The 103,123-nt window shown below is 73.9% G+C and carries 101 protein-coding genes (1 of these 101 running past the window's edge); 46 read left to right on the forward strand and 55 right to left on the reverse strand.

The features are described 5' to 3' along the window. From AB0H75_RS18640 to AB0H75_RS18670, 7 genes are all read right to left on the reverse strand, one after another. Window positions 1-137, reverse strand: partial view of a cytochrome P450 gene (locus AB0H75_RS18640; RefSeq protein WP_367797603.1) — the 5' end (the start) only. The gene continues 1,090 nt to the left of window position 1, outside the view; only the first 137 of its 1,227 coding nucleotides appear in the window; the start codon lies at window positions 135-137; its stop codon lies off the left edge, out of view. Between the two features lie 3 nt (window positions 138-140). Beyond that, the gene (locus AB0H75_RS18645; protein ID WP_367797605.1) at window positions 141-1,232 is read right to left on the reverse strand and encodes an NAD(P)/FAD-dependent oxidoreductase; all 1,092 of its coding nucleotides are present in this window, start codon (window positions 1,230-1,232) and stop codon (window positions 141-143) included. Continuing rightward, window positions 1,229-2,170, reverse strand: coding sequence for a hypothetical protein (locus AB0H75_RS18650; protein WP_367797607.1), 942 nt, complete (start codon window positions 2,168-2,170; stop codon window positions 1,229-1,231). The genes AB0H75_RS18645 and AB0H75_RS18650 overlap by 4 nt, the downstream gene beginning before the upstream one ends. 156 nt (window positions 2,171-2,326) lie before the next feature. After that, on the reverse strand, window positions 2,327-3,745 hold the full coding sequence (locus tag AB0H75_RS18655) for an RICIN domain-containing protein (RefSeq protein ID WP_367797609.1): 1,419 nt from the start codon (window positions 3,743-3,745) through the stop codon (window positions 2,327-2,329). A gap of 18 nt (window positions 3,746-3,763) precedes the next feature. Then, complete coding sequence (locus AB0H75_RS18660; RefSeq protein WP_367797611.1) at window positions 3,764-4,585, reverse strand: carbohydrate ABC transporter permease; 822 nt, start codon at window positions 4,583-4,585, stop codon at window positions 3,764-3,766. Continuing rightward, window positions 4,582-5,553, reverse strand: coding sequence for a carbohydrate ABC transporter permease (locus AB0H75_RS18665; RefSeq protein WP_367797613.1), 972 nt, complete (start codon window positions 5,551-5,553; stop codon window positions 4,582-4,584). Before AB0H75_RS18665 ends, AB0H75_RS18660 begins: the two co-directional genes overlap by 4 nt. Continuing rightward, a complete protein-coding gene (locus AB0H75_RS18670; protein WP_367797615.1) occupies window positions 5,550-6,833 on the reverse strand; it encodes an ABC transporter substrate-binding protein in 1,284 nt (427 codons plus the stop codon). The genes AB0H75_RS18665 and AB0H75_RS18670 overlap by 4 nt, the downstream gene beginning before the upstream one ends. Before the next feature lie 216 nt (window positions 6,834-7,049). Between AB0H75_RS18670 and AB0H75_RS18675 the strand changes: the two genes are divergently transcribed. The 3 genes from AB0H75_RS18675 to AB0H75_RS18685 all read left to right on the forward strand — a co-directional run bounded on the left by AB0H75_RS18675 (window position 7,050) and on the right by AB0H75_RS18685 (window position 11,286). Further along, a complete protein-coding gene (locus tag AB0H75_RS18675) occupies window positions 7,050-8,282 on the forward strand; it encodes a substrate-binding domain-containing protein (protein ID WP_367797617.1) in 1,233 nt (410 codons plus the stop codon). Further along, entirely contained in the window at window positions 8,279-9,280 is a 1,002-nt protein-coding gene (locus AB0H75_RS18680) for a hydroxyacid dehydrogenase (RefSeq protein WP_367797619.1), read from the forward strand. The genes AB0H75_RS18675 and AB0H75_RS18680 overlap by 4 nt, the downstream gene beginning before the upstream one ends. A 263-nt stretch (window positions 9,281-9,543) precedes the next feature. Then, window positions 9,544-11,286, forward strand: a complete 1,743-nt coding sequence (locus tag AB0H75_RS18685) for a heparinase II/III family protein (RefSeq protein ID WP_367797621.1) — start codon at window positions 9,544-9,546, stop codon at window positions 11,284-11,286. Between the two features lie 8 nt (window positions 11,287-11,294). On the opposite strand, the gene AB0H75_RS18690 is transcribed toward AB0H75_RS18685, so the two are convergent. Together AB0H75_RS18690 and AB0H75_RS18695 are read right to left on the reverse strand one after the other, a co-directional pair. Beyond that, window positions 11,295-12,092 carry an ABC transporter permease gene (locus AB0H75_RS18690; protein ID WP_367797623.1) on the reverse strand — a complete coding sequence of 266 codons (798 nt, stop codon included), beginning with the start codon at window positions 12,090-12,092 and terminating at the stop codon, window positions 11,295-11,297. After that, a complete protein-coding gene (locus AB0H75_RS18695) occupies window positions 12,089-12,778 on the reverse strand; it encodes an ABC transporter ATP-binding protein (protein ID WP_367797625.1) in 690 nt (229 codons plus the stop codon). The genes AB0H75_RS18690 and AB0H75_RS18695 overlap by 4 nt, the downstream gene beginning before the upstream one ends. 112 nt (window positions 12,779-12,890) lie before the next feature. On the opposite strand from AB0H75_RS18695, the gene AB0H75_RS18700 reads away from it, so the two are divergent. The 4 genes from AB0H75_RS18700 to AB0H75_RS18715 all read left to right on the forward strand — a co-directional run bounded on the left by AB0H75_RS18700 (window position 12,891) and on the right by AB0H75_RS18715 (window position 16,630). Next, the gene (locus AB0H75_RS18700) at window positions 12,891-14,333 is read left to right on the forward strand and encodes a histidine kinase (protein ID WP_367797627.1); all 1,443 of its coding nucleotides are present in this window, start codon (window positions 12,891-12,893) and stop codon (window positions 14,331-14,333) included. Next, entirely contained in the window at window positions 14,330-15,040 is a 711-nt protein-coding gene (locus AB0H75_RS18705) for a response regulator (protein ID WP_367797629.1), read from the forward strand. Before AB0H75_RS18700 ends, AB0H75_RS18705 begins: the two co-directional genes overlap by 4 nt. A 72-nt stretch (window positions 15,041-15,112) precedes the next feature. Further along, entirely contained in the window at window positions 15,113-15,328 is a 216-nt protein-coding gene (locus AB0H75_RS18710) for a hypothetical protein (RefSeq protein ID WP_367797631.1), read from the forward strand. A 114-nt stretch (window positions 15,329-15,442) separates the two neighbouring features. Beyond that, window positions 15,443-16,630, forward strand: a complete 1,188-nt coding sequence (locus tag AB0H75_RS18715) for an SRPBCC family protein (RefSeq protein ID WP_367797633.1) — start codon at window positions 15,443-15,445, stop codon at window positions 16,628-16,630. A gap of 48 nt (window positions 16,631-16,678) precedes the next feature. On the opposite strand, the gene AB0H75_RS18720 is transcribed toward AB0H75_RS18715, so the two are convergent. After that, window positions 16,679-16,978: a hypothetical protein gene (locus tag AB0H75_RS18720; RefSeq protein ID WP_367797634.1), complete on the reverse strand. Its 300-nt coding sequence runs from the start codon at window positions 16,976-16,978 to the stop codon at window positions 16,679-16,681. A gap of 270 nt (window positions 16,979-17,248) precedes the next feature. On the opposite strand from AB0H75_RS18720, the gene AB0H75_RS18725 reads away from it, so the two are divergent. Then, entirely contained in the window at window positions 17,249-18,700 is a 1,452-nt protein-coding gene (locus AB0H75_RS18725; RefSeq protein ID WP_367797636.1) for an MFS transporter, read from the forward strand. Window positions 18,701-18,762: 62 nt separating this feature from the next. Here the strand turns inward: AB0H75_RS18725 and AB0H75_RS18730 are convergent, their stop codons facing one another. Together AB0H75_RS18730 and AB0H75_RS18735 are read right to left on the reverse strand one after the other, a co-directional pair. After that, window positions 18,763-19,182, reverse strand: coding sequence for a hypothetical protein (locus AB0H75_RS18730; RefSeq protein WP_367797638.1), 420 nt, complete (start codon window positions 19,180-19,182; stop codon window positions 18,763-18,765). 530 nt (window positions 19,183-19,712) lie between these two features. Beyond that, window positions 19,713-19,931, reverse strand: coding sequence for a hypothetical protein (locus AB0H75_RS18735; protein ID WP_367797640.1), 219 nt, complete (start codon window positions 19,929-19,931; stop codon window positions 19,713-19,715). Between AB0H75_RS18735 and AB0H75_RS18740 the strand changes: the two genes are divergently transcribed. The 3 genes from AB0H75_RS18740 (at window position 19,930) to AB0H75_RS18750 (ending at window position 24,531) form a co-directional block, all read left to right on the forward strand. After that, on the forward strand, window positions 19,930-20,418 hold the full coding sequence (locus AB0H75_RS18740) for an AAA family ATPase (protein WP_367797642.1): 489 nt from the start codon (window positions 19,930-19,932) through the stop codon (window positions 20,416-20,418). The genes AB0H75_RS18735 and AB0H75_RS18740 overlap by 2 nt on opposite strands. A 159-nt stretch (window positions 20,419-20,577) precedes the next feature. Further along, complete coding sequence (locus AB0H75_RS18745) at window positions 20,578-22,362, forward strand: alpha/beta hydrolase (protein WP_367797644.1); 1,785 nt, start codon at window positions 20,578-20,580, stop codon at window positions 22,360-22,362. A 252-nt stretch (window positions 22,363-22,614) separates the two neighbouring features. Then, on the forward strand, window positions 22,615-24,531 hold the full coding sequence (locus tag AB0H75_RS18750; protein WP_367797646.1) for a S41 family peptidase: 1,917 nt from the start codon (window positions 22,615-22,617) through the stop codon (window positions 24,529-24,531). A 147-nt stretch (window positions 24,532-24,678) separates the two neighbouring features. Here the strand turns inward: AB0H75_RS18750 and AB0H75_RS18755 are convergent, their stop codons facing one another. Next, entirely contained in the window at window positions 24,679-25,485 is an 807-nt protein-coding gene (locus AB0H75_RS18755) for an N-acetylmuramoyl-L-alanine amidase (protein WP_367797648.1), read from the reverse strand. Between the two features lie 83 nt (window positions 25,486-25,568). Then, window positions 25,569-26,558 (reverse strand): NAD(P)-dependent alcohol dehydrogenase, encoded by a 990-nt coding sequence (locus AB0H75_RS18760; RefSeq protein WP_367797650.1) that lies wholly within the window; start codon window positions 26,556-26,558, stop codon window positions 25,569-25,571. Window positions 26,559-26,718: 160 nt separating this feature from the next. Between AB0H75_RS18760 and AB0H75_RS18765 the strand changes: the two genes are divergently transcribed. Then, the gene (locus tag AB0H75_RS18765; protein WP_367797652.1) at window positions 26,719-27,507 is read left to right on the forward strand and encodes a DUF2306 domain-containing protein; all 789 of its coding nucleotides are present in this window, start codon (window positions 26,719-26,721) and stop codon (window positions 27,505-27,507) included. On the opposite strand, the gene AB0H75_RS18770 is transcribed toward AB0H75_RS18765, so the two are convergent. From AB0H75_RS18770 to AB0H75_RS18795, 6 genes are all read right to left on the reverse strand, one after another. Beyond that, entirely contained in the window at window positions 27,497-28,159 is a 663-nt protein-coding gene (locus AB0H75_RS18770) for a response regulator (RefSeq protein WP_367797654.1), read from the reverse strand. The genes AB0H75_RS18765 and AB0H75_RS18770 overlap by 11 nt on opposite strands. Then, window positions 28,156-29,298 (reverse strand): sensor histidine kinase, encoded by a 1,143-nt coding sequence (locus AB0H75_RS18775; RefSeq protein WP_367797656.1) that lies wholly within the window; start codon window positions 29,296-29,298, stop codon window positions 28,156-28,158. The genes AB0H75_RS18770 and AB0H75_RS18775 overlap by 4 nt, the downstream gene beginning before the upstream one ends. 34 nt (window positions 29,299-29,332) lie before the next feature. Next, window positions 29,333-30,760 (reverse strand): arabinose isomerase, encoded by a 1,428-nt coding sequence (locus tag AB0H75_RS18780; protein ID WP_367797658.1) that lies wholly within the window; start codon window positions 30,758-30,760, stop codon window positions 29,333-29,335. Window positions 30,761-30,777: 17 nt separating this feature from the next. Continuing rightward, on the reverse strand, window positions 30,778-31,866 hold the full coding sequence (locus AB0H75_RS18785; protein ID WP_367797660.1) for a discoidin domain-containing protein: 1,089 nt from the start codon (window positions 31,864-31,866) through the stop codon (window positions 30,778-30,780). A gap of 9 nt (window positions 31,867-31,875) precedes the next feature. Beyond that, a complete protein-coding gene (locus AB0H75_RS18790; RefSeq protein ID WP_367797662.1) occupies window positions 31,876-33,456 on the reverse strand; it encodes an alkaline phosphatase in 1,581 nt (526 codons plus the stop codon). A gap of 110 nt (window positions 33,457-33,566) precedes the next feature. Continuing rightward, window positions 33,567-34,304 (reverse strand): DeoR/GlpR family DNA-binding transcription regulator, encoded by a 738-nt coding sequence (locus tag AB0H75_RS18795; protein WP_367797664.1) that lies wholly within the window; start codon window positions 34,302-34,304, stop codon window positions 33,567-33,569. Window positions 34,305-34,494: 190 nt separating this feature from the next. On the opposite strand from AB0H75_RS18795, the gene AB0H75_RS18800 reads away from it, so the two are divergent. The 4 genes from AB0H75_RS18800 to AB0H75_RS18815 are packed head-to-tail and all read left to right on the forward strand — an operon-like array spanning window position 34,495 to window position 41,037. Next, on the forward strand, window positions 34,495-35,796 hold the full coding sequence (locus tag AB0H75_RS18800) for an extracellular solute-binding protein (RefSeq protein ID WP_367797666.1): 1,302 nt from the start codon (window positions 34,495-34,497) through the stop codon (window positions 35,794-35,796). After that, complete coding sequence (locus tag AB0H75_RS18805; protein WP_367797668.1) at window positions 35,793-36,704, forward strand: carbohydrate ABC transporter permease; 912 nt, start codon at window positions 35,793-35,795, stop codon at window positions 36,702-36,704. The genes AB0H75_RS18800 and AB0H75_RS18805 overlap by 4 nt, the downstream gene beginning before the upstream one ends. After that, window positions 36,701-37,516 (forward strand): carbohydrate ABC transporter permease, encoded by an 816-nt coding sequence (locus AB0H75_RS18810; protein ID WP_367797670.1) that lies wholly within the window; start codon window positions 36,701-36,703, stop codon window positions 37,514-37,516. The genes AB0H75_RS18805 and AB0H75_RS18810 overlap by 4 nt, the downstream gene beginning before the upstream one ends. Next, window positions 37,513-41,037 carry a hypothetical protein gene (locus AB0H75_RS18815; RefSeq protein WP_367797672.1) on the forward strand — a complete coding sequence of 1,175 codons (3,525 nt, stop codon included), beginning with the start codon at window positions 37,513-37,515 and terminating at the stop codon, window positions 41,035-41,037. Before AB0H75_RS18810 ends, AB0H75_RS18815 begins: the two co-directional genes overlap by 4 nt. On the opposite strand, the gene AB0H75_RS18820 is transcribed toward AB0H75_RS18815, so the two are convergent. From AB0H75_RS18820 to AB0H75_RS18840, 5 genes are all read right to left on the reverse strand, one after another. After that, complete coding sequence (locus tag AB0H75_RS18820) at window positions 41,034-42,428, reverse strand: amino acid permease (protein ID WP_367797674.1); 1,395 nt, start codon at window positions 42,426-42,428, stop codon at window positions 41,034-41,036. The genes AB0H75_RS18815 and AB0H75_RS18820 overlap by 4 nt on opposite strands. A gap of 98 nt (window positions 42,429-42,526) precedes the next feature. Beyond that, entirely contained in the window at window positions 42,527-43,705 is a 1,179-nt protein-coding gene (locus tag AB0H75_RS18825) for a glycosyltransferase family 4 protein (protein WP_367797676.1), read from the reverse strand. Further along, window positions 43,702-44,577, reverse strand: a complete 876-nt coding sequence (locus AB0H75_RS18830) for a sulfotransferase (RefSeq protein ID WP_367797678.1) — start codon at window positions 44,575-44,577, stop codon at window positions 43,702-43,704. The genes AB0H75_RS18825 and AB0H75_RS18830 overlap by 4 nt, the downstream gene beginning before the upstream one ends. Window positions 44,578-44,667: 90 nt before the next feature. Next, complete coding sequence (locus AB0H75_RS18835) at window positions 44,668-44,811, reverse strand: hypothetical protein (RefSeq protein WP_367797680.1); 144 nt, start codon at window positions 44,809-44,811, stop codon at window positions 44,668-44,670. A gap of 42 nt (window positions 44,812-44,853) precedes the next feature. Continuing rightward, window positions 44,854-45,702: an FRG domain-containing protein gene (locus AB0H75_RS18840; protein ID WP_367797682.1), complete on the reverse strand. Its 849-nt coding sequence runs from the start codon at window positions 45,700-45,702 to the stop codon at window positions 44,854-44,856. 164 nt (window positions 45,703-45,866) lie between these two features. On the opposite strand from AB0H75_RS18840, the gene AB0H75_RS18845 reads away from it, so the two are divergent. The 4 genes from AB0H75_RS18845 to AB0H75_RS18860 all read left to right on the forward strand — a co-directional run bounded on the left by AB0H75_RS18845 (window position 45,867) and on the right by AB0H75_RS18860 (window position 49,021). After that, the gene (locus tag AB0H75_RS18845; protein ID WP_367797684.1) at window positions 45,867-46,235 is read left to right on the forward strand and encodes a hypothetical protein; all 369 of its coding nucleotides are present in this window, start codon (window positions 45,867-45,869) and stop codon (window positions 46,233-46,235) included. 158 nt (window positions 46,236-46,393) lie between these two features. After that, window positions 46,394-47,365 carry an ABC transporter substrate-binding protein gene (locus AB0H75_RS18850; RefSeq protein ID WP_367797686.1) on the forward strand — a complete coding sequence of 324 codons (972 nt, stop codon included), beginning with the start codon at window positions 46,394-46,396 and terminating at the stop codon, window positions 47,363-47,365. A gap of 58 nt (window positions 47,366-47,423) precedes the next feature. Then, entirely contained in the window at window positions 47,424-48,203 is a 780-nt protein-coding gene (locus AB0H75_RS18855) for an ABC transporter permease (protein WP_367797688.1), read from the forward strand. Then, window positions 48,200-49,021 carry an ABC transporter permease gene (locus AB0H75_RS18860; RefSeq protein ID WP_367797690.1) on the forward strand — a complete coding sequence of 274 codons (822 nt, stop codon included), beginning with the start codon at window positions 48,200-48,202 and terminating at the stop codon, window positions 49,019-49,021. The genes AB0H75_RS18855 and AB0H75_RS18860 overlap by 4 nt, the downstream gene beginning before the upstream one ends. On the opposite strand, the gene AB0H75_RS18865 is transcribed toward AB0H75_RS18860, so the two are convergent. Genes AB0H75_RS18865 through AB0H75_RS18880 form a run of 4 tightly spaced genes read right to left on the reverse strand, consistent with a single transcriptional unit; the run spans window position 49,018 to window position 52,852 of the window. Continuing rightward, the gene (locus AB0H75_RS18865; protein ID WP_367797692.1) at window positions 49,018-50,067 is read right to left on the reverse strand and encodes a nitrilase-related carbon-nitrogen hydrolase; all 1,050 of its coding nucleotides are present in this window, start codon (window positions 50,065-50,067) and stop codon (window positions 49,018-49,020) included. The genes AB0H75_RS18860 and AB0H75_RS18865 overlap by 4 nt on opposite strands. Next, window positions 50,067-50,504, reverse strand: a complete 438-nt coding sequence (locus AB0H75_RS18870; RefSeq protein ID WP_367797694.1) for a hypothetical protein — start codon at window positions 50,502-50,504, stop codon at window positions 50,067-50,069. Before AB0H75_RS18870 ends, AB0H75_RS18865 begins: the two co-directional genes overlap by 1 nt. A 3-nt stretch (window positions 50,505-50,507) precedes the next feature. Beyond that, a complete protein-coding gene (locus AB0H75_RS18875; RefSeq protein ID WP_367797696.1) occupies window positions 50,508-51,929 on the reverse strand; it encodes an aldehyde dehydrogenase family protein in 1,422 nt (473 codons plus the stop codon). Further along, window positions 51,908-52,852, reverse strand: a complete 945-nt coding sequence (locus tag AB0H75_RS18880) for a DUF1838 family protein (protein ID WP_367797698.1) — start codon at window positions 52,850-52,852, stop codon at window positions 51,908-51,910. Before AB0H75_RS18880 ends, AB0H75_RS18875 begins: the two co-directional genes overlap by 22 nt. 176 nt (window positions 52,853-53,028) lie before the next feature. On the opposite strand from AB0H75_RS18880, the gene AB0H75_RS18885 reads away from it, so the two are divergent. Beyond that, the gene (locus AB0H75_RS18885) at window positions 53,029-53,919 is read left to right on the forward strand and encodes an SRPBCC family protein (RefSeq protein ID WP_367797700.1); all 891 of its coding nucleotides are present in this window, start codon (window positions 53,029-53,031) and stop codon (window positions 53,917-53,919) included. Further along, a complete protein-coding gene (locus AB0H75_RS18890; protein WP_367797702.1) occupies window positions 53,916-55,085 on the forward strand; it encodes a zinc-dependent alcohol dehydrogenase in 1,170 nt (389 codons plus the stop codon). Before AB0H75_RS18885 ends, AB0H75_RS18890 begins: the two co-directional genes overlap by 4 nt. Before the next feature lie 129 nt (window positions 55,086-55,214). On the opposite strand, the gene AB0H75_RS18895 is transcribed toward AB0H75_RS18890, so the two are convergent. Together AB0H75_RS18895 and AB0H75_RS18900 are read right to left on the reverse strand one after the other, a co-directional pair. Further along, window positions 55,215-55,649 (reverse strand): hypothetical protein, encoded by a 435-nt coding sequence (locus tag AB0H75_RS18895; RefSeq protein WP_367797704.1) that lies wholly within the window; start codon window positions 55,647-55,649, stop codon window positions 55,215-55,217. Then, window positions 55,646-56,164, reverse strand: a complete 519-nt coding sequence (locus AB0H75_RS18900; RefSeq protein ID WP_367797706.1) for a DUF6232 family protein — start codon at window positions 56,162-56,164, stop codon at window positions 55,646-55,648. Before AB0H75_RS18900 ends, AB0H75_RS18895 begins: the two co-directional genes overlap by 4 nt. 336 nt (window positions 56,165-56,500) lie before the next feature. Here AB0H75_RS18900 and AB0H75_RS18905 point away from each other — a divergent pair, with 336 nt between their 5' ends. Continuing rightward, window positions 56,501-56,638 (forward strand): hypothetical protein, encoded by a 138-nt coding sequence (locus AB0H75_RS18905; protein WP_367797708.1) that lies wholly within the window; start codon window positions 56,501-56,503, stop codon window positions 56,636-56,638. A 134-nt stretch (window positions 56,639-56,772) separates the two neighbouring features. Then, window positions 56,773-58,143 (forward strand): S28 family serine protease, encoded by a 1,371-nt coding sequence (locus tag AB0H75_RS18910; protein ID WP_367797710.1) that lies wholly within the window; start codon window positions 56,773-56,775, stop codon window positions 58,141-58,143. 78 nt (window positions 58,144-58,221) lie between these two features. Here the strand turns inward: AB0H75_RS18910 and AB0H75_RS18915 are convergent, their stop codons facing one another. Genes AB0H75_RS18915 through AB0H75_RS18935 form a run of 5 tightly spaced genes read right to left on the reverse strand, consistent with a single transcriptional unit; the run spans window position 58,222 to window position 63,063 of the window. Next, window positions 58,222-59,496 carry an ABC transporter substrate-binding protein gene (locus AB0H75_RS18915; protein WP_367797712.1) on the reverse strand — a complete coding sequence of 425 codons (1,275 nt, stop codon included), beginning with the start codon at window positions 59,494-59,496 and terminating at the stop codon, window positions 58,222-58,224. Continuing rightward, entirely contained in the window at window positions 59,486-60,586 is a 1,101-nt protein-coding gene (locus AB0H75_RS18920) for a branched-chain amino acid ABC transporter permease (RefSeq protein WP_367797714.1), read from the reverse strand. Before AB0H75_RS18920 ends, AB0H75_RS18915 begins: the two co-directional genes overlap by 11 nt. Next, complete coding sequence (locus AB0H75_RS18925) at window positions 60,579-61,469, reverse strand: branched-chain amino acid ABC transporter permease (protein ID WP_367797716.1); 891 nt, start codon at window positions 61,467-61,469, stop codon at window positions 60,579-60,581. Before AB0H75_RS18925 ends, AB0H75_RS18920 begins: the two co-directional genes overlap by 8 nt. After that, entirely contained in the window at window positions 61,466-62,236 is a 771-nt protein-coding gene (locus AB0H75_RS18930; RefSeq protein ID WP_367798188.1) for an ABC transporter ATP-binding protein, read from the reverse strand. The genes AB0H75_RS18925 and AB0H75_RS18930 overlap by 4 nt, the downstream gene beginning before the upstream one ends. A gap of 23 nt (window positions 62,237-62,259) precedes the next feature. Next, the gene (locus AB0H75_RS18935) at window positions 62,260-63,063 is read right to left on the reverse strand and encodes an ABC transporter ATP-binding protein (RefSeq protein ID WP_367797718.1); all 804 of its coding nucleotides are present in this window, start codon (window positions 63,061-63,063) and stop codon (window positions 62,260-62,262) included. 188 nt (window positions 63,064-63,251) lie between these two features. Between AB0H75_RS18935 and AB0H75_RS18940 the strand changes: the two genes are divergently transcribed. Further along, window positions 63,252-64,463: a helix-turn-helix domain-containing protein gene (locus AB0H75_RS18940; RefSeq protein ID WP_367797720.1), complete on the forward strand. Its 1,212-nt coding sequence runs from the start codon at window positions 63,252-63,254 to the stop codon at window positions 64,461-64,463. 93 nt (window positions 64,464-64,556) lie between these two features. Here AB0H75_RS18940 and argG read toward each other — a convergent pair whose 3' ends face one another. Continuing rightward, window positions 64,557-66,005 (reverse strand): argininosuccinate synthase, encoded by a 1,449-nt coding sequence (argG, locus tag AB0H75_RS18945; protein ID WP_367797722.1) that lies wholly within the window; start codon window positions 66,003-66,005, stop codon window positions 64,557-64,559. A 134-nt stretch (window positions 66,006-66,139) separates the two neighbouring features. Between argG and AB0H75_RS18950 the strand changes: the two genes are divergently transcribed. Both AB0H75_RS18950 and AB0H75_RS18955 read left to right on the forward strand, forming a co-directional pair. Beyond that, window positions 66,140-66,607 carry a GbsR/MarR family transcriptional regulator gene (locus AB0H75_RS18950; protein ID WP_367797724.1) on the forward strand — a complete coding sequence of 156 codons (468 nt, stop codon included), beginning with the start codon at window positions 66,140-66,142 and terminating at the stop codon, window positions 66,605-66,607. A gap of 27 nt (window positions 66,608-66,634) precedes the next feature. Continuing rightward, window positions 66,635-67,906 carry a cytochrome P450 gene (locus AB0H75_RS18955; protein ID WP_367797726.1) on the forward strand — a complete coding sequence of 424 codons (1,272 nt, stop codon included), beginning with the start codon at window positions 66,635-66,637 and terminating at the stop codon, window positions 67,904-67,906. A 25-nt stretch (window positions 67,907-67,931) separates the two neighbouring features. Here AB0H75_RS18955 and AB0H75_RS18960 read toward each other — a convergent pair whose 3' ends face one another. Then, window positions 67,932-68,807 (reverse strand): helix-turn-helix domain-containing protein, encoded by an 876-nt coding sequence (locus AB0H75_RS18960; RefSeq protein WP_367797728.1) that lies wholly within the window; start codon window positions 68,805-68,807, stop codon window positions 67,932-67,934. A 121-nt stretch (window positions 68,808-68,928) separates the two neighbouring features. Between AB0H75_RS18960 and AB0H75_RS18965 the strand changes: the two genes are divergently transcribed. After that, window positions 68,929-70,083: a GDSL-type esterase/lipase family protein gene (locus AB0H75_RS18965; protein ID WP_367797730.1), complete on the forward strand. Its 1,155-nt coding sequence runs from the start codon at window positions 68,929-68,931 to the stop codon at window positions 70,081-70,083. 33 nt (window positions 70,084-70,116) lie between these two features. On the opposite strand, the gene AB0H75_RS18970 is transcribed toward AB0H75_RS18965, so the two are convergent. Then, the gene (locus AB0H75_RS18970; RefSeq protein ID WP_367797732.1) at window positions 70,117-70,755 is read right to left on the reverse strand and encodes an HNH endonuclease family protein; all 639 of its coding nucleotides are present in this window, start codon (window positions 70,753-70,755) and stop codon (window positions 70,117-70,119) included. A gap of 117 nt (window positions 70,756-70,872) precedes the next feature. Between AB0H75_RS18970 and AB0H75_RS18975 the strand changes: the two genes are divergently transcribed. From AB0H75_RS18975 to AB0H75_RS18985, 3 genes are all read left to right on the forward strand, one after another. Beyond that, entirely contained in the window at window positions 70,873-71,589 is a 717-nt protein-coding gene (locus tag AB0H75_RS18975; RefSeq protein ID WP_367797734.1) for a GAF domain-containing protein, read from the forward strand. Window positions 71,590-71,748: 159 nt separating this feature from the next. Continuing rightward, window positions 71,749-72,096 carry a hypothetical protein gene (locus tag AB0H75_RS18980; protein ID WP_367797736.1) on the forward strand — a complete coding sequence of 116 codons (348 nt, stop codon included), beginning with the start codon at window positions 71,749-71,751 and terminating at the stop codon, window positions 72,094-72,096. Beyond that, window positions 72,096-73,202, forward strand: a complete 1,107-nt coding sequence (locus AB0H75_RS18985; RefSeq protein ID WP_367797738.1) for an NlpC/P60 family protein — start codon at window positions 72,096-72,098, stop codon at window positions 73,200-73,202. The genes AB0H75_RS18980 and AB0H75_RS18985 overlap by 1 nt, the downstream gene beginning before the upstream one ends. A gap of 12 nt (window positions 73,203-73,214) precedes the next feature. Here the strand turns inward: AB0H75_RS18985 and AB0H75_RS18990 are convergent, their stop codons facing one another. Continuing rightward, window positions 73,215-74,144, reverse strand: coding sequence for a cation diffusion facilitator family transporter (locus AB0H75_RS18990; protein WP_367797740.1), 930 nt, complete (start codon window positions 74,142-74,144; stop codon window positions 73,215-73,217). A 172-nt stretch (window positions 74,145-74,316) separates the two neighbouring features. On the opposite strand from AB0H75_RS18990, the gene AB0H75_RS18995 reads away from it, so the two are divergent. The 6 genes from AB0H75_RS18995 (at window position 74,317) to AB0H75_RS19020 (ending at window position 77,873) form a co-directional block, all read left to right on the forward strand. Then, entirely contained in the window at window positions 74,317-75,537 is a 1,221-nt protein-coding gene (locus AB0H75_RS18995; RefSeq protein ID WP_367797742.1) for a cytochrome P450, read from the forward strand. A gap of 153 nt (window positions 75,538-75,690) precedes the next feature. Continuing rightward, complete coding sequence (locus tag AB0H75_RS19000; RefSeq protein ID WP_367797744.1) at window positions 75,691-76,047, forward strand: STAS domain-containing protein; 357 nt, start codon at window positions 75,691-75,693, stop codon at window positions 76,045-76,047. Between the two features lie 115 nt (window positions 76,048-76,162). Further along, on the forward strand, window positions 76,163-76,561 hold the full coding sequence (locus tag AB0H75_RS19005; RefSeq protein ID WP_367797746.1) for an ATP-binding protein: 399 nt from the start codon (window positions 76,163-76,165) through the stop codon (window positions 76,559-76,561). Between the two features lie 188 nt (window positions 76,562-76,749). After that, window positions 76,750-76,878: a hypothetical protein gene (locus AB0H75_RS19010; protein ID WP_367797748.1), complete on the forward strand. Its 129-nt coding sequence runs from the start codon at window positions 76,750-76,752 to the stop codon at window positions 76,876-76,878. Further along, window positions 76,878-77,303 carry an STAS domain-containing protein gene (locus AB0H75_RS19015; RefSeq protein ID WP_367797750.1) on the forward strand — a complete coding sequence of 142 codons (426 nt, stop codon included), beginning with the start codon at window positions 76,878-76,880 and terminating at the stop codon, window positions 77,301-77,303. Before AB0H75_RS19010 ends, AB0H75_RS19015 begins: the two co-directional genes overlap by 1 nt. Before the next feature lie 411 nt (window positions 77,304-77,714). Further along, complete coding sequence (locus AB0H75_RS19020; protein ID WP_367797752.1) at window positions 77,715-77,873, forward strand: hypothetical protein; 159 nt, start codon at window positions 77,715-77,717, stop codon at window positions 77,871-77,873. A 55-nt stretch (window positions 77,874-77,928) separates the two neighbouring features. Here AB0H75_RS19020 and AB0H75_RS19025 read toward each other — a convergent pair whose 3' ends face one another. From AB0H75_RS19025 to AB0H75_RS19050, 6 genes are all read right to left on the reverse strand, one after another. Next, window positions 77,929-78,207 (reverse strand): hypothetical protein, encoded by a 279-nt coding sequence (locus tag AB0H75_RS19025; RefSeq protein WP_367797754.1) that lies wholly within the window; start codon window positions 78,205-78,207, stop codon window positions 77,929-77,931. A gap of 131 nt (window positions 78,208-78,338) precedes the next feature. Next, entirely contained in the window at window positions 78,339-80,348 is a 2,010-nt protein-coding gene (locus tag AB0H75_RS19030; RefSeq protein WP_367797756.1) for a hypothetical protein, read from the reverse strand. A 172-nt stretch (window positions 80,349-80,520) separates the two neighbouring features. Continuing rightward, window positions 80,521-81,255, reverse strand: coding sequence for an MBL fold metallo-hydrolase (locus AB0H75_RS19035; RefSeq protein ID WP_367797758.1), 735 nt, complete (start codon window positions 81,253-81,255; stop codon window positions 80,521-80,523). A 176-nt stretch (window positions 81,256-81,431) separates the two neighbouring features. Beyond that, entirely contained in the window at window positions 81,432-82,451 is a 1,020-nt protein-coding gene (locus AB0H75_RS19040; RefSeq protein WP_367797760.1) for a glycoside hydrolase family 11 protein, read from the reverse strand. Between the two features lie 203 nt (window positions 82,452-82,654). Then, on the reverse strand, window positions 82,655-83,902 hold the full coding sequence (locus AB0H75_RS19045) for a cytochrome P450 (RefSeq protein WP_367797762.1): 1,248 nt from the start codon (window positions 83,900-83,902) through the stop codon (window positions 82,655-82,657). 244 nt (window positions 83,903-84,146) lie between these two features. Continuing rightward, the gene (locus AB0H75_RS19050; RefSeq protein ID WP_367798190.1) at window positions 84,147-85,691 is read right to left on the reverse strand and encodes an MDR family MFS transporter; all 1,545 of its coding nucleotides are present in this window, start codon (window positions 85,689-85,691) and stop codon (window positions 84,147-84,149) included. Window positions 85,692-85,854: 163 nt separating this feature from the next. Here AB0H75_RS19050 and AB0H75_RS19055 point away from each other — a divergent pair, with 163 nt between their 5' ends. From AB0H75_RS19055 to malQ, 6 genes are all read left to right on the forward strand, one after another. After that, window positions 85,855-86,439: a TetR/AcrR family transcriptional regulator gene (locus AB0H75_RS19055; RefSeq protein WP_367797764.1), complete on the forward strand. Its 585-nt coding sequence runs from the start codon at window positions 85,855-85,857 to the stop codon at window positions 86,437-86,439. 22 nt (window positions 86,440-86,461) lie between these two features. Next, entirely contained in the window at window positions 86,462-86,932 is a 471-nt protein-coding gene (locus tag AB0H75_RS19060) for a GNAT family N-acetyltransferase (protein WP_367797766.1), read from the forward strand. Between the two features lie 51 nt (window positions 86,933-86,983). Further along, window positions 86,984-88,378, forward strand: a complete 1,395-nt coding sequence (locus AB0H75_RS19065; protein WP_367797768.1) for an MFS transporter — start codon at window positions 86,984-86,986, stop codon at window positions 88,376-88,378. A gap of 130 nt (window positions 88,379-88,508) precedes the next feature. Further along, window positions 88,509-89,033, forward strand: coding sequence for an XdhC family protein (locus AB0H75_RS19070; RefSeq protein ID WP_367797770.1), 525 nt, complete (start codon window positions 88,509-88,511; stop codon window positions 89,031-89,033). 166 nt (window positions 89,034-89,199) lie between these two features. Then, entirely contained in the window at window positions 89,200-90,930 is a 1,731-nt protein-coding gene (treZ, locus tag AB0H75_RS19075) for a malto-oligosyltrehalose trehalohydrolase (RefSeq protein WP_367797772.1), read from the forward strand. A 4-nt stretch (window positions 90,931-90,934) separates the two neighbouring features. Further along, entirely contained in the window at window positions 90,935-92,899 is a 1,965-nt protein-coding gene (gene malQ / locus AB0H75_RS19080) for a 4-alpha-glucanotransferase (RefSeq protein WP_367797773.1), read from the forward strand. Between the two features lie 16 nt (window positions 92,900-92,915). Here the strand turns inward: malQ and dgoD are convergent, their stop codons facing one another. The 7 genes from dgoD to AB0H75_RS19115 all read right to left on the reverse strand — a co-directional run bounded on the left by dgoD (window position 92,916) and on the right by AB0H75_RS19115 (window position 100,568). Next, on the reverse strand, window positions 92,916-94,061 hold the full coding sequence (gene dgoD / locus AB0H75_RS19085; protein ID WP_367797775.1) for a galactonate dehydratase: 1,146 nt from the start codon (window positions 94,059-94,061) through the stop codon (window positions 92,916-92,918). Further along, window positions 94,058-94,741, reverse strand: a complete 684-nt coding sequence (locus AB0H75_RS19090; RefSeq protein ID WP_367797777.1) for a FadR/GntR family transcriptional regulator — start codon at window positions 94,739-94,741, stop codon at window positions 94,058-94,060. The genes dgoD and AB0H75_RS19090 overlap by 4 nt, the downstream gene beginning before the upstream one ends. Then, on the reverse strand, window positions 94,738-95,466 hold the full coding sequence (locus AB0H75_RS19095; protein WP_367797779.1) for an SDR family NAD(P)-dependent oxidoreductase: 729 nt from the start codon (window positions 95,464-95,466) through the stop codon (window positions 94,738-94,740). Before AB0H75_RS19095 ends, AB0H75_RS19090 begins: the two co-directional genes overlap by 4 nt. Further along, window positions 95,463-97,415: a beta-galactosidase gene (locus AB0H75_RS19100; protein ID WP_367797781.1), complete on the reverse strand. Its 1,953-nt coding sequence runs from the start codon at window positions 97,413-97,415 to the stop codon at window positions 95,463-95,465. The genes AB0H75_RS19095 and AB0H75_RS19100 overlap by 4 nt, the downstream gene beginning before the upstream one ends. Then, entirely contained in the window at window positions 97,412-98,248 is an 837-nt protein-coding gene (locus AB0H75_RS19105) for a carbohydrate ABC transporter permease (protein ID WP_367797782.1), read from the reverse strand. The genes AB0H75_RS19100 and AB0H75_RS19105 overlap by 4 nt, the downstream gene beginning before the upstream one ends. After that, the gene (locus AB0H75_RS19110; RefSeq protein WP_367797783.1) at window positions 98,245-99,105 is read right to left on the reverse strand and encodes a carbohydrate ABC transporter permease; all 861 of its coding nucleotides are present in this window, start codon (window positions 99,103-99,105) and stop codon (window positions 98,245-98,247) included. Before AB0H75_RS19110 ends, AB0H75_RS19105 begins: the two co-directional genes overlap by 4 nt. 95 nt (window positions 99,106-99,200) lie before the next feature. Beyond that, window positions 99,201-100,568 carry an ABC transporter substrate-binding protein gene (locus tag AB0H75_RS19115; protein ID WP_367797784.1) on the reverse strand — a complete coding sequence of 456 codons (1,368 nt, stop codon included), beginning with the start codon at window positions 100,566-100,568 and terminating at the stop codon, window positions 99,201-99,203. A gap of 212 nt (window positions 100,569-100,780) precedes the next feature. Between AB0H75_RS19115 and AB0H75_RS19120 the strand changes: the two genes are divergently transcribed. Together AB0H75_RS19120 and AB0H75_RS19125 are read left to right on the forward strand one after the other, a co-directional pair. Further along, a complete protein-coding gene (locus tag AB0H75_RS19120) occupies window positions 100,781-101,239 on the forward strand; it encodes a ribonuclease domain-containing protein (RefSeq protein ID WP_367797785.1) in 459 nt (152 codons plus the stop codon). Window positions 101,240-101,251: 12 nt separating this feature from the next. Beyond that, complete coding sequence (locus AB0H75_RS19125) at window positions 101,252-101,629, forward strand: barstar family protein (RefSeq protein ID WP_367797786.1); 378 nt, start codon at window positions 101,252-101,254, stop codon at window positions 101,627-101,629. A gap of 28 nt (window positions 101,630-101,657) precedes the next feature. Here the strand turns inward: AB0H75_RS19125 and AB0H75_RS19130 are convergent, their stop codons facing one another. After that, on the reverse strand, window positions 101,658-102,092 hold the full coding sequence (locus AB0H75_RS19130) for a nuclear transport factor 2 family protein (RefSeq protein WP_367797787.1): 435 nt from the start codon (window positions 102,090-102,092) through the stop codon (window positions 101,658-101,660). An 82-nt stretch (window positions 102,093-102,174) separates the two neighbouring features. Between AB0H75_RS19130 and AB0H75_RS19135 the strand changes: the two genes are divergently transcribed. Beyond that, complete coding sequence (locus tag AB0H75_RS19135; protein ID WP_168017681.1) at window positions 102,175-102,555, forward strand: helix-turn-helix domain-containing protein; 381 nt, start codon at window positions 102,175-102,177, stop codon at window positions 102,553-102,555. Between the two features lie 22 nt (window positions 102,556-102,577). Here AB0H75_RS19135 and AB0H75_RS19140 read toward each other — a convergent pair whose 3' ends face one another. Further along, window positions 102,578-102,958: a hypothetical protein gene (locus AB0H75_RS19140; protein WP_367797789.1), complete on the reverse strand. Its 381-nt coding sequence runs from the start codon at window positions 102,956-102,958 to the stop codon at window positions 102,578-102,580. Between the last annotated feature and the right edge of the window lie 165 nt (window positions 102,959-103,123).

A 103,123-nucleotide genomic window follows, 5' to 3' on the forward strand; every position in this document is an offset into this window, starting at 1 on the left:
GCGTACCGGGTGGCCGCCCAGGCGTCCACGCCCTCGGCCGTCACCGGCACGAGCGGGCCGGCCGCGCGCAGCCTGTCGTTGTCGGCGTGCGGGTCCGGCGCGGCCGGGTCGATGATGAAGCGGACTAGCTCGGTCATGGGTCATCCCGTTCGTTGTCTGCCGACCGCCAGCGCGGTCACGTCGAAGGCCGGGTCCTGCTCCAGGTAGAGGTCGCGGACCAGCTCGCCGGCGGCCGGCGCGTTGCACAGGCCGTGCCCGGAGAAGCCGGTGGCGTACAGGAACGCCGGCGGCCCCGGCCGGTGGCCGATGAAGGCGCGCTTGTCGGGGCTGGCGTCGCGCAGGCCGGTGACGGCCGGGTGCAGGGTCAGCTCCGCCAGGCCCGGGTACACCGCCGCGAACCGCTCGGCCACCTGCCGCCGCCACGCCTGCCGGTCCGGCCCCGGGTAGCCCATGCCGATCAGCAGCCGCTCGCCCCGGGTCCGCGACAGCAGGCCGCTGGCGGCGTGCAGGGTGCACGGGATGTCCGGCGTGCCGGGCGGCAGCGGGTCGGTGACCAGCAGTTCCTGCTCGATGGGCTCGGTCATCGGCAGGTCCACGCCCGCGCTGCGCACCAGCGCGGGCGACCAGGCGCCGGCCGCGCAGATGATCGCCTCCGCCGTCAGCTCGCCGCCGTCCGCGGTGAACACCCGCCCGGCCGCCGCGTCGATCGCGGTGACCGGCCGTTCCGTGCACAGCGTGGCGCCGGAGCGGCGGGCCGCCTCGGCGTACGCGGTGACGATGGCGGTGGTGTCGGAGACGTACGCCTGCGGCGACCAGGCGGCGGCCAGCAGCGGGAGGTCGCCGATGAGCGGGTTGCGCTCCCGGGCCTCGTCCGCGCCGATGAGCCGCACGTCCACGCCGGCCTCCCGCTGCGCCGGCAGGTCGGCCTCGAAGGCGGCGACCTGGCCGGGCTCGGTGAACAGGACCAGGTAGCCGACCTGCCGCAGCGGCAGGTCGGCGCCCGGCCGCGCGGAGAAGGCCCGGTAGGCCTCCAGGCTGCGCACGGCCAGCGCCGAGCTGACCGGGTTGCCGGCGAAGTAGGAGCGCACCACGTCGGCGGTGGCGCGCGAGGCGCCGGAGCCGAGCGCGCCGCGTTCCAGCAGCGTCGTCTCGACCCCGGCCTCCGCGAGATGGTAGGCGATCGACAGGCCGATGACGCCGCCGCCGATCACCGCCACGCGGGTGTCGCTCATATGTGGGCCTCCACGCGGCGCAGGCTGTCGCCCGCCTGCCACGGGAACAGGTGCAGGTTCCACCCGCCGAGGCAGTTGCAGTAGAGGGCCATGTGGGCCATCGCCGACATGAAGTCGACGTGGTCGTCGATCCGGTCCAGGTTGTCCATGAGCCGGCGGGTGAAGCCCCACAGCGTGTCCAGGCCGCAGTAGCCGAGGAACTCCGCCGGGGTGTGGGCCAGCAGCCGGGTCATCTGCCGCAGCCACGGCATCGGCATGCCCTCGATGGCGGCGCGGACCAGGCCGCCGTAGCAGCTGTAGCCGAGCGGGCGGGTCTCGCCGTTGACGAACAGCAGCGTGGTCAGCACCGTCTCGTAGCTGCCGGCGCGGGAGGCGATGCGGCCCTCGTGCAGGTCCACCAGCTCCTGCGGCGGCTGGAGCCAGATGCGCTCGGTCTCGGCGTGCACGTCCGAGATGAGCGCGTTGACCTGCGGGTCGCCGACGGGCAGGCGGGGCAGCCGGTGGCCGCCCTCCTCGCCGGCGCGCCGCACCTCGGCGATGACCGGCTCCTTGGTGGTGTAGACGGCCCGCCACACCTCGCGGCCCGCCTCGATCAGGGCGTCCAGGTGCTCCGGGAGGACCTGGCCGATGGGCGTGGCGGTCATGGGCTCGGTGAGCTCGCCGTACTTGATGCCGAGATGCTGCAGCCGCGAGCAGAACAGGGTCCCGTCGGGGACGGTGCGCCGGTCCACGCGGTGCTCCGCGGGCGCGTGCAGCAGCGAGTGGACCGGCGCGACGTGGTAGAGGTGATGGCCGGCGACCAGGGCGTGGCCCTGCAGGCTCCGGTACGGCAGGGCGTCCCAGAAGCACCGGGCGAGGGCCGGGTTCCGCTGGTCGAGTTCGGCGGCCACGGTGATCCCGAGGCCGGGCCAGGCTATTTCCACGAGCTTCTCGTTCACAATTCGTCACTCTAACGTCACGAATCGTGGCGATTCGGGCGGGGGTGGGCGCTTGACCAGGCCATGACCGCCCGCTGGAACGGACGGCCCCTCAGGACGGCCCCTCAGGCCGGCCCCTCACACCGCCCCCTTCACGCCGGCCCCCGCGACGGCTGCCTACAACGGCGCGCGCAGGAACTGCTGGTTCTGGCCGCCGTTGCATGGATACTGCTTGAACTGCACGTCGTCGGCCTGCGACGACGACGGCAGGTCCGCGCACTTGCCCGAGTGCTGGGCCACCAGGCGCAGGTAGCCGCCGCCCGCGTCCTGCAGCGACCACTGCTGGTTGGCGCCGGAGCCGCAGGCGTACTGCTGCAGCGCGGCCCCGTCGGCGGTGCTCTGGCCGTTGACGTCCAGGCACTTGCCCGAGTGCCGGGCCACGACCTGCACGTAGCCGCCACTGACCGACTGGATCCGCCACTGCTGGTTCGTGCCGCCGCCGCAGGTGTACTGGATGACGGCGGTCAGGTCGGCGGCGGAGGCGTTGCGCACGTCGGCGCACTTGCCCGAGTGACGCACGGTCAGCCGGTCGTAGCCGGAGCCGACGGGCGTGACCGTGCCGGCCGCCGCGTCGATCGTCAGCTCCCGCGCGTACGACAGGCTCATCGAGGTGGCGCTCGGGAACTGGATCGGCAGCCACACGTACCGCGAGTCGTTGACCGGCCCGCCCCACGCGCCCGCCCACCGGTCGCCCAGGTACAGGTACGAGGTGCCGGAGGTGCCCTGCACCGGCAGCACGTACGCCGGCTGCGAGCCGAAGGTGGTGACGTCGCCGACGTTCTGCCAGGCGCTCCAGGTGCCGGTGAGGCTGGTGGCGGTGGCGTACCGGGCCTGGTTGGGCTGCCAGCCGGTGGCGCCGGAGGTCAGCATGAAGTAGACGCCGCCGCGCTTGAACAGGGCGGGCGCCTCCCGGTGGTCGCCGGCCCACACGCGCACCAGCGACGACACGTCGGTGTAGTCGGCGGTGAGCCGGTAGACGTGCAGGTCGTAGTTCTCGTTCGCGGCCGAGATCATGTAGCCCGCGCCGTCGGTGTCCACGAACGCCGTGATGTCGCGCGACATGTGCCCGAGCGGCCGGAAGCTGCGCAGGTAGGTGTAGGGGCCGTCCACCGTGGACGACACGGCGACGGCCGCCCGCGCCTCCCCGTAGTCGCCGCCGTTCTCCTTGTGCATCCACATCACGTACCGGCCGGTGGCCGCGTTGTAGATCACCTTCGGCCGCTCGATGTTGGCCACCTGCAGCTCGGCCGCGCTGGACTGGGTGAGCACGTGGCCGCGGAACTCCCAGGAGCGCAGGTCGGCCGAGCGGTAGGCGGAGACGTAGCGGAAGGTGCCGTCGGCGTTGCGGTTCTCGCCGAACCAGTAGTAGTACGAGCCGACCTTGAGCATCCCGCCGCCGTGGGCGTGCAGCGGGGCGCCCGAGGTGTCGGTGAACGGCGCGCCCACCGGTACGGTGACCGGCGCGGCCCGCGCGGGAAGCGCGGGCGACAGGACCAGGCACAGCCCGGCCAGCAGGAGGGTGACGACGCGGGACATGGGGGCTCCTTCCGGAGGTCAGCCTTTGATGCCGGTGAGCAGGACGCCCCTGACGATCCAGCGCTGGGCGAGGAGGAACAGCGCCACCAGGGGCAGGATGGCCACCAGCGCACCGGCGAACAGCGCCGGCAGGTTCACGGCCTGCTGGTTGAGGTTGGTGGACAGCGCGACCTGGACCGTCCAGTACTCCGGGTCCTGCCCGATGACCAGCGGCCACAGGAACGCGTTCCAGTGCTCGATGAACGACAGGATGCCGAGCGAGGCGAACAGCGCCCCCGAGTTCGGCAGCGCCAGCCGGAGGTAGAGGCCCAGGTGGCCCAGGCCGTCCACCCGCCCCGCGTCCTCCAGCTCGCGCGGGAAGCGCAGGTAGAAGCCGCGGAACAACAGCACCGCGAACGCGCTGAACAGGCCGGGCACGATCAGCCCCCACAGCGTGTCGACCCCGCCCATCGAGCCGACCACGACGAACGTCGGGATGAACGTGGCCGCGCCCGGCACCATCATCGTGGCGATGACGAAGAAGAACACCGGCCGCGCCGCCGCCACCGGGATGCGGGCCAGCGCGTACCCGGCCATCGAGGCCAGCAGCGTGCTCACCGGCGCGGAGATCGTGGAGATCAGCGCCGAGTTGCCCAGCGCGTGCGCCAGCGGCACGGCCTCGTTGCCGAAGGCGTCGGCGAAGCCCTGGAACGTCACGCTCTCCGGCCACCAGTGCCAGTCCAGCGAGCCCAGCTCCCGCCGGGTCATCAGCGCGTTGCGTACCAGCAGGTAGAACGGCAGCAGGAACGGCACCGCGAACACCACCGCCGCCGCGTACGAGCCCAGCCGCGGCCGCCTCATCGCGCCTCCTCCTCGTCGGTGCGGCCGAACCCGGCGAAACGGCCCTGCACCAGGGTGAACAGCACGATCAGCACGGTGACCACGAACGCCCCCGCCGACCCCGCGCCGTAGTTCTGTTCGCCCAGCGCGGTCTGGAACAGGTAGATCAGCGGCGTGCGGCCGTCCGCGCCGCCGAGCCCCGACAGGTTGGAGGCCAGGATGTTGTAGAACTCGTCGAACGCCTGGAACGCGTTGATGATCAGCAGCAGCGTGACCGCCACCGACGTGTTGCGCAGCATCGGCCAGGTGATGTGCCAGAACAACTGCCGCTCGGAGTGCGCGCCGTCCACGCGGGCGGCCTCGTAGAGCTGGGCGGGCACCTGCTGGATGCCGGCCAGGAACAGGATCATGTAGAAGCCGGTCTGCAACCACAGCCGCACGGTGACCAGCACGACCCAGTACAGCGGCGGGTCCACGGTCGCCACCCAGCCGATGGCGTCCTCGTGCCCCAGCAGGTACGCCAGGCTGTTGGCCACCCCGGACGGCGTGCCGCTGAACAGGCTCATCTTCCACACCAGCGCGCCCACCACGTACGACACGGCCGCCGGCACGAAGAACGTGGTCCTGAACAGCGCCCGCCCCCGGCGCAGCCGGTTGACCAGCACCGCCAGCCCGAGCGCCAGCGCGAACGTCACCGGCACGATGAACAGCGTGAACAGCAGGATCGTCACCAGCGACCTGGTGAAGGCCGGGTCCGACAGCAGCCGCCGGTAGTTGTCCAGGCCGTTCCAGGCGCCCAGGCTGATCGTGCCGCGCGCGTCGTTGAAGCTGAGCAGCAGCCCCCAGCCGATGGCGACGTACTTGAACAGGAACAGCCCCGCCACCATCGGCAGCGTGAGCAGGATGAACGCCCGCCAGGCCGGCCAGCGGGCGGCGGCCCGGCGCCGCCCGCCGGCGCGGACCGTCGCGGGGGCGGCCGTCGCGGTCACAGGACCGGCACCTTGTCCAGGATGTCCTGCGAGCGCCTGGCCGCCTCGGCCAGCGTCTTCTCCGGGTCGGCGCCCTTCTTGACGATCGCGGTGACGGCGTCGGTGTAGGGCTGGCGAACCTCGGCGGTCCACAGCGCCGGCTGCTTGACGCCGTGCGCGGCCACCGCGTCCATGACCGTCCTGGCCGGGCCGCCGGTCAGCTTGTCGGCCTTGGCGGCGGCGCTGATCCGGGGCGGGACGTGGAAGCCGTAGGCGAGGCTCCAGTCGGTCTGCGCGGCGGTGTTCTCCACCCACAGCCAGCGTACGTACTTCTTGGCCGCGTCCAGGTTGCGGCTCTTGCCGTTGACGACCTGCACCCAGCCGCCCATGTTGACCACGGCCCGCCCGCCCGGGCCGAACGGCGGCAGCGCGAAGGCGTCGAAGTCGTCGCCGAGGGCCTCGGTCATGCCCGGTACCGCCCACAGGCCCACCCATTGCATGGCCGCCGCGCCGTTGATGAGCGCCCCGGGGTCCCACCAGTCGGTCGAGTAGCCCTGCAACGTCGTCCTGGCGTCGTAGAGCTCCTTGAGCCCGGCCAGCGCCTCGACCACCTTCGGGTCGTTGTAGGTGATCTTGCGGTCGTCGATCAGCAGGTTGCCGTTCGACCAGGGCACCATCGTGTTGAGCGGGCCGATGCCGTCGTTGCCGGCGAACAATCCCTTCTGCTTGCCGGCCGTCAGCTTCTTCGCCGCCGCGAGCAGCTCGGGGAAGCTCGCCGGCACCGCCAGCCCGGCCTTCTGGAACAGCGACTTGCGGTAGAACAACAACATCGGGTCGATGATCATGGGCACTGCGTAGACCTGGCCGCCCCACGTGTACGGCGCCAGCACCTTCGGGTCGAAGTCGGACTTCTCCGCGCCCAGCACGTCGTCCAGCGGGGTCACCTGGCCGGCCTTCACCATGTTCGGGCTGACGTCGTTGACCTCGTAGACGTCGGGGCCGTCGGCGGTCAGCACGGCGGCGGTCCACTTGGTGCCGTAGTCACCCGGGATCCATGACACCTTGACCGCGATGTCGGGGTTGGCCTTGGTGAAGTCGGCCGCGTACCGCATCGCCGCCTGCTGGGTGCCCTCCTCGCCGTACTCGTGGTACCAGTGGTTCAGCGTGATCCTGGGGGCGCCCCCGGCGGGCGAGGACTTCGTCCTGGCCAGGGGGTCGCCGCCGCACGCGGACACGGCGGCGCCGGCGACGAAGAGCACGGATCCCTTCAGCAGTCCGCGGCGCGTGAGTGGTCTGTCCATCGGGGCCACCTCTCTGGGGGAAGGATCGGGGCCGATGTCAGGTAACCGGTTACTTCAGACGTCGTGAGCCGGACGCTAAACGCGATCGTCCTGGGGAGTCAATGTGCTGTTAACTTTTCGTTACAAAGGCGCTCAGGGCGGGGTTGACGGCGGAATTCCGATCTCCTAGCGTCCAGGACATCGCCCAGGTAACCGATTACCTTCCAGGAGGCTCGCATGACCGCGCCCAACCGCGTCACCATCAGGGACGTGGCCAAGCGGGCCGGCGTCTCGGTGGCCACGGTGTCCCGCGTGCTGGGCGGCGAGTACCCGGTGCTCGCCGCCACCCGCAACAAGGTCGTACGGGCCGTGCGCGAGCTGGACTACGTCCCCAACGCCCACGCCCGCGCCCTGTCGGCGGCCCGGCCCGGAGCCATCGCCATCGTCGTCAACAGCGTCGCCGTGCCGTACTACGCGCTCATCGCCCAGGGCGTGGAGGAGCAGGCAGCCCAGGAGGGACGGCTGTCGCTGATCTGCACCACCGGCGGCGACACCGGCCGCGAGCTGTCCATCGTGCAGCTCCTGCGCGAGCAGCGGGCCGAGGCCGTCATCCTGGTCGGCAGCGTGATCGTGGACGAGGAGTACCGCAAGCGCATGACCGAGTACGCGCACGCCCTCGCCGCCGCCGGCTCCCGCCTGGTGCTGTGCGGCCGGCCGCCGCTGGGAGAGGGGGTGCCCGCGCTGGTCGTCGGCTTCGACAACACCGGCGGCGCGCACGCCGTGACCGCCCACCTGCTGTCGGCCGGCCACCGCCGGATCCTCTACCTGGGGCTGCGCCCCGGCCACACCACCTCCGACAGCCGCGTGGCCGGCTACCGGTCCGCCCTCGCCGAGCACGGCGTGGCCGCCGACCCGGGGCTGGAGGTGGAGGCCGAGTTCAACCGCGAGGCCGGGTACACCGCCATGCGCCGCCGCCTGGCCGCCGGGCCGCCCGACTTCACCGCCGTCTTCGCCGGCAACGACCTGGTCGCCGCGGGCGCCATCCAGGCGCTGCGCGAGCACGGGCTGCGCGTCCCCGACGACATCTCGATCGTCGGCTACGACGACGTGCCGCCGGCCCAGGACCTCGGCCTGACCACCGTGCACCTGCCCCACGGCGAGCTGGGCCGCACCGCGGTCCGCCTGGCCCTCGGCCGCCTCCCGCACAGCCACCCGACCCCCGCCACCCGCGCCCCCGCCACCCGCGCCCCTTCCGCCCGGGCCGCCTCGACCCCGACTCCTTCCGCCCCGACTCCTTCCGCCCTGACTCCTTCCGCCCCGGCCGCCTCGACCCCACCCCCCTCCGCCCCGGCCTCCTCTGGGACGGCCTCCTTCGGGACGGCCTCCTCCATGCCGGACGCGGCGCGGGTCCTGACGCTCGGGACGCACATCGTCGTCCGCGACTCCGTACGACGCCTCGGGCCCCGATGACGCTGGCGCCACGCGCGGCGTTCGCCATGCAGCCGCTCCTGCTGCCCGAGCTGTTCCCCCTGGACCTGATGCGCCGGCTCGCGGCGGTGACCCGCGTCGCCGACGGCGTCCTCGACTCCTTCGACGGCCCCCTGGACGCGGAGATCCTCATCACCGGCTGGGGCTGCCCGCGCATCGACGCGACGGTGCTGGCCGCCGCGCCGCGCCTGCGCGCGGTCGTGCACGCCGCCGGCAGCGTCAAGGGCCACCTGACGCCGGACGTCTTCGACCGGGGCATCGCGGTCTCCTCGGCGGCCGCCGCCAACGCGGTGCCGGTGGCCGAGTTCACCCTCGCCATGCTGGTGCTGGCCGCCAAGCAGGCGTTCGCGCGGGCGCGGGCGTACGCGGCGGCGGGCTGGTCCGGCGACGCGCTGCCCGGCGTGGCGACCCCCGGCGAGCGGGGCGGGCTGACCGGCGCGGCCGTCGGCGTCGTCGGGGCCTCGCGGGTGGGCCGCCTCGTCATCGGCCGCCTGCGCGGGCACGGGGCCGAGATCCTGCTCAGCGACCCGTACGTGGGGGCCGAGGAGGCGGGCGCGCTCGGCGCCAGGCACGTCCCGCTCGACGAGCTGTGCCGGCGGGTCGAGCTGGTCACCGTGCACGCGCCGGAGCTGCCGGAGACCCGCCACCTCCTCGACGGCCGCCGCCTGGCCCTGCTGCGGGACGGCGCCGTCGTGGTCAACACGGCACGCGGCGCGCTGATCGACACCGACGCCCTGGTCCGGCAGTGCGCGAGCGGCCGCATCGGCGCCGTCCTCGACGTGACCGACCCCGAGCCGCTGCCGCCCGGCCACCCGCTGCTCGGCCTGCCGAACGTCCTGGTCACCCCGCACATCAGCGGCGCCCGGGGGCGCGAGCTGCGCCGCCTGGGGGAGTTCGCGGTCGCCGAGGTCGAGCGCCTGACCCGCGGCCACCCGCTGCGCGGCGCCGTCCACCCCACCGACCTGCACCGCATCGCCTGATGTCCACCCCCACCCCACCCAGCCGCCCCGACCCCCATGACCCGGCCGCCCGCCCCGACTCCCATGACCCGGTCGCTCGCTCCGGCCCCCATGACCCGGTCGCTCGCTCCGACCCGTCCGGCCGTCAATCCCGCTCCGACCCGTCCGGCCGTCAATCCCGCTCCGACCCGTCCGGCCGCCACTCTCGCTCCGACCCGTCCGGCCGCCACTCCCGCCCTGGCCCGGCCGGTCGGTCCTTCCGTTCCGGTCGGCTCGGTCGGTTCGTGCGGGAGGTCCAGGAGGAAGCGGTGCGGGCGCGGGAGACGCCCGCGCCCGAGCTGACCTTCGGCCTCTGGCGGCGCTTCGCCGACTCCGGCGACCGGCTCGCCTACGAGTCCGCCTACTTCGAGCGCCGCCGCCGCCTCGCCGCCCTCCTCCTCGACGCCCTCCTGAACCCCCACCTGGGCACTCGTCCCGACCCGGCGCTGGACGACCTCCTCTGGTCGGTCTGCGACGAGCACACTTGGATCCTCCCCGCCCACGAACGCCAGGAGCCGGGACAAGCCCCGGACGCCTGCACCACACCGGTCGCACCGGCCACACCGGCCACACCGGCCACACCGGCCACACCGGCCACACCGGTCGTGCCGGTCGCCGAGCAGGTGGACCTGTTCGCCGCCGAGACCGCGCACACCCTGGCCGAGGCGACCGCCCTCCTCGCCGACCGCCTCGATCCGCAGGTACGCGCCCGCGTCCGGGCCGAGGTGGACCGGCGGGTCCTGGCCCCCTGGCAGGCCCGCCGCATGTGGTGGGAGACGTGCACCCACAACTGGGCCGCCGTCTGCGCGGGCGCGGCCGGGATGGCCGCCCTGGCCCTCGGCTCGGAGCGCCTGCCCGCCCTGCTGCCCCGCGCCGAGGCGGCACTGGCGTCGTTCCGCTCCGGCACCGGCCAGGACGGCGCCTGCCTGGAGGGCCCCGACTACTGGGCCTACGGCTTCGGCTACTTCGTCTACTTCGCTGAGGCGCTGCGCGAGCGCACCGGCCGCGACCTGCTGGACGACCCCCACGTCCGCGCCATGGCCGGCTACCCGGCCGCGATCGACCTCGGCGGCGGCCACCGTCCGGCCTTCGCCGACTCCCTCGGGCGCGGCGCGTACCCGTCCGGCCTGCTCGACCGCCTGGCCGGCCGCCTGGACGTGCCCGTCCCCGAGCAGCCGGACGAGCCGTCCTTCCACGACGACCCCTGCTACCGCTGGGCCCATCTCAGCCGCACCCTGTGGTGGACCACCGGCGCCGCCCGCCGCCCGGCCGCCCCGCAGGTGTTCCTCCCGGACGCCGGGATCGTCGTCGCCCGAGCCCCCGGAGCGCCCGGGGCCGCCGGGGCCCCCGGGGCCGCCGGAGCGCCCGGGGCCGCGTTCGCCGCCAAAGGCGGACACAACGACGAGCCGCACAACCACCTCGACCTCGGCCACTTCGTCCTGCACGCCGGCGGCGCCACGATCCTGGACGACCTGGGCGCGCCCGAGTACACCCGTGACTACTTCGGCCCGCACCGCTACCGCACCCCGCAGGCCGCCGCGGGCTGGCACTCCGTCCCCCTGATCGGCGGCGCCGCCCAGCTCCCCGGCCGCGAGCGTGCCGCCCGGGTCACCGCGTACGTGCCCGGCGAGCCGCTGGTCCTCGCCCTCGACCTCACCGCCGCCTACGACACGCCCCGGCTGGCCCGCTTCGTCCGCACGTTCACCTGGCGTCCCGGCCGCCTCGACGTCGCCGACGCCTTCGACCTCCACGGCGGGCCGTGCCCGGTGGAGGAGGTCTTCGTCTCGCGCCTGCGGCCCGCCCTCGCCCCCGGCGGCCGGGCGGTCTCCTGGGGGCCGGTGACGCTGGCCGTGCCGGGGCCGTGGCGGGCGTGGGCGGAGGAGCTGGAGGTGCGCGGCCACGACGGCGTCCCGGAGACCGTCCACCGGGTACGCCTGGCCGCCACCGTCCCCGCCGGGACTCACGTCCTCACCTTCCGGATCGCGTAGGGACAGCGTCATGTGACGTCCCTGCGCAGGGTGACCAGCCGGGCGAGCAGGACGAACGCGGCCACGTACGCCCCGAACAGCAGCCCGCCGCCCCACCACGGCAGCAGCGGGCCCGAGTCCGGCCGCAGCCCGCCGAGCGCGCGGGCCGCGCCGGTGGGCAGCCAGCGGTAGACGTCGGGCAGGAACAGGCCCAGGGTGTAGTCGCCGTACGCGAACAGCAGCACCGTCAGGGCGACGGCGGCCACCTGGCTCCTGATCAGGGCACCCAGCGCCACGCCCAGCAGCGCGTAGAGCACGGTGCTCGCCGTCGCGCCGAGGAGGACGAGCGGCACGTCCCCGGTCAGGGCGGGATGGCCGCCCGCCGACAGCAGCGACGCCCCCGCGAGCAAGGTCGCCGCCGCCGACGGCACGGCCACGAGCAGCCCGATCAGCCCGTACGCGGCCAGCTTCGCCGCCACCACCGCTCCCCGCCCCGGGGTGGCGAGGAAGGCCCAGGTGATGGTCCGGTGCCGGTATTCGCCGGCCGTCCCCATGACCCCGAGCAGCATCGCGAACACGTACGCCTGCTGCGCCATCGCGTACACGCCGGCCACCCGCGCGGCGTCGTCCGGCGCGGGGAGCCGCGCGAGCAGCGCCGCCCACAGGGCGCAGAACGGCGGCGCGAGCGCCACCAGCACGAGCGTGGAGCGGGCGGCCCGCGCCTTGGCCAGCTCGGCTCTGACGAGCCTGCTCCTGGCCGGAGTGGTCGTGGACGGCGTGGTGCCGCCCGGTTCGGCGAGGGACGGGCGGTCCGGCCTGGCGGTCATCGGGTCGCCTCCAGGTAAAGGTCCTCCAGGTCGGTGCCGGGCGCGAGAGCGCCGCTCCAGCGCAGCCGCCCGCCGGCGATGATCACGACGTGGTCGGCGATCCGCTCGATCTCGGCCAGGACGTGCGTCGAGACCAGGACGGTGTTGCCCTCCAGCGCGTAGGCCCGCAGGAACCCGCGCAGCCAGCGCACGCCGTCAGGGTCCAGGCCGTTGGCGGGCTCGTCCAGCACCAGGACGGGCGGCGCGCCCAGCAGGGCCGTGGCCAGGGCGAGCCGCTGCCGCATGCCCAGCGAGTACGCCCGCACCCGGCGCCGCCCGGCCGCCTCCAGGCCCACCTGTTCGAGCACCTGCCCGACCCGCGCGGCCGGCAGACCGGCGGCCAAGCGGACGGCCTCCAGATGGGCCTCGCCGGTCAGCCCCGGGTGGAAGGAGGCGGACTCCAGCACCGCCCCGACACGCTCCAGCGGCCGCTCCAGCCGCCGGTAGGGCACGCCCCCGATCGTGGCGGCGCCCCTGGTGGGCGTGACCAGGCCGAGGACCATGCGCAGCGTGGTGGTCTTGCCCGCGCCGTTGGGCCCCAGGAAGGCGGTGATCGCGCCGGGCGGGGCCTCGAACGACAGGTCGTCCACGGCGGTCACCGCGCCGAACGACTTGCCGAGCCCGGTGACGCTGATGATGGCGGTCATGCCCGCCATCGTGCACGTCCGGGCGGGGTGCGGGCATCGGAGCGGGGGTTGATCCGCCGGTTCCACCCACGGGTGGATGACGTGCGTCCGCAGGCCGGTCTACCGTGACGGAGTGGCCGTCCTCAGGCGTCTTCGGGTCGCCCTCGATCGTCCCCGGGTCCGGGTCGCGCTGTCCGTCGCGTTCGTGTCGTACCTCGCCTACGGGCCGGTCCTGTTCATCGTCCAGCGGCCGGGCCTCGTCCCGGCGCTGCTCGCCGTGCCCGTCGCCGCGCTGACGCTGGGCTGCTACCTGCTGGCGGTGTCCTGCCCCGCCGAGCCCCGGCGCGACGGGTGGCTGCTGCTGGGCTCGCTCGCCGGGGCGGCGGCCATCCACGCCGTCGATCCGTTCACCAGCATGGCGTTCTTCTACGCGCTGGTCTTCGCGGCCCCGTTCCGGATGCGGCTGCGCTGGGCGGTCCTGCTGTCCCTGGCCGACCTGGCCGTGCTGGCGGGCGTCTCCCTGGCGATCGCGCTCGATCCGGGCGCCACGCTGGGCGTCACGGTCGGGCTGGCCTACTGCGCGGTGCTGGCCATGCTGGTGTGGCAGCTGTCGATGGCGCGGCGGCAGGCGGCCGAGCTGGCCGAGGCGCGGGCGCGGGAGGCGGTGCTGTCGGAGCGGGCGCGGCTGGCCCGCGAGGTGCACGACATCCTCGCCCACACGCAGTCCGCGCAGGTCGTGCACCTGGAGGGGGCCCGGCTGCTGCTCAAGGACGACGGCGACCGGGCGCTGGCCCTCGACCGGGTGGAGCGCGCCGTGCGGCTGGCCCGGTCGAGCCTGGAGGAGACGAGGCGCGCCCTCGACACCCTGCGCGGCGACGACCCGCCGCTGCGCGAGCGGCTGGAGCAGCTGGCCGCCGAGTTCCGGGCCGCCACCGGCACCGGCTGCGCCCTGTCCGTGGACGCGGCGGCGCAGGCGGTGTCCGCCGAGGCCGGGCTGGCGGTGGCCCGCACCGCCCAGGAGGCCCTCACCAACGTGCGCAAGCACGCCCCGGGCGCGTCGGTGTCGGTGGCCGTACGCCGCCTGGGCCCGTGGTGCGAGCTGGAGGTCCGCGACGACGGCGGCCCCCGCCCGAACACCCCGGCATCCCCACCCACCGCGTCACCACCCGCCGCGTCACCGTCTCCCGAAGCGCCATCCCACGCATCACCGCTCACCGCGTCACCGCTCACCGCGTCACCGCTCACCGCGTCACCGTCCGCCGCATCACCGCTCACCGCGTCACCGCTCACCGCGTCACCGTCCGTCGCGTCACCGTCCGTCGCGTCACCGTCCCCCGAAGCGCCGTCCGCCGAAGCCTCAGCAGCCGGGGCCCGTCCTGGCTGGTCTCGTCCGGGCGGGCCTTCTTCCTCCGGGCCCTCTTCCTTTGGGTCCTCCTCCGACGCGCCCGGGCCCGCGTCCGGCGGAAAGGGGTACGGGTTGATCGGGATGCGGGAGCGGGCCGAGCTGCTGGGCGGGTCGTTACGGGCGCAGGCCGACGGGAGGGGGTTCGCGGTGGTGCTGCGGGTGCCGGCATGACGGTGCGGGTGCTGGTCGCCGACGACCAGACCGTGGTGCGCGAGGGGCTGATGCTGCTGCTCAGCCTGCTCCCCGGCGTCGAGGTGGTGGGAGCCGCCGCCGACGGGCTGGAGGCCGTCGAGCTGACCGGCCGCCTCGCCCCCGACGTCGTCCTCATGGACCTGCGCATGCCCAGGCTCGACGGGGTCGAGGCCACCCGCCGCATCCGTGCCCGCCACCCGGGCACCGAGATCGTGGTGCTGTCGACGTACTCGGACGACACGTCGGTGTTCGAGGCGCTGAGGGCCGGCGCCCGCGGCTATCTCACCAAGGACGCCGACGCCGAGTCCCTGGCCCGAGCGATCGCGGTCGTCGCGGACGGCGAGGCGCACTTCGCCCCGCACGTCCAGCGCCGCCTGGCCGAGGCGGTGAGCGGTCCGGAGCCCGAGGCACCCGCTCGCAGTGGGGTGCCGGCTCGTGGCGCCGGGGGTGGCCGGGCGCGGGGAGCGCCGCCGCTGCCCGACGGGCTGACGCAGCGCGAGGCCGAGGTGCTCGCCCTCATCGCCGAGGGCCGCTCCAACGCCGAGATCGCCGCCGACCTGTTCATCTCCGAGGCCACGGTGAAGAGCCACATCAACAACCTGTTCGCCAAGGCCGGCGTGCGCGACCGCGCCCAGGCCGTCACCTACGCCTTCCGCCGCGGCCTGGCCCCCGGCCGCGCCCCCTGACCTGGTGAGGGGCCGCCTCCCGGGGGCAGGACCTCCAGAGACGGACATCGCCACAGGGGGAACGGGGGCATCATGGTCCGCAAGAAGATGGAGGGCGACGAGACCCAGCGCCGCAAGGCCGCCGCCGAGGCCCGCAAGGCGGGCAAGAAGCCGAGCGCCGAGAACGCCACGACGGGAGCCTCCAAGCAGCGGCACTCCCGCCCGAAGCACGAGCCGCACCACCACGAGGAGCGCATGGCCTCCCTGCACCGGGGCAAGCAGCGCAAGCGCTCGTCCGGCTCGGGATGACCGGCTCCCGCGGAGGGACGCGGACCGGGCCGGCGCCGCGCGGGAAGCCGGCGCCGGCATGACACGACCGGCGTCGGGGACCGCCGGCCGAGGTGAGGATCAAGGGGGATCGCCATGCGTGCGAGCACGGACCACCACGACGACAAAGCCACCATCCTGGTACGGCGGAGATCGGGGAGGGTCGTCGCGGCCGGCGCGGGGTTCTGCGCCGGCGCCGCGACGGCTTACCTGTGCGACCCGGCGCGCGGGCACGCCCGCCGGGCCGTGGCCCGCGACAAGGCGGCGCACGTCACGCACGAGCTGCGTGACGGCCTGGGCGTGCTGGGCCGCGACCTGGGCAACCGCTGCCGGGGGTGGGCGGCGACCGTCCGCTACCAGTACCGGGGCGGCACGGCCGACGACCGGGTGCTGCACGAGCGCGTACGCGCCGAGCTGGGCCGCCACGTCAGCCATCCGCACGCCGTCCAGGTGCTCGTCCAGGACGGGATCGTCACGCTCGGCGGCGACGTGCTGGCCGCCGAGGAGGAACGCGCCTGCCGGGCCGCCCGCCGCATCCCGGGCGTCCGGCGGGTCGAGACCGCCTGGGCCGTCCACCGCGAGGCGGGCGACTCGCCCCGGCTGCAGGGCACGGGACGCCGGCGGCGGGTGGTGCCCGAGCTGCTGCAGGAGCGGTGGTCACCGACCGGCAGGCTCCTGGCGTGCGCGGGGGCGGCCGGGCTGTGCACGCTCCGGCTGCCGCGCCCGCTCGCGCTCGCGGCCCGGGGCGCGGCGGCGGTGCTGGCCCTGCGCGCCGCGACCAACCTGCCGCTGAGCCGCCTGACCGGCATCAACGCCGGCCGGCGCGCGATCGACGTCACCGCCGCCGTCGCCGTGGACGCACCCGCCGCGACCGTGTGGCAGCTGATCAGCGACTACGAGGGCTTCCCGGTGTTCATGCCGCACGTCCAGGAGGTGCGCCGCTCGGCCGACGGGCTGACCTCGCACTGGCTGGTCAGCGGGCCCGCCGGGACGCCGATCCGGTTCGACGCCGTCGAGACCCGCCGCGTGGAGGGCCGCGAGATCGCCTGGAAGTCGGCCGAGGGCGAGCTCATCGCCCACACCGGCGCGCTGTGCCTGGCCGAGCTGCCCGGCGGGCGCACCCAGGTTCAGGTGCGGCTGGCGTACAACCCGGTGGCGGGGGCGGCGGGGCACGTCGTGGCCCGGCTGCTGGGCTCCGACCCCGAACGCCGGCTGCGGCAGGACCTGGCCATGCTCAAGGCGTACGCCGAGCACGAGGCCCGCTCACCCGCCGCCCTCGTCTGAGCCCGCCGCACCGCGCCGCCCCTCGGCCCGCCGCTGCCCGCCCGCCGGTTAGCGGGAGGCCACCCCGCTCGTGGAGGGCGACGGCGAGGCCGATCCGGTGGCCGGCGCCGTCGCGGGGGTGGTGGACGTGGTGGTGCCGCTCGGCGATGCCGTCGCGGCGGGGGCGGCCGTCTCCGGAGGCCGGTTCACCGAGGTGAGCACCAGCACCCCCGTCCCGGCGGCCACCAGCACCGCCAGGGCGGCGGCGACGTACACGAACCTGCGCACCGCCCGCCGGTGCCGCGCCTGCCGCTCGGCCTCCATACGCCGCAGCTCGGCGCGCCTGCGCTTGACCTTCCGCTGTGACATGGACACTCCCGAAGATTCTCGGGCGTCACCCTAGGAGGAAGCGCGTAATGAGGAGCTAAACGAACGGAGACCGCCGGTGGAGCAGCGACTCGCCCGGCGGCGCACCTCCGGGGCCCGCCTGGCCGGGCTGCGCCCCGGGGGCCTGGACGAGGAGCAGCGCCCGGGAGGCGGCGATCTTCCGCCGGAGGTCGGAAAAGCCGGTCCGATGGGCATGTGTATGATGCCCACCATTTGCGCCCCGCGGGCGGGGCGGGAGCGGGGGACGGACGCATGGAAGCAGCACAGGCCGCGCCGCGCAGCGGGCTGGTCGTCGGGGTCTTAGCGGCGGCGGGCATCACGGTCTCGCTGATGCAGACCCTGATCGTCCCGCTGATCGCCACCCTGCCCGAGCTGCTGCACACCACGACCGCCGACGCCTTCTGGGCCATCACCGCCACGCTGCTGGCCGGCGCGGTCGCCATGCCCGTCTCGGGCCGCCTCGGCGACCTGTACGGCAAGCGCCGCGTCATGGTCGCCAGCGCGCTCCTGCTGGCCGCCGGCTCGTTCGTGTGCGCGCCCGCCGAGTCGCTGATCCCCATGGTGGCGGGCCGCGCCCTGCAGGGCCTCGGCATGGGCGTGATCCCGCTCGGCATCGCCATCATGCGGGACGTGCTCCCGCCGCAGCGGCTCGGCTCGGCCGTCGGCCTCATGAGCTCCTCGCTCGGCGTCGGCGGCGCGCTCGGCCTGCCCGCCGCCGCGCTGGTGGCCCAGTACGTGAGCTGGCACGCGTTGTTCTGGGCGGCCGCCGGGCTCGGGCTGCTGATGAGCGTGCTGATCCTGCTGATCGTGCCGGAGTCGCCGGTCAGGTCGCCGGGCCGCTTCGACGTGCCCGGCGCGATCGGGCTGTCGGCGGGGCTGGTGCTGCTCCTGCTGCCGGTCTCCAAGGGCAGCGAGTGGGGCTGGACCAGTGGGACCACGCTCGGCATGTTCGCGGCCTCGGCGCTGGTGCTGACGCTGTGGGGCTGGTGGGAGCTGCGCGTGCCCGCCCCGCTGGTCGACCTGCGTACCACCGCCCGCCGCCAGGTGCTGCTGACGAACCTGGCCTCCATCGTGGTCGGCTTCGCCATGTACGCGATGTCGCTCATCACCCCGCAGCTGCTGCAACTGCCTCCCGCCACCGGCTACGGCCTGGGCCGCTCGATGGTCGAGGCCGGCCTGTGGATGGCGCCGTCCGGGCTGGTCATGATGGCGATCTCGCCTGTCGCGGCCCGCCTGTCGGCGGCCCGGGGGCCCAAGACGTCCCTGCTGCTCGGCACGCTCGTCATCGCCTCCGGTTACCTGCTGGCGCTGGCCCTCATGGGGTACGCCTGGGGCATCCTGATCTTCTCGGCCGTGGTCGCCGCCGGGATCGGCTTCGCCTACGCGGCGATGCCGTCGCTCATCATGGCGGCCGTCCCGCGTACCGAGACGGCCGCCGCCAACGGACTCAACAGCCTCATGCGCGCGATCGGCACCTCCACCGCCAGCGCCGTGCTCGGCGCGGTCCTGGCCAACCTGACGATCAAGCTCGGGCCGGTGACGCTGCCCTCGGAGGCGGGCTTCCGCGCCGGGTTCGTCATCGGGGCCGCCGTCGCCGTGCTGGCGGCCCTCATCGTGGTCACCATCCCGGGTCGCCGTGCCGCCGCCCGCCACCCCGCCGGTACTCCCTCCGGCCTCGACCAGGAAGAGCTCCCCGCCCGCTGACCGCCGACCGGCCGGACGGGCGGGCGGTGCCCGGAAGCGGCGGGCCGCTCCCGGGCGCCGGATCAGCAGAGCTCCGAGCCGCAGACCGCCGGGATGTCCGCCTCGGCCGAGACGACCACCGACAGGCCGGAGGAGTCGAGCGTCTCCACGATCGCGGTGAAGGACTGGTCGGCCGTCCTGGCCCTGACGACCACGTCACAGAACGGCGTGCTCGTCGTGCAGCCGCCCACCTTGGTGGAGCGGGCGGGCACGGTCCAGGTGAAGTGGCCGTTGCCGTTCTGGACCGCGTAGTCGATGACGTAGGAGCTGTCGGCGAAGAACGTGCCGCAGAAGTTCAGCCGGAACCCGCCCGAGGCCCCGCCGTGGTTGTTGATCACCTGGCAGCCCATGGTGGTGTCGGAAGCGGAAGCGGGCGAGGTGAAGGACAGCGCCACGGCCACCGCCGCGACCGCCGCGAGCAGGATGGCGAAGATTCGTGACATCTCATCTCCCTGTGAGTGAATGAATCTTTCATCACTTCCGGGGGCGTGACATCCCGTTCCATCCCGTGCCCGCCGGGGTCGCTGGGCGGGCTCGCCCTGCTGTCCCGGTCGTCCTACCTGCCGGAGGGCTGCGCCGAGGAGGTGCCGTACGAGGTGGACCTGCCGCTGGACCCCGTCACCTGGCGCCTCACCAGCGGAGAACCAGCCGCCGCCGATGCCGGCCGGCGCTCACCTGTCGGACGTCGTCACGCTCTCCCCGCGCGAAGCCTGGGCGGGCGGCACCGTCACCACCCACCTGTGCTGCGACCGCTGGAGCCACCACCGCGAGGTCGTGCTGCACTGGGACGGCTTCCGCCGGCGCCTGCTGGACCTCGGCCTGCGCGGTGTCGGCCTGCGCGGTGTCGGCCTGCGCGGTGTCGACCTGCGCGGTGTCGACCTGCGCCGGGCGAGCGCCTGTCCGTGGTCCTCTACCTGGACGCGCCGGGGGTGGGCAACCGCGAGGTGGTCCTCGCGCCCGCCCCGGCGGGCGGTCAGGTGCAGGGGTTGTCGCAGGTGGTCCCGCGCACGTGCTCCTTGTGGGCGTTGGACGGGAAGCTCGATCCCACCAGCTCGAAGCGCACGTTCTGGACGACGGGCCCGTGGTCCACCTCGGCGGAGTGCGGGGAGGCGAAGCCGGCGTAGGCGCACCACGGGACGGCGGTGGAGGGGTTCCAGCAGAGCGCGGGCATGGAGGGTTGGGGGGTGGGCATGGAGGGTTTGGGGGCGGGCGCGGAAGGGCTGGAGGTCGCCGTCCTCGTCGGGCTGCAGGCGTCGGGCAAGTCCGCCTTCTACCGTCGCCATCTGGCGGCGACCCACGTCCACGTGAGCAAGGATCTCTGGCCCAACGCCCGGCACCGCCAGCGCCGCCAGCTCCGGCTGATCGCCGAAGCGCTGGTGGAGGGGCGGAGCGTAGCGGTGGACAACACCAATCCGTCCCCGGAGGAGTGGAGCCCGCTCATCGTGGCGGCCCGGGAGCACGCGGCCCGGGTGGTCGCCTACTGGTTCCCGCCGGATCTGGCCGCCTCCCTGGAGCGCAACGCCGCGCGGAGCGGCCGGGCACGGGTGCCCGAGGTCGGGGTGCGCGCCACGTACCGGCGGCTGCGCCGGCCCCGCCGGGCGGACGGGTTCGACGTCGTTCGGGTGGTGACCTTCGACGGGCGGTGCGGGTTCGTCGTGCGGGGCCTGGAAGGGCCATGAGGGGGTCGTCGCCGTGCCAAGAGCGGGGAAACCGCCGGACGCCGGGCGGCCGGGCCGTCAGGCTGGCGTCCTGCGGCGACCGCCGCGCCTGGCCCCGCCCACCCGCCCGTCTGTCCGCCCGCCCGCCCGTCCGTCCGCCTGTCCGCCCGAGGAGTGCGTATGAGGAGATTCGCGGTCACCACCGCCCTGGCCCTGGCGATGGCCACCGTGCCGGCCCCGCCCGCCCCGGCAGCCCGCACGGGCCCACCCGCATCCGAACCGCTCCCTCGGACGGGCTCGCGCCCGCCGGGACCGGCCACCCGGACCGGCTCGCGCCCGCCGGAGGCGGTTACCCGGAGGGGCCAGGGCCCGTCAGGAGCGGATGCCCGGACGGGGGCGCGGACGGGGGCGGGGACGGGGGCGAGGGCGCGGGCGCGGGCGCCGGAGGCCGGGAGCGGGGACGGGGACGGGGCGGTCGGGTGGTCGCGGGCGGCGCGCGGGGGCGGGCTGGTCGCCGGGGCCAGGTTCGGCCACCAGGAGCTCCGGTGGAAGCGGTGCCCGGCCCCGGCCTCCGTCCAGGGCGCAGGCGGCCGGCCGGGGCCGCTGCCCGACGGCACCCCCTGGGAGTGCGCCACGATGCGGGTCCCGCTGGACCACGCCCGTCCCGGCGGCCCGCGGATGCGCCTGGCGCTCGTCCGTGCCCAGGCCAGGCCGGGCCGGGGCGAGCGGCGCATCGGCTCGCTCGTCTTCAACTTCGGCGGCCCAGGCGACTCGGGCGTGGTCACGCTGCCGTCCATAGCCCGCGACATCTACCTGAAGCTGCACCGGCGCTACGACCTGGTCAGCCTGGACCCGCGCGGCGTCGGCCGCAGCGACGGCGTGCGTTGCCTGGACAGCCGGGAGTTCGACGCCTGGCGCGGCCTGGACGGCACCCCCGACGACCGGGCCGAGGAGAGCGCCCTGGGCGCCGGCTTCCGCGCCTTCACCGCGGCCTGCGTCCGCAACGCCCGCGACACGCTCCCCTACGTGGGCACCGTGAACGCCGCCCGCGACCTGGACCTGCTGCGCCAGGCCCTCGGCGAGGAGCGGCTGCACTACTTCGGCATCTCGTACGGCACCCGCCTCGGCGGCGTCTACGCCCACCTCTTCCCGCACCGGGTGGGCCGCATGGTCCTGGACGGCGCCGTGGACCCCACCGAGGACGTCGCGCGGACCGCGCTGCACCAGGCGAAGGGGTTCCAGCGGGCGCTGGACGGCTTCCTGCGCGACTGCGCCGGCCGGCGCGACTGCCCGGCGCGCGGCGTGAAGCGGGGCCGCGAGCGGATCGCCCGGCTGCTGCACCGGCTGGACGCCGAGCCGCTGCCCACCTCCGGCGGCCGGCGCCTCACCCAGACCCACGCCCTGTACGGGATCGCCGCCGCGCTGTACTCCCACCGCTTCTGGCCGTACCTGCGCACCGCGTTGCACACGGCGATCGAGGGCCGCGACGGCGAGCTGCTGCTGCGCTTCTCCGACGCCCTGTACGGCCGCGGCGCCGACGGCCACTACACCACTCTCCAGTCCGCCAACACCGCGGTGAGCTGCGCCGACTTCAGCGACCGCTACACCGCGGCCGGGGTGCGCTCGCGGCTGCTGGAGTTCCGCTCGGCCTCGCCGGTCTTCGGGGAGCTGATGGCCTGGTCGCTGCTGCAGTGCACCGGCTGGCCGGTGGCCGGGGCGGCGCCCGCCTCGGACGTCAGCGCGCCGGGCGCGCCGCCCATCCTGGTGGTCGGCACCACCGGCGATCCGGCGACCCCGTACGAGGGCGCCGCCCGGATGGCGGAGCGGCTGGGCAGCGGCGTGGAGCTGATCCACCGGGGCGAGGGGCACGGCGCGTACGGCGCGGGCAGCGCCTGCGTGGACGCCGCGGTGAACCGGTTCCTGATGGACGGCACGGTCCCCGCCGACCGCACGACCTGCTCGTGAGGCGCGGGCGGCGCGCGTGGGCGGTCCGCGCCGGGCGGTGCGCGTGGCCGGTCCGCGCCGTTTCCGGGGGGCCCCTCGCCGACGCGGACCGGCCCGCCCGCCGCGACTAGGGAAAGCCCTAGGCCGCCTCCCGAGGCGGCCGCCCGCCCGCCGGTGCCAGGCTGCTCGGGTCCGTACAGGCTCCGAGCAGTCCGACGGCGTGGTCGAGGGAGCCCCCGCTCCTCCCGTGCCCCCGGACGGGATGGGGAAGGAATGACCGAGGCTTCAGGCGCGATGGACAAGCGGCTCGCCGAGTCGATCGAGCTGCGGGACTTCCTGCGCAGGGCCGGCACGCTGACCCTCGCCGACCGGCGCGTGCTGGTGGGGCAGGCGCTGGTGCTCATCGAGCAGAACTACGTGCACCTGCCGCTCAAGGTCGCCATGCACGCGGTCAACCCGGTCCAGCGGCTGCGGCTGCTGGCGCTGCGGCTCGGCAGGCAGAGCGACGACACCATGGACCCCGAGTGGCGCTTCCACGCCGAGCTGTCGCAGATCTTCCTCTCGCTGCGCGACCTGCACACCAACTACCTGCTCCCGGAGCCGTTCTCCGGCCGGATCGCGTACCTGCCGTACCAGATCGAGGAGTACTACGAGGGCGAGGAGCGCCACTACGTCGTCGCCCGGGTCGTCGCGGGCCACAACGCGCAGGGGTTCGGGCCCGGCGTGGAGGTCACGCACTGGAACGGCGTGCCGATCGACCGGGCCGTGGACATCAACGCCTTCCGCTTCGCCGGCAGCAACCCGGCCGCCGCGCACGCCCGCGGCCTGGAGTCGCTGACCATCCGGCCGCTGCGCATCCACGTGCCGCCGGACGAGGACTGGGTGGTGCTCGGCTACGTCGGCGCCGACGGCATCTCCAGGGAGCTGCGCGAGCGGTGGCGGGTGGCGGAGAACCTGCCGCCGTTCGTGGACGCCGACGAGCTGACCACCGCGGCCGTCGCCCAGGGCCTCGACCTCGGCACCGACGAGATCGGCCGGGCCGTCAAGCTGCTCTACGTGCCCGAGGCGATCACGCTCACGGAGGCGACGGACGCCGCCGGGCTCACCAGCGAGCCCGCCGAGCCGGGCGCGGCCGTCCCGACCTCCATGCCGTCGGTCTTCCGGGCCAGGAGCGTCGCCACCGGCTCCGGCACGTTCGGCCACATCCGCGTGTTCACCTTCAACGTGCAGGACCCCGACGGGTTCGTCCGCGAGTTCGTCCGCCTCATCGGCCTGCTGCCGCAGAACGGGCTCATCGTGGACGTGCGCGGCAACGGCGGCGGCCACATCCACGCCAGCGAGTTCACCCTCCAGACCCTCACGCCCCGCCCGATCACGCCCGAGCCCGCGCAGTTCATCACGACGCCACTGAACGTACGCATCTGCGCCCAGCACGAGCAGAACCCGACCGGCCAGATCGACCTCGGCCCCTGGTGCCCGTCCATGAACCAGGCGCTGGAGACCGGCGCCGTCTACTCCGGCGGCTTCTCCATCACCCCGGCCGACGGCGCCAACGTCCTCGGCCAGCAGTACCACGGGCCGGTGGTGCTGGTCACCGACGCTCGCTGCTACTCGGCGACCGACATCTTCGCCGCCGGCTTCCAGGACCACCAGATCGGCCCGGTGCTCGGCGTGGACGACAACACCGGCGCGGGCGGCGCCAACGTGTGGACGCACGCCCTGCTCAAGCTGCTGCTGGAGCTGCCCGAACCGGCGCCGGAGACGCCCTACCGCGAGCTGCCCGGCGGGGCGAACATGCGGGTGGCCATCCGGCGCTCGCTGCGCGTGCACGACCGGGCCGGCACCCCCGTCGAGGACCTGGGCGTGGCCCCCGACGAGCGCCACCGCATGACCCGCCGCGACGTGCTCCAGGACAACGCCGACCTGCTGGAGCACGCCGGCCGCCTGCTCGCCGCGCTGCCGGCGCGCCGCCTGGAGGTGGAGGTCGCGGCCTCGGGCGGCGAGCTGACCCTGCGCACCCACCTGCTCGACCGGGCCGACGTCTACCTCGACGGCCGGCCGCGGGCGTCGGTGGACCTGACGCAGGAGACCGTCACCGTGCCGGTGCCCGGCGCGGGCGCGGCGCACACGATCCGCGTCGAGGGGTTCCAGGACGGCGCGCTGGCCGCCGCCCGCACGATCGTCCGCTGACCGGGACCGGGCGCCGTCCGTTGGCCGGGACCGGGCGCGTCCGTTGGCCGGGACCGGGCGCCGTCCACCCGCCGGGACCGGCCCGGACGCGCGGGCCGGACGCGCGGCCCGGACGCGCGGGTCTGATCCGCAGGCCGGATCCGCTGGTCAGACCCGCAGCAGCGACGGCCACGTCTCCGGGCCGACGACGCCGTCCGCGCCGATCCCCCTGGCCTGCTGGAACGCCTGGACCAGCTCGATCAGGCCGCTGTCGGCGCGGGTGGACTCCAGCCAGCCGCGCAGCCCGTCCGGGCTGTCGCCGTAGGCGGCGGCGGGCACGTGGCCGCGGGCGAACAGGCAGGCGCGCACGGTCTTGACGTCGTAGTTGTCGTCGCCGAGCCGGATCGTCGGCAGGCTTCTCACGATCTCCTCCGTCCAGGAGGCGTCCGGGCCGCCCTTGAGTATGGCGGCCACGGACGCCCGGAAGTCGTTCATGTCGATGGAGTGGGGGTCGGGTTTGGCGGTGTTGACCTCGCGGTGCGCCTTCACCCGCGAGGCCGGCAGCCCGAACTCCCGGCACAGCTCCGCGCACAGCCGGACGTAGGACTCCCGCTGCACCTCCGGCCAGGGCTGCGTGCCGTTGTTCTCGGCCTCGATGCCGATGGAGCTGGAGTTGTCGTGCCACGCCGAGGTCGAGGGCGCGTTGTGCCAGCACCGCCCGGCGGCGATGACGTAGATGCGCCCGGACCTGCCGAGCCCGAAGTGCGACAGCGGGCCGCTGAGCCCGGGCCGGCCGTCGCGCACCACCGCCAGCGACGGATAGTCGCCGCCGCCCGCGGGGCCGGCCGTGTGGTGGCAGACGACGCCCTGCACCTCGGGCTGCGGGCCGTGGCCGCGGGTCCGCCAGCCCGCCACCTCGGTCACCGGGCTGCCGGTGCGGCGGGCGACGTCGGCGAGCTGGGTCAGGAACGGCATCAGGGACTCCCATCGCTGTCGTACGTTCCGCGCGGTTCCCTAGGATGCCCCGAAACGCCGGGGTTATGAGAATCCGCCGTTCCTCATGGGGCCACGGTGACGACGACCTTGCCGCGCGCGTGCCCCTCCTCCTGGTAGCGGACGGCCGCCGGGATGTCGTCGAACGCGTACCGCCGGTCGATCACCGGGCGCAGCTCGCCCGCCTCGATGTGCCCGGTCAACGTCATCAGGTTGCGCCGGGTCTCCTTCCACGGGCCCGTGGTGATGGCGACCCTGTGCGGCAGGAACGGCGCCGCCGCCATCGTCGCGAACATCCGCCCCATCGGCTGCGACCACCGGCTGCCCCGCCCGCCCACCTGCACGTGGATCCCGCCCGGCCGCAGCACCCGCCGGTAGGCGCTCCCGCGCCGGCTGCCGGCGATGTCCACGACCAGGTCGAAGCGGCGGCCGAGCCGGGTGAAGTCCTCCTTGGTGTAGTCCACCACCTCGTCGGCGCCGAGCGAGCGCACCAGGTCCACGTTGGCCGGGCTGCACACGCCGGTGACGATCCCGCCGAACGCCTTGGCGAGCTGCACCGCGAACGTGCCCACCCCGCCCGAGGCGCCGTTGACCAGGACGTGCTGCCCGGCGCGCAGCCCGCCGTCGTCGCGCAGGGCCAGCAGCGCGGTCTGGGCCGCCATCGGCACGGCCGCGGCCTCCTCGAACGACAGCGCGGCCGGCTTGGGGGCCAGGTCGGCGACCTTGACGGCGGCGTACTCGCCGAACCCGCCCTGCCCGGACATCGCGTACACCTCGTCGCCCGGCCGCGCCTCGCTCACTCCGGGTCCGGCCTCCTCGACCACCCCGGCGATGTCCGCGCCGAGGACGGGGAGGCTGGGCCGGAACAGGCCGGGACCGCCGGGCATCAGGCGGGCCAGGCGCGGCTCGCCGCGCATCAGGTGCCAGTCGAAGGGCTGGACGGACGTGGCGCGCACCCGCACCAGCACCTCGCCGGGGCCGGGCACGGGACAGGGCAGCTCGGTGAGCTCCAGGGCGTCGGGGGAGCCGTACCGGCGCAGGACGTGGGCCTTCATCAGGTTCTCCTTCGGGGCCGTCGTTTCGTCCGCCAGTGTGGGCGCGGGCTCCGGACGGCGTAACAGCCGAAAGTACGACGTCCCGACCGGCCGATGGGACGGGCGGATCCGGGCCGAAGCGCCGATGAACGGCGCCCGTCCCCGGCGCCAGGATCGGGGCATGACTCAGGTGACCAGCCCCGCGACGACCGAGCCCCCGGCCGGCGAGCCTCCGATCGGCGAGCCCTCGATCGGCGAGGCCCCGATCGGCGAGGCCCCGACCGGCGAGGCTCCGACCGGCGAGCCTCCGGCCGGCGAGTTCCCGACCGGCAAGTTCCCGACCGGCCCCCGGCGGGCGTCCCGGCTCGTGCCCGCCGGGCTGATCGTGTTGTCCGCCGTCCCCGTGGTGGCCGGCGCGCTGCGCCTGACCGCCCTGGCCGGCGGCCCGGACGTCATGCCGGAAGGCGCCCGCTTCGCCGCCGTGCCGCTGCCCGTGGTGGCGCACATCGTGGCGGCGACCGTCTACACCGTCCTCGGCGCCTTCCAGTTCGGCGGGCGCCGGCCGCCCGCCCGGCACCGGCTCATGGGGCGCATCCTGCTGCCGTGCGGGCTGGTGGTCGCCCTGTCAGGGTTGTGGATGACCCTGTACTACCCCCGCCCGGCCGGGGACGGCGACCTGCTGGCCGCCTTCCGGCTCGGGTTCGGCTCGGCCATGGCGGCGGCGCTCGTCCTCGGCCTGGCCGCCGTGCTGCGGCGCGACTTCACCGGCCACCGCGCCTGGATGACCCGCGCCTACGCCATCGCGCTCGGCGCCGGCAGCCAGGCCGTGATCACCGGGATCTGGGTGGCGTTCGCGGGCCCGCCCGGGGAGACCGCCCGGGCGCTGCTGCTGGGCGCCGGCTGGGCGGTCAACCTGGCCGTGGCCGAGCTGGTGATCCGCCGCCCCCGGCGGCGGCGGGTCAGCGCCTGATCCGGCGGGTCTCGTACGCCCACATCGCGATCTCGACCCGGTTGCGCACGCCGAGCTTGGTCATCAGGCTCGCGACGTGGCTCTTGACCGTGCTGAGCGAGATGTGCAGCTCGGCGGCGATCTCGCTGTTGGTCCGGCCGCGCGCCACCGTCGCCAGGATCTGCTCCTCCCGGTCGGTCAGCGCCTCGACCGGCTGCGCGGGCGGCGCGGCCGGCGCCGACCCGGCGAACGCGCCGAGCAGGCGGGCCGTGATGTTCGGGGCGATGAGCGCGTCGCCTCCGGCCGCCGCCCGCACGGCCTGGGCCAGCAGGTCGGGGCCCGCGTCCTTGAGCAGGAAGCCGCGGGCGCCGGCCCGCAGCGCCGCGTAGACGTACTCGTCGAGGTCGAAGGTGGTGATGACGACCACCGCGAGCGGGTCGGTTACGTCCGGGCCGGCCAGCAGGCGGGTGGCCTCGATGCCGTCCAGGACGGGCATGCGGATGTCGAGCAGGCAGACGTCCGGCCGCAGCCGCCGGGCCAGCTCGACCGCGCGCCGCCCGTCGCCGGCCTCGGCGACCACCTCGATGCCGGGCTGGAGATCGAGGATCATCCGCAGCCCGGTCCTGGCGATCTCCTGGTCGTCGGCGACGATCACCCTGATCGGCTCGCTCATCGGGCCGCTCCCGTCCGCGGCAGGACGGCGGTGACGGTCCAGCCCCGGCCCGGGTTCGGGCCCGCCTCGCAGGTGCCGCCCAGCAGGCCCGCGCGCTCGATCATGCCGATGAGGCCGTACCCGGCCGAGGAGATCTGGCGCGGGCCGACGCCGTCGCCGTCGTCGCTGACCCGCAGCCGCACCGCCGTGTCGTCGGCCGACACCCGCACCTCGATCCGGGTGGCGTGCCGCGCGTGCCGCCGGGCGTTGGTGACCGACTCCTGGGCGATGCGGTAGATCGCGGCCCCGACCGACGGCGGCACCTGCGCCACGTCGCCGGAGATCTCCACGTCCACGGCCGGCCCGACCTTCGCCCGGCCCGCCAGCTCGGCCAGGTCGGCGAGGTGCTTCCCCGGCGTCAGCTCCGCCGGCTCGTTGCGGCGCAGCACGTGCACCATGGAACGCATCTCGGCCAGCGTGCGCGACGCCTCGGCCTCGATCACCCGCAGCGCCTCGGCGGCGGCGTCGGGCCGCTCCGCGGCGGCCGCCGCCAGGCCCGCCTGCGCCCGGATCGCCATCGCCGAGACGTGATGGGCCACCAGATCATGCAGCTCGCGGGCGAGCTGGGCGCGCTCCAGCAGCTTCACCTGGTCCAGCTCGCGCAGCCGCGCGCCGGCCCGGTAGCGCAGCGCGCCGCCCAGGCCGAGCGCCGCCGCCATCACCGCCAGCGCCCCCACCGTGTCGGCCGCCGCCAGGCGGCCCTGCGCGGCCGACAGCCCCGCCGCGCCCAGCATCAGCGCGGCCCCGGTCACCGCCTCCCGCCCCGACCCCCACCGGAACAGCGCGTAGACGAGGATCAGCAGGTAGGCGAGCGTGTACGTCTCGACGTTGTGCCCGCCCGCCACCAGGGACACCACGGCGTTGGCCACGAAGGCGACCGCCAGCACGAGCAGCGGCCTGGTGCGCCGCCACAACAGCAGCGGCACCAGCCCGGCCGTGACGGCGACCGACAGGCCCCGCCACGGCAGGTCCGGCCGCAGCACCCCTTCCAGGATCGCGGCCGGCACGAGCACCCCGACGAGGGCCCAGTCCCGCCAGACCCGCCGCGGCGCGCCGGCGGGACGCGGCTCGTTCCATAACGAGCGGAGAAGTCCGCGCACGCGTTCATCGTACGGGGTCCCCGCCCGCCGGCCATCACGGCTGGACGTGCGTGACCTCGGCGTTCAGCAGGTCGGCCACCGCCCGCAGCTCGGCCAGGCGGTGCCCGGTGCCGAGCGCCCAGTGGTGGGAGATGCCGCTGGCGCTCCAGGCGTCGGTCCACTCGCCCGGATCGCACCCGAAGTCCACCCGGGAGGTGGTGTTGCCGATCCGCAGCAGCGGCCCCTCGACGACCTCGCCCTCCGAGACGACGAACCCGTAGCGGCCCTCCCGGTCCTGGCGCAGCCCGAACGCGGTGACCGGGCCGCGCGCCACGTCGAACTCGACCGACACGCCCCAGCCCCGCTTGCCGTGGTAGACGCCGAGGCCGCGCAGCAGCGGCCGGCGCGAGCTGATCGCCAGGTGGGCCGGGCCGTCGTGCCCCATCTCGACGTGGCCGCGGGCGAAGTCGAGCGCCTGCAACTCGGTGAAGGAGCCGCCGCCGCCCAGCCGGTCCATGACCAGCATGGCGAGGGAGGTGCGCAGCTCGTACTCGCCGGCCGCCGGGACGCCGCGCGCCGTGAGCAGGGACGCGCCGAGGATCATGCCCGCGCCGAGCCGCTCGTGGATCTCACCGTCCAGCCCGCGGTGGTAGTAGGCCAGGCTGTCCAGCGCGAAGTCCGCGACGAGGCGGTCCAGGCCGACCGAGACGCGGGCGGCCCACTCCAGGTCCTCCTCGTTCACCGAGGCGTCCAGCTCGAAGACCTCGCGGGCCAGCGCGACCCGCGCGGCGGCCTCCTCGCCGGTCACCTTCTCCACCCGTACCCGCAGGTCGTCGAACTCCAGCACCTCGACGTGCCCGCCGAAGTTGGCGCTGACCAGCGTCAGGTCGGTGGCCACGTCCAGCATGCCGGGGTAGAGGTGGCCCATCAGCCCGTGCCGGCCGTGGCGCAGCGCGGCGCGCACGCCCGCCGCCCGCACCCAGCGGCCGATGCGCTCCCACGCCCGCTCGTCCTCCAGATAACCCGAGACCGAGCGGAACGGGATGCCGCAGCGGGTGAAGGCGTTGGCCATCTCCGGCAGCGGGCAGGCCCCGCAGTAGGCCAGCCACTGGCCGGTGTCGAAGGTGGCGTGCTCCATCGACTCGGTCGGCTGAAGGTTGATCAGCAGCACGGGCGCGCCGCTGCGCTGCGCGATCGGCACGAGCATGGTGGCCGTCATGTACGTCGTGAGGAACCCGACGATGAGGTCGCATCCGGCGGCCCGCAGCCGCTCGGCCGCCGCCGCGCCCTCCTGCGCGTCGGAGACGAAACCGGCGTCCACGACCTCGCAGTCCAGCGCCCTCATGCGCTCGGCCACCCGCGCGGACGACCTCTGGAGCCGCGGCAGCAGGTCGGGGAACTGCGGCCAGTACGCCCCCAGCCCTCCGGCGACCAGCCCCACCTTCGTGCGGGGCGGTGTGATCCGAGTGAACGTGCCGCTCACCGGCGTTCTCCTTTCGCTCAGCGGACTTCGACCTCGATGACGCGGGTGTAGTCGTTGGCGCCGTTCGAGGCGAGCGCCACGACGCGTACCGCGTCCGCGGTGACCGGCGCGAAGTCCGAGCGCGCGCTGCCCGCGGTGTTGCCGCGCACCCGCGCGACCGTCTGCCACTCCCCGCCCACCTGCGCCTGGACGTCCCAGTCGCGCACCCCGTAGCGGGCGGCCGGGTAGCGCTCGGTGTCGAGCGTGTACAGGTCCACCCGGGAGATCCGGCGCGGGGCGCCCAGGGCGATGGCCAGGGTGTCCGGCCAGGTGCGGGCGGTGGCGTCGTTCCAGCCGTTGCCGCCGGCCCAGCCGTTGGAGGAGCGGTCGCCGTCGGCGACGCTGCACGGAGGGTAGTTGGCGTTGGTGTGCTGGGAGGAGGCGGTGACGGGGCGGCGCAGGGCGAGGTTGCCGCCGTTGTCGAGCCGGTCCACGGGCATGACCTCGACCGGCACCTCCAGGCTGCGGGCCGGGGTGCTCAGGCGCAGGCGGTAGGTGCCCTCGGCGGTGCCGGGCGGCACGGCCACCAGCAGTTTCGCGCCGAGCTCGTAGCCGGGCGGCAGGTAGCTGGTGAGCATCGCCCGCGAGGCGGTCAGCGGCGGGTCGATCCCGATCCGCGCGGTGGCGTAGACGGGCTTGCGGGCGTCGCTGCGCAGGCCGATCTCGATCCTGGCGGGGCAGGCCGGGTCCACGCCGAGCGGGGCGACGAGCCGGTCGGCGCCGATCACCGGCGTCAGCGCGCCGGTGCCCTTGGACGTGCCCGGCCGCACCCTGACCGAGACCGACGACGGCGGCTCGGCGCCGGGGCCGGGAGAGCCGGCACTGGGGAAGGCGCCACCGGGGGAGGCGCCACCGGGGGAGGCGGCGGACGGAAGCGCGGGCGAGGGCTGCGGGGAAGCGGCAGCCCCGGCCGTGGCCCCGGCGGCTGTGGCTCCGGTGGCGGTGGTCCCGGCCGCGGTGGCTCCGGCGGCTGTGGTCCCGGCCGCGGCGGGTGCTCCGGTGGCGGTCATGACGGCCGTGGCGGCAGCGGCGGCGGCGAGGGCGGTGGTGCGGGAACGCATGATCATGATTTCCTCCTAGAGCACCTGCAGGCCGGGCACGCCGTCGAGGGTGACCAGGCTGGCCCGGGTGGAGACCGGCGCGCCGGGCCGGTCCACGTACGGGACGACCCGGAAGTCGGCCCGCCACTGGCCGCGCGTGACCTCGCAGGAGACGTAGCCGCGCTGGTAGCTGGAGAAGCGCAGGTGCGGGTTGGCCGGGTCGCTGCCGCCGGGCGGCAGGCCGGCGGCGGCGTTGCCGTTGCCGCCGCTGGTGACGGAGGTGCAGACCAGCTCCACGCCGACGGCCGGCGAGGCCGGGTCGTCGAAGTCGGTCCGCAGGTCGCCGGCGAGGTTGTAGTGGATGTCGCCGGTCAGCACGACCGGGTTGCGGACCCGGCGCTCGACCAGGCCGCCGAGCACGCGGTCCTTGGCGGCCTTGTAGCCGTCCCACAGGTCCATGCTGAGCTTGCGCGCCGGGCCGGCGTCGTAGTCGAGCTGCATCATGGCGACCTGCTGGGCCAGCACGTTCCACCGGGCCCTGGAGGCGCCCAGGCCGTCGAGCAGCCACTTCTCCTGCTCGGCGCCGATCATCTGGCGGGCCGGGTCGAGCCGGTCGGCGCAGTCCACCTGCTGGCCGTCGCCGCACGCCTGGTCGTCGCGGTACTGGCGGGTGTCGAGCAGGTTGAGCTCCGCCAGGTCGCCGAAGGTGAAGCGGCGGTAGATGCGGGCGTCGGGGCCCTCGACCGCGGGTAACCGGACGGGCTGGTTCTCCCAGAACGCGCGGAAGGCGTTGGCGCGGATCACCAGGTAGTCCTGCTCGGTGACCTCGCCGCCGGGGCCGTGGCGGCCGGCCCAGTTGTCGAGCACCTCGTGGTCGTCCCAGGTGACGATCCACGGCGCGCTGTGGTGGGCGGCCTGGAGGTCGGGGTCGCTCTTGTAGAGGCCGTACTGGACGCGGTAGCGGTCGAGCGTGTCGCACTGCACCCGGAACTGCTCGGGGACCGGGGTGTTGCGGGTGCCGCCCGTCGGCACGATGCCGTACTCGTAGATGTAATCGCCCAGGTGGAGCACCACGTCCGGGTGCTCCTCGGCGAGGTGGCGGTAGGCGCTGTAGTAGCCGTCCTGCCAGGAGGCGCACGAGGCGAAGGCCAGCCGCAGCGACTCGGGGCTGGAGCGGGGGTCGGGCGCGGTCCTGGTGCGGCCGGCGGGGCTCAGCTCGCCGCCGGCCCGGAAGCGGTAGAAGTAGTCGCGGCCGGGACGCAGGCCCGTGGCGTCCACGTGCACCGAGTGGCCGTACTCGGGCCTGGCCCAGGCCGAGCCGTGGCGCACGCGCCGGGCGAACGCCTCGTCCTCGGCGATCTCCCAGTCCACTCTGATCGTGTTGTACGGCAGGCCGCCGAGCGGCTCCAGCGGCCTGGGCGCCAGCCGCGTCCAGAGGACGACCCGGTCCGGGAGCGGGTCGCCCGAGGCGACGCCGAGCCGGAAGGGGTACTCGCCCCGGGCCGCCGTGCGCGCGGACGCCCGCGCGGTCCACGGGTCGGCGAGGCCGGAGGTGAAGGCCAGGGCGAACGCGGCGCCGCCGAGGCCGAGGAAGGAACGGCGCGAGGGATGACCCATGCTGCTTCCTAAGCTGGAGGGCGAAAGCCCTCACTTTGTAGCAAGCAGCCGACGTTCTTAACAAGACTCAAGTTAGAAATAACGCCAAAGTGCGTTACGTTCGGCGCCGGTCACACCTCCGCGACCAGCACGTTGCCGTGCCGGTCGCGCAGCCGTTGCAGCAGGTCGGCGGGCGCCCGCGAGTCCACGACGATGGCGTGGAAGTCGTCCAGCGGCGCGACCCGGTGCAGCGCCACCCGGGCCAGCTTCGAGCCGTCCACGGCCAGGACCCGCCGCGCCCCCGAGCGCAACATCGCCCGCTTGACCAGCACGATCTCCTGCTCCTGGTGGAAGGCGTACTGGTCGGAGACCGCCGAGGTGGACACCACGACGACGTCGGTGCTCACCGCCTCGGCCGCGTCCACGCAACCCAGCCCGAGAAACGAGTCATGGCTGGCGTGATATTCACCGCCCAGGGCGATGAGCCGGATGTCCGGGGTGCCGGCCAGCAGCCGGATCGCCTCCAGGAAGTTCGTCACCACGGTCAGCGGGGCCAGCTCGCCCAGGTGACGCGCCACGGCCAGCGCCGTGGTGGAGTCGTCCAGCATGACCGAGCTGCCCGGCTCGATCTGCGCCGCCACCACCCGCGCGATGGCGTCCTTCTCGGCGGTGTGGGCCTGCAGCCGGTAGGCGATGTTGCTCTCCCACACGTTGCTGGCCTGCGCCGTGGCCCCGCCGCGGACCTTGCGGACCATGCCCTGGCGCTCCAGCTCGTCGAGGTCGCGGTGCACGGTCATCACGCTCACGCCGAAGCTCTCGGCGAGCTCCGCGACCGAGGCCGAGCCCTGGCGCACGATGTGCTCGGCCATGCCCCGCCACCGGGCAGACCTGCTGGAGGTGTGCTGACGCGAATCCACCGAAGCCCTCTCCACACGGGTGAGACGGCTGCGCATCCTACTCTTGACACCCTGCTCGGGCGACTCGTACCCTCCCTGCATCCATCACTTGTAACAGAATTGGCTGTTAAATTAACAGACAATTCATGGAGGTAGGCGAGCCATGACCGACCTTCTGCAGAACGCCCGGGTGAGCCGCGGACAGTTCTTCCGCCTGATGGGCGGCCTGGCGCTGGCGACGGCCGCCACCGCCTGCTCCACCCGGCCCGAGACGACCGCGACCACCGGCGGCAGGACCACCACGGAGCTGAAGTTCATCGGCGTGTCCGACCAGAAGGCGCCGATGGACAAGCTCGCGGCCGCCTACTCCCAGGCCGAGCCGGGCGTGCGCGTCACCGCCTCCTACGCCCCCACCGACCAGGTGCAGACCTCGCTACGCACCCAGCTCGGCGCGGGCAACGCACCCGACCTGCACGTGGTCTACCCGGGCGACGGCAGCGCGATGTCCATGACCCAGATCGCCAGGGCCGGCCTGCTGACGGACCTGTCGGCGCAGGCGTGGACGCGCACCATCCCGGCCGGCTTCAGGCCCGCCTTCCAACTCGACGGCAAGACCTACCTCTACTCGGCCGGCTCCTCGGTCATCGGCGCCGTCTACAACAAGAAGGTCTTCCAGCAGGCCGGCATCGACGCGCCGCCCGCGACGTGGAGCGAGTTCCTGGCCGTCTGCGACAAGCTCAAGAAGGCCGGCGTGGTGCCGATCGCGCTGGGCGCGCAGACGCCGTGGGTCACCCAGCTCATCACGTACGCGCTGGTGCCCTCCACCGTCTACGCCAAGGACCCCGCCTTCGACGACAAGCAGCGCGCCGGGCAGGCCGACTTCGCCGGCTCCGGCTGGCGGCAGGCCTTCGAGATGTACCTGGAGCTGCAGAAGCGCGGCTTCTTCAACGACAAGCCCAACGGCACCACCTTCGAGCAGCAGACCTCGATGGTGGCCACCGGCAAGGCCGCGATGGCCGTGCAGGTCTCGGCCGTGCTGCCCGACTTCCGCAAGGCCGCCGCCGCGCCCGACGACCTGTCCATGTTCCCCGTGCCCGGCGCCGACGACGCCGCCTCGGTGTGGATCCCGGCCGGCGTCGTGGTCGGGCTCGGCGCCGGCGCCAAGGGCCGCAATGCCGGGGCGGCCGCGAAGTTCATCGACTTCCTCGGCCGGCAGGAGAACATCAACGCCTGGGCCAAGGAGATCGCCGCCATCCCGCTCACCCAGGACGCCTCCTCCACGATCGACCCGGCGGTGGAGTCGTTCCTGCCGTTCACCAAGGACCGCGCGGTGCCGTTCATGGACCAGCGCTGGCCGAACGCCGAGGTGCAGCCGGTGCACTTCGCGGTCGTCCAGGAGCTGCTGGCCGGCAGGTCCACGATCGACGAGGCACTGAAGAAGATGGACGAGGCGTACCGCAAGTGACCCCGCTGACCGCCCGGCGCGCGCGCCCGGCCCGCACCGCCGGGCCGCGCCGCGGCGCCACCACCCCGCCCTGGCTGTTCGCCGCGCCCGCGCTCGCGGTGTACGCGCTGGTCGTGCTCTACCCGGCGATCAGCGGCGTCGTCTACGCCTTCACCGACTGGAGCGGCATCGGCCAGGACATGTCCTTCGTGGGCCTGGCCAACTTCCGCGCGCTGCTCGGCGACGAGCAGGCCATGGGCTCCATCGGCAACACGCTGCTGCTGACCCTGGCCGTCGTCGCCGTGCAGAACGGCGTCGGCCTGCTGCTGGCGCTCGGCGTGCACGCCCGGCTCAAGAGCCGCGCCCTGCTGCGCGTGATCTTCTTCTCCCCGGTCGTCGTCAGCCCCGTCATGGTGGCCTTCCTGTGGAAGTACATCTACAACCCCGACCCGTCGGCCGGCCTCAACGGGCTGCTCGGCCTGCACGTGGACTGGCTCGGCGACCCGTCCGTGGCGCTGTGGTCGATCGCCGGCACGGTGGTGTGGCAGTACGCCGGCTACTCCATGGTCATCTTCCTGGCCGGGCTGGAGGGCGTGCCGGCGGAGCTGCACGAGGCCGCCATGATCGACGGGGCGGGCACGTTCCAGCGGTTCCGCTACGTCACCTGGCCGCTGCTCGCGCCCGCCACGACGATCAACCTGATGTTGTCCACGATCGGTGGGCTCAAGCTGTTCGACCAGGTCTTCGCCGCCACCAACGGCGGCCCCGGCTACGCCACCGAGACGCTGTCCACCGTGCTGTACAAGCAGGCGTTCGTCTTCGGCAAGTTCGGCTACAGCACCGCCGTCGCGCTGGTGCTGGCGCTGTTCGTGGCCGCGGTCTCCCTCGTCCAGATCCACTACCTGCGCGGCCGGGAGGTGAGCCTGTGATACGGCGGACGTTCCTGCTGGAGATCGTCATGATCGCGGTGGCGGTGGCGTTCCTGTTCCCCGTCTACACCCTGGTGTCGCTGGCGCTGAAGGACCCGGCGCAGATCTCGCGGGCGCCGCTGGCGCCGCCGGACCCGCCCACCCTCGACAACTTCGCCACCGCCTGGTCGGCCGCCGCGCTCGGCCCGTCGCTGGTCAACAGCACGGTCATCACCGTGACGAGCCTGGTCGCGCTCATCGCGCTCGGCTCCTTCGCCTCCTATTTCCTGGCCCGCGTGCGCACCCGCCTCGGCTACGGCCTGTACGTCCTGTTCCTGCTGGGCATCGTGCTGCCCTTCCAGCTCGGCATGATCCCGCTCTACCGGCTCGTCACCGACCTCGGGCTCATCGGCACGCACGCCGGGATGATCCTGTTCTACACCGGCATCCAGCTCCCGTTCACCGTCTTCCTCTACACCGGCTTCATCCGGGCGCTGCCCCGCGAGTACGCCGCCGCCGCCCAGATCGACGGCGCCGGCCACCTGACGGCGTTCACCCGCGTCGTCTTCCCGCTGCTGCGGCCGATCACCGGCACGGTGCTCATCCTCAACGCCGTCTTCATCTGGAACGACTTCTTCACCCCGCTGGTCTACCTCGGCGGCTCCGGCTACGAGACGGTCCCGGTCAGCGTCTTCGCCTACGTCGGCCAGTACGTCTCCCAGCACGGCCTGGTCTTCGCCGGCCTGGTGCTCGGCGCGCTGCCGATCGTGGCGGTCTTCCTGGCCCTGCAACGCTACGTCATCAAGGGCTTCGCGAGCGGGCTCAAAGGATGATCGCCGACCTCTTCCGCGACCCGCCGCGCGCGTACTCCCCGGCGGCCATCTGGTGGTGGAGCGGCGAGCCGCTGCGCCGCGACCGGCTGCGCTGGCAGATGGAGCGGCTGGTGGCCGGAGGCGTGCACAACCTCGTCATCCTCAACCTCGCCCCCTCCGGGCCGCTGTTCGGCGCCGACGCCGACGACCCGCCGTTCCTGTCCGAGGCGTGGTGGGAGCTGCTGGACGGGGTGTGCGCGGACGCCTGCGAGCTGGGCGCGTACCTGTGGTTCTACGACCAGCTCGGCTTCTCCGGCGCCGACCTCCAGGCCCGCCTGGTCCAGGAGCGGCCCGACTTCGCCGGGCAGTGGCTGGAGCCCGACGGGTCGGTGACCTCGCGCGGCTTCGACTACCTGTCGGCCGAGGCGTGCGCGGTGCTGCTGGACCGGGTGCACGGTGAGTTCGAGCGGCGGGTCGGGCACTGGTTCGGGCGGGTGATCGCCGGCTCGTTCCAGGACGAGCTGCCCACGCTGCCCACCTGGTCGGCCCGCTTCGCCGAGGAGCACCTGGCCCGGCGCGGGAAGGCGTTCTCGCCGGCCGACCCGGACTGGGCGGCCTACCAGCGGACCCGGGCCGAGCTGGCCGAGGAGGCGTTCTTCCGGCCGCTGGCCGCCTGGCACCGGCGGCACGGGCTGCTCAACGGCTGCGACCAGCAGGACCCGGCCCGCGCCGGCCACCCGGTGGCGGGCGTGGAGCTGTACGCCGACTACCCGCGTACCCACCGCTGGTTCTCCGCGCCCGGCTCCGACCACCACGGCGACGCCCGCCTGCACGCCTCCCTGGCCCACCTGTACGGGCGGCCCCGCACCTGGATCGAGGCGTTCCACTCCAGCGGCTGGGGCGGCACGCTGGAGGAGACCTTCGACTGGCTGCTGCCCTGGCTGCGGGCCGGGGCGACGCTGTACAACCCGCACGCCGTCTACTACACGACCCGGCGCGGCTGGTGGGAGTGGGCGCCGCCGTCCACCGACTGGCGGCAGCCGTACTGGCGGCACCACAAGGTCTTCGCCGACGCGGTGACCCGGCTGTGCGCCGCCCTGTCCCTGGGCCGGCACGCCTGCGACGTCGCCGTCCTGCTGCCCACGGCCACCGCCCGGGCGGGCACGGCCCTGGCCGGGGCCCGGCCGCCGACCGCGGACGCGGCGCGGGCCGAGGAGGTCTACCGGGCGCTGGTGGGCGACATGGCCTGGTTCGCCACCAGGCCCGGCGTGCTCGACCGGCTGGGGCTCGACGCCGACGTCATCGACGAGGACTCGGTGCGGCGCGCCGCCGTGGCGGGCGGGCGGCTGGCCGTGTCCACCGAGGCGTACCGGGCGATCGTGCTGCCCGCGGTCACGGTGCTCGACGACGACGTGGCCGCCCGGCTGGCGGCCTTCGCCGACGCGGGCGGGCTGCTGGTGGCCGTCGCGACGGTGCCGGAGGCGCTGCGCGGGCGGGCCCGCCCCGCCGCCGCGCCCGAGGACCTGGGGGAGGCGCTGGCCGGCCTGGCCCGGCGGGTGGAGGCGCCGGTGCCCGCGCTGGTACGCGAGAGCGCGGAGGGCACGCTGGTGTTCCTCACCGCGACCCACCCCATGGCCAGCAGGATCGGCGTCGGCCGGCCCGAGGAGCGGGGCGTGGAGCTGGGCTGGCTGGACGCCGTCATCGACTTCGACCCCGCCCGCTACGCCCGCGCGATGCGCGTCACCGTCCGGGACGTCGCGGGCGCGCCGCGGCTGCTGCGTCCCTTCGCGGGCGGCGAGCCGGTCGCGCTGCCGCACACCCGCCGCGGCGACACGGTCGAGGTCGTCGTCCCGTTCGACGACGGCCCCGCCGCGCTGCTGCTCTTCAGCGGCGCGGACCAGGGCGGCGCGGTCCAGGGCGGCGCGGTCCAGGGCGGCGCGGTCCAGGACGGCGCGGTCCAGGGCGGCGCCGGGCCCGCCGCGCCCGCGCCGGCGGATCAGGTCGAGACGGACCTCGGGGACGAATGGGACGTCGAGCTGGTCCCGACCCTCGACGACACCTGGTCGGACTTCGGCTGCGCGGACCCCGGCGAGGGTGCGCTCGTCGAGCGCTGGACGTTGCGCACGCCCGGCGGCGAGCCGGTGGCCGTCACGTTCGGGCCGCGCGGCGAGCAGCGCGTCGGCGACGGCCCGTGGACGCCCTCGGTCTGGTCCGCCTCCCGCGGCCTGCGCAAGGACCCCGTGCACCGGGACACGCTCGGACCGAAGGGCCACGTGCCGGTGGAGTTCCTGGCCTTCGGCCGGGTCGCGGCCGGCGCCGAGGCCCGCTTCCGCAGCGTGCTCACCGTGCCGCCGGGCCCGCCGGTCCGGCTGGCGATCGGCGCGGGCGCGGCCAAGACCCTGTGGCTCGGCGGCGAGCGACGCGTGCTGGACGACGCCGGCTACGCCGCCGTCACCCGCGACCCCGTGGAGCCCGGCGAACACCTGCTGGAGCTGCTGCTCGTCCCGGACGAGGAGCTGGACCTGCGGGCCTACGCCTGCCTGGCCGCCGGCCCCGCCGACGCCGCCCGTCCCGAGTGGATCGCCGGGCCGCGCCTGGAGACCACCGTCGAGGCGGGGGAGAGCGGGGCCGGGGACGCCGGGACGGTGCTGCAGGTGGCCTCGACCGCGTTCTGCCGGGTGCTGGTCAACGGCGTGGAGGCGGGCCGGCAGGGCGGGTTCGACCCGTACGCGGAGGCCGGCATCCCGCGGGTGCGCCGCTACGACCTCGCCCCCCTGCTGCGGCCCGGCCGCAACACGCTCACCGTCGAGTCCGACGGCTGGATCCTGGCCGACGGCGCGGCGGTCTCCGGCCCCGGCTGGTCGCCCCGCCCCCGCGTACGCCGCCGCCAGCACGGCGACCCCGCCGCGCTGTGGCTGCGGCCCCGCCCGCACCCGCTGCCGGAGGCGGGCTGGCTCGACGGCCGCCCGTCCGCCCCGCCGGCCGGGTTCGCGATGCCCGGCGGCGGCGGGACCCGCGAGGAGCGTTTCCTCCTCGACACGCCACCCGGCGCGACCGGCATCGAGGTACGCGCGGCCGGGCCCGTCGAGGTGCGCGGCGCGCTCGGCGGCGAGATCGAGCTGCGCGTGACCACCACGCCCGGCACGCGCTCGGGCGCGGCGTTCACCGGGCCGGTCCGCTTCACCTGCGGCCCCGGCCGGATGCGGCTGGGCGACTGGGAGGAGCGGGGCCTGGCCGGGTGGAGCGGCGGCGTGCGTTACCGCACCACCGTCACCGTGCCGGCCGGCGGGCCCGGCACGCTCGACCTCGGCCGGGTACGGGGCACCGCGGAGGTCACGGTCAACGGGCGGCCGTGCGGCGTGCGGGTCTGCTCGCCCTACGCCTTCCAGGTCGAGCTGGCCCCCGGCGCGAACGTGGTCGAGGTCCTGGTGCTCGGCACCCTGGCCCCGTACCTGGACGAGGTCAGCCCGACGCACTTCGTCTTCCCCGGCCAGCGCGCCACCGGGCTGTTCGGCCCGGTGCGCCTGCGCGCGCCCGGCTAGGGCCGGTTCAGCGCGGAGTGCCGCCGGCCGTAGGCGAAGTACACCACGAGCCCCAGCACGAACCAGATCGCGAAGCGCAGCCAGGTCGTCGGCGTCAGGAAGGTGATCAGCCAGAGCGAGAACAGCACCCCGACCGCCGGCACCACCGGCATGCCCGGCGTGCGGAACTCCCGGTGCAGGTCAGGCCGCCGGTAGCGCAGTACGATCACCGCCGCGCACACCACCACGAACGCCAGCAGGATCCCGATGTTGGTCAGCTCGGCCGCCTCCCTGATCGGCAGGAACCCGGCGATCAGCGCCGAGGCCACGCCAACGATCCAGGTGACCCGGGACGGCACCCGCCGCACCGGGTGCAGCCGGGCGAACCAGCCCGGCAGCAGCCCGTCCCGGCTCATCGAGTACCACACGCGGGTGACGCCCAGCATGAACGTGAACATGACGGTCAGGATGCCGACGATCGCGCCCGCCGCGATCAGCCCCGCCAGGCCGCGCAGCCCGACGGCGGCGAACGCCGAGGAGAAGCCGCTCTCCGGGTCGATGTCGCGGTAGTTCTGCATGCCGGTGAGCACGAGCGTGGCCAGCACGTACAGGACCATCGAGACGGCCAGCGAGTAGATGATGGCCTTGGGCATGTGCCGCCGGGCGTCGCGCGACTCCTCGGCCGCGGTGCTCATCGCGTCGTAGCCGAACACCGCGAAGAACACCGTCGCCGCGCCGGTGATGGCCCCGCCGACGCCGAACGGGAAGAACGGCGAGTAGTTGGCGGTGTCGACGAAGAAGGCGCCGACCACGATGACCACCAGCACCACCGCCACCTTGATCGCCACCACGGAGGTCTCGAACCGGGCCGCCGTGCGGATGCCCCGGTTCAGCAGGAAGGCGATGAGCAGGCACAGCACCACCGCGAACAGGTCCACCACGTGCCCCTCGCCGGTGCCCGGCGCGCCCAGCATCCAGGCGGGCAGCCCCAGGCCCAGCTCCTGCACCAGGAAGCCGAAGTAGCCGGAGATGCCGATGGCGACCACGGCCACGATGGCGGTGTACTCCAGCAGCAGGTCCCAGCCGATGAACCAGCCGACGATCTCGCCGAGCACCGCGTAGCCGTAGGTGTAGGCGGAGCCGGCCTTCGGGATCATGCCGGCGAACTCGGCGTAGGAGAAGGCCGCCGCCGCGCTCGCCACCCCCGCCAGCAGGAACGACACCAGCACCGCCGGGCCCGCCGTCTGGTTGGCCACCGCGCCCGCCAGGGCGAAGATGCCGGCGCCGATGATGCCGCCGACCCCGATCGCGGTGAGCTGCCACAGCCCCAGCGACCGGGACAGCTCACCCTCGTGCTCCTCCGCGATCTGCTCGACCGGTTTACGGCGGAACATGCCTCGTGACGTGGCCACCACAGCCTCCTGATCACCTTGTGTCGGGTCTCAGGTAGGTCTTTCCTGCCGCGCACCGGACATACGGTCCCGCCCGGGATTTGACGACTTGCGGAAGGTCAGCGTGCCCTGCCGAAGTCGGCGGGGATCGGGCGGCGGCTGCTCAGCAGCGTGAACAGCTCCTCCCACAGCGGCATCACGACCTCCGGCGTGTAGTCGTGGGCCGTCTCCGCCGCCGCCGCGCCCAGGCGTGTCCGCAGCTCGCGGTCACCCATCAGCCGGCCCAGGGCCTCGCCGAGCTTCTCCACGTCGCGCGGCGGGACCAGGATGCCGTCGCGGCCGGGCGTCAGCAGGTCGGCGGGCCCGGTCGGGCAGTCGAAGGCGACGACCGGCAGGGCGTGGCCCATCGCCTCGATCATCGCCATCGGCAGGCCCTCGATGCGCGAGCTGAGCGCGTAGATCGACGCCTGGGCCAGCTCCTCGTGGATGCGGTCGCTGCGGCCCATGAGCGTGATGCGCCCGCCCATGCCGCGCTCGTCGATGCGCTGCTGCAGCCGCTGCTGCGACGGGCCGGTGCCGAAGATGCGCAGCTTCCACTCCGGGTGCTCGCCGGCCACCGACGCGAAGGCCGGGATGAGCATGTCGTAGCCCTTCTGCGGCACCAGCCGCCCGGCCGCGACGACGATCGGGTTGCTCTGGTCGGAGTGCTTGCGGTGCCCCATGTGCACCGCGTTGGGGATGCGCACGATCGGCGTGCCGTCCAGGATGCGGTGGTACTCGGCGCGGCTGGTCTCGGTGAGCACGGCGACCGCGTCGAAACGGCCGTAGTGGCGGGCGATCTGCTCGCGCACGGCCTCGTGGTAGGCGCCCAGGTTCATGTGCTCCTGCGCGACCCTGATGACCTTGCGCGAGCCGCGGCGGGCGGAGATCAGGTTGAGCGCGGGACGGGTGGTGACGAGGATGCCGTCGTCCAGCGAGGACACGTAGTCCATCACGGCGGCCTCGACGCGCTCGGTGAACCACTCGGCGGCGAACTCCCCGTACGGGACGATCTTGCCGCGCGCCCGCCGCCACACCTTGCGCACCAGCGAGTCGGCCGGCACGCCGTCGCGCTGGTCCACCAGCGTGGACAGGCGCACCCGCGCGTCGATGGCGAACTGCGGCTTGCTCCGCCGCCGCACCACGCTGACGATCTCGACGTCGTGGCCCGCCTCGGCCATGGCGTTGGCCTGGTTGACCACCGTGCGGATGGTGCCGCCCATGCCGTAGGCGTGCAGCAGCACGTAGCGGATCCTCACGGCAGGTACCCCCACGTGCGGGCCATGCCCCTGAGGATCTCGGGCACCTCGTCCGGGCCCGGCAGCTCGCGGCCCGGCTGCACCTGGCCGGAGCGGATCTTGTCCTTCCAGTCGCCGAGCCCCTTGGTCACCACGTCGGGGGTGCCGTAGCTCAGCATGGCCGGCGCCCAGTCGATGGCCAGGAAGTCGCAGATGGCGCGCAGCGTCTTCTCCGGGTCGGCGGTCAGCTCCTCGTAGCGCACGGTCAGGCCGGGCAGCGCCTTTCTGGCACGCTCCACCGCCTTCATGTAGCGCAGCGCGTCGGCCGCCGCCTCCGCCGGGGTGCGCTTGCCGGGGCTGGCCTCGTGCCAGGAGGTCGCGATCGAGGCGGGATGGCGCAGCAGGAACACGAACCGCGCGTCCGGCCAGCAGGCCGCCAGGCGCTCGTGGGCGAAGGCGTTGGCGGGGGTCTTGTCCACCACGAACTTCTTGCCGCTGCGGACCAGCTCGCGGTGGAGCACCCGGTCCCACAGCAGGTGCTCCAGGTCGGCCTTGTTGTGGCCGAGCGCCGCCATCGCCTTCTCCGCCAGGCTCGTGCCGAAGTCGACGCTCAGCCGGCGGACGTGCAGCTCGTGCGGGGCGTGCAGGTCGGGATGGGAGTTCAGCATCGAGCGCAGCAGCGTCGAGCCGGACCGTACGGGGGAGATGACGAACACGGGCGCCCTGAGCAGGCGGTCGGCCTCGGGGTCCGCCGGAGGGCGGAAGGAGGTGTCGGCGGCCTTCTTCGGCTGGACGGCCGGCCCGGCGGCCGGCCCGGGGGCCTTGGCGACCCGCTCGATCCGCAGGCCCGCGTGCCTTTCCAACGCGGTGGTGATCTTACGCTGCCACTTCATGGTGGGGGAGGGTACTTACCTTTTCTGCAGATTGACTGGGAGCGGGCATCCGCGCGGGCCGGTGGCCGGGCCGCGCTCGCACCTCGCCTTTCACCTTGCAGTCTGCCGCATCGCGGCGCCCGCCCACACCTTGTCCCGCAGGACGTACTTCTGGATCTTGCCGGTCGAGGTCTTCGGCAGCTCGCCGAACTCCACGACCTTCGGCACCTTGAACCGCGCCGGCCGCGCCCGCACGTGCTCCCTAAGGCTCCCTAAGGCTCCCTGCCGGGGCGGGCCTCACTCGTTCATGTCGTTGTAGTGGCGGTTGCGCTCGTCGCCGGACATCGTCGCCCCGCCGTCGCCCTTGCCGCGCCCGATCCCGCCCGGCGAGTAGTAGCGGCGCAGCCACTCCGCCAGCCCGTCCAGGCCGGGCAGCAGCACCCGCTCGGTGATGTTCGCCTGGTCCAGCCGCTGCCGGATCTCCACCTTCACCTCGGCCGGGATGCACCACGCCCGCCACAGGTCCGGGTGCTCCGCCATCCAGTCGCCGAGCTGGTAGCCCGGGTCCGAGAACGCCGACAGCACCGACGACTGGTTGACCACCCGCTCGTCCAGCGACGGCGGCTCGAAGAACGCCAGGAACGGCTCCTTCTCGCTCAGCCGGTCGAAGCAGGGCAGGTCGGGGGCGAACTCCGCCAGGATCTCGGTGGTGAAGACCAGCGCCCCCTCCTCGTCCAGGCGCTTGCGCAACGGCACCGGCAGCAGCCGGTGCGCGCCCGCGCAGTCGAGCGCGACCAGCAGCCCGTCCTCCTCCGGCCAGGACGCGGTCGCGAAGTGCAGCGCGACCAGCGGCGAGAACGTCCAGTCCAGCAGCCGCGTCGGCAGGCCGTGGTGCTGCCCCAGCGCCAGCCAGTCCCAGATCGTCGCGCCCGGCTCCTGGCGGTGGGCGTACTTGCGGAAGTTGCGCAGGAGGTGGGACTCCAGCGCCGCGTAGTCGCCCTCCAGCCGCGCCAGCCCCGACACGTGCGAGTACGAGCTGCGCGACAGGCCGCGGAAGACCATCGTGGAGTGGGCGTAGGTGGCCCCGTCGTCCCGGCTGGCCTCCCCGATCGCGTCGTCCAGCTCCCGCCACGACGTCACTCTCACCACGTTCACCCTGGAGCGCGTTCCCCCGGACGGCTGCTCCACACCTGACCTATGCGGACGTCAGGGACCGTACGTCCCGATCATCTGGATCTTCGGCGGAGGCCAGGACTTCCCGGGTGCGCTGTGGGTAGTCGTGGCGGCCGGACCGAGAAAGGAGCGTTGCCGTGTATTCTCCGCAGCGGCCGGGCATCAGCCAGGTGCACACCGGCATGAAGGTCGTCGATCGCGACGGCAAGGAGGTGGGGACGGTGGAGCTCGTCAAGATGGGCGACCCCCAGGCGGCCACCACCGAGGGACAGGAGCCCGAACGCGGCCGCGGCTTCGTGCCCGTGCTGTCGGACGTCTTCAGGGACGCCGAGCCCGACCTGCCGCCCGCGCTCGCGGCGCGGCTGACGCGGACCGGCTTCGTGAAGGTGGACGCGCGCGGGCTGTTCGCACGCGACCTGTACGTCGCACCCGATCAGGTCGCGCGGATCGAGGACAACGTGGTGCACCTGTCGACCGATGGTGACTCCCTGGCCAAGGAGAGCTGAGGACCCGTATCCCCGGCCCGGGCCGAAGGAGGGCCGCCCTCGCGAGGAGGGCGGCCCTCCTGCCTGATCACGGACCGGGAGGGCGCGGATGTTGTACGATCGCGCCATCCGCCGCCCTGGTGGCGGCCTTCCGCCGGCGGCACCGGAGAGGCACGGTTATGAAGCTGGCCAGGATCGCCGCGGCGATGACGCTCGCACTCGCCCTGACCGCCTGCGGCGATGGCGGCACCGCCCCGCCCGCCTCCGGCGGCCCGGGCGGGCTGGAGAAGACCCGGTTGCTCATCGGCGTGGTGCCGGTGCCCTCGTCGGCGCCGCTGTTCATCGCCGAGAAGCGGGGCCTGTTCCGGCAGGAGGGCTTGACGGTCCGGACCGAGATCATCCAGGCGCCGCAGGCCGTCATGCCGAAGATCCTCAACGGCAGCATGGACGCCTTCCTCACCAGCTACGTCTCCCTCATGGCGATCAACGACTCCGGCGCCGCCCGGCTCAAGCTCCTCCAGCACAGCCAGGAGGCCGCCCCCGGCGTGGCCGGCGTCGTGGTCGCCAAGGACTCCCCGGTCAGGACCGCCGCCGACCTCAAGGGCCGGACCATCGCCGTCAACGTGCTCAAGGCGCTCGGCCAGACCCTCACCAACGCCCACCTGCAGCAGGCCGGGCTGCGGCCCGAGGACGTCAAGTACGTCCCCGTGCAGTTCGCCGACCAGCTCGGCGCGCTGTCCGGCGGCCAGGTGGACGCCGCCTGGCTGGTCGAGCCGTTCCTCACCGCGGCGAAGAAGGCCGGGGCCCGGCAGGTCATCGACACCACCGACGGCGTCACCGCCGGGGTGCCCATCGACGGGTGGGGCGTGAGCGCCGACTGGCTGGCCAGGAACCCGAGGACCGCCGCCGCCCTGCACCGGGCGCTGGCCAAGGCCCAGGAGATCGCCGGGGCCGACCGGGCGGCCATCGACGAGGTGGTGCCGACGTACACGCAGATCCCCGCCGACGCCGCCAAGGCGATGACCCTCGGCACATTCTCCGCCCGGCCCGACCCGGCGAGCGTGCGGAAGCTGGCCGACCTGCTGCACGGCTACGGCTACCTCAAGGCGAAGCCGGACGTGGCGAGCCTGTTCGCGACGGTCGGCGGGTGACGGCTCACGAGTGACGACGGCCCACGAGTGACGACGGGGTGCGGGTGACGGGGTGCGGGTGACGGGGCGGCTGGAGCGGGTGCTCCTGGGGGGCGCCGGGGTGGTGGCGTTCCTGGCCGTCGCCGAGGCGGCGGGGCGGGCCGGGCTGGTGCCGGAGGCGCTGCCGTACATGTCGGACGTGCTGGCCGAGGCGGCGCGGCTGCCGGCGGAGGCCGCGTTCCGGGCGGACGTGCTGGCCACGCTGGCGGCCTGCGCGAGCGGGCTGGCCATCGCGATCGGCGTCGCCGTGCCCGCCGGGCTGCTGCTCGGGACGGTGCCGGTCCTGGAGCGGTCGGTGCGGCCGCTGGTGGAGTTCCTGCGGCCGATCCCGTCGGTGTCGCTGATCCCGCTGGCCATGTTCCTCTTCCCGGCCGGCCAGGACGCCAAGATCGCGCTCATCGTCTACACCTGCTCCTGGCCGCTGCTCGTCAACACCCTGTACGGCCTCGGCGACGTGGACCCGCTGGCCAAGGAGACGCTGCGGAGCTTCGGCTTCGGCCCGCCCGCCGTGGCGCTGCGGGTGAGCCTGCCGAGCGCGGCGCCGTTCATCGCGACCGGCGTGCGGATCGCGGTCGCCGTCACCCTGATCGTGGCCGTGAGCGTCGAGCTGCTGGCGCCCGGGGCGGGCGGCATCGGCGCGTTCCTGTCGCTGGCGGGCAGCGCGAACCGGGTGGACCGCATGCTGGCGGCCACGCTCTGGGCCGGGGCCCTCGGGCTGGGCGCGAACCTGCTGTTCGTGACCGCCGAGCGGCGGCTGTTCCGCTGGCACCACGCCCGCGCGGGGGAGGGGCCGGGGTGAGCGCGCCGCGCGCCTGGCACGCCCGGCCCGGCGGGGTGGTGCGGCGGGTGGCGTGGTACTGGCTGCTGCCGGTGGCCGTGGCCGCCTGGGAGCTGGCCACCCGCTCGGCGGGGGCCGCCTACTTCCCGCCGCCGTCGCGGATCGTGGCCCGGCTGCGCGAGATGTGGTTCGCCGGGCCGCCGTCGCGGGCGTTCCTGACCGATGAGGCCGTGGCCGACCTGCTGCCCAGCCTGGCCCGGCTGGCGGCCGGCTGGGCGACGGCCTGCGCGGCGGGCGTGCTCGCCGGGGTCGCGCTGGGCCGCTCGCGCCGGCTGTCGGCGCTGGCCGAGCCGCTGCTGCACTTCGGCCGCTCGGTGCCGCCCTCGACGCTGCTGCCGGTGTTCCTGGTGCTGTTCAGGATCGGCACCCCGATGGAGCTGGCCTCCATCGTGTACGGCGTCATCTGGCCGGTCCTGGTCAACACGATGGACGGCGCCCGCCACGTGGACCGCCAGTACCTCGACACCGCCGCCGTCTACCGCCTGACCGCCGCGCAGCGCCTGGCCCGGGTCGTCCTGCCCGCCGCCGCCCCGAAGATCTTCGCCGGGCTGCGGCTGAGCGTGTCGCTGGCCCTGATCATGATGGTGATCTCGGAGCTGGTCGGCAGCAGCGAGGGCGTCGGCCACCGCCTGCTGGAGGCGCAGAGCCAGTTCGACATCCCCGCGATGTGGGCCACGATCGTGCTGCTGGGGCTGCTCGGCATCGTGCTGAACGCCGCGTTCCTGGGCGTCGAGCGGCTGGTGCTGTCGTGGCACCGGGGCGCGCGCGGCAGCGGTTAGGGGCCGAGGAGGCGGGCGATCGTCTCGGCCTGGCGCTCGCGGAACCAGGCGCGCCCGCGCGCCCCCGCCTCCAGGCCGCCGGGCCGCTCGCCGTCGTGGCGGGCGTACTCGCCGGCCCACAGCCCCGTCTTGACCCGGCTCGGCAGGTTGGCCAGGCCGGGGCGGCGGCGGGCGCGGCGCAGCGCCGCCAGGTCCAGCTCGGCCGCGGCCACCAGCGACTCGCCCGCGCCCGCGCGGGCCAGCGTCCGGCCCTGGTGGTCGACCAGCTCGGAGCCGCCGTCGGTGGAGCCGCCGGGTATCGCGGTGCCGGACAGGCCGCCGGTGTTGGCCGCCACCACGTACGCCAGGTTCTCGGTGGCGCGGGCGCGGCGGGCGATCGCCTTCGGGGTCAGGTCGGGGGAGGACGCCTCGGAGGTGGGGTTGCAGAAGACCTCCGCCCCGCGCAGGGCCAGCGCGCGGGCCAGCTCAGGCACCTGGACCTCCTCCGAGGCCAGCACCGCCAGGGCGCCGATCTCGGTGCGGGCCACCGGCAGGACCGCGTCCATGCCGTAGAGCTCCAGGTAGCGCTCCCACACGTCGTACGGGGTGGGCGTGAACAGCGAGTGCAGCCGCCGGTAGCGCAGCACCGCCTCCCCGGCGGGGGAGAGGATGACCGACGCCTGGAAGTACAGCTCGGGGAAGTGCTCGTCGCGCTCGTAGGCGTTGACGCACAGGAACACCTCGTGCCGGGCGGCGATCTCGGCCAGCGCCCGGTACTCGGGGCCGCCGGGGTCGAGCGCCGCCCGCTCGCGCCACTCGGGCAGGCTCTCGCGGATCGGGAAGCCGGTCAGCGCGTACTCGGGCAGCACCACCAGCCGCAGCTCCGGCCCGAGCCACGCCTTGGAGCCGCCGACCCGCTCCCCGATCCGGGCGACGGCGGCGGCGATCTCGGCCCGCGGATCGGCGGCGGCGTTGACGGCGCGCGTCGCGAGCTGCAGGGCGAGCGCGGTGAAGGCGGCCGGGGTGGAGGTGGCCGGGGCGGAGGCGGCCGGGGTGAAAGCGGTCATCAGCCGATCCTGCGCTCGTCGATGAGCGTGCGGCGCACGCACACGCCGTCCTCCAGCCACTGCCAGACGCGGCTGCGGGCGCGGCCGTCCGCGCTCAGCACGATCAGCTCGAACAGCCGCAGCGGCCGGCCCTTGTAGCGCCAGGTGAGGTAGATCGCGCTGTCGTCCACCTCGCGGAACTCGCCCTCCAGCCGGTCGGTGTCGAAGCGGCACCGGCCGCCGCCCAGGTAGGTGCCGGGGAACTCGTGGACCTCGGTGCGGCCGTCGTCCCAGGTGTAGCGGTTGGTCTGCAGGTAGGCGGCGTCATCGACGATGCGGCAGGTCATGTGGACGCGGTGCCGGTCGAGCAGGGCGCCGTCGGGGCCGAGGTGGCGGTACTCGCCCTCCCACTCGCCCTCGTGCCGGGCCAGCAGCGGCATCTCCGCGCGCAGTCCCATGTGCTACTCCTCGCTCGCGAGCGGGTGCCACCAGGGGTCGGCGGCGGGGGATCGGTTGATGAGGAAGGCCCGGCGGCGCAGGAACCGGGTCAGGGAGGCCGGGCCCATGCGCGAGCCGCCGAGCCCGGACAGGCCGAAGGAGTGCTTCTCGCCCTCGTGCACGAGCGCGGTCAGCGCGGCGTCGTTGACGCTGACCGCGCCGGCGGGCAGCCGGGCGGCCACCGCCCTGGCCCGCTCCTCGGTGGCGGCGAACACCGCGGCCGACAACCCGTAGGCGGAGTCGGCGGCCAGCGCGACCGCCTCGTCCGGGCCGTCCACGGCCATGACCGGCAGCACCGGCCCGAACGTCTCCTCCGTCATGACCAGCATCGAGTGGTCCACGCCGGACAGCACGGCAGGGCGGAACCAGTGGCCGCCGCCGTGCCGCTCCAGCCTGCCGCCGGTGTGCACGACGGCGCCCCTGGCCACGGCGTCGGCCAGGTGGGCGGCGATCACCGCGGGCCGGCCGGGTGCGATGATCGGCCCGATGGGGCCGCCCTCGCAGGTCAGCCGCACCCGCGCCGCCTTGGCGGCCAGCAGCGCCAGGAACGCGTCGTGGGCCTCGCGCTCGACGTAGACGCGCTCGACGGACTGGCAGGACTGGCCGGCGTTGGCGGTGCCGCCCCACAGGATCGCCGAGGAGGCCCGGTCGAGGTCGGCCCCGGCCAGCACGATCGCCGGGTCCTTGCCGCCCAGCTCCAGGTGCGCCGGCACGAACGCGCGGGCCGCGGCCTCGGCCACCGCCCGCCCCGCGGGCACGCTGCCGGTGAAGACCACGACGTCCACCAGCTCCACCAGCGCCGCCCCGGTCTCCGCCCCGCCCTCGACGACCCGCAGCGGCAGCTCGGCGGGCACCAGCCGCACGAGCGGCTCGATGAAGCGCGGCGTCACCTCGCTCGGCTTGACCAGCACCGCGCAGCCGGCGGCCAGCGCGGGCAGGGCGTCGATGAGGCCGAGCAGCAGCGGGAAGTTGCACGGCGTGATCGCCCCGGCCAGCTCGTACGGCACCGCGTCGCCGGCCACGTGCACGCCGGGCAGCTCGGCGGGGAACTCGGCGGGCGGGGCGAGCAGCGCGGGCGCCCGCCGCGCCCACCGCCCGGCCGCCTCGGCCACGATCCGCCGCTCCAGCACCGACTCGGCGACCCGCCCGGTGTCGGCCACCAGCGCCGCCAGCAGGTCCGCGTCGCCGGCCAGGGCCGCGCCGAAGCGCGACAGCACCGGGCCGCGTCCCTCCGCGCCCAGCGCCGACCAGGCGGAGGCGGCCGCGCGCAGCTCCGCGGCGATCCCGGGCAGCCGGTCGGGCGGGACGGGGCGCAGCGGCCGCTCCACCCGGCCGGTGAGCGGGTCGAGGACCGCGGGGCCCGCTACCGGCCCTGGGTGTCGCACCAGGCCGCCCAGGTCATGGCGCCCTTCTTGAGCTGCTTGTTGTAGAAGGAGGTCCAGGAGTTCTCGCTCGGGCCAGGCTCGTGGGGCGCCGAGGTGTAGAGCGGGTGGCGGGCCTCCACCTCGGCACGCAGCCACGGCTCGACGTCGGTGTAGGCGTTGAGCGACCAGCTCCGGGCGTGGTAGGTGAGCTGCCCGCGCACCTCGCTCTCGGCCAGGCACATGAACGGCGCCCACGGGGCCGTCCGGGCCCAGCTGATCTTGGTCTTCATCGCCCCGGCCGGGATCCTGCCGGGCACGGTCCTGGCGTCCACCTCGCGCTGGTCGACGGAGAAGTCGAACATCTCCTGCGCGGTGTAGACGCCGCCGATCAGGCCGAACGTCTCGCCCAGCGTGGTGCCGAAGTCGGTGCGCACCGGGATGTCGCTGGTCCACACCGTCTCGTCGTGCAGCTTGCGCATGGGCGGGCCGGCGTAGGAGGGGGTGATGGGGAACGGGCCGAAGTTGACCGCGTCGTTGTTGATCGGCACGACCGGGTAGGTGCGGCCGTTGACGGGGTTCTTCCACTCGCGCAGGACCTTGGTGGGGTCGGCCGGGTCGGTGTAGAAGACGATCTCGCGGGAGAGCTGGTAGAGCTGGTTGGTGCCGGGGACGCGGTACAGGCGGCGGATGTTGTAACCCTCGATGCCGAACAGTTTCTGGCCGTGCCGCAACGCCGGTTCGAGAGCGTTTCCGGGAATGTTCGCATACACGGAGCCCGAAATTCGGAAAACCATATCTTTTCCATCCGGACGGCCAAAAGTCTGGAGGGAAAGCATGGCGTTCTTGTCGGTCACCGTCGCGTAAACCGGGCCGGGATGTGTGGGATCGGCGGACCCGCTGCTCGCCGCCGCGTCAGGAATGGCGATACCCATGGAGATCACCATAAGGGCTGTGACCCATCTATACGGATTGCGGTTTTTCACGGGGACAAGTTGATCATGAGAGGCGGCTGGTGTCATCCCCTCCGGCCGGGGTACGGGGCCGTGGACACCGCGACCACCCGGATGATCAGGGCGTTCTCGGTGCAGGCACGTACATCCGACACCTGTTAGGACACATGATGACCGACAGATTCGCCCGTGCGCTCGGGTGGGCCAGCCTCGCGCTGGGCACGGCGCAACTGGCGGCACCACGGGCCGTGACCCGCATGTGCGGCGTCGACGACGCGCCCGGAGCCACGACGATCACCAGGCTGGCGGGAGGCCGGGAGCTGCTGCACGCCGCGCTGCTGCTCGGCGGGAAGACGCCCGCCCAATGGGCGTGGACCAGGGTCGCCGGCGACGCGATGGACCTGGGCATGCTCGGCAAGGCCGCGGCCGCCCGCACCGGCGCCCGCCGCCGCCGCGCGATGTACGCCCTCGGCGCGGTCGCGGGCCTCACCGTGCTCGACGCGGCGTGCGCCAAGCGCTCCGGCGGCAAGGCCAGGAGCCCGCTGCAGGTGCGCGCCTCCATCACCATCAACAAGCCGCGCGACGAGGTCTACCGCTTCTGGCGCGACCTGGAGAACCTGCCCGCCTTCATGATCCACCTGGAGTCCGTCCGCACCCTCGACGAGCGCCGCTCGCGGTGGCGGGCCAAGGGCCCGGTCGTCAAGCTGGAGTGGGAGGCCGAGATCATCGACGAGCGGTTCGGCGACCTTATCGCCTGGCGCTCGGTGCCCGGCACCGGCATCTCCACCGCCGGCCTGGTCAGCTTCACCGACGGCCCCGGCGGGCGCGGCACCGTCGTGGACGTCTCGCTGGAGTACGGCGTGACCGGCCGCAAGATCGCCGCCGCCGTCGCCCGGATGTTCGGCGAGCACCCCGAGCAGCAGGTCCGCGACGACCTGCGCCGCTTCAAGCAGGTCATGGAGACCGGCGAGGTCCTGCTGTCGGAGGGCAGCCCCGAGGGGCACCGCGCCCTGCGCCAGCTCCGCCAGCGTCCCGCGCAGCCGATCGGAGGACGGGCATGAAGGCCAACCTGTGGATGGGCCGCAACACCGTGGAGGTCCATGAGGTCCCCGACCCGCAGCTCCTCAACGCGCGCGACGCGATCGTCCGGGTCACCTCGACCGCGATCTGCGGCTCCGACTTGCACCTCGTGGACGGCTACATCCCGACCGTCAAGAAGGGCGACGTACTCGGCCACGAGTTCATGGGCGAGGTCGTCGAGGTCGGCCCCGGGGTGCGCAACCTGCGTGCCGGCGACCGCGTCGTGGTGCCCTTCCCGATCGCCTGCGGCGCCTGCTTCGCCTGCGAGGCGGGGCTCTACTCCGTGTGCGAGAACTCCAACCCCAACGCCGGGATGGCCGAGAAGCTGATGGGCCACTCGCCCGCCGGCATCTTCGGCTACTCGCACATGCTGGGCGGCTTCGCCGGCGGGCAGGCCGAGTACGCCCGCGTCCCGTTCGCCGACGTCGGCCCCATCAAGGTCGAGGACGACCTGACCGACGAGCAGGTGCTCTTCCTGTCCGACATCTTCCCGACGGGCTTCATGGGCGCCGAGATGTGCGACATCAAGCCGGGCCAGACGATCGCGGTCTGGGGTGCGGGGCCGGTCGGGCAGCTCGCCGCGGCCAGCGCGTTCCTGCTCGGCGCCGACCGGGTCATCGTCATCGACCGCTTCCCGTACCGGCTGAACATCGCCCAGCGCACCGGCGCCGAGGTCCTCAACTACGAGGAGGTGAACGTGCTGGAGGCGCTGCGCGACATGACCGGCGGGCGCGGCCCGGACGCCTGCATCGACGCCGTCGGCCTGGAGGCCCACCACCCGACGCCGGCCATGTACGCCTACGACCGCACCAAGCAGGCCGCCCGGTTGGAGACCGAGCGCCCGTACGCGCTGCGCGAGGCCATCATGGCCTGTCGCAACGGCGGCGTGGTGTCGGTCATCGGGGTCTACGGCGGGTTCGTGGACAAGTTCCCGATGGGCACCGTCATGAACCGGTCGCTGACCATCCGCACCGGCCAGTGCCATGTGCAGCGCTACACCGAGCCGCTGCTGCAGCGGATCCGCGCGGGCGAGATCGACCCGAGCTTCATCATCACCCACCGCATGCCGCTCAGCGAGGCGCCGCGCGGGTTCGAGCTGTTCAAGCACAAGCAGGACGACTGCAACAAAGTCGTCCTCACGCCGTAGCGGCGACGGCGCCGCCCGCCCCGGGGGAGGCGGGCGGCGCACTGTCATCCGCCGCATGCTGTCATCCGCCGCGTGCTGTCATCCGCCGCGTGCTGTCATCCGCCGCGTGCTGTCATCCGCCGCGTGCTGTCATCCGCCGGGGCCCGGCTCCCCGGCGTAGGCGACGGCCGCCCAGGCGAACAGCACCAGCGCGGCCACGGCGAACACCCACCAGCTCCATGACGAGGTCAGGAGATTGATCAGCGCGCTGACCACGGCCGACAACACGGCACAGGCCGCGGCGGCGGCCGGCGACCCGCGCCGCCCTTGACGCCGGGCCGCGACCGGCGGCCGGGATCGGTGCCGGGGGTGAGGGCGCGGCTGGGGTCGAGGGCCGGGCTGGGACGAGGGCTGGGACGAGGGCTGGGGCTGGGACGAGGGCTGGGACGAGGGCTGGGGCTGGGACGAGGGCTGCGGCTGGGGCTGGTTCCCGCCTCCGGCCACGATGTCGCCCGAGCCGTGGTGGGTCGCCTTGCCGATGCTGCCGGCCCCGTACATGTTGAGGGAATCCCCGTCCCCGCTCATCGGGTCTCGATGTTGCCGGCGCCGTGGTGCGTGGCTTTCCCGATGCTGCCGGCCCCGTACATGTTGATCACTTCGTTTCTGCCCACGGCGTGGGTGATGTTGAAGGTCATGGGCGGGATGTCGAGCTTTCCTACCGCTTTGGTGACGTCGGCCGCCAATTGGTCAATCTCGCCCTTGTTCGTGCCCCAGACGGCCTCGCGCTCGACCCCGGCGGTCCCGATGACGAGCCCGTACACCGGGGGCAGCCGGAGCACCGAGGCGAGCCGCCAGGCCAGCAGCGCCAGCACGGCGAGCACGGCCAGCGCCCAGACGTCGCCCAGCGCGGCCACGAGGATGCCCCCGATGACCAGGCTGACCAGGGCGCGGGCGAAGAACTTCCGCCAGGCGGCCCCCTTGTCGGCCACCAGCCTCCGCTGGCCGATGTGCGTGATGGTCCGCAGCGCGTAGGTGTCGCTGCCGACCTGCATCACCCCGTCGCGAACCAGTACTTGTACCGGCGCGTATCCAGTCCCCACTGATCTGTCCCCCTCCAGGAGATGATTAGGGAAACTTATATATTCGCGAGGGATTGCGCCATAGAAATTGATAACTAGTTGGATTCAATGAAATGGCATTCGTGACACTCCGATCGGATATTGTTGGCATTTGCGGTAGTAAATGAATTAAGGAATTAATGTGCTTTTTGTCGGTTAAGGGCTCCGGCGTCGGAGCCAGTTCCACTCGATCGCCGCGGCGAGCGCCGCCACCGGATCGGGACGCCGCGCCGGCAGGGCCAGCGCCTCCCGCGGCCCCACCGCCCAGGCGGCCGCGACGCGGTCGAAGTCCGCCAGGGCCCGCCGGCCAGGTGGGAGGTGAGCCGCGAGGTGGCGGCGTCCAGCTCCTCCTCGGACAGCGCGGCGCTCTCGCGCAGGTCGTCGATCCGGATCTTCATGGACGTCCTCCCTCTCGTCGTGTTCCTCGGCGGGCGGGGCGGAGCGCCGTGCGGGTGACTGCCGGGTGACTTGGACGCCGGTTGCGCGCCGATCGGTCCGATATTTCCCCTAAGTCAGCTCTTGCCCTTTGGGAAGATCGCGGGGACACTGCGGTCGGACCCGTGCTCACGTCCGGCTGAGAGGCGAGCAACGTGCGAACCCTGTTCCTGACCGTCCTGCTGGTCCTGACGGCCGTCGCGGCGCCGGCCGCCGCCACGGAGGAGCAGGACCTGCTGGACCAGCTCAAGGCCATCCCCGGCCTCACCGTCGTGTCGGAGACCCAGCCCGCCGGCTACCGCTTCTTCGTCCTCAGCTACAGCCAGCCGGTCGACCACCGGGACCCGCGCAAGGGGACGTTCCAGCAGCGCCTCACCCTGCTTCACCGCGCCCTCGACGTGCCCGTCGTCCTCTACACCGGCGGCTACGGCCTGGCCGTCAACCCCACGCCCTCGCGGACCGAGCCCACCCGCATCCTCGACGCCAACCAGGTCTCCGTCGAGCACCGCTTCTTCCGCGCCTCCCGCCCCGCCCCCGCCGACTGGCGCGACCTGACCGTCTGGCAGGAGGCCTCGGACGAGCACCGCATCGTCCAGGCGCTCAAGACGGTCTACTCCGGCCGCTGGATCCAGACCGGCGCGAGCAAGGGCGGCATGACGTCGGTCTACCACCGCCGCTTCTACCCCGGCGACGTGGACGGCGTGGTCGCCTACGTCGCCCCCGACGACGCGATCAACCCCCTCGACCGGGACTACGACCGCTTCTTCTCCCAGGTCGGCTCCGAGCCCTGCCGCCGGGCGCTCGACACCGTGCAGCGCGAGGCGCTGCTGCGCCGCGACCGGATGGTCCCCCTGCTGGAGGCGGACGCCGCCCGCAACGGCTACACCTTCACCAGGACGCTCGGCAGCGCCGACCGCTCGTACGAGATGACCGTCCTGGACACGGTGTGGGCCTTCTGGCAGTACTCCACGGCCGCCGACTGCGCCACCGTGCCACCGGCCACCGCCACCGACGAGCAGCTCTACGCCTGGATCGACGCCGTGGCCTCCTTCGGCTTCTACACCGACCAGGGCCTGGAGTACTACTGGCCCTACTACTACCAGGCCGCCACCCAGCTCGGCTGGCCCGACCTCGCCTTCGCCCACCTGCGCGGCCTGACCCGCTACCGCGGCCTCTACCAGCCCAACTCCGTGCTGCCCGCCGAGCTGCGCTCCCGGCACCAGGCGTTGCCCATGCTCGACGTGGACCACTGGGTGCGGACCCGGTCGGAGCGGATGATGTTCGTCTACGGCGAGAACGACCCGTGGAGCGCCGAACGGTTCACCCCGTCCGGGCTGGACTCGTACCTGTACGTCGCGCCCGGCGCCAACCACGGCGCGGCCATCGCCGGCCTCACCGAGGCCGACGCGGCGGCGGCCACGGCCACCCTGCGGCGCTGGGCCGGCTCGTCGTCCGCGCTGCGCTCGCCGGGCACGGCCCAGCTCCCGGACGACGACATGCTCCCCGACCGCCGGCCCGGCACCTGACCCGGCGTCCGGCCGGGCGCCCGGGACGGCGTCCGGCCCGACCCCTGGACCGGCGTCCGGCCCGGCGCCCGGCCGGGCTCAGCCGGCCGCGGGGACGGTGTACCCCTCGGCCAGTTCGGACACGGCGGCCGGCTTGACGACCTTGGCGCCGCCGATCGCCTCCTTGTCGGGCTTGACGATGTAGGACGAGCGCGAGGCCGGCCGGTCGTAGACGCTGAAGTCCATGGGCGTGCCGCCCAGCCCGGCCTCCCACGCCTTCTGCGAGCGGTGGGCCGCGATGATGCCCGCCCGGCTCAGGTCCTTGTTCTCGCACGCCTTGCGCAGGGCGTCGCCGACGATGACCGCCGCGGTCCAGCCGGCCGCGACGCCGCTGTCGAGCGGCTGGCCGGGGTACTTGGCCTGGTAGTCGGCGATGAGCTTCTGGTAGGCGGGCAGCGGCTCGCTGATGGGGGCGCCGGCGGTCACGTAGGAGAAGTCCTTCAGCAGCGCGGGCGCGGCCGGCGTGTCGAGCAGCTGCGGGCTGTAGGCCGAGTTGCTGCCCATGAACGGCACGTCCATCCCGCCGGCCAGGGCCACGCCGACCAGCGAGGCGGCCTGGCGCGGGCCGGCCGACACCAGCACGGCCTTGACCCCCGCCTTCTTGAACGCCGCCACCTGCGCCGTCATGTCCTGGTCGGTCGCCTTGATCTTCTGCTCGACCACGGTGAGGCCGAGCTTGCCGGCCGCGTACTTCGAGCCGGCCAGGGCGCTCTCGCCGTAGTCGCCCTCGAAGTACAGGTGACCGATCTTGTCGCCGGACTTGAGGCCCTTCTCCTTCACCAGGAAGTCCACGCCGTTGATCATGTCCACGTCGTACGTGGTGCCGGTGACCTGGATGGCCTCGCTGCCGAGCAGGCCGGTCGCCCACGCCATGGGGATGGTGAGCAGCTTGTCCGAGGTGATCTTGTCCTTGAGCGCGGTCACCATCGGCGAGCCGATGAACTGCGGGATCGCGGCCGAGCGCGGCGCGACCTCGGCGTAGGCGGCCATCGCCTTCTGCGCGTCGTAGCCGTGGTCGCGCACCACCGTCTCGATCTTCCGGCCGCAGATCCCGCCCGCCTTGCCGACCTGCTCGAAGTAGAGCTGCTGGGCCTGGGTGAGGCTCTTGCCGAGCGAGGCGTACGGGCCGGTCAGGTCGGTGAGCAGGCTCAGGGTGATGGTGTCGGCGGTCACGCCGGGGCCGGTCCTGACGCCGTCGCCGCCGGTGGCGCTCGCCTGGCCGCCGCCGGTGGCCTTGCCGCTGGCGCAGCCGGTGACGGTGACGGCCAGGGCCAGCGACACGAGCGCGGCGGCGGCCTTGCGGTTACTGGACATGTGAGCTCCTGGTCTCGGGGGACGGGACGGGATCGGAGGACAGGGGCAGCCGCAGGCCGGACAGCCTGCGGCGCAGCGGGGCGGCCAGGCCGAACAGGCCGCCCGGCAGGAAGAGCACGACCGCGACCACGGCCGCGCCGTACAGGATGCGGGCGGCCTCGGCGGGGGAGAGGCCGCCCGAGCCCGGCGCGGCCACCAGCGGCAGGGCGTCGCTGTAGCGGGTCAGCAGTTGCGGCAGCAGGGAGACGAAGACCGCTCCGGCCACGGCGCCGCCCACGGAGCCGAGGCCGCCGATCACGATCATCGCCAGGTAGTCGAGGGACAGCAGCATGCCGAAGTAGTCGGGCACGGTCCGCTGGAAGACCAGGGCGAGCAGCACGCCGGCCAGGCCGCCGTACATGGACGACAACACGAACACCCCGGCCCGGTAGCGGGTGACCGGCACGCCCATCACCCCGGCGGCGATCTCGTGGTCGCGGATGGTGTTCATGGCCCGGCCCGGCCGGCCGCGCAGCACGCCGCGGGCGAACAGCGCCGCCGCCAGCAGCACCGGCCCGGCCAGGAACCACAGCCGCTCCAGCGTCCCGAACGGCACGTCCATGACGACCAGCTCGGGCGCGTCGGCGAAGGCGAACCCGAACAGCTCCATCGGCGGCACGGCGCGGCCGTTGAAGCCGCCCGTCACCGGCGTGGCGTTGAACAGCAGGTGCTGGCCAAGGAAGATCAGCGCCAGCGTGGCGATGCCCAGGTAGGCGCCCTTGAGCCGCCCGGCGATCGGGCTGAACAGCCCGCCCGCCACGCCGGCCAGCGCCACGGCCAGCACGGCGGCCAGCGGCGTGGGCAGGCCCAGACCGCCCAGCGCCCCCGTGGGCTCGGCGGCGAAGTACACGTAGGCGTAGGCGCCCACCGCCAGGAAGAACGCGTGGCCCATGGAGAGCTGGCCGGTCGCGCCGGTCAGCAGGTTGACGCCGATCGCGCCGACCGCGGCCGCCATCGCGAACAGGCCCGCCTGCAGCCAGAAGCCCTCCAGGTAGAAGGGCACCGCCACGAAGGCGGCCACGGCCACGGCCCAGAGCAGGATCCTAGACACGGGCGAGCTCCTTCGTCCCGAACAGGCCGGCCGGCCGCAGCAGCAGGATGGCGATCATGACGAGGAACGGCGCGACGTCGCCGATCCCCCGGCCGAGGAAGGCCAGGTCGTTCTGGTAGCCCGTCATCAGCGCCTCGGTGACCCCCACGACCAGGCCGCCGACCAGCGCGCCCGTGGTCGAGTCCAGGCCGCCGAGGATGGCGGCGGGGAACGCCTTGAGCGCCGCCAGCGACGCGCCGCGGTCCAGGCCCGGCGTGGGGAAGACGCACAGGAACAACGCCGCCACCGCGGCGAGGGCCCCGGCCACCGCCCACGCGCTGAGCGAGACCCGGCCGAGCCGCACGCCCATCAGCGCGGCGGTCTCCGGGTCCTCGGCGGTGGCCCGCATCGCCACGCCCCAGCCGGTGAACTTGAACGCCAGCAGGAAGCCCGTGATCAGCAGCGCCGCGGTGACCAGCGCGACCAGCCGGGTCTCGGCGACCGGGACCGGCCCCAGGTGCACCACCCGCGAGCCCCACGGGTCGCCCATGGCCAGTACCTCGGTGCCGATCCGGCGGGTCAGCTCGGTGGTCAGCACGATGTCCACGCCGATCGTCACGATCGCCAGGACGCTGTGCGTGGCGGCCTTGGAGCGGCGGATGACGAGGAACTCCACCAGCGCGCCGAGCACGGCGGCCACCGCGATCCCGGCCAGCAGCGCGAGCCAGAAGCCGAGCTGCCCGTGCAGCCGCGCCACCACGTAGCCGCCGGCCAGCAGCAGCGAGGCGTGCGCGAAGTTCACCACTTCGGTGGCCTTGAAGATGACGGCGAAGCCGAGCGCGATCAGCGCGTACACGGCTCCGATGGAGATCCCGTTGACCAGCAGCTCCAGGAACGTGATCACGAACCCTCCTCGGTGCCCAGGTACGCGCCGATGACCCGGGGGTCGTTCTGCACCCGCGCGGGCGGGCCGTCGGCGATGCGGCGGCCGAAGTCCAGCACGGTCACCCGGTCGGCCAGCCGCATGACCAGGCCCATGTCGTGCTCGACGAGGAGGATCGAGATGCCCAGGCTCTCCTTGACCGACACGATCAGCTCGGCCATCTCCACCCGCTCGCCGCTGTTCATCCCGGCGACCGGCTCGTCCAGCAGCAGCAGCCGCGGCTCCATCGCCAGGGCCCTGGCCAGCTCCACACGCTTCTGCACCCCGTACGGCAGCAGCCCGACCGGCGTGGCGAGCACGTCGCCGAGCCCCACGAAGGCGGCGATCTCCGCCACCCGGGCGGCGTGCGCGCGCTCCTCGCGGCGGGCGCGCGGCAGGCGCAGCCCGGCCGCCACGAAACCGGCGCGGGTGAGCCGGTGGCGGCCCAGCAGCAGGTTGTCGCGCACCGGCAGGCGCGGGGAGAGCGCGATGTTCTGGAACGTGCGGGCCACGCCGAGCGCGGCCACCTGGTGCGGGCGCAGCGCGGTCAGCTCGGCCTCGCCCAGCCGGACGCTGCCCGAGGTGGCCCGGTAGACGCCGGACAGCACGTTGAAGCAGGTGGACTTGCCCGCCCCGTTGGGGCCGATCAGCGCGTGGACGGTGCCGGGCTCGACGGTGAAGCCGACGCCGTCGAGCGCCGTCAGCCCGGCGAAGCGGACCGTCACGTCGCGGACCTCCAGCGGTGGCATACCGTCCGGTTGGTATGTGCCGGTCACGCGGACCACCTCGACAGCGCCGCCCTGGCCTGGAACCCGGCGGGCGCCTCCTCGCTGACGCCCAGGTAGCGGCGCCTGACCTCGTCGCTGGCCGCCAGCTCGGCCGCCGGTCCCTCCATCGCCACGCCGCCGACCTCCAGCACGTACGCGTAGGAGGCCAGCGCCAGCGCCGTGGCCACGTTCTGCTCGACCAGCAGCACCGATGTGCCCGCCGCGTTGATCGCCCTGACCGTCGCGGCGATCCTGGCCGCCATCTGCGGCGCCAGGCCGAGCGTCGGCTCGTCCAGCAGCAGCACCGACGGCCCGGCCATCAGCGCCCGGCCGATGGCCAGCATCTGCTGCTCGCCGCCGGACAGCAGCCCGGCCGGCTGCCGGGAGCGCTCGGCCAGCACCGGGAACAGCTCGCGCACCCGTTCCCTGGCCCGCGCCGCCTCCCGCCGGGGCGTGCCCAGCCCGCCGGCGCGCAGGTTCTCCTCCACCGTCATGCGGGCGAAGACCCGCCGGCCCTCCGGCACGTGCGTGACGCCGCGCCGGACCACGGCCGCGGCCGGCAGGCCGGAGACGCGCGTGCCGTCCAGCTCGACCGTGCCCCGCACCACCCGCCCGCGCTGGAAGCGGAGCGTTCCCGAGATCGCGCGCAGCAGCGTCGTCTTCCCGGCGCCGTTCGCGCCGAGCACGGCCACGACCGCGCCGGACGGGACGCGCATCGACACGCCGTCCAGGGCGCGGACCGGGCCGTAGTCCACCACGAGATCGCTGATGCTCAGCTCGGCGCTCAGCTCGGCGCGCTGCTCGGTCATGCGCCCTCCTCCCAAGACCCCATGCCGGCTCACCCAAACCGCTGACGTGCGCCGTCGTCCAGATGCCGGAGCGAAGTCAGGCGGCCTGCCCACCGCGGCGGGGCCCGCGTTGTGCAGCCGCACAACGCCAGATCACAAAACGCTACAGAGCCTTGTTCTGGAGCGGGACGCGATGGCAGCCTCGTGGAATGCGTCCCCCTACGGTCGTGGACGAGGACGTCCGCCAGACGTTGCGCACCGCCGCCGTGGTCCTGCTGGAGCACCTGCCCGAGCTGACCGGCGAGCTGGTCGACCGCACCCGCGCAGGCGACGAGGTGTACTGCGCCTGCGTGCCCTACGACGAGCACTGGAAGAGCGCGCTCGAAGGCGTGCGGCTGGGGCTCACCGCGATCCTGCAGGAGCCCTCGGAGCGGCGCGACCTGGTCTTCACCGCCAACATGGCCCGGCGCCGGGCCGAGCAGGGGCTGCCGCTGGACTCCCTGCTGCGCATGTACCGCCTGGCCGGGCAGGTCGTCTGGTCGGCGCTCGTGGAGCACATGGAGCGCGAGCGCCCGGAGCGGCTGAGCGTCCTGGTCCGCGCGGCCGGCCACGTCTGGCACGCCATCGACCGGCAGTCCATGGTCGCCTGCGACACCTACAACCGGCGCGAGCAGGAGATCCTGGGCCGCAGCAGGGAGCGCGTCAACGCGCTGCTCGACGCGCTGCTGGACGGCACCGCCGACGCCGGCGTGGTCCGCGCCGCCGCGGCCGCGCTCGACCTGCCCGAGCACGCCCGCTACGCGGTGATCACCGTGCGCGGCGGCGGCCGGCAGGACGACGCCCGGCAGGACGACGCCCGCCCGCCCGAGGCCCTGGACGGCACGCGGCTGCTGTGGCGGATGCGCACCGGCCACGAGGTCGCCGTGGCCGTGCTCGGCGAGGGCGGCCTCGACGGCCTGTGCCGGGAGCTGAGCCTCATCGTCAGCGGCGTGGCCGGGGTCAGCCCGGTCGTCCCCGGCCTGGCCGAGCTGGGCGCCGCCCACGAGCTGGCGCTGCTGGCCATGCGGACCTGCGTGGACGGCGGCCCCGAGATCGCCCGCCTGGACGCCCGGGTGCCCGCCGCGCTCATGATCACCCGCCCGGACCTGGCCTTCCACCTGCTGGACAGCGCGCTCGGCCCGCTGCTCGCGCTCGACCCCGCCGACCGCGACACACTGCTGACGACGCTGGAGACCTGGCTCGCCTGCGACGGCTCGGCCGCCCGGGCCGCGGCCCGGCTGTTCTGCCACCGCAACACGATCGTCAACCGGGTGCGTCGCATCGAGCAGCTCACCGGCCGCTCCCTGACCCGCCCGCGCGACGTGGTGGACCTGGCCCTGGCCCTGGACGCGGCCCGCCTGCTCCCGTCCAGGCCCGCCTGAACCCCGCCCGGCCCGCCCTGAGGGAGGCGGGCCGGGCGGGCACCCATCAGCTCAGCCGGCGCGAGTCGGCCGGCGCCGGTCAGTCGGCGCCGGTCAGTCGGTGCCGAACTCCATCGCGGCCTGGTCCAGCAGCTCCTCTTCCTCCGCCGCCGTGCCGCGCGAGGCGATGGCCTCCGCGCCGCCCTCGGCCATCGCGCCGATGAGGCCGGTCGAGGCGGCCTGCGCCGCTCCGACCAGGCTCGGCTGCCCGCCGCCCACCATGCCCAGCCGGGCGTACTGCTCCAGCTTGGACCGGGAGTCGGCGATGTCGAGGTTGCGCATGGTGAGCTGGCCGATGCGGTCCACCGGGCCGAAGGCGGAGTCCTCGGTGCGCTCCATGGACAGCTTGTCGGGGTGGTAGCTGAAGGCCGGGCCGGAGGTGTCGAGGATCGAGTAGTCCTCGCCGCGGCGCAGCCGCAGGGTCACCTCGCCGGTGATCGCCATGCCGACCCAGCGCTGCAACGACTCGCGCAGCATCAGCGCCTGCGGGTCGAGCCAGCGGCCCTCGTACAGCAGGCGGCCCAGCTTGCGGCCCTCGACGTGGTAGCCGGCCAGGGTGTCCTCGTTGTGGATGGCGTTGACCAGCCGCTCGTAGGCGGCGTGCAGCAGCGCCATGCCCGGCGCCTCGTAGACGCCGCGGCTCTTGGCCTCGATGATGCGGTTCTCGATCTGGTCGGACATGCCGAGGCCGTGCCGGCCGCCGATGGCGTTGGCCTCCAGCACCAGGTCGACGGCGGAGGCGAACTCCTTGCCGTTGATGGTCACCGGCCGGCCCTGCTCGAAGCCGATCGTGACGTCCTCGGGGACGATCTCCACCTCGGGGTCCCAGAACCGCACGCCCATGATGGGCTCGACGATCTCGATGCCGGTGTCGAGGTGCTCCAGCGACTTGGCCTCGTGGGTGGCGCCCCAGATGTTGGCGTCGGTGGAGTAGGCCTTCTCGGTGCTGTCGCGGTAGGGCAGGCCGTGGGCCAGCAGCCACTCCGACATCTCCTTGCGGCCGCCGAGCTCGTGCACGAAGTCGGCGTCCAGCCACGGCTTGTAGATGCGCAGGGAGGGGTTGGCCAGCAGGCCGTAGCGGTAGAAGCGCTCGATGTCGTTGCCCTTGAACGTCGAGCCGTCGCCCCAGATCTGCACGCCGTCCTCCAGCATGGCGCGCACCAGGAGGGTGCCGGTGACGGCCCGGCCGAGCGGGGTGGTGTTGAAGTAGGTGCGGCCGCCGGAGCGGATGTGGAACGCGCCGCAGGCCAGCGCCGCCAGCCCCTCCTCCACGAGCGCGGCCCGGCAGTCGACCAGGCGGGCGATCTCGGCGCCGTACGCGGTGGCGCGGCCCGGGACGGAGTCGATGTCGGGCTCGTCGTACTGGCCGATCTGGGCGGTGTAGGTGCACGGCACTGCACCCTTCTCGCGCATCCACGCGACCGCTACCGAAGTGTCGAGACCGCCGGAGAAGGCGATCCCGACTCGTTCACCGACAGGCAGGGAGGTGAGTACCTTGGACACGAGCAGAAGTATATACACACCTATGCATGGCCATGCAATGCCGGAGGTTCGCGGCGCGGCGGGGCGGAGCCCTTGCCCGGCCGCCGTCCGCGGCGTACCGTTCGTAAAGTACGTACTTGACGAAAGGCGCGAAGTTGACATTGGAGCCGCGGGAGAGCGAGTTCGTCGACCGGGTCGGCCTGGTCATGGAGCGGCTGGGAGGCACGCGCAGCATGGGCCGCCTGTACGCCTGGCTCATGGTCTGCGACCCGCCGCACCGCTCGCTCACCGAGCTGGCCGCGGAGCTGGGCCTGAGCAAGACCGCGGTCAGCACCGTCGCCCGGCAGCTGGAGAGCGCCGGCATGGTCGAGCGGGTGCCCGCCCCCGGCAGGGAGCACCGTTACCGGATCGTCCACGGCGGGTGGGAGCACGTCCTGCGGGTCCAGCTCGCCGGCCTGCGGATGGGTGTCGAGGTCCTGGACTTCGGCCTGTCCGTGCTGGACGAGGACCGGGCCGAGCAACGGGCGCGGATGCAGGAGACCCGCGACTTCTTCGCCTTCACCGAGGACGACGCCAAGGAAATGATCCAGCGCTGGCAGGAGTACCGAGGCGGAGCACGCTGACGGTCGCCGGCAACCCAGGGAGAGACGATGACCGACCTCGTGGAGCGGTACGACATCCCCGAGCAACACTTCTGGCTGCGCGGCCCGCGCTCGGGCCCGCCGGTCGCGTTCAACGCCGGCACCGGCATGTGGAACGTCCACGGTTACCCGGAGGCCCAGGAGATCCTGGCCGACCCCGTGACGTTCTCGTCCGACACCACCCGCCTGGTCCCGAAGGACCTCCTGCCGGACGAGTTCTCGATGGAGGGCTTCATCACCCAGATCGACCCGCCCGAGCACGGCAAGCTGCGCAAACTGGTCAGCAGCGCCTTCACCCGCAAGGTCGTCGCCGACCTGGAGCCCAGGATCGCCGCCCTCACGCACGAGCTGCTCGACGCGGCACGCGAGCGCGGCCGGCTGGAGCTGGTGGCCGACCTCGCCTACCCGCTGCCGGTCATCGTCATCGCCGAGCTGCTGGGCGTGCCCGCCGGCGACCGCGAGCTGTTCAAGCGGTGGGCCGACGCGCTGTTCCAGCGCGACGCCCAGGTCTCGCTGGCCGACCCGCCGCCGGACGGGCAGGCAGTGGACGGGCAGGCAGTGGACGGGCAGGCAGTGGACGGGCAGGCCGTGGACATGGAGGCGATGCGGAAGGCGAGCATCGAGGCCACGATGGGGTCGTGGCAGGAGATGTCCGCCTACCTCGCCGAGCACGCCGCGGAACGCCGCCGCCACCCGCGCGCCGACCTGCTCACCAGGCTCGTCGAGGCCGAGGTGGACGGCGAGCGCCTGCCCGACCACCAGGTGGTCAACTTCGCGATCATCCTCCTGCTCGCCGGCCACATCACCACGACGATGCTGCTCGGCAACACGGTGCTGTGCCTGGACGCCTTCCCCGGGCAGCAGGACAGGGCGCGGGCCGACCGCGCCACGGTCCCGGCGGTCATCGAGGAGTCGCTGCGGCTGCTGACCCCGTTCGCCGCCCTCGGCCGCTCCACCACGCGCCCGGCCGAGCTGGGCGGCGTGGCGATCCCGGCCGACAGCCTGATCCTGGTGTGGATCGCCTCGGCCAACCGCGACCCCCGGCAGTTCCCCGCCCCGGACGTCTTCGACCCCGCCCGCGACCCCAACCCGCACCTGGGCTTCGGGCGCGGCATCCACTTCTGCCTGGGCGCGCCGCTGGCCCGCCTGGAGGGACGGGTCGCGCTGAACATCCTGCTCGACCGGATCAACCCCCTCCGCACCGACCCGGAGGACCCGGTCCTGTTCATGCCCACGGCGACCATGACCGGCGTGCGCCGCCTCCCGCTGGTCCTCCCCTGAGGGACGCGCCGCGCGGGACGGGGGCTCAGCAGCCCTCCGACGGCCGGCGCGTGCTGACGGCGGCCAGGCGCCGCAGGGCCTCCCGGGACGGCGAGCCGTCGGCGGCGGTGAAGACGTCCAGGCGCAGCGGCGGGTCGTCCGGCAGCGGCAGCAGCTCGCCGTGCACCTCGATGGCGCCCACCTGCGGATGCTCCAGCCGGTAGACGCGGTGCGTCACCCCTCGTACGTGCAGCGCGTTCCACAGCTCGTCGAACTCGGCGCTGGCCGCCCGCATCCGGGCGATGTGCGCGGCCAGCGCCGCGTCGCGCGGGTAGCGGGCGGCCAGCGTGCGCAGGTGCGCGACCGCCTCGCGGGCGACCCGGGGCAGGGCTGCGCCGTGCAGCCGCCGGAAGTCCGGGTCCAGGAAGAGCAGGTGGGTGATCGCGCGCCGCTCGCGCGGCAGGGCCGCGAAGTCGGCGAACAGGGCCGCGCCCATGCGGTTCCAGGCGATCACGGTGGTGTCGCTGTCGAGGACGAGCGCCGGCACGCCCTCCAGGGAGGACAGCAGCTGGCGCAGCCCCTGGCGGACCGCAGGCGCCTCCCGCGGCGGCGGCGCGGCCTCGGGATCGAGCCAGGGATGGACGCGGCGGTGCAGGTAGAGCCGCTCGTCATCGGTGAGCCGCAGCGCGCGGGCGACCGCGTCGAGCACGCCGGCCGACACGTTGCGCGCGTTGCCCTGCTCCAGCCGCGTGTAGTGGGCGATGCTCACCCCGGCCAGCGCGGCCAGCTCCTCGCGGCGCAGCCCCGCCACCCGCCGCCGCTCCCCGGACGCCGGCAGGCCGACGTCCGCCGGCCGCAGCCGGGCCCGCCGCGACCGCAGGAACGCGGCGAGCTCTGTGTCCTTACCCGTCTCCTGGCGCACGCCGGACCATGCTAGCGAGCCGGGTGATCAATGCTTGCGTAGGCAAGGCGGGGGTCTGGCTGGGGGAGGCGGCGTGCCCCAGGCTGGTCGGGCGCCGTACCGGAACGAAGGAGAACGTGTCATGTCCGAAGTCATCCAGGGCCCGGCCCGTACGTGGGTGGCGGGCTTCAGGACAGGGGTCATCGGCCCCTACGAGGAGATCAAGCTGGCCGAGCCGCGCGCCTTCCGCGACGAGACCGTACGCCAGGCGCTGCTGATGGCCGGCGGCGGCGAGCGGGTACGCCTGCGGCTCACCAACCGCTACGGCCGCGCCCCGCTGACGATCGGCGCCGCGCGGGTGGCGCTGCGCGCGGCGGGCGACGCGATCGTGCCGGGCAGCCGGCGCGAGGTGCGCTTCGGCGGCGCCGGCGAGGTGACGGTCCCGGCGGGGGGCGAGGTGACCGGCGACCCGGTGGACCTGGCCGTCGAGGCGGGCGCGCACCTGGTGGTGAGCCTCTACCTGCCGGAGGCGACGGAGCCGGCGACCTTCTCCCACCAGCCGATGGAGACGGCCTACGTCGCTCCCGGCGAGCGGGTGGACGCCCCCGAGCTGCCCGGCGCGGAGCAGGTGCCCGCCCGCTTCTACGTGTCCGGCGTGGACGTGGAGGCGCCGGCCGGCACGGCGGTCGCCGTGGCGTTCGGCGACTCCTGGTTCGAGGGCGTGGGCACCACGATGGGCGCCGACCGGCGCTCGGTGGACGTGCTGAACCGGCGGCTGGAGCGCGGCTGGGTGGTCAACCAGGGCATCGCGGGGAACCGGCTGCTGGTGGACGAGGTGGGCGAGCACGCCCTGGCCCGCCTGGAGCGGGACGCCCTGTCGGTGCCGGGGGCGACCCACGTCCTGGTGAACCTCGGCATCAACGACCTGGGCCTGCCCGGCATGGCGGGGCTGCCGCCCGCGACGGCCGACGACCTGATCGCCGGGTTCACCGAGCTGGCCGGGCGGGTGCGCGCGGCGGGACTGCGGGTGCTGGCCGCCACCGTCGGGCCGTTCGCCGGCGCGATCTACCCCGGCGTCAGCACCCCGGAGGGGCTGGCCGCGCGCCGCCGGGTGAACGAGTGGATCCGCGCGGGCGGCGCGTTCGACGCGGTCTTCGACGTCGCGCGGGCCGTGGAGAACCCCGGCGACCCCGACTTCATCCGGCCCGACCTGGACGCGGGCGACGGGATGCACCTCAACGACGCCGGCGCCGGCGTCATGGCCGGCACCGTGGACCTCGCCGACCTGCGGCTGTGAGGAGCGCGCCTCGGGGCGGCGGGGCCGGGCGCGTCACCGGCAGGTGCGGAGCATGTTGAGCAGGGCCACCTTCTCCTTGCGGGTGACGAACAGCCGGTAGTGGTGCTTGACGACGATCCACGAGGTGGCGTACCGGCACCAGTGGGCGCGCCGGCGCGGGCGCCAGCTCTGCGGGCCCTGGCCGCCCTTGGCCAGGTTCGCCGAGTGGCTGACCGTGATCAGCTCGGGCCGGACGAGGTCGTTGGCGAACGCCCGCCGCCTGGCCTGGCTCCACCGGCTGGCCCCCGAGCGCCAGGCGTAGGCCAGCGGCACGACGTGGTCCACGTCCACCTGCCTCTCGCTCCTGAGCCACTTGCCGTCGTACGGGCTGTACCAGACGCCCTTGACCGGGTGGCAGGCCGCGTTCCTGCGTACCCGCCGCCCGTCGCGCGCCAGCACCGTCTCGCGCGCGTCGCACGTGCCCTTGTGGTGCGCCCAGCGCGGCATGAACCGCCGGTGACTGTAGCCGCGGATGGGCAGCGGCCTGGCGACCTTCAGCTGGTCCAGCAGGCGCCGGGCGCGCGCCGCCGGCCCGCCTTCCGCCGCCGCCTGCGGCGCGGTGAGGACGACGGCTAACGGCACGACCAGGAACGCGAGCACGGCGGCCCGGACCGCCCGGCTGAAAAAGATCATGGTCCACCCTTACCAGCAACGGCCCCCGGGCCGCAGCGATACGGCGGACACTCCCGCTCCGGCGACCTTGGTGTGAGAGGTATGGCGTGCCGGCGGAGGACCGGCGAGACTTCAACCATGAACCAGGGCCTGTGGGGTCTCCGCGAGAGGTCCGAGCACCTGATCGAGCAGGCGCGAGCGGCCCTGCGCCGCACCGTCCAGCTACAGGCCGACACCGAGTTCCGGTGGCGCCGCTTCCGCGCCATGGAGGAGAACGCGCGACGGGAGGTGGAGCGGGTGCGGATCATGAGCGACGGCGGGAAGGGCCTCCAGGGCGAGGAGCCCGGTGGCAACGCCCTGCGGCGCTTCCTGCTGCCCTGCCTCGACCAGGCCGACCGCGGCACCGTGCTGGCCGCCGGACTGCAGGCCGTCCTGGAGATCACCCGCGCCGACATGGGCAACGTGCAGCTCATGGACCAGGCGGCGGGCGGGCTCACGATCGCCGCGCAGCACGGCTTCGACCGGACGTTCCTGGACTTCTTCGCGGTCGTGGACGACGATCGCTCGGTGTGCGGCCAGGCCCTGGCCCTGGGCCGGTCGGTGGTGGTGCGCGACGTCGAGCGGGACCCGCGGATGGCCGGCACCTCGGCCTCGCGCGCGCTGCTGACGGCCGGGGTGCGCATGGTGCACTCCGCGCCCATGTTCGGCGTGCACGGGGAGGTGATGGGCATGGTGTCGGTCCACTACCGGACCGCGCGCCCGCTGAGCGGCCCCGAGCGCAGGTTGCTGCTGCCGCTGACCGGCCGGCTCGGCCGCCTGCTCCACACCCCCCACCACCCGCCCCGCCCCCACTGACCGCCGTCTGCCCCAGAGACGGAAGCACCGTCCCGCCGTCTTCCCGAAGGACGGGTGTGTTGCGGGGGGAGCGCCGCCCTGCCCTCTTCTCCAGGACGGGTGCGCCGTCCCGCCCTCTTCTCGAAGGACGGGTGCGCCGCAGGGGGACATTGGGGCAAGATGGACACGGCACGAACGAAGATCGCGACGAGAACGGCGAGGTGGCTGTCGATGGGCGGGCTCGGCCTCCACTTCCAGGCGCTGGAGGAGTGCGGCTCCGCCGCGCGCCGGGTGGCGAAGGAGATCTCCGACCTGGTGGCCGGCTATCCGGCGACGGCCACCGATTCCACGATCTTCGGCAGGCTGGCCGACTCCTCAGGACTGGCCGGCGCCGTGGACTCCGTCGAGAACGAGGTGGACGCCGAGCTGGGCTCCGCCCGCGGCAAGCTCGAAGGCGTCGAACGCGCGCTGGACAAGGTGCGGCAGAACGTCCGCACCGCCGAGGTGGCCGGCGGGGCGGACGCGTAATGGGCGTGGCCGAGCAGGTGGCCGCGCTGCCGGGCGGCGGCGAGGAGCTGGCCGGCCTGCTGCGCAAGGTCAGCGGCGACCCCGGGGCCATCCGCGGCATCGCCGAGCGGTGGCGCGGCGCCGCCCGCAGCGTGGACGACCACGCCGGGCGGATCAGCTCCGCGGTCCGCGACGTGGACACCGCGTGGAACGGCGCCTCGGCGGAGGCCTTCGTCACGTACATGGGCGGCTACGACCGGGCGGGCGGCGCCCTGCACGACGCGCTGACCAGCAGCGCCGGCGCCCTCGACAACGCCGCCCGCGCCCTGGAGACGGCGAAGTCGAAGATCTCCTCGATCTGCGGCACGCTGCTGGACGACGTGCGTGCCTACCAGCAGAGCCATCCCGACGACGACCACGACGCCTACGTCGCCGCCGTCTCGCCCAAGGTCGCCAGGGCCCTGTCCGACGCCAGGCCGCACGGCGAGGACGCGGGCACGGCCGTCACCCAGGCCATGAAGGACGTCAAGAAGTTCCTGGGCGACCGCTCGGCGACGTTCGCGATGATCAAGGCGCCGGGCGACCAGACGTTCGTGCCGGGGCCGGGCCACACCGTCGACTGGCAGCCGGCGCCGGTGCCGAAGACCGCCTTCCAGGGCGGCGGCGGTGGCGGATCGGGCGGCGGATCGGGCGGCGGCGGGTCCGCGCCCGCCGCGACCCCGGCCGGCTACGCGGGTGACGGCCCGCCGCCGACGCCGCTGTCGTTCGACCCGGGCACCGGCACCGGCGCGCGCATCGTGGCCGCCGCCAAGCTGCACCTCGGCAAGCCGTACGTGTGGGGCGCCAACGGCCCGTCGGCCTTCGACTGCAGCGGGCTCGCCTACTACGTGCTCAACCAGGCCGGCATCAAGATCGGCGACACCACCGCCGCCGGCTACCAGGCGAGCGGCAAGCCGGTGAGCTCGCCGCAACCCGGCGACCTGGTCTTCTTCGGCCACCCCGCCAGCCACGTGGGGATCTACCTGGGCGACGGCAAGATGATCCACGCGCCGCACCCGGGGGCCTCGGTCACGATCGGGACCGTGGCCGCCGACAGCCGCCCGGTCAGCTACCGCCGCTTCACCTGACGGCCGGGCGCTTCACCCGGCGTCCGGGTGCCCGGCCTCGTGCGGGGCGGGCTGGAGGTAGACGGCGGAGGCGATCGGTACGCGGTCGCGGATGCGCTGCTCGGTCTTGCCCAGCGCCTCGGCCACCGCCTCGGCCTCCCGGTGGTCGGCGATGGTGACGCGGACGGCCACGAGCAGGTCCTCCGGGCCCAGGTGCATGGTGCGGAGCTGGGTGAACCCGGCGATGACGTCGTCGTTGCGCAGCACGTCCTCGATGGAGCGCTGGATCTCCGGCGCGGCCGCCTCACCGATGATCATGCTCTTGGTCTCCCTGGCGAGCGTCACCGCCACGATGATCAGCAGCACGCCGATCGCCACCGAGCCCAGGCCGTCCCAGACGGTGTTGCCGGTCAGCAGGGCCAGCGTGACACCGACCAGGGCGAAGGCCAGGCCGGTCAGGGCGGCGGCGTCCTCCAGCAGGACCACCGGCAGCTCCGGGGCCTTGGCGTCGCGGATGTAGCGGGTCCAGGAGCGGTCCTTGCGCAGCTTGTTGGCGTTGCGGACGGCGGTGCGCAGCGACAGGCCCTCCATGACGATCGCGCCCAGCAGCACCCCCACCGCCCACGGCCAGCTCTCCAGCGGATGCGGATGGGTGATCTTCTCGTAGCCCTCGTACAGGGCGAACAGGCCGCCGCCGAAGAACAGCACCACCGACACCAGGAACGCGTAGAAGTAGCGCTCGCGCCCGTAACCGAACGGGTGGGCGGGGGTGGGCCGGCGTTCCGAGCGGGACCGTCCGAACAGCAGCAGCCCCTGATTACCGGAATCGGCCACGGAATGGATGCCCTCGGCGAGCATCGACGACGAACCCGTGAAGAAGAACGCCACGAACTTCGTCACCGCGATCCCGATGTTGGCCGCCAGGGCCGCCAGGGTCGCTTCCTGAGAACCACCTCGGCTCACGCCGCCTCCTTCCGACATGACCTCCGCACTTACCCAGTCGAGGGCGAAGACAACCTGGAGTCGCCGGCGGGCTCGCGACCCTCGCCCGCGAGGGCGGGCGGCGGGGCCATTGCCCCGATCAGATGATCATCTTATATTCGGGGGGCCGGACTTCCCCCCGAAGGGCAATGCGATGGCCGACGCGATCCCCGAGTTCCCGTTCGACCGCCCCACCGCGCTGGAGCCGCCGCCGCAGCTCGCGGAGCTGCGCGAGCGGTGCCCGGTAGCGCACGTACGGCTGCCCAGCGGCGACGTGGCCACCCTGGTCACCCGCTACGACGACGCCCGCGCGGTGCTGACCGACCCGCGCTTCAGCCGCGACCTGGCCAGGGAGGACGCCGCCCGGCTGGCCACCACCGAGGACGGCGGCCTGTTCAGGCGCCGCCGCACCGGCTCGGCCGCCATGCGCGCCGGGCAGGACCACCTGCGGTGGCGGCGGCTGCTCAGCGGCTGGTTCACCCAGCGCAAGATGGCGGTGTGGCGGCCCAGGATCCAGGCGATGGCCGAGGACCTGCTGGACGCCATGCTGGCCAAGGGCTCCCCGGGCAACCTGTCGGCCGGGCTGGCGCTGCCCCTGCCGGTGCGGGTCATCTGCGCGCTGGTCGGCGCGCCGAGCGAGGACCAGGACAAGTTCGCGCACTGGTCCCAGGTCATGCTCACCCTCACCCGGTTCACGCAGGACGAGGTGGACACGGCCTACCAGGAGTTCGACGCGTACGTCTCCGACCTGATCGACCGCAACCGCGCCCACCCCGGCGACGACCTGCTCAGCGAGCTGACCCAGGTCACCGACGCCGAGGACGGCCGGCTGAGCCGTGACGAGCTCGTCTCCACCGTGCGCGGGCTGCTGCTGGCCGGCCACGAGACGACCTCGAACATGATCTCCATCATGATGGCGATGCTCCTGGCCGAGCGCGACCGCTTCGAGGACGTCGTGGACGACCCCGACCTCGTGCCGGGCACCGTCGAGGAGGTGCTGCGCCTGGACAGCACGCTGTCGGTGCTCGGCGGGGTGCCCAGGTTCGTCACCGAGGACGCCGAGCTGAGCCGGACCGGCGTGCCGGCCGGGACCACCGTGATCCCGCACATCCCGGCCGCCAACCGCGACCCGGGCAAGTTCCCCTACCCCGACCGCTTCGACCCGCGGCGGGCGAACAACGCCCAGCACCTCACCTTCGGCGCGGGCCCGCACTACTGCCTCGGGCAACCGCTGGCCCGGGTGGAGCTCCAGGTCGTGCTCGGCCTGCTGGCCGGCCGCCTGCCGGGTCTGCGCCTCCGCGACCACCCGTCCGACCTGCGGCTGCGCACCGGCGGCATGTCCGGCGGCCTCCAGGAGGTCTGGGTCACCTGGTAACCGCCCCGGAAGGCGGCGCGGGCCCGCGACCACGGGCCCGCAACCCCGGGCCCGCGCGGTGCGGAGCCGTGCGGTGCGGGCCCGGGCCCGCGTAGGCTTGCCGCCATGCCGCCGCGCGAGCGCCGCGACGGCCCCGAACCAGAGGGGACAGCGGTGACGGCATTCGCGGTCGAGGTGGTGCGCCGGGCGGGCTACTGGCTGATGACCCTGCGGGGAGAGCTCGACCGGCAGACGCAGCCGGAGCTGTGGCGCACCCTGCGGGAGTTACTCGAGGCCGCCGCGCGGCCACACATCGTGTGCGACCTCAGCAACCTGTCCTTCTGCGACTCCAGCGGCCTGCGCGCCCTGCTCATCGCCCACCAGCAGGCGCAGGAACGAGGCGGCGGCCTGCGTCTCATCCGGGCGAGCGCCAACCTGACGACCCTGCTGGAGATCACCCGGCTGGTGGAGGTGCTGCCCGCCTACGACGATCTCGACCACGCCACGAGCGGGCTGTCACACCCGGAATGACCGCCGCCTCCGCGGGGAAGGGGGCAGTTCCCTGCCGTACGGACCGGCGCACGGCCTCATACTGGACAGATCTACCCGTGAGCCGCGGCACGTTGACAAGACGGGACACGACACGTTGAGCGACCTGCTCGAATTAAGCATCCCCATCACCACGGACCTGGCCGCGGTCCGTGCGCTGGTGCGCGACTACGCCCTGGCCTTCGGCATGGTCGCCCAGCGGGTGGAGCTGCTCATCCTGGCGGTGAACGAGGCCGTCACCAACGTGCTGGACCACGGAGGGGGCGGCGGCACGCTCACCGCGCGGGGCGACGAGCAGGGCATCGTCGTGGAGATCGTGGACGACGGCGGCACCCTGCGCCCCGAGCACCTGCGCCAGACCCCCGAGCCCAACCCCACCAGCGGCATGGGCCTGTACGTCATCCGCACCGTCTGCGACCGCGTCGTCCTCGACCACCCGGACGGCCGCTCCCGCCTGCGCCTGTACATGGGCCACTCCGGGCCGACGGCCTACTGACCCGGGCCGACGAGCTGACCTGCGCCGACGGCCTGCCGGCCCGCGCGCCCCGGCCCTTCACCCGGCGTACTCCGCACCTTCATCTCCAGCAGGCTTGGCGATCCCACTTTCATGAAAAACTTTTCAGTAATAGTATTTCGTCCAGGGGACTTCCCCCGTTCACCCCGGCGCTGACAAGGAGAAGACCGATGACGCAGGTGCGCTCCTCCGGCGGGCGGGGCCTGCGCGTTCCCGGCCGGCCCTGCCCTCCGTCCGACCTCCCCCTCGACCTGCCTCTCGACCTCCCCCTCGACCTCGTCGTGACAGGAGCCGTGTGATGTCGATGACGACCGACGTGTTCCGGCAGGGCTGCTCGCCCGCCGCCGCCCCCGACTGGCTGACCGTCCACGTCGAGGAACGACAGGGCCATGCCGTGGTGCGGCTCGACGGCGAGCTCGACCTGCTGACCCGCCCGCGCCTGACCGCCGCCTGCCAGGACCTGATGGCGCGCGGCATCGTCAGGATCGTCATCAACGCCGCCAACCTCCGCTTCTGCGACTGCGCCGGCCTGAGCGCGCTGCTCCTCCAGCGGGACGAGGCGCGGGAGCGGGGCGGCTCGCTGTTCCTGATCGGCGCGCACGGCACGCTGGCCCGCCTGCTCGACCTCACCGGCGCCGCCGGCGCTCTGCTGCCCGCGATCTCCGGCGTGCCCGCCCAGCCGCCCTGCCCCGGCGGGAGCGCGCTCGACAGCACCGTCGCCTGAGCACCGTCGCCTGAGCGTCCCTGGCGGCGCCCCCGGTAGAGGCCCCCGGTGGGGCGGGTTCAGCGGGTCGCGCGGCCGGTAGGCGGCCATCGACACCGACCCGGACCGCCCGATCGGCACTTCGGGGCGGAGGAGTTCTGCCGCCGCGTCGCCGAGCGATCTCGGGTGGGGAGCTCAACCATCTCATCAGCCAGCTCCCCACCGGCTACGCGCCGCTGTTCGGCAAGTACGCGCTGGCCGACTGAGCCGCCCGGACCGGCACGCCCGGCACCGGACTTGGCGTTGTTTAAAGTGTTTTGTCGCATCTTGATAGGTGCGCCGTCTAGCGACCTTGCCGGAGGGCATCCGCATGTACGAGGGGTAACACCACTGTCACTCCTCGTAACGCAGGACGCAGGAAAGGAAGCACCGATGGTGCAGAACGACGCGCGCAAGACCAAGAGCGGCGCCAAGGACAAGACCAAGGGCAAGACCAAGGGCATGCCCCAGGGCCGCAGCGCCGCCTCTGACAAGAAGTCGAACGGCGCCAAGCCCGAGGACGTGAGGAACACCCCGGGCAACCAGGTCTGACGTCCGGCGAGTGGGTGCCCTGCGGCTCACGGCCGCGGGGCACCCGCGTGTCCGGCTACCCGGCGCGTCCGGGTTGCTCGGCCCATTCGGACCCGCCGGACTCGCTCATCAGCCGGGTCCAGAAATGGTGCAGTTCCTCGGCGATGTAGCGGCGATAGTGGATGCGCTCCCGGCCGCCGTGCTCCCGGTACACCGACACCTCGGTGTAGGGCGTGCCGTCGTCGATGAACCCCGTATGGAGCTGCGCCCGATCCTCGGCACACGGCGTCCACTCCGGGAAGGCCAGCGTCGCGGCGCGGTCCCGGATGGCGGTGTGCCAGCGTTCTTCCCCCATGATGGCCATACTCCACGGTGCCAGAACGACGGTCAGGAACCGGCAAAACACCACGCCACGGACGGTCAGGGCACAGCGGACGAGAGCGGCCGGCCCGCCCCCCGTCGTGCCTCGCTCATGGGCACAAGGGGCTACGGCACCTGGAAGCAGGGGGAGAACTCCGAGGTGCGGCCGGGGAGCCGGGGGACCCCGGCGCCGCTGGTCGCGGTGGCGGTGACGTACTGGCCGCGGGCGACCCGCCGGGTGACCGCCGTGCTGCCGGTGCCGGGGAGGGCGCCGACGCCGATGAGGACCGAGCCGATCAGGGTCCGGCCCTCGCCGTTGCCCGACGGGTCACAGGAGTCGCTGCTGTAGAAGTCGAGCTCGGTGGTCTCCGTCCCCGCCGGGTCGGTGCGGAAGCTGCTCGCGTCCCAGCCGACGCTCGTCACGCCCGCCACGGTCGTCACCCCGGTGACGATCGGGTGGTTCTGCAGGCCGTTCGGGCCGGCGTCGCCGTCGCCGGCGTCGTTGGCCAGCACCGCGCCGTCCCGCTGGAGGTCGATGCCGAGGCCGCCGTTGTCGTGGATGCTGTTCTGCCTGACGGCGTTGAGGACGCCGGTGGCGACGCCGACGCCCGCGCCGTGGTTGTTCGCGATCACGTTGGGCCGGAATCCCGCCCCGCCGGAGCCGCCGACCTGGGCGGCGTCACCGCCGAGGATCTGGACGCCGTCGCCCTCGTTGCCCAGGTCCCTGGCGTCGGTCGCGTCCGTGCCGATGTGGTTGCCCCAGACGAGGTTGCCGACGGCCTTCCGGGGGTCGCCGGAGTCGGCCAGCGAGATGCCGTAGAGGGAGTTGCCCGACACGACGTTGCCGGCGTTCGCGGCGTCGCCGCCGATGACGTTCAGGTTTCCGCTGACGCTGACGCCGCCGAAGTTGGCGAGCGCGGCCGTCTGCGCGGCGTTGACGCCGATCGTGTTGTGCAGGACGAGGTTCGCGTCGCCGGCGAGCTCGATGCCGGGGCCGGGGAGGGTGTTGACGATCAGGTTGCCGTCGCCGTCGCCCGGGCCGCCGATGACGTTCTGGGTGGAGCCCGCCTCGACCACCACGCCGTGGCTGTTGCCGAAGTCCTCCGTGCCGAGGATGCCGGTGCCGATCGTGTTGCCCAGGATCGCCGTCCTCGTCGCCGGGCCGTGGAAGACGGTGGAGCCGTGCAGGAGGATCGCCGGGCCGGCGTTGCCGGAGATCAGGTTGCCGGTCCCGGCGGCCGATCCGCCGATCCTGTTCCCCTCGCCCCGCATGACGTGCACGCCACCGCCGCGGTTGCCGATCTGGCCCGTGGTGACGCCCGGATCGGTGCCGAGGACGTTGCCCTGGACCGCGTTGCCGTCGCCGGCGACCTTGACGCCGGCGGTGCCGCTCGCGTCGCCGAACAGCGGGCCGCTCGCGGCGACGACGTTGCGGTCCTGCACGGCGCCGCTGCCGACCTCGTTGCCGTCGCCGGTGACCTCGATCCCGTCGCCCGCCGTGCCGTTGAGGAACGACGGCGGCGCCGCCATCGCCTGGTGGGTGCCGATGTAGTTGCCGCGCACCCGGTTGCGGTCGCCGGTCACCTTGATGCCGTCGCCGTCCCCGGCCGGCAGCGCCGCGACGCCGCTGCCGGCGTTGCCGATCACCAGGCCGCTGATGGAGGAGTCGTCCGTCCTGACGACGAGGCCGTTCGCGGCGTCGGTCGCGTCGATCCAGATCTGGATGGTCGCGGGCGCGACCGCCGTCGCCGGCACCGCTCCGGGCTGCTGGTAGCCGCGGACGTTGACCGGGTCGGTGATCTCCGGCAGGTCGGAGGCGAGGGTGATGACGAACGGGCCCGCGCCCGGGATGTTGAACTCGATCGCGTCGGCGGGGCAGCCGGCCGGGGCGTTGGGGGCGGCGTCGGCGTCCAGGATCGCCTGGCGCAGGCTGCCCGCCCCCGAGTCGCCGGTGTTGAGGACGGTGAACACCACCGGGGCGGGGCAGACGGTGGCCGCCGCCGCGGGCGCCGGCCCGAGGGCGGCCGCGGCGGCCAGCGCCAGGGACGCCGCCGGCCATGCCGCCCGCCATGCCGCCTTCTGTAGTGGTGGCCGTGCCGGCCTTCTGCGCGGGAACGCGCCGTACTGAGATCTCATGATGCCGCCCTCGTGGTGTGATGGACCGGCCCGGACGGCGCGGGAGGCCGGCGTGTCCGTGACCGCCCGCGCGTTCCGTGGCTTCACGGGCCAGGATGCGGCGGCATCGTGAGCGCACCGTCAGAGCCCAGGTCAGAAGCCGCGGTCAGAGGCCGCGGTCGGAAGCCGGGTCTCACAGGTCGACGGTCATGCCGTCGTGCGCGGCCGGGTGGGTGGCGTCGGCGAGGCGGCTCAGCATGGCGCCGGACATGTGCGTCAGGACGATCCGCCCGGCGTCCAGCTCGGCCGCGTGCTCGCGCAGCGTGCGGTAGTCGAGGTGGTAGCGGATCGGCCGGTCGTAGGTGTAGGACTCGGCGGCGAGCAGGGACGCGCCGCGGGCGGCTTCGGCCAGCGCGGGCGTCCACTCGGTGTCGCCGGTGTAGGCGAACGCGGCCCGCCCGTCGTCCACCCGGACGGCGAGCGGCGGCGCGCCGCACTCGTGCACGACCTGCCAGGCGCTGACCGACAGCGGGCCGAGGGCCGTCGGCGTGCCGTCCGTGGCCAGCTCGCCGACCTCCACCGGGAAGCGCCGCTCGACCCGGCTGCTGCCGGGGAACAGCGTCTCCATCGCCTGGGTCAGGCGGGCCCCGGTGCCGGGCGGCCCGAGCACGCGCAGCGGCCTGACCCGCCTGCTGAACTGGCCGTCCAGGACGAGGAACGGCAGCCCGCCGAAGTGGTCGCCGTGCAGGTGGGTGAGCACGACCGCGTCCACCGAGCCGGGATCGACGCCCTGCGCCTTCATGGCGGTGAGGCTGGTGGCGCCGCAGTCCACCAGCACCCGCAGGTCGCCTGCGGTCACGCTGATGCAGGTCTGCCAGCGCCCGCCGCTGCCGAAGGCGTCCCCGCTGCCGATGAAGCGCACCCGCATCGTCCCGCCCCTTCCCCGCCCGTTCCCGCCGTCTCGCCCGTTCCGCCGTCTCGTCCCGCCATCCTGCCCGGCGTCCGCGCCGGCGGGAAGAGGGGCCCGCACGCGCGGGCGCGGCGGCCGGGAGGGCCGCCGCGCCGGGCGGGCGAGGTGTCGCGGGCGAGATGCCGCGGGCAGGGTCAGCTCGCGCTGCAGGACACCGTCGGCCAGGTCCAGTTGCCGTTGTGCTGGATGGTCACGCCCCAGTTGTTGCCGCTGCCGTTGGGCCTGGCGGTGAGCACCTGGGCGCTCGGGTAGCTGGTGGTGACGTTCCAGGAGGCGATGACCTTCGCGGGGGAGGGCACGTTCATCGTCACGGTCCAGTTGCTGGAGCCGCTGACGGCGACGTTGAGGTTGTACCGGTCGCTCCACTGCTGGCCGGCGGAGAGCGTCGCGGTGCAGCCACCGCCACCGCCACCGCCACCACCGCCGCCACCGCCACCGCCGCCACCGCCACCGCCGTCACTGGAGCCCAGCGTGATGTTGGAGCTGCCGCTGCTCTGGTAGCCCTCGGTCGCGAGGATCTGGTAGTCGTGGCTGCCGAGGTTCATGCCGTAGCGGGCCCAGGCGTCGAAGTGGTTGCCGGTGGTGATGGTGCCGCCGGTCTTCTTCGACTGCCGGACGCTCCAGTACTGGTTGAAGGTCCTGGTGCCCTCGATGGAGGGGGCGTTGTAGCGGGTGGTCTGGTAGATGTCGTACGTGCCGCCGTCCGTGGTGACGGTGCCCTTGTACGTCCCGGTAGGCCGGTAGGTGCCCCAGTTGTCCACGACGTAGTACTCGACGAGCGGGTTGCGCGTCCAGCCGTAGAGGGCCAGGTAGGCGTTGCCGGAGGGGTTGAAGCTGCCCGAGTAGGTCACGGTCCTGCGTCCGCCGGTGCTCCAGCCCTTGCCGGCGACGAAGTTGCCGGTGTTGCGCCAGGAGGTGCTGTAGTTGCCGCCGGAGCCGAGGTTCATGGAGACGGTGCCTTGGCTGTCGGTCCAGAAGGAGTAGAAGTAGCCGTTGTTGTTGCCGGTCTGGTTCGTGGTCACGGTCGTGTCGGCGCTGGCCGTGCCGGGCGTGACCAGCGCGGCCAGGATCAGCGCGAGGGCCGAGGCGCCGCTGGCGAGCAGCCTGAGGCGGCCGCGCCTGCGGGCCCTCGGGCGGGCGGGGGAGTCGTCCATGTGCGGTTCCTTCTTCGTGACGTCCGAAACTATCGGTACGATGGCGAAAGTATCGGAGCTGTCAGGAAGCTTGTCAATGGCGCGGGAAGCCCAGTCAAGCATGGCTCGCGCCCACGGCCCACCTGTACGCGGGAAGCCGCTGCTCTCCAGGGGCGATCGCCCCCGGGCCGCGCGATGAAAGTTTCGGACCTTTTCCGATCGACCTAACGGCGGTCCCCGAGCAACACGGGCAGCACGCGGTGCCCGTTCGAGATGAACGACTCCAGCGGCGGCGGCTCGTCCGGCCCGCCCGCCAGGGTCAGGCCGGGGAAGCGGGCGAAGAGGGCGGGCAGCGCCACCGCGGCCTCCAGCCGGGCCAGCGGCGCGCCCAGGCAGCGGTGCACGCCGTACCCGAAGGCCAGATGTTCCTTGTCGGCCCGCGTGACGTCGAAGCGGCCCGCGTCCTCGCCGTGCACCAGCGGATCCCGTCCGGCCGCCCCGTAGCAGGCGAGGATGGGGTCGCCCGCGCGCAGCGTCACCCCGTCGCCGAGGTCGATGTCCTCGACGGCGAAGCGCAGCGGCAGGTTCGCGATCGGCGCCTGGCTGCGCAGCGTCTCCTCGATCGCCTCCTCCCAGCTCGCGCGGCCCTCACGGACGAGAGCGAGCTGGCCGGGGTGCGCGAGCAGCGCGAAGATCGCGTTGTCGAGCAGGTTCACCGTCGTCTCGTGGCCCGCGCTCAGGAACAGCACCAGCGTGTCGACCAGCTCGTCCTCCGACAGCCGCGAGTCGTCGCCGTCGCGGGCGGCGATCAGCGCCGAGGACAGGTCGTCGCCGGGGTTCTCCCGCTTGGCGGCGACGAGGCGGCGCAGGATCGCCTGCAGCCGCGGGTAGGCGGTGGCGCCCTCCTCGGGGGAGGTCCTGCCGGTCCGGAAGAAGGCGTCCACGCAGCGCCGCATCTCCTGGCGGTCGTCCTCGTCGTGGACGCCGAACAGCTCGCAGATCACCTGGATCGGCAGCGGGTACGCGTAACGCTCGCGCAGGTCCACCGGCGTGCCGGGCGGCGTGGCGGCCAGCTCGTCGAGCAGGCCCTCGGCGATCGCCTCGACGCGCGGCCGCAGCAGGGCCGTGCGGCGGACGGTGAACGCGCTGGAGACCAGCCCGCGCAGCCGCCGGTGGTCCGGCCCGTACGCCGTCAGCATGTTGCGCACCGCCAGCCAGGCGAACAGCGGCCACTCGGGCGGGAGCTCGCCCTTGATCCAGGCCGGCCAGTGCTGGTAGGCGTCCTTCGACACGCGCGGATCGGTCAGCAGGCTCCGCAGCAGCGCCTGGTCGGAGACCGCCCAGGCGAGCACGCCGCCGGGCAGCTCGACGCGGGCGGCCCGGCCGAGGGCCCGGATGCGCTCGGCGTCGCCGTGGATGTCGTGGCCGCCGGGGTCGATGACGAAGGGGCGCTCTGCGGCGGAGGTGTCCATGCTCGCTGCTCCGGAGGTCGTGGCGGATGAGTCCCGGTGCTGGTGCTGGTGCTGGTCGTCGTGCCGTGATCAGCCTGTCCCACCGGCTCGCGCCGTGCCCACTGGCGCGGGCGATCGATCCTCGTACGGCCTCCGCGACGGGCGGGAGGCCGCGCTCCCCGCGGGCGAGATGGGGAACGCGGCCTCCCGGGCCGGCACGGCGCCACGACCCTGGCGGCGCCACGACCTTGGCGGCGCCACGGGGTCACGCCTTGGCGGCGGCCTCGGGCCGGGTGGCCTGCTCGGGCGGCAGGTCGAGGCTGTCGCGCAGCTTGGCGGGCTTGAGGAAGGCCGCCGCGACCAGCCCGACCGCGGCGATGGCCGCCGAGATGAGGAAGATGTGCCCGGTGGCGTCACCGTAGGCGGCCCGGACGATCTCCCTGATGGGCCCGGGCAGGGCGGCGATGTTCAGGCTGGAGCCGGCCGCGCCGCCGCCGCCCTGGACCGGGATGCCCGCCCTGGCCAGGCCCGCCGTGATGTTGGCGGCGACCTGGTTGGCCAGGACCGCGCCGAGCACCGACACACCGACCGTGCCGCCGAGCGAGCGGAAGAAGGTGACGGCCCCGCTGGCCGCGCCGATCTCGCGCAGCGGGACGGTGTTCTGGATGACCAGCACCAGGTTCTGCATCGACATGCCGACGCCCACGCCGACGGCCAGCATGTACGCCGACACCAGCACCATCGCCGTCCGGTGGTCGATGGTGGACAGGCCGACGAAGCCGGCCAGCAGCACCACCAGCCCGGCCAGGATGTACGGCTTCGTCCGCCCGCTCCTGGACACCATCCGGCCGCTGATCGTGGAGGAGAACAGCACGCCGATCATCATGGGGATGGTCAGCAGGCCCGCGGCCGTCGGCCCGTACCCGCGCCCGATCTGGAAGTACTGGCCGAGGAAGACCGCGCCGCCGAACATCGCCATGCCGACCGCGAGGCTGGCCAGGATGGCCAGGGCGGGGTCGCGCCGCCGGACGACGTGCAGCGGCACGACCGGCTCGCGCACCTTCGACTCCACGAGCGTGGCCAGGGCGAGCAGCACCACGCCGCCGCCGGCCATCGCGCCGGTCTGCCAGGACAGCCAGTCGAAGGAGTTGCCGACGAAGGTCACCCAGATGAGCAGGACGCTGACGCCCGCCGCGATGAGCCCGGCGCCCCAGTAGTCGATGCTGACGTCCGCGCGGCGCACGGTGGGCAGGTGCAGGGTCTTGGCCAGCAGCGCGAAGGCGGCGACGGTGAACGGCACCGCGATGAAGAAGCACCAGCGCCAGCCGAGCCAGGAGGCGTCGGCGATGAAGCCGCCGAGCAGCGGCCCGCCGACGGTGGCGACGGCCATGACCGCGCCGAGGTAGCCGTTGTAGCGGCCGCGCTCCTTGGGCGTGATCATGGCGGCGATGACGACCTGGGCGAGGATCTGCAGCGCGCCCATGCCGAGGCCCTGGATCGCGCGGAAGGCGATGAGCTGCCCGGTGTTCTGGGCGAACCCGCAGGCCAGCGAGCTGACCATGAAGATGACGATGCTGATCTGGAGCAGCAGTTTCTTGTTGAACAGGTCCGCGAGCTTGCCCCAGATCGGGGTCGAGGCGGTCGAGGCCAGCAGGGACGCGGTGACGACCCAGGTGTACTGCGACTGGCTGCCGTTCAGCGCGCCGATGATCTGCGGGAGCGCCACCGAGACGATGGTGCCGCTGATCATCGCGACGAACAGGACGAGCAGCAGGCCGCTCAGCGCTTCGAGGATCTCGCGGTGGGTCATCGGCTCCGCCGCGGACGGCGCTGCCGGCTGTGCGCTCACGCGCAACCTCCTGTCAGGAACGTTCGGAAAATGCCCGGTAAGGGATGACCTGGACACCATACATGCCCAACGGGAAAGTTTGCGCACTGGGCATACATTCCGCGTGGGTAGACTCGACGGCATCATGAGCAGCACCACAGGGTTGCGCGAGCGCAAGAAGGCCGAGACCCGCCAGGCGGTCCACGAGGCGGCGCTCCGGCTCACCCTCGAACACGGCCTCGACAACGTCACCGTCGAGGCCATCGCCGACGCCGCCAACATCTCGCGCCGCACGTTCTCCAACTACTTCGCCGGCAAGGAGGACGCCCTGCTCTACGGCGACGAGCAGCGCCTCGGCACGCTGGTGCGGCGCGTGCGCGAGCAGCCGCCGGGCCGCTCCGCCTGGGAGGCGCTGCTCGGCGCCCTGGAATCCCTGTACGCCGAGGCCGACGAGACCGACCGCGAGCTGCACGTACGCACCCGGCTCGCCATGCGCCACCCCTCCCTGCTGGCCCGGCAGCTCACCCAGCGGGTGCGGATGGAGAGCGAGCTGAGCCAGGCGGTGGCCGGCCGCGCGCTGCCGGACGGCGTCCGGCCGGAGGTGATCACCGCCGCGTTCCTGGCCGCCCTGCGCGTGGCGACCCAGTGGTGGTGCGCCGACAACGAGTCGCGCACCCTGGGCGAGCTGGTCGACGAGGCCCTCGGCCAGATCGCCCGCCCGTTCCGCTGACCGGGGTCCCCAGGCCGGCCGCGTGCTGATCCGCCCGAGAGCCCCCGAGGACCTGGAGGCGTGCGTCAGGGCCCTCGCCCAGGTGCACCCCGCCGACCGCTACCCCGTGGACTGGCCGGACGACCCCGGCGCCTGGCTCACGCCGCGCGGCCTGCACCAGGCGTGGGTGGCCGCCGAGGGCGGGGCGGTGCTCGGGCACGCGGGCCTCACCCGCGACCTGGAGGTCACCCGCCTGTTCGTCGTCCCGGCCGCCCGCGGGCGCGGGCTGGCGGGCCTGCTCCTCGCCGCCCTCCGCGACGCCGCCGGCGACCGGCCGCTCACGCTGGAGGTCTCCTCCGAGGCGACGGCGGCCATCGCCCTCTACGAGCGGGCCGGCTGGCGCCGCACCGGCAGCAGCCGCGCCACCTGGCTGAACGCGGCCGGCGAGCCCGCCCTCCTGCACCACTACGCGAGCCCGCCCCCGCGTGGCGAGGCCGCCCCGCCCGGCCGCTGACGCGCAAGGATCTTCAAGACCGGGCGGGCCCGCCCGGCCGATGCTGCGGGCATGACCACTCTCGCACCTTCGTCCCCGGCGGCGGCCCACCGCCCGGGAAGGATGCTGGCCGTGCTGCTCACCGGGCAGGTCATGGCGTCCATGGACGGCTCCATCGTGTCGGTCGCGGCGGAGACCATCCGCGCCGAGCTGCACGCCACCGGCGCCGCCGTCCAGCTCGTCGTCTCGGGCTACCTGCTGACCACCGGCGTGCTCCTGGTCACCTGCGCGCGGATCGGCGACCGCGTCGGGCACCGGCGCGCGTTCCTGCTCGGGCTCGGCTGGTTCACCGGCGCGTCGCTGCTGTGCGGGCTCGCCCCCGGCCCGGCCGCGCTGGTGGCCGCCCGCGTCGCGCAGGCGATGGGCGCGGCGCTGCTCACGCCGCAGATCTTCTCGCTGATCCAGCTGCAATGGGACGGCGCGGCCCGCCGCCGGGCGATCGGCGTCTACAGCATGGTGCTGGCCCTGGGGGTCGCGCTCGGGCAGGTCGTCGGCGGGCTGGTCGCGGGCGCCGACCTGTTCGGGCTGTCCTGGCGGCCGGTCTTCCTGATCAACGTCCCCGTCGGCGTGGCCGTGCTGCTGGCCGGCCCGCGCGTGCTGCCGCGCTCGCGCCCCGACGGGCGGGCCCGGCTCGACCCCGCCGGGGTGGCGGTCCTGACCGCCGCGATGACCGCGCTGACCGTCCCGCTCATCTTCGGCCGGGAGCAGGGCTGGCCCGCCTGGACGTGGATCTCGCTCGCGGGCGGGGCGGCGCTGCTGGCGGGGTTCGTCCGGTACGAGTCCGCGGCCCGGCACCCGCTGCTGGACCTGGCGGCGCTGCGGCCCGCCGGGGTGAAGCCGGGCCTGGCGGCCTGCTGGATCGTCATGGGCTGCTACACGGTCTTCCTGCTCACCCTGACGCTGCACCTGCAGTCCGCGCTCGGCTTCCCGCCGCTGGCCGCGGGGCTGGCGTTCGTCCCGTACGCGCTCGGCTTCGGCACGCTCAGCCTCACCTGGAGCCGCTACCCGGCGCGGCTGCGCGCCGCCCTGCCGGTCGCCGGCCCGATCGCGTTCGCGGCGGGGGCGGCCCTGCTGGTGCTGCTCTTCCGCGCGGAGTGGCGGCCGGCCGGCGCCGTCCCGCTGCTGCTCCTCGCCGGGGCCGGGCACGCCGCCGGCTACAGCCCGCTGATCGCCAGGATCACCACGCTGGTCGAGCCGCGGCTGGCCTCGGCGGTCTCGGCGCTCAACGCCACCGGCCCGGTGCTCGCGGGGGTGAGCACCGTCGCCGGGCTCGGCAGCGTCTACTTCGCCGCGCCCTCCTCGGCCGACGGCCTGCTGCGGGTGAGCGCCGCGGTCGCCGTGCTGCTCGCGGCCGGGGCGCTCTGCGCGGCCCGGGTCGCCGTGGCCGGCCGCCCGCGCGCCACTTGAGACCCGGCCTGCTCATCACCGGCGGCCACCTCATCACCACGGACCCGGCCGCGCCCGGGGGCCGCCGCGGCCGGTCGATCCCGCGTGACGGAGGCGTCGCCGGGCGCCGGCCGCGTGTCACACTGCGGGCATGACGCACACCCACGACGAGGACCCGGCCTGCGAGGTGGCCCACGGCGACGCCCCCGCCGAGGAGGCCGGGCGGACGCTGGTCGCCGTCTTCGCCTCCCCCGTGGCCGGCTGCCTGCTGCGCTTCGGCGCCGAGCTGGGCTTCCGGACGTTCCTCCTGGAGCCCGACCCCGCCCGGCACCTCGACGGCTTCGCCGCGGCCCGCGACCTGTCCGAGCTCGACGGCCACCTCGACGCCACGGCCGACGTGGTCCTCACCGACCACCACCGCGAGGAGATCGGCCCGGTCCTGCGCGACCTGCTCAAGTCCCCGGCCCGCTGGATCGGCATCATGGGCAGCCCCCGCCACACCGGGCCGCACGTGCGGGCGCTCGGCGACCTCGGCGTGCCGCCGGAGGAGATCGCCCGCGTCCACCGGCCCATCGGGCTCAACATCGGCTCCCGCACGCCGCCCGAGATCGCCGTCGCCACCCTGGCCGGCCTCCTCGCCGACCGCAACGCCCGCCCCGGCGGCTTCGCCTTCTGACACCGCCCGCCGCCCGCCGCCGCCCGTCCGCCCGCCGCAAGGGCGGGCGGGCATGCCAGGGGCCGCAGCGGGTAGGAAGGGCGGGCCCGGCCTTCGGCCCGCCCTTTCCCGCGGCCCGGACGGCGGGGCGTTCGTCATGCATGGACGCGATGGGGGAGGGGACCGGGTGGCGCACGAGTTCCGGGTATGGGCTCCGGAGCGTGAACGGGTGGAGCTGGTGCTGGGGGAGCGCAGGCTCCCGATGCGGCGCTCCTCCGGCGGCTGGTGGGAGCGCGCCGTGGCGGAGGCCGGGCCGGGCACGGACTACGCGTACTCGCTGGACGGCGGCCCGCCCCGTCCGGACCCGCGCTCGCCCTGGCAGCCGCACGGCCCGCACGGCCCCTCCCGGGTGGTCGACCACGCCGCCTTCCGCTGGAGCGACGCCGCCTGGCGCGGCACGCCGCTGCCCGGCGCGCTCCTGTACGAGCTGCACGTCGGCACCTTCTCGCCCGCCGGCACCTTCGACGGCGTGATCGAGCACCTGCCGCACCTGGCCGAGCTGGGCGTGGACGCGATCGAGCTGATGCCGGTCGCCGAATTCTCCGGCCGCCGCGGCTGGGGCTACGACGGGGTCTCCCTGTACGCCCCCCACCACGCCTACGGCGGCCCCGACGGCCTCAAGCGCCTGGTGGACGCCTGCCACGCGCACGGCATCGGCGTCGTCATGGACGTCGTCTACAACCATCTCGGCCCCTCGGGCAACTACCTGCCGCAGTTCGGCCCCTACTTCAGCGGCCGCCACACCACCAACTGGGGCGACGGGGTCAACTTCGACGGCCCCGGCAGCGCCGAGGTCCGCGCGTTCGTCATCGACAACGCGCTCATGTGGCTGCGCGACTACCACTGCGACGGCCTGCGGCTGGACGCCGTGCACGCCATCGCCGACGACTCGGCCGCGCACGTCCTGGAGCAGCTCGCCGAGGAGGTCGCGGAGCTGTCCGCGCACGTGCGGCGCCCGCTGTTCCTCATCGCCGAGAGCGACCTCAACGACCCCCGGTTCGTCCGCTCCCGCGACGGCGGCGGCTACGGCCTGGACGCGGCCTGGGCCGACGAGTGGCACCACGCCCTGCACGCCGTGCTGACCGGCGAGCGCGACGGCTACTACTCCGAGTTCGGCCCGCTCGCCCTGCTCGCCAAGGCCCTGCGCCAGGCGTGGGTGTACGACGGCGTCTGGTCGCCGCACCGCGGGCGCGTCCACGGCAGGTCCCCGGCGGGGCTGTCCGGCCACCGGTTCGTGGTGTGCACCCAGAACCACGACCAGGTCGGCAACCGGGCGCAGGGGGAGCGCGCGCCGGCGCTGATGAGCGAGGGACGGCTGCGGGTGGCCGCCGCGCTGCTGCTCACCGCCCCCTTCACGCCGATGGTGTTCCAGGGCGAGGAGTGGGGCGCGGGCACGCCGTTCCAGTACTTCACCGACCACGAGGACCCCGAGCTGGGCCGAGCGGTCAGCGAGGGCCGCCGCCGGGAGTTCGCGGGCTTCGGCTGGGAGCCCGAGCAGGTGCCCGACCCGCAGGACCCGGCCACGTTCGAGCGCTCCCGCCTGGACTGGAGCGAGCCCGGCAAGGAGCCGCACGCCGGGCTGCTCGCCTGGCACCGCGAGCTGGTCGCGTTGCGGCGGCGGGTGCCCGCGCTCACCGACGGCCGCCTGGACCGGGTCCGCGCCGACTGCGACGAGGAGAGCGGGCTGGTGACCGTGGAGCGGGGGCCGGTCCTGGTGGCGGCCAACCTCGGCGCGCAGCCGCGCACCGTGCCCGCCCGCGGGCGCGGCCGCCTGCTCGCCGCCTCCGATCCCGCGATCACCCTGGACGGGACCGGCCTGACCCTGCCACCGGACACCGTGGCGATCCTGGAGGACTGACAAGATGACCGACCCCTGGGGGATCGACCACGACTACGACGGCGCCGACGGCCGGCACCGCCGGGTGGACCCCACCACGATCGCCACGCTGCGCGAGATCATCGGCGTCCCGCCCGAGGACGGCGACGCGCCGCGGACGCTGGTCCGGCGGCGCGGCGACCACCTCGGCCCCGCCCGTCTCGTCCTGGAGGACGGCGCCGAGCTGCGCGTCACCGACGTGCTGCCGCCCGACCTGCCCTTCGGCTACCACACCTTGTACCGCCCCGGCGAGGACACCGCCCACCGCCTCATCGTCAGCCCCGGCCGCTGCCATCCGCCCGCCCGCCGCGCCTGGGGCTGGGCCGTGCAGCTCTACGCGGCCCGCTCCCGTACGAGCTGGGGCCTCGGCGACCTGGCCGACCTGCGCCGCCTGGCCGGCTGGGCGGCCGGTTGCGGTGCCGGGTTCCTGCTGGTCAACCCGCTGCACGCGACCGCGCCCGTGACCCCCGTCCAGCCGAGCCCCTACTATCCGGCCAGCCGCCGCTTCAACAGCCCCCTCTACCTGCGGATCGAGGACGTCCCCGGCGCGGAGGTCCTGGACGAGGCGACGACCGCCCGCGGGCGCGCGCTCAACGACCTCCCTGCCCTCGACCGCGACGCCGCCTGGCGGCTCAAGCTCGCGGCGCTGGAGGCCGTCTGGGCGGGCGACCCGCCGCGCGACGGCTTCGAGCGGTGGCGGGCCGGTCGCGGCCCCGGCCTGGAGGAGTACGCCACCTGGTGCGCCCTCACCGAGCGGCACGGCCCCAACTGGCGGGCCTGGCCCGCCGAGTACCGCCGCCCGGACAGCCCCGCCGTGGCCCGCTTCGCCCGCGACCACGCCGACCGCGTGCGCTTCCACGCCTGGCTGCAGTGGCTCACCGACCGGCAGCTCGCCACGGCCTCCGCCGGGCTGCCGATCATCCAGGACCTGCCCGTCGGGGTGGACCCCGACGGCGCCGACGCCTGGTCCTGGCAGGACCTGCTCGCCCAGGGCGTCAGCGTCGGGGCGCCCGCCGACGAGTTCAACGCCGCCGGGCAGGACTGGGGGCTGCCGCCGTTCGTGCCGTGGAAGCTGCGCCGGGCCGGCTACCAGCCGTTCATCGACAGCATCCGGGCCACCATCGCCTCGGCGGGCGGGCTGCGCATCGACCACGTCATGGGCCTGTTCCGGCTGTGGTGGATCCCGTCCGGCGCGGGCGCCGGGCAGGGCGCCTACGTCCGCTACCCGGCCGGTGACCTGCTCGACATCGTCGCGCTGGAGAGCCACCGCGCCGGCGCGCCGGTGATCGGCGAGGACCTCGGGACGGTCGAGCCCGGCGTACGCGAGACGCTGGCCGAGCACGGCCTGCTGTCCTACCGGCTGCTGTGGTTCGAGCAGGACGAGCCCGCCGCCTGGCCGGAGCACGCGATGGCCGCCGTCACCACCCACGACCTGCCCACCGTCGCGGGCCTGTGGGACGGCAGCGACGTGGCCGAGCAGCGCCGCCTCGGGCTCGACCCCAACGAGGACGGCGCCCGCGCCCTGCGCGCCCGCCTCGCCGCCCAGCCCGCCCCGGCCGCACCCGCGCCCCCCAGCTCCGAGGCGGACGGTCCGGGCGTGGACGGCGCGAGTGTGGACGGCGCGAGTGTGGACGGCGCGGGTGTGGACGGCGCGGGCGGCTCCGGCGCGGATGCCGCCGGTGCGGATGCCGCCGGTGCCGTGCTGGCCGCCTACCGGCTGCTGGCGCGGGCGCCGTCGCGCCTGCTGTCGGCCACCCTCGACGACGCGCTGGCCGTGCCGGCCCGCCCCAACATCCCGGGCGCCGACCACCTGCGCGCCAACTGGCGCCTGCCCCTCCCGGTGCCGCTGGAGGAGCTGGAGACCCTGCCGCTGCCCCGCGAGCTGGCCGGCCTGCTGTCCGCCGCGGTCCACGGCGCCGCGAAGGAGCCCACGGCGGGCAAGCGGCGCTGACCCGCTCCTCGCCGGGTCACCACTCGGCGAAGGAGCCGTCGTCGTGCCGCCACACCGGGTTGCGCCAGGCGTGCGAGCGGCGGTCGGCCTCCCGCACCGCCCGCTCGTCCACCACCACGCCGAGGCCGGGCAGGTCCGTCCGGTGCGCGTGCCCGGCGGAGAAGGCGAACGGCGCCGGGTCCAGCACGTAGTCCAGCAGCTCGGCCCCCGCGTTGTAGTGGATGCCCGCGCTCTGCTCCTGGATGAGGAAGTTGGGCGTGGCGAAGGCCACCTGCAGGCTCGCCGCCAGCGCCAGCGGCCCGAGCGGGCAGTGCGGGGCGAGCAGCACGTCGAACGTCTCCGCCAGCGCGGCGATGCGCCGCACCTCGGAGATGCCGCCCGCGTGCGACACGTCGGGCTGCGCCACCGCCAGCCCGGCGCTCAGGGCGGGCAGGAACTCCGCCCGCGAGTAGAGCCGCTCGCCGAGCGCGATCGGCACCGCCGAGGCCGCGGTCACCTCGCCCAGCCGGTGCAGGTGCTCGGGCAGCAGCGGCTCCTCGACGAACATCGGCTGCGACTCCTCCAGCGCCGCCACGACGCGCCGGGCGCCGGACACCCCGGTCCGGCCGTGCAGGTCCACCGCGAAGTCCCTGGCCGGGCCCAGCACCTCCCTGGCCACCTCGGCCCGGCGCACCACGGCGGCCAGGTCGGCGGGGGTCGGGGAGCGCGGCATCAGGCCGGCGCCGTTCATCTTGATCGCGCTGAACCCGGCCTCGACCTGTGCCGCGATCTGCTCGCGCAGCTCGCCGGGGTCGTCGCCGCCCACCCACGCGTACACCCTGACCCGGTCGCGCACCGGCCCGCCGAGCAGCGCGTGCACCGGCGCGCCGTAGTGCTTGCCCGCGATGTCCCACAGCGCCTGGTCGATCCCGGCCACCGCGCTGGACAGCACCGGCCCGCCCCGGTAGAAGCCGCCCTTGGTCAGCACCTGCCAGTGGTCCTCCACGCGCAGCGGGTCCTGGCCCACCAGGTAGTCGGCCAGCACGTGCACCGCGGCCCTGACGACCTCCGCCCGGCCCTCGACGACCGGCTCGCCCCAGCCGGTGACGCCGTCGTCGGTCTCGACGCGGCAGAACAGCCAGCGGGGCGGCACCTGGAACGTCTCCACCCTGGTGATCTTCACAGCAGCCCCTCCACGTCCCGCCACGCCTGGTCCAGCAGGTCGCGCATGGCCCGCTCGGCGGCCTCGGCGTCGCCGCGCCGGACCGCCTCCAGCACCGCCAGGTGGCTCGGCACCGGGTCGCCGGTGTGGCTGGGGCCGTGGACCAGGCGGTCGCGCCCGGCCAGGCCCGCCCCCATGACGACCTCCATCCTGACCAGCAGCTCGTTCCTGCCCGCCACCAGCAGCGCGCGGTGGAAGTCCAGGTCCGCCTGCACCGAGTTGGGCTCGTCGGCCATCCGCTCCAGCGCCCGCTCCAGCGCGGCCAGCTCCTCCGGGGTGCGGCGCAGCGCGGCCAGCCGGGCGACGGGCGGCTCGACGATCGAGCGCAGCTCGTGCAGGTCGCGCAGGAACGCCGGGTCGGGGCGGCCGGCGAACTTCCAGCGGATGACGTCGCCGTCGAGCAGGTGCCAGTCGTCGTGCGGGCGCACGTAGGTGCCCAGCTTCGGGCGGGCGCCGATGAGGCCCTTGGCGGTGAGCACCTTCATCGCCTCGCGCAGCGCGGTCGAGCTGACGCCCAGCCGCTCCTGGAGGGCGACCACGTCCAGGGTGTCGCCCTCCCGCACCTCGCCGCTGAAGATCATCGCGGCGATGGCCTCGACCGTCTGGCCGTGCAGCCCGCGGCCCTCGTACGGGCGCGTCACGCCGAGTCCTTGACGATGCTCCAGCCGCCGTCCACGACCACGCTCGCGCCGGTCATGAACGCCGCCTCCGCCGAGGCCAGGAACGCGATCACCGCCGCCACCTCCTCCGGCTCGCCGAACCGCCCGAGCACGGTCGCCCGGACGCTGCCGGCCCGCCCCCGCTCGTCCACCCGGTCCCAGGCGGGGGTCATGACGGGGCCGGGCAGCACGCAGTTGACCCGGACCCCTGGACCGTACTCCACGGCGAGCTGCCGGGTCAGCGCCGTCAGCCCGCCCTTGGCGGCGGCGTAGGCCGGATGGCCGGGCAGCCCGACGATCGCGTGCACCGACGAGGTGATGACCATCGACCCGCCGCCCGGCGCCCGCGCCATGCCGGGCAGCAGCCGCCGCGCGGCCAGGAAGGCCGCGGTCAGGCCGACGGACAGCTGCCGGTTCCACGACTCCACCGGCGTCTCGTGGGCGGGGGCGACCTCGGCGACCGCGGCGTTGCTGACCAGCACGTCCACCGGGCCCCACGCGGCCACCCGTTCCCAGGTCTCCTCGGCGGCCACGTCGCCGCGCAGGTAGCCGGCGCCCGGCACCCGGCCCTCCGGGGCCAGGTCCACGGCCAGCACGGCGGCCCCCTCGGCGGCCAGCCGGGCGGCGGTCGCGGCGCCGATGCCGGACGCCCCGCCGGTCACCACCGCCCGCCGGCCCGCGAACCTGCGCATCCCTGGATCGCTCACGCGCCCCCCTCGGTGGCCCCGCCGGCGCGGGAGTCCTCCAGCACCGCGACGTCCAGCGGCCCCAGCTCGACCCCGGCCGCCCGCACCGGCCGGTCGGAGTGGTTCAGCAGGAACAGGCGGGGGCCGCGGCGCACCGCCTCGACCTGGTCGGGCAGCCCGGCCAGGACCGGCTCGGCGCCCGCCAGCCGCAGCGCCTCGCGGGTCAGCGCGCGCATGGTGGCCTCGTCCGGGCGGGTGCCGAGGTAGGTGGCCAGGCCCGCGCCGAAGGCGTGCCGGGTGATCGCGGGCTCGCCCTCCAGGGGGCCGTCGGCGTACCGGGCCAGGACCTCGGCGCCCTCGGGCACCAGGTGGTCGGCCCACAGGTCGGCGCCGCCGCCGCCGGTGAGCGTGACCCGCTCGCCCTCGCCGAGCGGCCAGAACTCCTCCACCCGCAGCCCGAGCAGGTCACGGAAGGCGCCCGGGTGGCCGCCCGGGCGGACGCGGTCGCACGCGTCGGCGATGCCGCTGAAGAACGACATCAGCAGGTGGCCGCCGCCCTCGACGTACCGGCGCAGCCCGGCGGCGGCGGCGTCGGTGCACAGGTACAGGTTGGGCACCACGACCAGCTTGTAACCGGACAGGTCGGCCTCCGGGGGCACCACGTCCACGGTGACGTTCTCCTGCCACAGCGGCGTGTAGTGGGCGCGGACCCGCTCGGGGATCCGCAGCTCGCCGGGGCGGGCGTCCAGTTCGAGCGACCACCAGTTGGCGTAGTCGTGCACGAGCGCGACGTCGGCCGGCACCCGCGTGCCCGCCACCCGCGCCAGGCCCGCCAGCTCCGCGCCGAGCGCCCTGACCTCGCGGAAGATCCGGTTGTCCGCGCCGCCGTGCGAGACGACCGCCGAGTGGAACTTCTCCGCGCCGCCCCGCGAGGCCCGCCACTGGAAGTACATGACGGCGTCGGCGCCGCGCGCCACCGCCTGGTGGCTCCACAGCCGGTTGAGACCCGGCCGCTTGGGCCGGTTGGGCGGCCGGTAGCTGATCGCGCTGGTCGCCGTCTCCATCATCAGGTACGGCCGGCCGCCGCCGAGCGAGCGCATCTGGTCGTGGAAGAAAGCCGCGTCGATGTGCGCGCGCGGGTCCTTCGGCTCCGGGTACAGGTCCAGGGCCACGACGTCGAAGTCGGGCGCCCAGGAGGCGTAGTCGGCGACCGGCTCCCACATGCCCATGATGTTGGTGGTGATCGGCACGTCCGGCGTCAGCTCCCGCAGCACCTCGCGCTCGGCCCGGTAGCAGGCCAGCAGAGCGTCGGAGGAGAAGCGCCGGTAGTCCAGCTCCTGCGCGGGGTTGCGCAGCGTGGGCGCGGCGCGCGGCGGCAGCACCTCGGCCCAGTCGCCGAGCCGCTGGCTCCAGAAGGTCGTGGACCAGGCGGCGTTGAGGGTGTCCAGGTCGCCGTACCGCTCGCGCAGCCAGGCGCGGAAGTCCTCGGCCGAGACGTCGCAGTAGCACTCCTGGACGTGGCAGCCGTACTCGTTGCCGACGTGCCACAGCGCCAGCGCCGGATGCCCGCCGTAGCGCTTGCCCAGCTCGGCGGCCAGCCCCGCGGCCGCCTGCCGGTACACCGGCGAGCTGGGGCAGTAGTGCTGGCGCGAGCCGGGCGACAGCCGCACGCCCTCGCGGGTGACCGGCAGCGTCTGCGGGTGCAGGCGCGACAGCCAGGCGGGCGGCGAGGCGGTGCCGGTGGCCAGGCTGACCGCGATGCCGGCGTCGCCGAGCAGGTCCATGACCTCGTCCAGCCACGAGAAGTCGTGCCGGCCCGGCTCGGGCTCCACGCTCGCCCACGAGAAGATGCCGAGCGTGACGATCGTGACGCCGGCCTCGCGCATGAGCCGGACGTCCTCGCGCCACACCTCCGGCGGCCACTGCTCCGGGTTGTAGTCGGCGCCGAAATGGATCCGGTCGGGCTTCACCCTTTGACGCTCCCCGCGGTCAGTCCGGCCCGCCAGAAGCGCTGTAGCGAGGCCATGGTCAGGACGAGAAGCAACGCGGACACCGCAGCGCCGGTGACCGTCAGCTCGAAGAAGGCCGGGTCGCGGAAGGTCTGCGAGTTCCACAGCGCCAGCCCCAGCGTGACAGGGTAGAGGTTCTGATCACTCAGCATGACCAGAGGAAGGAAGTAGTTGTTCCAGATACCGATGAACTGGAACAGGAAGATCGTCACCAGGGCCGGGCTCATGATCTTCAGGCCGATCGTGGCGAAGATCCGGTACTCGCTCGCGCCGTCCAGCCGCGCCGACTCCAGCAGCGCGTCAGGGACGGCGGCGTTGGCGTGGACGCGCGCCAGGTAGACGCCGAACGGGCTGACGATCCCCGGCAGCAGCACCGACCAGAACGTGCCGGTCAGTCCCACCTCGCTGAAGATCAGGTACGTGGGCAGCGCCAGCACCGTCGAGGGCACCAGCACGCCCGCCAGCACCAGGTTGAACAGCGCCTCGCGGCCCCGGAAGGGGTACTTGGCCATCGCGTACCCGGCCGCCGCCGACAGCAGGGTGGCCGCCAGCGCGCCGAGGGCCGCGTACAGGAAGCTGTTGACGATCCAGCGCCCGAACACGCCCGTGCCGAACAGCCGCGACAGGTTCTGCCCGAGCTGCGGGCGCGGCGACCACAGGCCGAACGTGCCGAACAGGTCACCGGTGCTCTTGGTGGCGGCGACCAGCACCCAGACGACGGGCAGCAGGAAGTAGACCGCCGCCGCGAGCAGCAGCGCCAGCACCACCACGGTCGCCGGCCGGACCCGGCTCACCACGCCCGCCTGCCCTTCCTGTTGACCAGCCGCAGGAAGCCGAACGAGATCACGAAGGCCATGATCGCGATCAGCGTGGCCTCGGCCGAGGCCAGATGGATGTTCGACTGGCCGAACGCCTGGTTGTAGGCGGCCAGGTTGGGCGTGAAGTCGCTGCTGACGGCGGTCGTCATCGGCTTGAGGATCAGCGGCTCGACGAAGAGCTGCAACGTGCCGATGAGGGTGAAGACCGTGACGAGGACGAGCGGCGGGCGCACCAGCGGCACCTTGACGTGCCAGGCGATGCGCAGCTCGCCCGCGCCGTCCACCCGGGCCGCCTCGTACAGCTCGCGCGGCACCGCCTGGAGCCCGGCGATCAGCACCAGCATGTTGTAGCCGGCGAACTGCCAGGTCGAGATGTTGGCGATGGCGGGCAGGATCATGCCGGGCGACAGGAAGTCGTGCGGCAGGCCGGCCGCGGCCAGCGCGTCGACGAGCGGGCTGGTCTGCGGCACGTACAGGAAGCCCCACAGGAGGCTGGCGATCACGCCGGGCACGCCGTACGGCAGGAAGAACGACACCCGGAAGAAGGCGCGGAAGCGGGCCCGCGCCGAGTCCAGCAGCAGGGCCAGCGCCAGCGCGCACACCACCATCGTGGGCACCTCGATGAGGCTGAACACCAGCACCCGCCCGATGCTGCGCGTGAAGGCCGCGTCGCCGAGCGCCGTGGCGTAGTTGCCGAGGCCGGCGAACTCCAGCGTCGGCTCGGTCAGGCCGAGGCCGCTGCTGGTCAGCTTGAAGAAGCTCTGGTAGATCGCGTAGCCGATCGGCGCCAGGAAGAACAGCGCGAAGGCCAGGAAGAACGGCGCGACGAACACCGCGACGTGCCGCCGGGGCCGCCGGGGCCGCCGAAGCTGCTGAGACCGCTGGGGCCGTTGGAGTCCCTGGGGCCGCTGGAGCGTCCGCGCCATCGTCAGCCGCCCGCCGTCACGCTGAGGCCCTTGGCCCTCATCTGCTCCACCACCGCCTGCTGCGTCCTGGCGAAGGCGTCGGCGAGCGTGCCCTCGCCCTGGACGGCGGCCTTGGCGTTGTCGGTCAGCGAGGCGTACAGGGCGTCGCTCACCGGCGGCCAGCGCCAGTCCAGCGCCACCGCGGCGTCGGACTCCTTGAAGACGTCCCAGATGTTCTGGCCGCCGTAGAAGGGGAAGACCGTGTCGTCCTTGCGCAGGTTCGGGATCTGGCTGGTGTCCTTGATCGACGGCCAGCCGTAGCCGGCCGACAGCAGGATGTCCACGCTCCGCGGGTCGCTGTTGAGCCAGACGGCGAACTCGGTGGCCGCCTCCGGGTTCCGGGTGCCCTTCAGCACCGCCGAGGCCGAGCCGCCGCCCCAGCTCGCCGAGACCGCCTTGGCGGCGCCCGGCCACTGCGGCATCGGCGCGACCGCCCACTTGCCGGCGGTGTCCGGCGCGTTGCCGCGGATGATGGCATCGCCCCAGGAGCCGCCGATCCAGCCGGTGATCGCGCCGGTCTGCAGATCCTTGTACCAGGCGTTGGACATGTCCGCCTCGGTCTTGACCAGCTTGTCGTCCAGCAGCTTCTGCCAGAAGTCCGCCATCCGGCGGGTGTCGGGGTTGTCGATCGTCACCTTCCAGGAGTCGCCCTCGGTGCCGAACCACTGCCGGCCGGCCTGCTGGGCCAGGGCGATCATCCACGGGGCCTGGTTGGCGGCGAAGGTGGAGATGTACGCCTTCTTGTCCTTCTCCTGGATCCTCCTGGCGGCGGCCGCGAAGTCGTCCCAGGTCTTCGGGGCCTCGATGCCCCACTTGTCGAACAGGTCCTTGCGGTAGTAGAAGCCCATGGGGCCGCTGGCCTGCGGGATCGCGTAGACCTTGCCGCCGAAGACGCCGGTCTGCCACTGCCAGTCGACGAACTTGGCGGCGTCGTCCCGGGCGTACTCGGTGATGTCCTGGAGCGCTCCATTGACGAGGAACGACGGCAGCGAGTCGTAGCCGACCTGGGCCACGTCCGGGGCGTTGCCGGCCTTCACGCCGGCCAGCATCTTGGCGTAGCCGCCGTCCGGGCCGGGCGTGATGGTCTCCAGCTTGACCTGGATGCCGGGGTGGGAGGCGTTGAACGCGTCCACGGCCTTCTGGATGTTCGGCACCCACGACCAGAACGTGAGGGTGACCGGCCGCGCCGGATCGCCGCCCGCGCCGCCGTCCGCACCGCCACCCGGGCCGCCGCCCGCGGGCCGGTCCGGGGTGCCGCCGCACGCCGCGGCGAGGCCGAGCGCGGCCGCGACGGCCGCAATCCGGGCAAGACCGGGAACCTTCGATCCCATGCTGACTCCTTCCCACGGACCGCCTGAGCTGGGGGTTCCGATTGGGGGGAGACATTATTGGTATTTTATGATTAATACAAGGGTGTTGCGTGATCGTCACCGTTGTCCCTGCCGCCGGCAAGGGTTCACCGGGTCTCCGCGTGTCCGCCCTCGGCCCGCCGGGGTGAGCAGTGATCCTGGGAGCGTCCGTCACCTTCCGGGGGAGGCCCTTGGTGCACGTTGAGCAACGCCCCGGGCTCGCCCGCCCGGTCCACCCGGTCCACCCGGTCCGTCCGGTCCGGCTCGCGGCCGTCCGCGCCCTCCTCGCCGTCCTCGGCGCCCTCGCCTGCCTGCTCGGCCTCGGCACGGCCCTTCCGGCGAACGCCGACGTGCACGGCTCCTGCACGATCCCCCGGTGCGCGGCCGCGCGCTCGGCCGCCTCGATCTGGGAGTCCAAGGACTACCCCACCCGCAGCGGCTGGTACCCCTGGCCCGACGGCCGCCACAACTACACCGGCGGGCGGTTCCGCAACCGCGAGGGGCAGCTCCCCGCCGGGGCCACCTACTACGAGTACGACGTCTACTCCCGGGCGCGGGGCGCCGCGCGGGACGCGTACCGGATCGTCGTCAACCGCGGCACCGGCGCCGTATGGTTCTCGCCTGACCACTACACCGACTTCCACCGGCTCTAGGAGATCGCGCGCATGACCCCGGCCGCCCGCCCGCTGCCGCCCTGGCTGGCGGTGTCCGCCGGGCCGGTGCCGGCGGTGGTGGACGGGCGGGCCTGCCGCACCCGCGCCGGCTTCTTCGAGGAGGTGGCGCGGGCGCTGCGCCTGCCCGGCTGGTTCGGCCGCAACTGGGACGCGCTCGCCGACAGCCTGCGCGAGACCGGCCCGGTCGCGCTGGCCGTGGCCGACGCCGCCCACCTGCTCGCCGACGAGCCGCCCGGGCAGCTCGCCGCCCTGCTCGACGTGCTGGCCGGCGCGGCGGGGGAGGGGCCGGCCGTCACGCTCACGCTGCACGCCGGCCAGGGCGAGGCGGCCCTGCGCGAGCGGATCGCCGCCGCGCTGGGGGCGGGCTAGCCCCGTTTTCGCACGTGTGAATCCGTCGTCAGGACGTGATCACGGCGGGGTTTCCCTCGCTCCAGACGCCGGTGATCCTGCGGTGGGCGAACCGCCAGCCGTCCGGGGTGCGGCGCAGCCGGTCGTCGTAGCGGCCCCCGCCAAGGAACTTCTCGCCGTCGGGCAGGCCGAGGCGGACGTGCTGGGCCTGGTAGTAGCACGTGTGCTCGGCCTCGTCACCGCGCACCGTGACGACGTGGTTGCCGTTCAGGTGATGGGTGGCGTCGAATCGCTCCAAGCTGGTCCTGATCCTGGCGATGATCGCGTCAGGCCCGCAGAGTCGTTCGCCCGAACCGCTGTACTCCCAGCGAGCGTCGCCGGTGAACAGCGCGCCCAGGGTCTCCCAGTCCCTGGTATCCAGGGCCGTCGCGTACGCGATGACGGCGTCCACGATCGCGGTGCGGTCTGCGAGTTCCTGAAGCATCGGGGCGCCTTCCGGTTGGGTGCACGATTTGATACGGAGTCATGATCAGTGACTGTCGAGCCCGGCGGAAGAAGGCACTTTCATGTCCCAGAGTCACATCGATGTGTCAGCCCTGGCCAGCGAGGCGTGCCCGGTCTCGGAGGTCCTCGATCACGTCTCCGGGAAGTGGAGCATCGGCATCCTGGTGGCCGCTGCGCGGGGTCCGGTCCGGTTCACGGAGCTGGAACGTTCGATCAGGGGAATCAGCAGGCGCATGCTCACGCTCAAGCTGCGCAAGCTGGAGCGGGACGGCCTGCTCGTACGCACCGTCCACCCGGTCGTCCCGCCCAGGGTCGAGTACACGCTGACGGAGATGGCCCAGGAACTCCACAAGTCGCTGCTGGAGCTCACCGACTGGGCCAAGCGACACGGCGCCGCCGTCGCCGCCGCCCAGGCCGCCTACGATCGCGAACACGAGGGCTGACGGCAGCGTGCGGAAAACGGGGCTAGCCGCGTACGACTCCGGGCGGCGGCCCTCCCGCCGGTTCGACGAGCAGGGCCGCCAGGCTCTCGGGGGAGGAGATGCCGCCGGCCGCCTCCACCAGCCCGTCGCGGCCGGTCAGGACGGCGAACGGCGGCCACGGGATACCGTTCGCCGCGAAGACGTCCGGGTCGGCCAGCAGGGGGAGCCGCACGCCGCGGGCGTCCAGGTAGGCGCGGGCCTCGGCCTCGGGGGCGGCGGTGACCAGCACCACCTCCAGCTCCGGGCGGTCGTGCGCGGCCCCGGCGAGCGCGGGCAGGACCTGGGAGCACAGGCCGCAGGCGGGGGAGATCAGCGCGTACAGGGTGCGCTCCCGGGTACGCGGCGGCGCCGCCGCGGCCAGCACGAAGCGCGACCCGGGACGCGGGCCGGGCGCCCCGCCACCCGCTGGACGCGGGCCGGGCGTCCTGCCATCCGCTGGACGCGGGCCGGGCGTCCTGCCATCCGCTGGACGCGGGCCGGGCGTCCTGCCATCCGCTGGACGCGGGCCGGGCGTCCTGCCATCCGCTGG

Origin of the sequence: Nonomuraea sp. NPDC050783 (assembly GCF_040802095.1) — a bacterium.
Taxonomy (GTDB): Bacteria; Actinomycetota; Actinomycetes; order Streptosporangiales; family Streptosporangiaceae; genus Nonomuraea.

Coding starts and splice junctions, on each gene's coding strand:
- AB0H75_RS18645 (WP_367797605.1), bottom strand. CDS start 1,232: ATGAGCGACACCCGCGTGGCGGTGATCGGCGGCGGCGTCATCGGCCTG.
- AB0H75_RS18655 (WP_367797609.1), bottom strand. CDS start 3,745: ATGTCCCGCGTCGTCACCCTCCTGCTGGCCGGGCTGTGCCTGGTCCTG.
- AB0H75_RS18660 (WP_367797611.1), bottom strand. CDS start 4,585: ATGAGGCGGCCGCGGCTGGGCTCGTACGCGGCGGCGGTGGTGTTCGCG.
- AB0H75_RS18670 (WP_367797615.1), bottom strand. CDS start 6,833: ATGGACAGACCACTCACGCGCCGCGGACTGCTGAAGGGATCCGTGCTC.
- AB0H75_RS18675 (WP_367797617.1), top strand. CDS start 7,050: ATGACCGCGCCCAACCGCGTCACCATCAGGGACGTGGCCAAGCGGGCC.
- AB0H75_RS18680 (WP_367797619.1), top strand. CDS start 8,279: ATGACGCTGGCGCCACGCGCGGCGTTCGCCATGCAGCCGCTCCTGCTG.
- AB0H75_RS18690 (WP_367797623.1), bottom strand. CDS start 12,092: ATGACCGCCAGGCCGGACCGCCCGTCCCTCGCCGAACCGGGCGGCACC.
- AB0H75_RS18695 (WP_367797625.1), bottom strand. CDS start 12,778: ATGACCGCCATCATCAGCGTCACCGGGCTCGGCAAGTCGTTCGGCGCG.
- AB0H75_RS18705 (WP_367797629.1), top strand. CDS start 14,330: ATGACGGTGCGGGTGCTGGTCGCCGACGACCAGACCGTGGTGCGCGAG.
- AB0H75_RS18710 (WP_367797631.1), top strand. CDS start 15,113: ATGGTCCGCAAGAAGATGGAGGGCGACGAGACCCAGCGCCGCAAGGCC.
- AB0H75_RS18715 (WP_367797633.1), top strand. CDS start 15,443: ATGCGTGCGAGCACGGACCACCACGACGACAAAGCCACCATCCTGGTA.
- AB0H75_RS18720 (WP_367797634.1), bottom strand. CDS start 16,978: ATGTCACAGCGGAAGGTCAAGCGCAGGCGCGCCGAGCTGCGGCGTATG.
- AB0H75_RS18725 (WP_367797636.1), top strand. CDS start 17,249: ATGGAAGCAGCACAGGCCGCGCCGCGCAGCGGGCTGGTCGTCGGGGTC.
- AB0H75_RS18730 (WP_367797638.1), bottom strand. CDS start 19,182: ATGTCACGAATCTTCGCCATCCTGCTCGCGGCGGTCGCGGCGGTGGCC.
- AB0H75_RS18740 (WP_367797642.1), top strand. CDS start 19,930: ATGGAGGGTTTGGGGGCGGGCGCGGAAGGGCTGGAGGTCGCCGTCCTC.
- AB0H75_RS18735 (WP_367797640.1), bottom strand. CDS start 19,931: ATGCCCACCCCCCAACCCTCCATGCCCGCGCTCTGCTGGAACCCCTCC.
- AB0H75_RS18745 (WP_367797644.1), top strand. CDS start 20,578: ATGAGGAGATTCGCGGTCACCACCGCCCTGGCCCTGGCGATGGCCACC.
- AB0H75_RS18750 (WP_367797646.1), top strand. CDS start 22,615: ATGACCGAGGCTTCAGGCGCGATGGACAAGCGGCTCGCCGAGTCGATC.
- AB0H75_RS18755 (WP_367797648.1), bottom strand. CDS start 25,485: ATGCCGTTCCTGACCCAGCTCGCCGACGTCGCCCGCCGCACCGGCAGC.
- AB0H75_RS18760 (WP_367797650.1), bottom strand. CDS start 26,558: ATGAAGGCCCACGTCCTGCGCCGGTACGGCTCCCCCGACGCCCTGGAG.
- AB0H75_RS18765 (WP_367797652.1), top strand. CDS start 26,719: ATGACTCAGGTGACCAGCCCCGCGACGACCGAGCCCCCGGCCGGCGAG.
- AB0H75_RS18770 (WP_367797654.1), bottom strand. CDS start 28,159: ATGAGCGAGCCGATCAGGGTGATCGTCGCCGACGACCAGGAGATCGCC.
- AB0H75_RS18785 (WP_367797660.1), bottom strand. CDS start 31,866: ATGATCATGCGTTCCCGCACCACCGCCCTCGCCGCCGCCGCTGCCGCC.
- AB0H75_RS18790 (WP_367797662.1), bottom strand. CDS start 33,456: ATGGGTCATCCCTCGCGCCGTTCCTTCCTCGGCCTCGGCGGCGCCGCG.
- AB0H75_RS18795 (WP_367797664.1), bottom strand. CDS start 34,304: ATGGCCGAGCACATCGTGCGCCAGGGCTCGGCCTCGGTCGCGGAGCTC.
- AB0H75_RS18800 (WP_367797666.1), top strand. CDS start 34,495: ATGACCGACCTTCTGCAGAACGCCCGGGTGAGCCGCGGACAGTTCTTC.
- AB0H75_RS18815 (WP_367797672.1), top strand. CDS start 37,513: ATGATCGCCGACCTCTTCCGCGACCCGCCGCGCGCGTACTCCCCGGCG.
- AB0H75_RS18830 (WP_367797678.1), bottom strand. CDS start 44,577: ATGAAGTGGCAGCGTAAGATCACCACCGCGTTGGAAAGGCACGCGGGC.
- AB0H75_RS18850 (WP_367797686.1), top strand. CDS start 46,394: ATGAAGCTGGCCAGGATCGCCGCGGCGATGACGCTCGCACTCGCCCTG.
- AB0H75_RS18865 (WP_367797692.1), bottom strand. CDS start 50,067: ATGACCGCTTTCACCCCGGCCGCCTCCGCCCCGGCCACCTCCACCCCG.
- AB0H75_RS18870 (WP_367797694.1), bottom strand. CDS start 50,504: ATGGGACTGCGCGCGGAGATGCCGCTGCTGGCCCGGCACGAGGGCGAG.
- AB0H75_RS18880 (WP_367797698.1), bottom strand. CDS start 52,852: ATGGTGATCTCCATGGGTATCGCCATTCCTGACGCGGCGGCGAGCAGC.
- AB0H75_RS18885 (WP_367797700.1), top strand. CDS start 53,029: ATGACCGACAGATTCGCCCGTGCGCTCGGGTGGGCCAGCCTCGCGCTG.
- AB0H75_RS18890 (WP_367797702.1), top strand. CDS start 53,916: ATGAAGGCCAACCTGTGGATGGGCCGCAACACCGTGGAGGTCCATGAG.
- AB0H75_RS18895 (WP_367797704.1), bottom strand. CDS start 55,649: ATGAGCGGGGACGGGGATTCCCTCAACATGTACGGGGCCGGCAGCATC.
- AB0H75_RS18915 (WP_367797712.1), bottom strand. CDS start 59,496: ATGTCCAGTAACCGCAAGGCCGCCGCCGCGCTCGTGTCGCTGGCCCTG.
- AB0H75_RS18930 (WP_367798188.1), bottom strand. CDS start 62,236: ATGCCACCGCTGGAGGTCCGCGACGTGACGGTCCGCTTCGCCGGGCTG.
- AB0H75_RS18935 (WP_367797718.1), bottom strand. CDS start 63,063: ATGACCGAGCAGCGCGCCGAGCTGAGCGCCGAGCTGAGCATCAGCGAT.
- AB0H75_RS18940 (WP_367797720.1), top strand. CDS start 63,252: ATGCGTCCCCCTACGGTCGTGGACGAGGACGTCCGCCAGACGTTGCGC.
- AB0H75_RS18955 (WP_367797726.1), top strand. CDS start 66,635: ATGACCGACCTCGTGGAGCGGTACGACATCCCCGAGCAACACTTCTGG.
- AB0H75_RS18965 (WP_367797730.1), top strand. CDS start 68,929: ATGTCCGAAGTCATCCAGGGCCCGGCCCGTACGTGGGTGGCGGGCTTC.
- AB0H75_RS18970 (WP_367797732.1), bottom strand. CDS start 70,755: ATGATCTTTTTCAGCCGGGCGGTCCGGGCCGCCGTGCTCGCGTTCCTG.
- AB0H75_RS18975 (WP_367797734.1), top strand. CDS start 70,873: ATGAACCAGGGCCTGTGGGGTCTCCGCGAGAGGTCCGAGCACCTGATC.
- AB0H75_RS18980 (WP_367797736.1), top strand. CDS start 71,749: ATGGACACGGCACGAACGAAGATCGCGACGAGAACGGCGAGGTGGCTG.
- AB0H75_RS18985 (WP_367797738.1), top strand. CDS start 72,096: ATGGGCGTGGCCGAGCAGGTGGCCGCGCTGCCGGGCGGCGGCGAGGAG.
- AB0H75_RS18995 (WP_367797742.1), top strand. CDS start 74,317: ATGGCCGACGCGATCCCCGAGTTCCCGTTCGACCGCCCCACCGCGCTG.
- AB0H75_RS19010 (WP_367797748.1), top strand. CDS start 76,750: ATGACGCAGGTGCGCTCCTCCGGCGGGCGGGGCCTGCGCGTTCCCGGC.
- AB0H75_RS19015 (WP_367797750.1), top strand. CDS start 76,878: ATGTCGATGACGACCGACGTGTTCCGGCAGGGCTGCTCGCCCGCCGCC.
- AB0H75_RS19020 (WP_367797752.1), top strand. CDS start 77,715: ATGGTGCAGAACGACGCGCGCAAGACCAAGAGCGGCGCCAAGGACAAG.
- AB0H75_RS19025 (WP_367797754.1), bottom strand. CDS start 78,207: ATGGGGGAAGAACGCTGGCACACCGCCATCCGGGACCGCGCCGCGACG.
- AB0H75_RS19030 (WP_367797756.1), bottom strand. CDS start 80,348: ATGAGATCTCAGTACGGCGCGTTCCCGCGCAGAAGGCCGGCACGGCCA.
- AB0H75_RS19035 (WP_367797758.1), bottom strand. CDS start 81,255: ATGCGGGTGCGCTTCATCGGCAGCGGGGACGCCTTCGGCAGCGGCGGG.
- AB0H75_RS19040 (WP_367797760.1), bottom strand. CDS start 82,451: ATGGACGACTCCCCCGCCCGCCCGAGGGCCCGCAGGCGCGGCCGCCTC.
- AB0H75_RS19045 (WP_367797762.1), bottom strand. CDS start 83,902: ATGGACACCTCCGCCGCAGAGCGCCCCTTCGTCATCGACCCCGGCGGC.
- AB0H75_RS19050 (WP_367798190.1), bottom strand. CDS start 85,691: ATGACCCACCGCGAGATCCTCGAAGCGCTGAGCGGCCTGCTGCTCGTC.
- AB0H75_RS19055 (WP_367797764.1), top strand. CDS start 85,855: ATGAGCAGCACCACAGGGTTGCGCGAGCGCAAGAAGGCCGAGACCCGC.
- AB0H75_RS19065 (WP_367797768.1), top strand. CDS start 86,984: ATGACCACTCTCGCACCTTCGTCCCCGGCGGCGGCCCACCGCCCGGGA.
- AB0H75_RS19070 (WP_367797770.1), top strand. CDS start 88,509: ATGACGCACACCCACGACGAGGACCCGGCCTGCGAGGTGGCCCACGGC.
- malQ (WP_367797773.1), top strand. CDS start 90,935: ATGACCGACCCCTGGGGGATCGACCACGACTACGACGGCGCCGACGGC.
- AB0H75_RS19115 (WP_367797784.1), bottom strand. CDS start 100,568: ATGGGATCGAAGGTTCCCGGTCTTGCCCGGATTGCGGCCGTCGCGGCC.
- AB0H75_RS19125 (WP_367797786.1), top strand. CDS start 101,252: ATGACCCCGGCCGCCCGCCCGCTGCCGCCCTGGCTGGCGGTGTCCGCC.
- AB0H75_RS19130 (WP_367797787.1), bottom strand. CDS start 102,092: ATGCTTCAGGAACTCGCAGACCGCACCGCGATCGTGGACGCCGTCATC.
- AB0H75_RS19135 (WP_168017681.1), top strand. CDS start 102,175: ATGTCCCAGAGTCACATCGATGTGTCAGCCCTGGCCAGCGAGGCGTGC.